The following is an 85,434-nucleotide window of genomic DNA, read 5'->3' as shown; positions in this document are numbered from 1 at the left end:
CTTGCAGGGTCGCTGAGGCCATACCATCTCAGCATTCACCCTGCTCTTTGGTGTGGGAATCGTTCTATGACACCCTCGTACAGACGAGTCAATCCCGATTCGATTTTTCCGGCCATTGCTCCTAACTCCGGTCTGATAGATTCTTATTTCGGGTTTGACTTAAACAAAGGGCAGGGGAGCGAAGATACCTTTTTGAGTGTTCTGTGCAGAATTTAGCAGACGTGCATGGCGGACACTCGCGATACTGAGCAACAGGCGACCGACGCCGACGCAAGAGAGGTCCTCAGCGTTTCACAGCTGAACGACCAAATCGCATCTGTCGTCGAGGAGACGCCTGCCCTCAACGGCGTCCGCTGTATTGGCGAGGTTACGGATCTCCATCAGAACAGTACCGCCCTCTATTTCACCCTGACTGACGGCGACGCCGAGCTTCCCTGTATGCTCTGGGCGAACCGCTATCAGAAGATGGACGCTGACCTCGAGGACGGAACGGAGGTCATCCTCGAAGGCGATATCGACTACTGGACAGAGGGCGGGAAAATCGACCTCAAGCCGTGGGAAGTGATCGTCGTCGGCGACGGCGACCAAGCAGCTGCTGTCGAGCGGCTGCGCAGCGAACTAGAAGAGCGTGGCTGGTTCGACGACGAGCAGAAACAGCGCCCGCCGGCGTTTCCAGAGCGGGTTGGGGTCGTAACCTCCCTCCGTGGCGATGCCCGCTATGACATCCAGAACGCGATCCACGAACAGGACCCTACCGTCGACATCCTGGTGAAGGACGCCACCGTCCAAGGGTCGGAGGCGCCCACGTCCATCGCGAACGGCATCCACCATCTCGACCGCTCCGAAGAGGTCGACTCGATCATCGTCGGCCGTGGCGGCGGGAGTGATTCGAACCTCCAGGCGTTCAACACCGAGCGGGTCGCGGAAGCTATCTTCACCGCGAACACCCCGATCGTCACGGCGATTGGGCATACTGACGACCGGTTAATCGCCGATCAGGTCGCGGATGTCCCGACGATCACGCCGACGGCCGCTGGCGAGTATATCGTGAATTCCCGCGAGGAGTTCTTCGCGGGCGAGGTCAAGCCGCTGGCACAGCAACTCGACGCCGCGTACGAAACCTTCGAGCAGGAGCACGAACACGAGGCGGAACTGGCAGAGGCTGTCGAGGAGGTGACGGCACCAGAGGGTCTTCCGCCGGTCTACTACAAGGCCGCTATTGCCGTGCTTCTGGTGCTGTTGCTGCTCATCACTGTGCTCTGGCTGGGGGTGATCTAAGCGTGGCAACAGATTCCGAAATCCACGACCGACTGAGCCGCGTCGAGGAGATTATTGAGCAACTCGACGCGGACGAGTGCGACCTTGATGAAGGCACAGCACTCCATGAGGAAGGTCAGGAGCTCTTGTCTGAGGTGCGAGAAATCCTTGACGAGGGAAGTGGAGAAGTTGTGGAGCTCGAGTAAGCGAGCTGGTGCTCACCCTTAACCAACAGCCCCCTCACTCTTCCCTGGTTTGTTGGTTAAGTCTTTTTCTGCGACATGAACCAGTAATTCGCTTATAATTTATCCAACAATATTACATCACTTGATAGCCAGAAAGCATTTAGGTATCATCCAGCTATCGCGCCAACATGTACCGGGACCAGCCGGTACATACCCATACCCACATATATGATTACGAGGTCAGTCACCATCGAGGACATCGATGATCTGTACCTGATGTGGAACGACCACATCAACGCCTCCGCCCTCTATCGCCGCGCCCTCCGCGAGGAAATGGAAGTCCGCGGTGTTGATCCCGATGAACTCCGCGACCTCCTCGAACGGGCCCGCGAGCAGGGCTACACGCTCGAAGAGATTGCCGAGGACACAAACCGATTCGACGACCTCCAGTCGCTCGTCGAAGAGCAGCAGAACCAGCCAACGGCTGGAGACGCTACTGATGATTGACCCGCTATGTCACAGGACAAGATCCCCTCCGACTCTGAACGTCGCACCGACACCGAGTCACTACTGACGGGCAGGATTCCCAGACAGGCCGCGCTGACGTTCGTCTTCCTGGGCCTGTTCGCTGTCGAGCCAGTTGCCGCTCAGGACAACGCTGTCTGTAGCGCGGACAACCTCCCGAGTATGATTGAGGGATTCTTCCAGCTGACAACCGCGCTGGGGATCGTCGGCCTCGCGATCGTCTGGCAGGCTGATTCCCTCATCGAGATGTTCACCCTCAATCCCGAGCAGAAGAAGGGCCTCAAGCGCCACAAACGGTCGGCGATGAAGTCCGCGGTCGTCCTCGTCGTCCTCGGCCCGCTGTACACCGTCGCCGGGTCGATAATGGGCCTCCCGCTGGCGCAGTGCGTCGATCTCGTCCCCTGGTAACCACCCCGCAGTCCCCGTTGCGAGCCCTATGAACCATCGAGAGCTCTCCGTGCTCATGGCCGGCTTGCTCGCGACGAGCCTAGTCACGGGTATCGTCGCCGCTGACCCGCCGCGACCGGGGACGGAGGAGAACGGGCTCTCCGAGAACGAATCCGCGACCCTCTGGTCTCGCGACGCAGACAACTATATCGGCCAGGAGGAGTACCGCCAGCGGTACGGCGAGAACCGTTCCGCTGTCCATCAAGTAGCAAACGGGACGGACATTACGTTCAAACGACCGCCGGCGACTGCGGCGACGTGGACGCGGAACGACTTCGAGGACCTCGACGCCGGCGGCCCAGATACGTCCCTGCATCCGCCGCACGCGGATCTCGAGGACGGCGTCTTCATCGAAGATGCTCACGCAACGATCTTCGCGGTCCAGCCCTCTACTCGTGGCCACCTCGAGTCCGGTGAAACCCCACTCTACATCGCGCCGAATGGGACGATGCGCGGGTTCGTTGATTACCGCGTTCGTGTCCCCAACGGAAGTTCCTCCGGCAACACGACTATCTCGTGGTCGCTCACGGAGCACGAGATCGAAGAAGTCCGGTTGAAGAAGGACGGCGAGACCATCGCCGAGCGTGACGGAGCCCATACGCCTGCCCTCGACTACCAAATCGAGGATGACTGGAGTGCGAATCTCACGCTGGAAGCGGAGATAAGCGTCCGACTGAAGAAAACCGTCAGGACCGACCTGGGTGACCGGACGAACGTCGACGTCACCTATCAGACGGACTCACGCAACGTCTCCGATTCGATCGCCGTCGAGATTTACGACCTCTCGGCGTCCCCCTACTACGCTGAGTATCCGAACGGCGACGCCGGCGTAGCCATCTTCCAATCGCGGCCGTGGCAGGGGTACACGCTCACGGACGACGGTGAGACACGGGTCCGTGGAATCTGGCGGTTCTACACGGCTCGGAACACCAACTGGGACACGCTCGTCCGGTCGAATCGCACGGATAGTGCTACCGTCCAGTCGGACGCGATTCCGGTCTCCGTCCACGCGTATCCCTCGCGGATCGGCCCGCGTGCAGAGCCGGTTCGAGATGGGCCGGAACTCATCGATACCTGGGGGACTGACCGCCCGTCACCGGTCGGCACCATCGGTGAGAACATCAACATCGACATCGTCAACCAGTCGTACACGACGACGTACGGCGTCGCCGTTCGAGCCGAGAACGTCGATCGAGAGGCGCTGCACGTTGCGGGCATCGTCCGGGGCGTGAACGCCTCGATTGTGGCACCTGACGCTAGCTCAGAGCGGCAGCTCCGGCGCAGTAATCTGACTGTGGATGTTCTCCAGCAGAACGAAAGTCAGGCCACACTCCGCATCGAACTCCGGGATAACGAGACCGGCGCACCAATCGTGCTCAGCGATCCCGACCGACGATTTCCAATCGGTGGGAACACTCGCAACGGGTACATCACCGTCGCGGAGCAACGTGTCGAGACCAACGCCTCCGGGGTGGCGATCGTGACGATCGATGAGCCGGGGATCTACACGGCTCGGTACCATCCGGGTTCGTGGCTCGGGCACGACCCCGCGTATGTGAGTGCGACGGCAACAGCTCGGTGGCATCCGCTCGGCACCATCGACGGTTGGTTCGCGTTCATTTTCGAGGTTGGCTGGCAGCTCATCCCATTCATTGTGATGTTCTATGCAGGCACGCGGCTCCTCCGTATGCTCGGTCCAGAAGACAGCTTCCAACGGAACTCATAGTTCATGACTAGCAACCACCCACAAATCAGTCGGCGAACCGCCCTCCGAACAGTCGCCAGTGCTGCGCTCGCAGGCGTCGCTGGCTGTCTGAACGACAATGGCGGTTCTGGAACGCCTAGTGACGGAACGACCTCTCCAGACGGCCAAGGCCCGCTCACGCGTATCGCTGTCGAGGGGACTACACTCGTCGTCGAACTCTCCGAAGAGGCCGACGTTGACCAGGTCAACCTCATCCAACCGAACGGCGAGCTATTCGGGAAGCGTGACGTAGCCGCAGGTGCTCAGCAGGTCTCGTTCGAAATCGGTACCGCGTATGCGCCCGGTGAGTACCGCGTACTCGCATTGAAGGGTGAGGAGACAGTAGTCGAGACCACGACTGAACTGCGTCCAGGGATCCAGATACAGGATGTTGGACTCTATCGGAATAATCCAGATAAGCCGTGGGACGAAGTCTATGGTGAATCAGAGACGGACCGGATCAAGAATGGTGAGGCATTCGTCACAGTAGAGAACACAGGGAGCGGTCCGGAAGCGATAACTGAACTGATCTTCTCCGGGGACGTTCCCAATCCGATTGAGAACCCCAGAGGAAGTGGAATGCACGAAACCGACCGGGTAGTAGTCCCCCCTGGAGAGACGGCCGACCTGTTCAGTAATTCGTTTCCGTTCGGCTCAGAGAGCGAGGACGGAATGGGGTGTTCCCCAGACGGTAACAGCGGCCAGTTCACGGTTATCGTCGAGACCCGAGTCAGTGGCAATCGGGTTACGAGCACCTACAATGTCGAGTATTCCGGGTCTAACGAGATGACTGACTGTGAGGTCACGATCACGGAGGCCTGACGATGGTTGATCTCATCGACGTCGTCCTCGAGGGTATCAAGGACGTCGTTGATTGGTTCATCGGGCTGTTCATGGACGGTCTCAGATCGGGGTATGAGACTCTAACTGAGGGGATGTTCGGAACCCCGACCCCAGAGACGAACGGAGCATTTGTCTTCGGTGAACCAACCAACGCACCCTGGCCAGCGATCCACGATGCTCTCATCGGCGGCGAAATCATGCTGGTCGCCCTGTTGCTCCTCGTGATGAGCGTTCAGGGCCGTCACACGGTTCGGATCTTCAATATTGGAAGTACCTATGAAGCCCGAAAAACGAAGAAGACGGCCTGGGTAGGTGCTTTTCTAATCATCACGTGGTACTGGGTTGGAACTCTCGCACTCTACCTCGTCGACGGGTTCACTATTGCACTGATGCCGGATCTTTCCTCCGTAGCCTCGGCAATGCTTCAGTTCTTGGGTGCAGCCATCACAAACCCAGGGCTGGGGCTATTGTTCGCCGTGATTGGTGGAATCTCGATGTGGGCGTTGGAGGCGCTGTTCTACATCCGGATGATTCTGCTGTATGTCTACCTGTACGGAATGCCGATTGCATTTGCACTGGCCTACGGAAACATTCCGGTCGTATCCGATATCGCGATGGGGTTCTGCAAACGGTTTGTCCCGTTGGCTGTCCTCCCGCTCCCGGCAGCGATGGTCCTCAAGGGGTACGACTTGATCTACTCCGGTGGGACTCTCACGCCAGGATCAGCGTTCCTCAAATACCTCGTCGCTGCGTCCCTCCCACTGGTCGCCCTCTACATCACATGGAAGACATTCAAATACGCGACGCCGTTGACGGCCAAAGTCGTCGGCGGGGCGACAAAAGGTGCAGCCCTCATCGGCGGTGTCGCCGCCGGGGCCTACGTCGGTGGCGCCGGCGTCGCGACGACCGCCGCTCGATGGGGGCCGAAAGCCGCCGCCGGCCAGGCCGTCGCACAAAAAGCGGCTGCCCGCGGTGGACACGGAGAAGACGGTAGCGGCACGCCGTCGTACCGCCGTACCGAGAATGACCCCGGTGGAGCGACAGCGGAATCGGAGAGTAACGAACACGGTATGGACTTTGACCGCGGTATCCACTAACAATGTCAACAGACGAAGACGCAGCCGCACGGCGCATCATGGATCAGTTCGGCGAGGAGAGTCGCATCCCGTATCTCAATATCGAGGAAGGCGACGTCGGCATGCTCATCGCCTTCCCCATTATTGGGCTGTTTATCGCGGGCCTCACCGGGATCGAGTCGCTTGCCCTCCCGTTCGTCGCTGGCGGGCTTGGATTTGGCGTCGCCGTCATCTACGTCTCACCAACCCACCTGAATGCCTGGACGTGGACCAAAGACGTCTATCGATACCTCAAACGGCCTCAGGTCACGTTCAGTGCGCCCGCCGACGCCGACACGAGTACCAACGAGTCAGAGCGGAACGAAGGCGGACTCGCGAACTACACGCCGTTCAAGCCGGACGAGCGGACACAGGACCTCACGAACATCAAGCGAGCGTGGCCGGGCGCTGGTGCTATCCAGCGTGAAGACGGCGCGATGGAGGCGTTCATCGAGATCGATCCGGCCAACATGGACTTCGCGATGTCCGACGACTGGGCGCAGCTCCAGGACGCTGGCGAAGAGTTCGCTAACAAAGAGCTGGACTCGAAGCTCAAACTCCACGCCACAACCCGTTCTTTCCCGGTCGAGCAGATCACCGAGACCATCGAGGAGCGCCTCACTGACGAAGACGTCACGGAGAACCCGATCTTCCGGGAACTCCTCGAAGAATATCGGGAGACACGGCCGAAGGAGATGCGTGACCGGGGCATTCAGCAGGTCCGGTACTACATCGGCGTTGAAGTCAGCCCGATAGAAGTGTACGACCGCTTCCGCGACGAGGGCACCCCCGCAGAGAAGCTGACCCAGTTCCCGGTCATCGGGTTCCTGTTCAACCCGTTCGTCACCCGCCGCGAGGACCTCACCGACGTCGAGCGCCGTGCGCAGATGTTCGAGAAGCTCGACAGTCGCGTTAACGACGTTCGCTCCGAGTTCATCCAGCAAGCGTCGGGGTGGTCCGCACGCCGGCTCAGCACGGTCGAGCTGTTCGTCCTGAATATGGACTTCTGGAACGGTCGCGAACACGACTACGATGATGCAGAACGTGTCGTTCGCGACCAATCGATCATCGGCCACTCGCGCCGGGAGGACCCACACGATGCGTAACGTGATCCTCCAGACTGGTGGTGGCGCGCTTGGCACCGTCGCCGGGTGGCTCCAGAATCTGACGCCAGCAGAGAGTGCAGTACTTGCCCTTGCAGTGGGTCTCGGCCTTGGCGTCGGCAGTAAGTACCTCTGGGACCGCTTCACTGCGGATGATGAACCAGACGTGGACTTTACCGATGTCCTCGACGAGGAGACACTCGAAGAAGGCGAGGCCGAACGCCAGCTCCTCGACGACATCTCCGAGTCACACAAGACGGTGACCGCGCCGGCGGCGATTGAGTGGGAAACGCGAGCCGCACAGGTCGGTGAGCAGTGGACGTCGACGCTGTACATCGCTAACTATGCCGACTATCCCAACGACGGGTATCTGAGCGACCTCTTCGAGATGACCGACGTCCAGTTCGATCTGACGGCCCATATCACGCCGAAAAATCAGGAGCGGGCCCGGAACGAACTGCAGGACATCGCTGACGACCTTCAGGTGGACGCTGACCTCGAACAGAGTATCCGGAGTGCCTACCTACAGGAACGCGCCAACGAGGCTGCAGCGACGTACAAGGCCGTCGAGAACGGCGCGAACGTCTTCGACCAAGGGATGTTCATCACCGTGCGGGCCGACGAGAAAGACGACCTCAGAGACGCCGTCCAGACGGTCAAGAGTGCGCTCCGGGACGACCCGGCGAACCTCACGCCGAAGACGGCCATCTGTCGCCAGGATCTCGCCCTCCAGTCCGCCGCGCCCATCGGCGACAACGAGTTCGGCCGGACGTCGATCGCACTCGGCGGCGCCGTCGGCGCGTTGCTGTCCTCGCCGCACAACGCGACGATTCTCGAGGAGGGCGGCGTCGAGTTCGGGATCCACAAGGACAATCAGAGCCCCGTGGTCATCGACCCGTTTGCGCGAGATAACGGGTACGCGATGTTCACCGTCGGCGACACCGGGTCGGGAAAGTCGTTCAGTTCGAAGCAGAACTTCATCCGGTCGATTGAGCAGAGCAAGGACCGCATCGGCATCATCCTCGAACCATTGAACAACTGGGCCGGCGTCTCAGAGGCGCTCGACGCCAAGCGGATCACGGTTGGCGGGACGCTCGGTCTGAATCCGCTGGAAATCCGCGAGACGCCCGAACACGTCCAGCGGGCGATGGGTGAGGACGCGAGCCCGTTCAACGAGAAACTCGACGACGCGATGAGCTTCCTCACGAACTTCTTCGCCCTCCGGGGTATCTCACTGGGAGATCGGCGCACCACGCTCGAACTCGCCCTCAAACGTGCCTACCAGCGCAACGGGATCACCGACGACATCTCGACGCACAGCAATCCGAGTCCGACCATCCGCGAGATGATGGACGTGTTCGAAGATATGGTCGACGACCCCGAGGAGTTCGTCGTCCGGTCCGACGAGGAGGCGGGGAAGATCAAAGAGGACGCAACGTGGCTGCTCGATCAGCTCCGTCCCTTCGAGGACGACGGTCGCCACGCCAACCTCGGCCAGGAATCCGACTTCGACATCCGGGACGAGAAGGTCATCTACCTCGATCTGGCCCAGCAGGAGGGCAGCGTCGACAGCAGCACGGCGCTGACGATGCAGCTACTCATCTCGTTGGTCTACGAGCGGGCGAAAGTCTCGGAGAAGGAGGTCGTGTTCTACATCGACGAGGCACGCTACATCATGCAGGACGCCGCGAGCCTGGCGTTCCTCGAAACGGTGTTCCGGCACCACCGCCACCACGACCTCTCGATCCGCCTGGTCACCCAGACCGTCGACGAGTTCTTCGAGCACGCCGAATCCGAGGCCATCCTGGATCAGTGTGCGGTCAAGCAGTTCCACCGGCTCGACGGGATGGACGAGGAGTGGGCCGACGAGTTCGGGTTGAACTACGCGCAGATGCGGTTCGTCCAGGACGCCGTGCCGGGCAACGAGGACGCCGGCTTCTCCGAGGCCCTCGTGGGCGTCGACGGCGAGTGGCGCGGCATCCAGGTCAAAGCGATGCCCAAGGAGAAGCAGGTCATCGACTTCGACCCGACCTCTCAAGTTCGGTCCTCGCTGCCCGGCGCCGGCGACGACGCCGTCGATACCGAGATGCAGGAGTTCCAGGAAGAGCTCGAACACCGAGCAACGAACGGAACGAACGAAACGAGCGAACTGAACGAGGAATCAGACGCCGTCGAAGCCGAACCAGACGGCGGGTCAACGGAGGGGACCAACGATGGCTGAGTACCTTCGCGTCACGCCGACATCCGAGCGACTTGACCCGGAGAGTATCCCCCGAGTCCTCGACAGCCTCCACAAGCTGACCACGCCCGGCTCGTCGGGCCTCGGGGCGAAGCTGAACCCACTCCACAGTGAGACACCACCCCGGTTCGAGTTCCTCGCGATCTGTGATGGCCCGGACGACCCAGTAGAGTTCTTCTACGGGGCCGATGCGCACCTCGATACGCTCAAGAAGCGCCTGCGTTCCATCTATCCGGCCACGTTCGACATCGAGCGCGTCGACGTCGACGTCGCCGCTCGGCTCATTCAGCCAGTCGAGTTCACACCGCAGGAATTCGTCGACCACTACGAAGCCGGGCGGCTGCAGTACGAGTTTGGTCCGGCAGAACAGTACGACATCGTCGACGAGGAATCAGGGGACTCCGAGGCAGCCGAAGCAGACCCCGTTGTCGACGGCGGTACGGCAGCCACGAGCATCCCCGATCATCACGTGACTGTCGGGGACTCAGCCCTCGAAATAGCGCCGCCCGATGCACTTCCAGACGACGAGGAAGAGCGACGGGCCATCGAGAAGCCGACGATGACACCGGCGGGAACGATTCTGGCTCGCCCGGCACAGGATGCTGTCTCGCCGCTTGGGGTCCGGTGGTGTGGCGCCGCGTCGCGGAAGCAGGACTGGATGACCTCGCTGACGCCGTTCACGGCAGAGGAAACGAACGGCGATCTCTCGTCCGTCGACGAGCCCGGCGCGGCGCTGGCGTCGCTAATCGACCATCTGATGGAGGCGACAGCGCCGACAGCGTTCCAAGTCGTCTTCCAACGGCGTGCCAGCTGGCAGTCCGACGCGGAGGTGCGGAAAGAGGATCTCGTCGACGGCCGCGACACGTTCTTCCAGGAGGTCGTCGGTTCGTTGCTCGAGGTCGAGGAGCAGCGGAGCGACCAGGACGACCGGCAGGTCAGCGAGGTCGTCGAGAAGCGGATCGAGTACATCGATGCGAAGAACGCCAAACGGTCGTTCACGGTCAACATCCGTGCCGTCGGCGTCCCCACCGACGACACCCACGACGACCTCGATGCCCGGATGGACTCGCTCCTCCCCGTGTTCGACCCGCTTGATGGACCGTTCTACGAGGTCGAGGGGCAACGCCTCCGGGACAGCGGCTTCCGTAAGAAAACGAAGGAGAAGAAGGCACGGGCCGCTCTCCAGCGCCTCCTCAACCGCGAGTTGACGACGGGACGAGGGAAGACCCGCCCCGAGCTGGTCCTCAGCGGGACGGAGCTCGCGAACTTCGTCCTCGTCCCCTCTTCCGAACAGTTGACTGTCGAAGGGACGCGGGGGACCAGGGCCGAACAGCAGAGTCGGAATCCGCTCCCGTGGCCGAACCCGGATCTGATCCAGCAGTTCCAGGAGGGGATGGCCATCGGGTACGCGCTCGACGAGAACGGTGAGCCACGGCCGGACCCCATCCGGATCCCGCCGGACCTGTTGCCGACGCATTACGGGCGGTTCGCGTCGACGGGTGGCGGGAAGTCGAAGGCCATCATCAACGACGCCCTCTCGCTTCGCGAGTCGACTGGTGGCCCCGTCGTCCTCGTCGACCCGAAGGGGGACGGAATGTGTGAGAACTACCTGCGCTGCCACTACGAGCGGTTCGGTGGTCTCGACGACGTCTACCACTTCCGCGTCCCGGAGACCATCCCCGCGTTCTCCTTCTTCGACATCCGCCCCGCGCTCGAGGCCGGTCGCAACCGTGAGGACGCGATTCAGGACAAGGTCGACCACTTCCACGACATCCTCCGGATGATTATGGGACGCGAGCAGTACGGGCAGGCGTTCGTCGCGAACGAGATTCTGAGCTACCTAATCAAGGCGCTGTTCGACGAGGAGTACGGGAGCGACGTGTTCGGGCTGGACGACCTCTTCGCCGCCGCCCTTCGGATGCAGCGCGATCAGACGATTCCCCCGGTCTCGGCGGACAACCAGAACATCGAGGAATCGCTGACGCGCCACTTTGCGAAGGACAACCACCAGTTCCAGGTGTCGATGGACGCCGTCGGGAACCGCCTCGACAAGCTCAAAGAGGACGCGCATCTCCGCCGGATCTTCAGCCACGTCCCCAAGCAGAATGACGCCGGCGAGTACGTCGACAACCGGTTCGACTTCCGCGAGTTCCTCGATGAAGACGCCACCATCATCTTCGACCTCGGCGACCTCCGCCCGGAGGCCCAGCGGGCGATCACCCTGCTGCTGTTGAGTAATCTCTGGGACGCCGTGCAGGTGCGCCGACGCGACGGCCAGACCGACTACGAGAAGCTCACGAACCTCATCATCGAGGAGGCGGCGCCGGTCGCGTCGACGAAGCTCGTCTCCGAGCAACTCCTGCCGCAGGGCCGGTCGTTCGGCCTGAGTATGGGACTCGTGATGCAGTTCCCCGAACAGGTTCGGAACCGGAACGAGCGGGCCTACGACGAGGTGCTGAACAACATCAAGACGAAGCTCATCGGCAACATCTCGATCGAGCGCGACCTCACGGAGTCGCTTGCCCACGAGGACCTCAGCCCGACCGAACTCCGCAACCGAATCAACACGCTCCCAAGTGGCGAGTGGATTGCGCAACTCCCGAGCCCGTCGTTCGGGGAGACTGGGCCGCCGCCGTTTTCGCTGAAGCCGCTCCCGATTGCGCCGGGGCATCCAGAAAGCGACCAGCCGCTCACAGAGCCCCAAGAAGACCATTTCGAGTCCGTGTCCCGGCCACGGATGGTCGAGCGGACACAGGCCCAGTACGGGCTGACAGAGCCGACTGAGTCGAGCACTGCCCCAGAGGAGACTGGCTGGGGGAGTTTGGGGGCCGAAACGACGGGCTCAGCTGCCGACGGCGACTCAGGAACGGATCCGACGCAATCCGCGTTCATCAGCGAATCGACGACCGAGGACGCATCGACGTCGACCACCCAGCCCGAGACGGACAGCGATCCAGATGCAGACGAGTCCGAGATGAGTCACCTGTTCGGACAGACTACTGAGACGGACGAGGACCCAACTGGTGACCAAGCACCACAGCCGGAGAACGGGGCAACGCCCGTCCAAGAAAGCAGCGTACCCGTCCCCGATGACGAACTCCGACAACGCGGACTCAGCCGTGACGACGTCCGGTTCCTGAATCGGGTCCTCGACGTGATGAACCGAGAGGACGACGAGTACACGCTACTGGACAGGATGAGCCAGCTCCGAGACGAATACGACGACCTCCATATGGAGCGGCTCACGGAACAGGACCTCCTGGAAGCGGACTCCGCGGCGGGGCGCAAGTACTACACCGTCCTCCCGGACGGTCGAGACCTCCTCGGGAGAGAGTTGAAGGCGGGGCCAGGAGCGGGCGATCTCGGCGAGAAAACGCCACACAAGGTTGGCGTCCGGCTCCTCGAGCTGTGGCTCCACCAGCGGACCGACGTCGGTCGCGTGGAACCGTACTACGAAACCGACGACGGCACGGTATTGGACGTGGCCGGCTTCGACGAGGGCGGCGATCTCGTCTGGGCCGGCGAAGCAGAGCTCGCGAGTAACAACCGGCACGCCCCGGTCGAGGATTACGACAAACTCAGCGCGGTGGACGCCGACGCGATCTGGGCCTTCAACAATCGCGAGACGGCGCTCGACGTATTGGAGAGCCTTGCCGACGCGGATCGAATCGACGAGCGGGTCAGCGGGCGGGCGGCACGGTCGTTCGCGACCATCAGAGACGCCGTCGACGACCTCGATGCTGCGGGCCTGACCACTGTACGGGGCTTCAAAAATCTCGATCAAGAACTCAACCAGTGACATCCTCACTCGCCCTGATGGACGGAGCTTCCTACAAGGGGAAATCTGGTCTCAGAGGTTTCGGAACCGTACTCCGAGAGAGTCATCTGTCGGGGTTCCCGACTCGTCTCTCGGCGTTCCGTGGCCCTGTCACAGGGGCTCCCATTCCGTGGCGTGTCATCGCGCTCCGATTTCCAAGGAACGCTCTCACCCCACGGATCGACGCGGCGAGCGATGTTCGCCGCGGCGTTGATATCGGCTTGGAACGTGGTGATGTGGCACTCGTCGTTCGTGCAACGGAACTCAGCCTGTTCGTCACGACAGCCGACGTGACGGCAGGCATGGCAAATCTGCGAGGTATAGTGCGGCTGGACGTGCTCAACCGGAATCCCTGCCTCGAGTGCCTTGTCCTTGATTCGACCTTGAAGCTGAGCGAAGGCCCACGAGTGCAGCCGTCGGTTCATGTACGCGCCGTAATCCAAGTTCTCACGAATGTACGACAGATCCTCGAGCACGATTACTGGGTCGTCGAACTGGCGGACGTATTCGACGGCCTTACGCGAGGCCTTCTCGACGATATCCGTAAGCGCATTCTGGTGGTAGCCGAGTCGTTCCTCGATTCGCCAGTCAGCGGCATCAAGTTCTTGGAGGCGTTGCAGCGTAGTATACATCTCCTTGCGGAGGTGTCGTGCCCGGCCACCGTCGATCAACAGTGGCTTCGTCGGCGTGTCACGTTGCAGGGCACAGCCCGTGATCAACGCACTTTCGCCGATATCGAATCCGACGAAGGTCGGATCTTCGTCTGGATCGGGATCGTCGACGGTGTATTCGACGGAAACATGGAGGGTCCACGTTCTCCGGTTATGGACCAACCGGAATTCGCCGATAGAGACCTCACCATCGAGCACGTCAAACCAGAGCGATTCCTGTGCCGGATTGATCCGCAACGGGATCCAAAAGGCGTTGCCACGGCCAGCTTGCGGGACCCGCCAGCAGAACTCGTACTCGCGGTTTGGCGAATGATCGAGACGGAAGCCACGGTTGGTGAATCGAACTGGCTGATCGTCAGCCAGTTCGTCAGCATCGAAAGTCTCCCGCAGCTGTGGGACGTACTGTTTGAGCGCGTCTTTGGCGTAGGAGGTGAGGTCGTAGTCGGTGACGATGTCGTTGACCGCCGATTGCGTATCCGCCCCGCTCTCGAAGGCAGTGTGGAGTGCGTCGCGGTACGTCGCTACAGTGTCCTCAAGCCGACGCTGCTTGTGTGCCGTCGGCGGGACTGTCGTTGCCTCAAGCGTCTTCGAGACGGTTCGTTCGGCGGCCATCCGACGGTGAACAGTAGCACCGTAACACACAAAAAGAACACGGTAAACTCACGTATGTATGGGAAAAGAAGTCCGGTTCACAGTAAGCGACGACCAGCACGAGCGCCTCACCGAACTCAAGGACGAACGCGGTTACACCTGGAAGGGGCTGATGCTCGAAGGCGCGAAGTGCTTGGAACGCGAGGACTCGTAGAGGGCCGACAATCAGCCAATTGGGGGAGTCATCTGCACCATGAACGGCGCCATCTCCCACTAGAGGAAAGATGACCTGGCGACAGGCGACCCGCGAGGAGATTTACGCCTACTACGCCGAGGAGTTCCCAGGCTATCTGGATGACCTGCCGGAATTCATCACGGCGACCGGCCCGAAACAGTACGCCATCGCCTTCCACGAGTCCCACCCGGTTCGCAAAGACGAGGTGCCGGACAAGGACTTCATCCGGCGGGATACGTGGCAAACAGATGCGTCGGGCGACCGAACGACGCCCGAATTCGACGACTTCGAGGACGTTGTCGAGTTCATTCGGCATCCAGCCCGCAACGACCCGCTGGGGCGGAGCGAGTTCGCACTCGCTGATCCGGAGGTACTGGAGCAACCGGACCCACAGCCCGACGCCGTCTACTACGCACTGGATCACTGGGAACGACCCTGGGTCCTCCTCGTCGACATCGACGCGAAAGAGATCGCCCGAGACAGAGCGGAGGAGCTGGTGTCGGCGGACGTCGAGGATCAGGACGACGATGCGCTTCTCGATGCTGCGGGTATCCTCGACGCCGCTCCCGAGGGGTATCCGTACGCCTTCGAAGACATCGACCGCGCCATCGAGTACGGGTTCGAGCTGAGGGATATCTTCGAGGACGATTTCGACGCCGAGGAGACGATGGTCGTGTACAGCGGGCAGGGGGTCCACGTCTACCTGCTGGATACCGACCCGGCGCACCGATACGACGAGCAGAGCCGCGAGGTGTTGAACGACCTCCTCCTCGAGACATACGACATCCCGATCGACCCCGTCGTGACGGCCGACCGCCGGCGTGTCGCTCGCCTGCCCTACTCGCTGCACGCCGACGTCTGTAGCATCGTTCAACCAATCGAGAGCCCGGCGTTCGACGTTCGGTCGGCGACACCCGAGGTGATCGACGAATGAACCCGAGTACCCCCACCGACGACGAGGACATGGCGTATCGGGTTGCGGCACTCCCGCTGGAGTACGGTGAGACCCGCATCAACCAGCTGTTTACGCGTGGCTACAACCGATACGTCGTCGACGGCGAGGACCAACCCGAGGACCTCGTGAACGACGTCGAGCGGTTCGGGACGGCGGCGTTCAAAGAGCAGGTTCGTGCCGAGGCCGCCAAGGATCCGTTCGTCGACGAGCCAGGGACGCTTGCCGTGCTCGCGACGTTGAGTGCGATCTGTGTGAAAGAGCACCCGAAGTTCGAGCACGCGTCGCCCCGGAACATCCAGGTGCTCTACGACATCCGAGAGTTGTACGTCAACAATCTCGCCTCCCTCATCCGCGCCCACGGCGATGGGTCACTCCAGCAGGACATCGCCGACGTGCTGTACAGCAAGGAGCCCGGTGAGGATGGCCCGCATCCGGGTCGGGTCTGTACGGGTATCACGGAGATGCCGGAGTTCGGGGAGGGCCTGTACCTCGAAATCCCGATGGCGGCGGCGTCGCGCAAATGTCTCGTTCGAGCGGAGGGCGAGTCATCGACGGGGAGTGACGATGGCGGGGAGATACTGACGCGAGTGAAGGACAACAACCTGTACGTCCCGGTCGGTGATTTCGACAGCAAGTATCGGAACTACGCTGAGCGGGCGTTCAAGAAGCTCCTGCGGGTGCAAGAAGACGGACTCTCCGATGACCAGCTATCGTGGCTGACCACGAACGAGTCGGCGATTACGGAGCGGATCGACCGCTTCCTCGAGACCGGCCATCACGAGCGAATCTGGCGGAACTGGGACCGTGGGGAGCGGACGATCCGAGTCCTCCGGCGGGCCCTGAGTGACGCGCCCAACGACGTGGCGCAAAAGGGCGAGTTCCACACGGCGAAAGAGCTCTACCGAGCGGTCGAAGCGTACGACGCCGAGGATGAGTGGGAATCCTCTGTAACGGACTGGATATCGAGTCCGAGCAGTCTCGCGAAGACGCTGGCCGACCACGAGCCCCACTCGGCCGTCACGATCGACCGCGACGGGCGCGTCAATACGTACCGAATCGGACGAGCCGGAACCGGCGCCGAACAGATTGAAGTGCGAGAGATCGAGGACCTCTTCGAACTTCCCTGTATGGCGAATATGGAGGAGCGGCTACACGAGAAGAAGCCCGTCCGGAAGGACCTCTACAACTTCGCGCGGATGGTGATGTGGCTGCCGCAGTATCAGGACAGCAGCCTCGACGAGATCGTCGCGGACCTCAAGGACGTTTTCTCCCGGTGGCCGTGGTACGACGAGCAGGAGACCGAATACCAGGTTCGCTACGAGTTCTCGAACACGATCGACGGCGACCCGCCGTTGCCGATGAACTGTGATAACGACGATCTACAGCGCTACTGTATCGGCCAGGACCAGTGTCCCTACTCAATCTGGGGCAGCCTCCCGTTCCCGGATGAGATGTACGAGCAAGTGGACGAGCAGTCCGCCGGTCCCGCTGAGCAATTCTAAATCATAGTCTTCCCTCAGATTGTCGAGAATTGTTTGCAGACCAAGGACACTCCCTTCTGAATCCTCGTCGAGCAATTCTCAGCGTCTAACACGTCCAGAATCGAGAGAATCGGGGGTAATCCACAATTCGAAATGTCGAGACGGACAACCTCGAGGGGGTCAGAATAGGTGAAGCAGTGACCCCAAAGAAGTCGGATATCGCCGATATCACCTTTGTTACCCCGCCGTCGAGCAAATTTTGAAACCACAGAGTTATTCCGGAACTCGTCGAGGTACTTTCTACGCCGTCAAATCGGCCCGACGAGGTTCTTCTTCGATTTGATGCCGTTATAGTGTCTTGCATATCGCGGTTTTCGTCCAAAGAAAGAGGCGATATGCAATGTGCGAAGGCCGCCGGCTCTCTCAGGCCGAGGGGCCATCACAGGGGTAGCGGACCTACGGAAGTATCAGATTTAGCGCATAGATTGAACGGGTGCGTTTTGGTGGTGTCTATCGCCCCCGCGAGGGGGTGGCGGGGCGCATCACGTGCCCCCGATAGACGATGGCTTCGGAACAACGCAGCAAGACACGAGCAGCGGATCACGCAGCAACTAGCACTGATGGTGAGGCGCCGTGGGCGGACCTCGAGATGACGGTTCCGACCGACCGGGATCACGCGTCGGTCGTCGCCCTCGTGGAGTGTGCTCTCGTCGAGCTCACGCACGAGACCGTGGGCGCCGTCTTCACCACCCACCAGGTCGGGCGGTCGACGCGGACGCAGTACGTCGCCGCCGACGACGTCGGCGAGCAGTTCCAGAAACGGCACTTCGACGACCGACTGGGCTGGCACGAGACCACCACCCCCCGACGAACCGTTCGCGACGAGCTCATCACTCAGCTCACGCGGTCGCCCCCGACGTCAACGGAGCAGTCAGGTGAGAGAGCAACCAGCGAGTCAGACACCTTCGTCGTGAAGCCAGTTCGAGAGCTCCGAACGCCGTAGCGGTTAGGCTTAACCAACATTCCGAATCGATACCGACACAGTGTTGGTTAACACTAGGACTGGATCCACTCCCTCACCCCCACCCACCGCCCGACTCTTCGAGTGAGTGAATCCTGTCGACAGGTCGGCTCGAACGGCGGTCGCGACGGGTTTTATCGGGCCGCTACTCCTCGAGAGCGAGTATGGTCGTCGTCGAGGAGGTCACCAAACTAAGCGAGCGGCGTACTCAAACCTCGTCTGAGGTGTTTCCGGACGATGCGCTGGCGTCGATTCGGGCGGCCGTCGAAGCTGTCCCGGCCAGTGTCTTCGACGGCTCGACGAAACACACGGAGGTCGGTGGGTTCGATGCCGCCATCGCCGACGGGCTCTCGCAGTACGAGTACGAAGGGGACGCCGCCGGCGGCTACAACCCGAACTGCAAGCTCTGGGCGCATCAGGGGTTTAACTACAGCGTCGATCTCTACGACGCCGACGCCCGCATCGCCATCGAGGTCGAGAAGAGCGAGCGGAAGAACGTCAGCGATGACCTCCTCAAGTTCCAGAGGGGGTACCGCACCCAGAAGGACGGCCGGCCGAAGATCGAGTTCGGCTGTCTGGTGGTGCCAGTAAACTACCTGGGTCGGCATAACCTGTACCAGCACAGTCTGACCAAGCTCGACTTCGTGAAGGGCGTCCTGTTCATCGACGACGTCGCCGTCATCGGCTATCGCGATCCCCGACCGGACTAGACGCTGTCACTCCTGACTGTTTGTCGGCGTCCCCAGAACGCGGAGCGTTCTGGTGTGCGCACGAGAACGCTGTTTCTCGTGCACGCCGGGAGGCGTGCAGCGCGCGACAGGGTGCGCTGCGTGACTCACCATGCCTTGTCCCGATCCGCACGACGACACGAGTCGCGACTACGAACAGTTCGAGAAAGAACTGCTCTCTCAGGACCGTGACGCCGCCCGGGTTGACACGGCGGACGTCGACGACACGACGGCCCAGCGCCTGGTCAGCGAGCTCATCGACACGGACATCGTCACTCCAGTTCCTGAGGATCAAGTTCTGGTTCACGAACCGAGCGGCACCACGTTCGAATCGACGACACAGCTGGCCGTCTTCCACCGTGGCTGGATGGCCGGCCGCGACGCCGACGCGGAGGCCGAGTGATGCAGCAGACCCTCGTCGGCTGTGCGTTCTGCCACGCCCCGCCCGGTACCGAGACTGGCGAGGCCCACACCTGGGGGCAAGACGAGCGGGTCACCCACCCGATCTGCGTGGACTGCGCGATTCAGACGGAGCCGGATCCCGACGAGCGCGATCACGTCGCCTGTGACGGCTGTGGACTCGTCGTTGACACGCTCGCGGCGCTCACCCGGTTCCGGGTCGAATTGGGGCATCTGGAAGGCCCATTGCAACTGTGCGCTCGCTGTAGTCCCGGCGGGCTCGCGCCATACTGGACGCGCGACCTCGGGGCGCACATCGTCACGGACTGACGCACCGAGGAGTCGTCGACATAGGTGACACGGCGGTAGGTCCACTATCTTCAACAGGTGAGGGCTCCTCAGGATGCCTATGGACTGCCCCGCATGCGGCTCTACAGTCACCCTCGAGGTCGGACCGGACCGGCCGCTTTCGACGTCGCTGTCCGACGCAGTCCTTGCAGCAGAAGAGGATGAGCGTATCGAGGTGACCCGAGACTGTTGGGACTGTGGCTGGCACGAAACGCGGCAGCTCCGCATTGAATCGGTCGACACAACCGCAGGCGACCAGACTGCCGTCGAGCGAGCCGCCCTCATCGACGAGATCACCGATGAACTCGCGGAGATCGATCAGGTCGCAACGCTCGAGGAACTCCTTACAGAGACCCGCCGGCAACGAAGAGCCGACCCAGTGACGACTGATACGGACGGCAATGCCACTGAGTGACTGGATATGTCTGATACAGAGCCCCGTTATAACGTTCGTGAGCAAACCGGGGATCCTGACCACGCATCGGTCGACGATGTGATCGACCTCGTGGTCCACCGGGCGCAGAACCCGCGAACGGAGCACGAGGATGCGCATTTCGACGGGACGATGGCGACCGTTATCGATACCTACGGGACCGAACCTGTCCGCACAGTCATCCACCGCGTTCTCGTCGACAACGAACCGTTCCGGACCGCCACGAACGGTCTTGAGATGCGTAATGTCGACGGCGTTCGGATCGGGACCGCAGCCAGCTGGTTCCTCGAGGAGTTGAACGCACAGGACGACGGCTGAGACTGGCCGGACGGTCCGTCAACCCCTCGATGTGCAAGCTTTGTGCAAACGCCGAAACGGTTATCCATCTATGTGCAGAACTTGCACATAGAATGAGCGCAAGCGATGACCCGCGACGAGTCCATTTCCAGTCGCCGGAGTATCTTGTCGACCGGCTAGATGCGATCGCGGAGCTCTTCGACAAGGATCGGACGGATCTGCTTGTCGAGGCGATCCGTGAGTACATCGAAGACACGGCCGACAGCGAGACGTTCCAAGAACTCGTCGCGACGAAGTACTACGACAACCAGCTTGAGTTCGAGACGGTCAAGCAGTTGGTCGGCGCCGAGACTGCTCAGCGCTTCCGACTTCTCAAAGCGGACCTCGAAGATGAACCACTCGATCTCGCTGCCCCCGACGACGTCGACGTCTACGATGGCGACGCGACGGCGGTTGAGCCCGCAGCCGACGATGAGCGATGAGCGGCCGGCGACTGCGAACAGTCGTCGCCGACACCAGCGCGCTGGTCAGTCTTGCGGTGCCCCGTGCCGACGCGACCGTCGGTACCGACACCCCGGACCCGTTCCAGTACCTGCTCACGTCGTGTGACGTGGTCGTGCCGTCGGAAGTCGTTACAGAACTCCGTGACATCACGCAGTATCAAGATATCCACGCCGCGGCTGCGAACAATGTCCTCGTAGCCCGTAGCCACTACACAGTCGAAGATCCATACGACCGCGATGAAACGCCAGACTCTCGGCCGACGTTCGGCCTCGATGACGGCGAAACTGATGGCATCGTCCTTGCGAACGCGCTCGGGGTCGATGGGTTTCTCACCGACGAGTTCGGCGGGACGAACTTCCCACTCATCCACGCTGTGTTGCAGGGCCCGCGGATCGTCCCGACGCCGCGACTCATCGTCGACTACGCTCGGAACGGGCATCTGAGCCACGAGGCGGCTCGAACGCTACTCACGACGATCAGCCCCCATCGGAGCTGGGAGAACAGTCCGTACGTCACACAATTGCTCCGCCGTCTCGAAGAGTAACCGGCCTCCGAGTAACGATGCCGAACACCCAGCGCCGGCGACGACACCCGAAAGCCCTCGGCCGCTCGACGTCCCGCGACCACCGCTGCGCGCCTCGTGCCTGCGGTGCTTGCGGGGTCGGGGGACGACCGAGGCGGCCTCGCCCTTTCTAAGTCCGCCAGGACGGTAGCTGGATCGCCGAGTGTCGCAGCCGGCTGGACAGGTGTGTACGCAACGGCCCGCCCCGCGCGCCGCTGCCGCCCTCCGCGTCGCTCGCGACCGACCATTCCGGGCGTGCGGGCGCTCTCCGCACCGCCCGCGCCCGTTCCGGGCTAAAGTGCATGTGCCCTCGGCGCCAGCGGGTAAGCGCGAGGGGTTGCGCGGCGTGGCTGCTCACCCCCCACGCTTTCTCCGCTGGCCGCTCGCTCCGGGCGGGTCGGCGCGCGGTGCTGGTTGGGGCCACCTCATGCAGGCGCGCTCTCGCTCGCGCCCGGTAGGGCGCTCGCGAAGGCGCGAGCGAGAGCGCGCAGATGGTTCTGTCGGTCGTTGTCGTCGGAAAACCGCGATGTAGTAGCATCGCGGTGTCGGCGCGTGAGCGCCTTCGGAATCTGGTGTGATTCCAATGTCTATTAACAACGCTAGCGGAAAGGTCGTTTCGGTCGATGAACAGGCATTCGAGAACGCGGGCGGTCAGGCGGTCGATGAAGACGGCTTCCCGGTCGTCGACGAGACGCCGGAATTCGAGGCGGCGGTCGAGCAGGAGACGCAGGCGAAGGTGGATGCGAACCACCCGGATGGGATCGCGGACACGAGCGAGGACCGGATTCACGGTGTCACCCTCGAACAGGAGGAGCGCATTCGGGCGCGGGAAGCCGAACTGGAGCGCATCAGTGCCCAGGCCGAGCTGGGCACGCAGGACGGTCGGGAGCAGCGCACGCGAGAGGTCGTCGCACAAGGGAGCACGCAGCGCCGGCGGGAGTTCCAGCAGCGGGCCGCGAGCGTGGACCCGATGGCCGACCCCGAACGGGATGATCCCCGAGCGGAGCTCTCCCAGGACGAACTGGCGACGGTGAACACGGAAGCGGACCGACTCGCGACGCGGGTGGATGGCTGGTCGCGCGCGGCGATCAGTCGACGCCTGGCCGACGCGGTCGTCGACGGCACGGACATGACGAGTGCGGTCGTGCGGGTGTTCGAGGAGTTGCAGACGGCCCCGGGGCAGGTGGTTCCCATCGGGAAGCTCGAGGACATCGATCGCAAGGAGGTGAGTGTCGACGGTCAAATCGAGGTGCTTTGGGATAGTGACTCTCCAGCCATCGCTCAAGTTGGCCTCATCGCAGACGAAAGCGGGCAAACGAAGGTGACGATCTGGGAGAAATCGAATGCCCCCTGGATCGAAGAAGGTGAACGGGTGCGTATCCACGGAGCGGCGAGAAATTGGTACGACGGACGCGTCTCACTGGCCGTCACTGGCTGGTCAACCCTTCATTTCCCGGAGCGCGGCCGCTGGTGGGACGAATAGCCGGACCGAGCAGCCTCTTTTTTGTTGTGTGCCAGACCGACCCAAGCCCCACCACCCCACCCACCGCTCCGTGCTCGCTCCCTACGGTCGCTGCGCGCGCAGCCACAACCTCGAGACTGCGTCTAAGATTCATCCCTGAGGTCGGGGGAAAGGGTGCGCGACCGGGCGTGTTTGTCCGACCCCACGAGGGGTGCGGGCGTGCCCAACGCTCGGAGCTACGTATGAAAATCGAAGGAGACTACACGTGCGACATCTGCGGCGAATCGTTCGAAACGAACGTCGAGATTGCTGGCCACATAGCAGGCCACAAGCGGTCAATCACGCCGGATCACATCATTGAGGAGCTCAGACGTGTCGCCGAACAAAAAGGCCGAACGCCGATGCAACCCGAGGTTGAGAAAGAGACAGAGTTCACAGCTGGTGCCGTCCAATCAACGTTCGGGAGTTGGCGAGAGGGACTGCAGGAAGCTGGTCTTGAACCACTCGATCATTCCTACTCAGAAACGGAGGTAATCGAGGAGTTACAGCGCGTGGCCGAGATGCTCGGTCACTCTCCGTCAGTATCGGAAATGAAGACACACGGGGAAGTATCTCCAGCTGTGGTGAAACGGCGATTCGGATCGTGGAATACCGGTCTCGACGCTGCAGAGCTATCGACGACGAAATCGGCCAAGGTTACACCAAAAGAAGTAATCTCAGCGATTCAGACGCTCGAAGAAGACCTTGGGCGGCCACCGACCGCCTACGAAATGGGTGAACAAGGAGCGTACGCAACGAAAGTCGCCCAGCGGCGATTCGGTAGTTGGAACGCTGCACTTCAGGAGGCAGGTTTTGACCCACATACGCGGCGAAATATCCCCGAAGAGGAGTTACTGACGGAGCTCACTCGGCTCCGCGATGAACTGGGGCATGTTCCCTCAACTGTGGATATGAGAGAACACGGGAAGATCACGATCTACCCGTACATCCGACGGTATGGATCATGGAAGCAGGCTGTGGAGGCGGCCGGGATGGAATATCGCGGCCAGCCGAGCGGTCCAGATCATCCCACTTGGAAGGGTGGTTATGGGGATATCTCATACGGCCCAAACTGGTACAAGCAGCGCAAACGTGCCTTAGAACGGGACGGCTTCGAGTGCCAGATGCCAGGATGTTCCATCGACCGTGAGACCCATCGCGAGCGCTGGGATCGTGACCTGAACGTCCACCACATTACGCCGCTTGGCGCATTCATCGATGCCGACGGGGTTCTGGACTACGAACGGGCAAACCGACTTGAGAATCTGATCACGCTCTGTCAGCGCCACCATATGATCTGGGAGGAGTTCGCCCCGCTTCAGCCCGATATTCGCTAATCGGATCCGGTGGTGTTGCTCGCCCCCGGCGATGGGTGGCGGGGCCACCAGTTATCCCGTCTCACTATGACTGACGATACGACACTCACGGCGCGTGAACGGCTTCGCATTCACCTCCGCGAAGCCCGCCGTAGGACCGATTCGCCAATCGTGGAAGCACAGCTCGACGCCGCGCTGGATGCCTGGACCGACCTCCCGCCGACACCGCTGCGGGAGTGTCCCGTCTGTGGGAAGGTCGGACTACCCGAACGAATTCAGCAGCACGCCTGCAGGGACTAAGAGCATAGATAGTTCGCACACCTCTTAGCGCAACCATCCAAACGAGACGTACATACGGATGAACGATAGAACGGATCAGGTCGTAATATCCCTGATTTCCGTCAGAATCGCCGTGGCCGACTTAGAGGGTGCATGCAGCAATCGACCGACCCTTGGGGACGACTGCCACTGAGCCGTTCGAGTGGCGAGTAGTTGGTGACTTCATAGTGCTCCCGAGAGCGCGAGTAGGCCGAAGGCGACGATCACGAGGCCAGCCAATCGGTTCACCCGGCGCATCACCGATCGAGTGAACCGACCCCGGAGCAGACTCACACCGACGCTCAGCGTGAGCCACCAGAGTGCCGACCCGAGAAAGACGTCACCGACCAGTGCGGCGGCCTCGATGTACGCTCCCGACGTCCCGATTCCAAGCCCGGCGAAGATACCGACGAAGGCGAGAATCGTCACCAGATTGGTGATCGTCAGCAGGAATGTCGAGCCGTAGTCTCTGGTGAGTTCCCCCGTGTCGGTCGCTGCGGTAGCGTCGTTCGTAGGCTCGGTACGGAAGGACTAGACACCGAGGTACAGGAGTAACGCTCCGCCGGCGAGACGAATCACCGTCTGGTACTCTAGTAGGAGTGCCGAGACGAGCGTGATTCCGAACCCCACGGTGGCCCCATACACGGCGTCCGCAGTCGCGGCTCCGAGGCCGCTCACGAATCCAGAGAGTCTCCCTTTAGAGAGCGTTCGCTGGATACACAGCACACCGATCGGGCCGACCGGCGCGGCGATGGAGAACCCGAGGACGATGCCTTGTAGCAGGATATCGATTGTCGCTGTCGTTAATACGCATCACCACACAGCCGCTCAAACACCGCGTGTTGGGAAATACGTTCTGTAGGTGTGCTACTGTTCCAATCGATTGGAGAAGGGACTCGTGTAACTGCTGGATTTGCGCGCTGTATTCAGCAAAGAAGATACCGGCGATAGATGGGACAGAAGCAGGTCCCTACTGATCAGACGGACTCGGTGAGGCCGCCATCAACGCGGATGTTCTGGCCGGTGATGTAACTCGACTCAGAAGAGACCAGATACGCGACTGCGTCCGCTATCTCGGCCGTTCGTGCTGGTCGGTCCATCGGGATTCGCACTCGCGTCTCCTCGTCTATCTCGTAACTGTCGACGAATCCCGGCTGGACGGTATTCATCCGAATCCCACTGGCGGCGTACCGGTCGGCGTAGAGCTTGGTGAAGCTCCCAAGTCCAGCCCGCAGCACCGACGAAACGGGGAACGTCGCGGAGGGCTCGAACGCCGAGAACGTGGAGATGTTCACGAATGCCCCGCCACCCTGCTTCTCCATGATGGGCGTGACGAGTCGCGCCATCCGAACCGTATTGAGCAGTACGAGATCGAGCCCCTCGTGCCACTCTTCGTCCGAGATATCGAGCAGGTCGCCGGACGCCGGGTGGCCCGTGTTGTTCACCACTGCGTCGATACGCCCGTAGCGTTCCTGTGTCGTCTCGACGAGCGCCGCCAAGTCGTCGTAATTCGTCACCGACCCCTCGAATCCGGCCCCGCCGAGTTCCTCTGCGACCTCGACGGCGCTCCCTGACCGTGACATCAGTACCGGAGTGTAGCCATCCTCACTCAGTTTCCGTGCGCATGCCTCGCCGATTCCACTTCCAGCAGCAGTCACCACAGCGACCTTTTGTTCGTCCATACTCCGTGTATCCACGCCGATGGGATGAGCACATAACCTGCTATAGCAGGTGCCAACCCATCTCGTTTTTTATTGGTGACTGCTATACACGACTATGAGTGCGACCGAGTCTGGAGAAACACTACGACTCACTTTAGATGTGTGGCATCCTGGGTGCTGGGTGCTAGACGTGACGACACAGGTTGACGTCGGTTTCCTGGGATACGCAATCTACACTCGTGAGAGTGGCAGAGCGAGCACGCACTACACTGTCTATGGTGACGAACAGGACACTATAGCGGAGGGTCTGTCGGTGGTTCGAAACCATCCAGCAGTGTACTCAGTTTCGGGGATGACCCACGGGTATCGACACGGTCGTGCCCCAACACCTGGCAATGCAACCCGTGACTTGTTGGTCGAGCACGATGGAAAGACACAGATCAGCGACGCGTTCACGTCTCGTGGGTTCGTCTATGGTGCCCCAGTGGATGCCTTCGGAAAGACCGAGCACTGGACGGTCCTCTCGAATGCCACTCGTGAGACGATTCGATCACTGCTCGATGAGATTCGAGACGAACGAGACGCAGAGATTGTCGTGAAGTCGATTACCAGTGCCAGCCGTACGGAGGACTCGAACTCACTCCCCCTCGATGGACTCTCGCATCGGCAGCGGGAAATCTTTCAGCTGGCACGGAAACGGGGGTACTACCAGCACCCAAAGGCCATCACAGCGGGAGAGCTGGCTACAGAGTTGAGTATTACAACCTCTACGTTCCACGAACATCTGCACAAAGCAGAAGCGAGAGTACTCGACCTGTCGTAAGATCTGACCAGCTGAATCTGAGCTTATTTGGGCCGCTCTTTTCCGGTTCAGGCTCTGGACCGACTCGCGCCCTCTATTCAGCACGTCCGGAAAAACGCCATACATCAGAATAATCCAACAGGACCACTCGACATCGTACCGAGGGGTGTTCACGCAGAAAGACGGCACTCTACGCTATAAACCTGAGACAGACCGGGGCACCAAGCGCTGTCGCCCCGCCGATTCGGTCGAGCGTCCCTGCGTCGGAGTCGAACCCGAACGGCACGATGGTGTCGCTGTGCTGGTGACAGACGAATACCCGTTCGCCGTCAGGGTGAATCGCGAAGTTGCGCGGCCACTTCCCATCCGTGGGTCTGATGTCCGTCCGCGAGACGTTCAGTGGCGAGTCTTGCGTCGCGAACGACGCGATGGAGTCGTGTCCCCTGTTCGTGGCGAACACGTGCTCGCCGTCGGGGTGGACGTGAACGTCGGCGGCGATGGTTCCGTTCGGATCGACGTCGTCCGGAAGCGTCGAGTGCGTCTCTTCGACGACGGGACATCGGGGGTCGGTCAGGTCGAGGACCGTGAGGGCCGCGTCGAGTTCGTTCAGGAGATAGCCGACAGGCTCGTTCGGGTGGACCGCGAGGTGACGCGGCCCGGCACCCGGCTCACAGTCGACCGGCGCGTCGCCAAGCAGGCGGAGCCGCTCTGTGCGACGGTCCAGCTCGTAGACGACGACCTGGTCGGTGCCGAGGTCGGGGACGTATACGAGAGAGTCCGTGACGAACCACGCCGAGTGTGGATGCGGGGCCGCCTGGCGGTCGTCGTTCGGCCCGGATCCCTCGTGCTCCTGTCTGTCCAACGGGCCGTCGAGCCCGCCGCCAGTACTCACGGACAGCAGGGTCACCGAGCCACCGGCGTAGTGAGAGACGACGGCGTACTCTCCAGTCGGGTCGAGCGCGACGTGGCACGGCCCGTCGCCCCCGGTTCCCGTGCCGTCGAGCCGGTCGAGGGAGCCATCGTCCTCGTCGACGGCATAACTGACTGCCGATCCGTTCTCCCGTTCGTTCACGGCGACGACGAACCGCTCCGTCGGGTGGATGTCGAGGAACGACGGGTCTTCCTCCCGAGCGGTATCACACAGTGTGATCGACACGCCATCGACGCGGTGTGTCGAGAGCCCATCGCCTCCGTCCCGAGTGTACGAGCCGACGACGGCGAACTCCGGTTCGTTCATCAGGGGTTACAGATCCCGCCAGCTGTGTTCGGGCTCCCAACCGAGCAGCTCCTTCGCCTTCGAGAGGTCGACGATCGCCTCGTGGCCGGCGGGTGGTTCCCGCAGATCGGCCGCAGGGTAGAACGTCTCGACGACCTCGGCGGTCGTCGCGTCGGCCGTAGTGTCGCCTGCGACTGCCCAGAACACCTCGTGGCCGTCGTAGTCCGCCTCGACCGCCTTCCGGGCGATCGACGCCGAATCCGCAATCGCGAGGTAGGAGAACAGCACCTCCCGGCCCGTTGCCGGATGGACGTCGTGAAGTGCGTCGAGTGACCGGTCGGGCTCGACGAAGTACTCGTCCATCTCCTCGTCGGTGGTCACCCACGGGTACCGCAGCGAGGAGATAGTGAGGTCGGTCGTCGGGCGCCGGCCGAACCCGTCCGCGGTGACCTCCATCGCGTGTTTGGCGATGCCGTATGGGTCGCCGGGCGTGCGCGGGTGGGCCTCGTCGAGTGGAACGTACCGAACGTCCGCCCGACGATCTTGATGCTCGCTTCCCATGGCGTTGATGCTGGAAGCCAGACAGACTGACTCTAGCCCGAGCGCGTCGGCCGCCTCGAGGACGTGCGCGGCCGACATGACGTTGCTCTCGTACACCCTGAAATCGGGGTTCCCGTAGGGGTCTGGAATCGTTCCCATGTGGATGACGGCGTCTACGCCTGTCTTCGCGAGCGCACCGTAGGTCTCGCCGGCGTCGAGGAGGTCCGTCGTCACGTACGTGTCCGAGACCTCCTCGCGTCGTTTCCCGCGCGAGACGTTCACCGTCTCGTAGCCGTGCTCTCCGAGGTGTTCGAGGATCGCCGAGCCGATCTTCCCGTTGCCTCCAGTGACCGCTATCGTGTCGAGTGTCATTGGTTGTGTCAATTGTATTGGTGATGGTTGGGGACGCCGCGCTACTCTAGCAGACCCTTGATGTACCCGATCGCGAATAGCCGCCCCATGTCGGTGTACCCAGCCATCGCGTCGTCGCGGTCCTGTTCACCGACCATCCGCGGGACGTGGTCCGGGCGGATCGGCCCATCGAAGCCGACCTCCCGGTACGCCTCGATTGCGGCCTTCATGTCGGTCGGCCCCTCGTCGTGCCACGTTTCGACGAAGTTCCGCTCGTCACCCTCGACGTCACGGAAGTGGACGAAGTGGATCCGGTCGCCGAACTCTCGGATCGCCTCGATCGTGTCGCCGGCCATCGCGGAGAAGTTCCCCTGACAGAAGGTGACGCCGTGGTGTGGACTGTCGTGGAGGTCGAGAATCCGTCGGTAGTCCTCGACGGATTGGACGATCCGCGGGACGCCCCGGACGGGTGAGGTCGGTGGGTCGTCGGGATGTAACGCGAGGTTCACCCCGTACTCCTCGGCGACTGGGACGACCTCGTCGAGAAAGTACCCCAGGTTCTCCCAGAGGTCGTCTTTCGTGATTCCGGCAGCGTCGTGCTCAGGAGCACGCTCCATCCACTCGTGGTCGTAGCCGATGCGCTGGGAGTCGCCGCGTCCCGGCAGCGAGTCGGAGGTGCGGATGACGCCGAGCGGGTTCTCGGTCCACACCCAGCAGTACGTGTCGATTCCGAGTCGGCCCATGTTCTCGATCAGCGTTTTGACAGTCTCGATCTCCTCGTCACGGCCCGCGTTCCCGAGGACAGTCTTCTCCATCGGCGGCCGATCCTCGACGACGTCCAGCGAGAAGCCGTGGTCCTCGAATCGGGTCACCGTCCGCTGGAGCGTATCGTACTCCCACCAGTCGTCAACGCCCCAGAAGCGCACGACAGCAGTGTCGATGCCGAGTTGCTTGGCTATGGTCCACCGCCGATCCGGCTTCGGCGGGAGCATTACTGTCGGGTCCATATCGTATCTGTCACTCATCTGTGTTCGCGGTCGTGAATGTACGGTCGGCAGGCTGTGCGTCGTGCGCGGAGCGCCAGCATTCGTAGAATGCGCTGACAGGGTGGTAGTCGGGCTCGACGCCCGGTGGGTCCGGGGCGACGAGGTCGTCGCCGTGATCCGTCGGAACCCGCTTTTCGTACCACGGGCCAGCAGGGCCGCGGTAGCGGTCGGTACACTCGATGAACCGGCGGTTTAGCGTCCGGAGTCGGTCGGCTGCGTCATCTTCGTGTGCGGCGGCACGCTCGGTGAGCGCCGCGGAGGCGCCGATGGCTTCCGCCAGTGCCCAGCCGTACTGATCCGGCACGATGGGCGCCCCGTCTTCCTCGTGGGTGTACACGAAGCCGGTCTCCGTCCAGCCGTATTCGATGGCAGTTTCGAACAACTCGAGTGCGCGGGCGTACCAACCGCCCTCGGACACATACCCGTCGCCCCCCTCGGTGTCGGCTACGGTCGCGTCATCGTACCGGTCGAGCAGCGCGAGGAACTTCGCCCACTCGACGTGGTGGCCGGGCTGGTACCCCGGCGGCCGGAACTGGTGACGAGGTTCGTCCTCATTGTATCCGAAGTCGTGTTCCCAGTCGTCAGTGTAGTGTTCCCACAGCAGCCCGTCGGTCTTCCCAGCGAGAGCGATCGTGATTTTGTGCGCGATATGCCGGGCACGGTCGAGGTACCTCGGTTCTCCCGTGGCCTCGTAGGCGGCGAGATAGGCCTCGCAGGCGTGCATGTTCGCGTTCTGGCCGCGGTATTCCTCCTGCTCGGTCCAGTCGGGAGCGCAGTCGCTCCGGAGCATCCCGGCGCCGTCGCGGAAGCGATCCTCGATCAGCTCGTGGGTTGCCACGAGATCATCCTCGGCGCCGTCGATATCGGCCGCTGTCGCACGTGCGTACGCGAGGAGGACGAAGGCGTGCCCGTACGCCGATCGGGTCCGGTCGAGCGGCTCGCCATCGCCGTCGACGACCAGGTGATAGCCGTCCCCGTCGTCAGTGCGGTGCGCCTGCCGGAGAAACGCAAGCCCGTGTTCGGCAGCGTCGAGACACCACTCTGGGCCGTCGGCGACCGCGCCGACCGCGAAGTTCGCGATCGACCGACACGTCGCCACGAGGTGTCGCCGGTGGTCGGTGTACGGGTCGCCAGACATCGGGTGCAGCAGCTGGAAGCCGCGCTCTGCGAGTGCGTCCGGATACTGCATCCGGAGCGTCGCGAGTAGCCGGCCACGATTCGCGTTCGAAGGAGTGTCGATCATCTCAAATTCTTATAACTGGCTGGAACTCGTGCTTGCGTTCTGTGACTGTCCACCAGCGAGCATCTCGACATCGTTGTCGAGTTTGCGTTGATGGATCGTCTCACCCGACTTCGTATCGAAGAGATGGACATCCTCGGGCGGGAAGTGTGCGTACAGCCGCTGTCCTTCAGCGATCGGTTGCTGACCGTCGACCTCGACGACGAACGTCTGCTCGTGGGACTGGTCGACTGGCTGGATGTACACGTACGAGATACTCCCCATCGGCTCGACGACGTCGACAACGACTTCGAACCCGTTCGTGTCGATGGAATCGTCGTGCAGTTCGATATCTTCCGGTCTTGCCCCGATGGTGACCTCCGCACGGTCACCGACATTCGAATACATCCGCTCGGAGAGTTCGTACTTGAAGCCGTCACAGATTAGCGTACTGGCGTCCTCGACGTCACCCTCGAAGAAATTCATCGACGGTGAACCGATGAAACCGGCGACAAAACGGTTCCGTGGACGGTAGAAGCACTCCAGCGGTGTCCCGACCTGCTGGAGGTCACCGTAGTTGAGCACGACGAGGCGATCACCCATCGTCATCGCCTCGGTCTGGTCGTGCGTGACGTACAGCGTCGTCGTGTCGAGGTCGTTCTGGAGGCGATTGATCTCGGTTCGCATCGTCGTCCGGAGCTTCGCGTCGAGGTTCGAGAGTGGTTCGTCCATCAGGAACACGTTCGGATCCCGGACGATCGCCCGACCGAGCGCGACACGCTGTTGCTGCCCACCGGAGAGTTCGCCGGGTTTGTTATCGAGCAGGTTCCCGATGCCCATCATCTCGGCGGCTTCCGTGACTTGGTCTTTGATCTCCTGCTTCGAGAGGTCAGTCGACATCTTCAGCCCGAACGACATGTTCTCCTCGACGGTCATGTTCGGGTACAGCGCGTAGTTCTGGAACACCATCGCAAGGTCCCGTGCGCGTGGACCGAGCTGGTTGACGAGCGCATCGCCGATGTGGATGTCTCCCTCGGTCTGCGTTTCGAGCCCCGCGACGATCCGCATGAGCGTCGACTTCCCCGACCCCGATGGGCCGACAAAGATGACGAACTCGCCGTCTTCGATTTCGAGTGAGACGTCGTCGACGGCGACGACCGAGTCGCCGCCCTCACCGAAGCGTTTCGTGATGTCATCTAACGTGATACTTGCCATTATTTCTCCTCCGTGATGCGGCTCGATGCCCCCGCCGCAGAGGGGTATTTTGCGAACAGTGCGTGCCGTCCGTGCGAAGTCGTGTTCGTACTCATTCTTTGATCACCACGCCGAAGCTGAGACCAGCGGCGAGATACTTGTTCACCGCGATCAGGAAGATCACAACGGGGATGATCATCGCCGTCGAGGCGGCTGCGAGCATCCCCCACTCGATAGAGCGAGAGCCGATGAACGAGTAGACGAACAGCGTCACCGGAACCGCATTGAAGTTCGTCAGTACGAGACCGAACAGCAGCTCGATCCAGGCGAAGATGAAGCTGATGATGGCGACCGAGAAAATTCCAGGTTTGGCCGCCGGGAGGACGACCTTGCGGAAGCCTTGGAACCGGGTCGCCCCGTCGACACGTGCTGCCTCTTCGAGCGTCTCGGGAATGCCGTCGAAGAACGCCTTCATCACCCACACCACCAGCGAGAGGTTGATGCTGACGTACATGAACACCATCCCGATGCGCGTGTCGAACAGGTTGAGTTCCCGGAAGATGACGAAGAACGGGATGACGACGGCAATGGGCGGGAGCATACGTGAGGAGAGAATCCACACGAGCACGTCCCGCTCCATCGGGATGTCCCACCGCGAGAGGACATACGCGGCAGGCACGCCAATGAGCAGGACAAGTACCACGGACGCTCCGACCATGATGACGCTGTTGGCGAAGGCTGCGAGGAACGCGCCGTCCTGCGCGAGTTGGATGTAGTTGTACACTGTCGGCAGGAAGATCCAATCCGGCGGGAGGGCGTTCGCCTCCCCTGGCGGTTTCAGCGACATCGAGGCCAGCCAGTACAGCGGGAACAGCACGATGAACGACCACACCAATAGGAGGCCGTGCCGGCCGATCCGAACGAGCGTCTCTTGAGTGCTCTTGTCGAGCCATTGCGAGCCGGTCGCAGAATCGATGTCTTGAGACTGAGTCGCCATCAGTCCCACACCCCCTCGAAGCCGACCTTCGCGATGACAATGTTGGCGATGGCGATGACGAAGACGAGGTAGACGACTGCGATTGCGGTCGCCACCCCAGGTGAGTTGTTGATGAACATCTGCTCGTAAATGTTAATACTCACCAGTTGGGTCGCCGTCCCCGGGCCACCCTGGGTCAGGCCGTACACCACACCGAACGTCCGGAACAGGTCGATCATCCGGATGAGGACAGCGACGAACACCACCGGTTTCATGTACGGGATGATGACGTGAACGTACCGCCGCCACAGCGGCGCGCCGTCGACCCGCGACGCCTCGATGAGGGTTCCGGGTACCGACGAGAGGCCGGCGTAAAAGATGATGAACATGAACGGCGTCCAGTTCCACGTGTCGAGAAGAATCACCGTCAGCAGTGGGATCTCCGAGAGGAACGCTGGAGCTGCGAACGGAGTCACTGTCTCGATCAAGTATGGGATGACCCCGATCTCACTGTTCAGCATGATACGGCCAATCGTTGCGAGCGAGACGGGTGCAACGGCCATCGGAATGATGAACAACACCCGGTAGAACGATTTCGCCCGCGAGGACTCGACGCCCGCGACGAGTGCGGCGAGGAAGAACCCGAGGAAACTCTCGAGGAGCAGCGCACTGGCGACGACGGTAATCGTGATGACGAACGAGTGGATTGCACCCCCACGGGTGAACGCCGTCTCGTAGTTGCTCAGGCCGACGAACTCGGCGTTCAGGATGTTCACTGTGGGCTCTTCGATCAGACTGAGGTACAGATCGTACGCACCCGGGAAGAAGGTGATCATCACCATCACCAGCACCATCGGTGCGATGAACCAGTACGGGAGGTAGTCGTTCCACAGATTCCGCAGTCTGGCGAAGCTGGGCTGGTCTTTGGTTACCGTTTCTGTTTGTGTCTGGGTATTCATTGTTGGTGATTAGCTTGAAACGGTTGCGTTACTCGCTGTAGATGTCTTCTGCAATCCCCGCCGCGGTGGTCATGGCAGCTTCGGCGGATTTCTGTCCGGCGAGAGCTCGCTGCAGTTCCTCTGAGTAGCGCTGGCCCCACTCGGGATACTTACGATCGAATGGATCCGGCGCTGCGGCCTGTAAGGATTCGAGCGTGACCTGTGCGAAGCCCTCACCAACACGCGAGCGGAATTCATCGTTCTCCCAGACGGACTGCCGGACCGAGAACGCGGCCTCATTGTTCAGATGCATCCAGGTGTTGGTCGGCTCCGACGTCGCCCAGAGCATGAACAGGAACCCCTGTTCGGAGTTCTGCGCGTTCTTTGAGGTGGAGACCTGCCAGTTGTACGCGTTCGGCGAGAACTGGCCATCGGACGGGGACGGTACCTTGGCGATGCCGACGTTGTCGGCGACCGACGAGTCGGAGCCGGTCAGTCCGGGCCAGAACAGGTTGGCGTCGGCGACGATGTGGCCCGCACGACCCTCCTGCATCGTCGAGAGTACGTCCGACCAGGACTGTGTAGATGCGCCTTGGGGGCCGAAGTCCCGCAGCAGGCTCGTGTACCACTCCGCCGCGTCGATAACGCCCTGGGAGTTGAGGCCGGAGTCACTCGGGAACTCGCTCCAGAGTTCGGCACCGTTCTGCCGAAGGAAGGTGTTCAGCACGTAGATGTTCATCCCGTAGCCCTTCTGTCCGCGACCGACAGTGCCGACGACGTCCGACTCGTTCTCGTGAATCGCCTGGGCGTTCTCGACGAACCCTTCCAGTGTCTCGGCGACTTCGAGGCCGTGTTTCTCGTAGAGATCCGTGCGGTAGAACTGGGTCTGGACTTCGACAGTAATCGGGAGCCCGGTCCAGTTCTCACTGAAGCCACCACCGTGTGCCTGCCACCGTGACGCCTCGAAGAGGTCCGTCGGCTGGTACCAATCCTCGTCGTACAGACTGCTGTCGTTGAAGTACGGATCGAGGGCCTGAAGCCACCCTTCTTCGCGGTACTGGTTGACCACCTGGTCCATGAAGAAGACGTCGAACTGGCCGGCACCGGTACTCACGTCGGTCTGACGCTTGGTCCGGAACTGGTTCTCCGGAAGAATGTTCCAGACGACATCGATTCCAGTGAGTTCCTCGAACGTCGGAATAGCTGGTTTAATCGCCTCTACCCACGGGTGCTGGACCGCACCGATGTTGATCTGTGATCCCTCGAACTGAGCCCAGTCGATGTCCGCGTCGTACTCACTCAGTGGAATCGGAGGCTCACCTGATGATGAGCTCCCACTGCCATCCGAACCGGAGCCGTCGCCGGAATCAGTCGCTGTCTCTCCGCCTCCGCCACGCGTACAGCCAGCAAGTGCCGTACCGGCCGCAACACCCGTGGCTGTCTTTATTAACGTCCGTCTGTCGATTTCTTTCGTCATTGTTGTGTGTCTCAGTGTTTGTGTAGTTGGTTAGCCAAGCTGTGCTGCGCTACTGCGAGGGGTACACCACTTTCTTCAGGCCTTCACGAGCCTCCATCTGCTCAAACGCCGTCTCGAGCCCATCGAGACCGAACTCATCGGTGACGAGCGCGTCGACGTCGATACGGCCGTTTTGAAGCAGCGTCACGGCTCGTGCGAACGTACTCGGCGTGAGCGAGTAGCTCGAGACGATCTCTCGCTCCTCGAAGAAGAGGTCAAACGGCGAGAATTCGACCGTTGTGTCCTCAGGGGGGACGCCGAAGATGAGTGTCCTGCCACCCGGTCCAGTCAGGCCATGTGCCTGCTGGATGGTCTTCGGAAGGCCGACAGCCTCGATGGCGATGTCGACATCTCCGACGAGGTCTGGAATAGCGGTCGTCGGGTCCTTTTCGGTCGGATCGATGGCGTAATCGGCCCCGAGTTCGAGGCCGACTTCCCGCCGCTCGGCGACCGGTTCAGATAGGACGATGGTCCCTGCACCGCTCGTTCGTAGTGTCTGGACGATCACCTGACCGATGAACCCTCCACCGACCACGACGACCGTCTCCCCACTCGTCAAATCGACCTGGTCGATACCGTTGATGACGCACCCGAGTGGTTCGGCGACCGACGCCGTCCGGTAATCGAGGTCGCCGATGTTTTCAACGTTTCCGACAGGCACAGCCGCGTACTCCGCGAACGCGCCATCGATGATGTTCTTGGCTGCTCCGCCGATAGACGTGAGGTCGTGGCAGAGATTCTCCCGACCGGCCTTGCACGCCCGGCACTCGTTGCAGGGAACCGATGGGTTGATGGCCACCCGGTCTCCTTCCTCGTAGCTGTCGACGTTCTCACCGACAGAGACGACTTCTCCGGCGCTCTCGTGTCCGGGTACCATCGGGTAGTCGACGGTGAGGTTTCCGCTGTACATGTGCAAATCTGTCGTACAGACGCCACAGACGCTGATCGCGACAAGAATATCGTCCGGACCAGGTTCCGGTCGCTCCCTGTCGGAGGTTTCTACCGTGTGGGCGTCGGTCAGTGTAGCTGTCTTCATCGTTTTACGCCGATTCGATGACACCGGAAAGTAGTATATAACGGTTCTGCCCAGGTACAGAAACCTCAGTTAGAAGCCCATTGTGGCCCCATTTCGGCATTTTAGCCTTGTTTTTCAGAGAAAAACACGATTAAAAATCATATACAAAATATAATGATAAATATATGTGTGGTAGTTCATGAGGGTTATATCTGGAACGTATTGATCAGAAAAACCGGTTCGTGTTCTTCTCTACAAAACACTAATAACGGAGGCGCGTACTCTTCATACGATGCGTTGATGACCCGAAATAGCTCGCAAGGGGTTCAAGCGACGGTCAACTCGTTCCGGATTCTGGAGCAGCTGGTGAGGGCTGAGGGGTCGTTGGGCGTGACGGAGATCGCAGACGCTGTTGGCCTCTCGAAAGGTGTGGTCTACACACACCTCAAAACACTCATTGACCTCGGTTACGCCAGAAAACAAGAACAACGATACCTCTCTTCGTTTAGGATCATTAAAATCGCAGAAGACATCCGACACAATATTCCAAGATTCACACAGGTCAGACACAACGTCGAGAATCTCGCACGAGTGACAGGTGAGGTTTCGACGCTGTTTGTAGAGGAAGACGGGGTGGGTGTCTGTGTCTATACAGCAATGGGAAGTGAACCCTGGTTACCTGATTACACCTGTGGAAGTCGTATACCCCTCCACGTCAACGCACCCGGAAAGGCGATTCTTTCGTCGTTTGACCGGAACCGTGTCGACTCGATCATCGAAGAACACGGTCTCAGTCGATTGACGGACGACACACTGACGATTCCAGAAACCCTCAATTCAGAACTCAGTACGATCCGTGAAAGTGGCGTTTCGTTTTGCAGAGGAGAACAGTTTTCGGACGTCGTCGGGGTCGCAACGGCAGTTGGTCTCGGTGAGCGCGCGCCAGCGGCGGCAATCGGTGTCTGCGGCCCGAGCGAACGATTGTCTGGTCGCTACCTCGAAGAGGACATCACTGGCCAAGTAATTAGCACTGCGAAGACGATTCAGATCGACCTCGCGAAGTAGAGATCCCAATCATTCTCCGGAATACGTTCTTTTCAATAAATATGACCGGTGCGGACGATGCGCTCCTCTCCTGTTCGATTGCAGCCTTTGTCGATAGATACCGCCCCAGGTTCTACTCGTGGCTCTCGACGGGGCGCCCCAATACCGGCTGTGTGCTTGGTGGATGACAAGTCGCGGTGAGAATCACCACTCGGCGAGACTGCCATCCTCATGGTGCCAGATCGGGCTATACCAGTTGACCCGTGACCTTGCCTTCTCACGGACGAAATCCTCGTCAACGTCGATACCGAGACCGGGCCCAGTCATCCGTTCGATATACCCGTTCTCGAACTCAAACACGTCGGGGTCACGGAGGTATCTAAGCCACTGACTTGAGTCCGGATCGTGGACATCGAGGTCCTGTTCATGGAGTACGACGTTCTGCGAGCAAAATCCCACCTGGAGACTCGCAGCGAGCGCGACAGGCCCAAGTGGACAGTGCGGAACGACGGCGACATCGAAGGCTTCTGCCATCGAAGCGAGTTTCCGCATCTCGGTAATACCACCGACGTGCGAGACGTCGGGCTGAATAATCGAGACAGCGTCGTTGACGAGCAGTTCTTTGAAATCGTACCGCGAGTACAGGCGTTCGCCCGTCGCGAGTGGAATCGTCGTCTGGCCGCTGAGCGACTTGAACATCTCCGTGTGCTCCGGGAGGAGTGGTTGGTCGACGAATGCGAGATTGTACGGCTCGAGCTGTTTCAGGAGTGCACGCGCCATCGGCTTCGAAATTCGGCCGTGGAAGTCGAGCCCAAGGAGGGCATCGTCGCCGACAATGTCCCGAATCGCTGAAATTTGGTTGGTGACCCAGGCGAGTCTATCGGGTGTCGCAAGCGGGTTCACCTCACCAGGTAAATTCGTCTTGAACGCTCGGTACCCCTGCTCACGGGCTTGTATTGCTTCTTTGGCGAGTTTCTCGGCACTCTCTCCACTCAGATATTTATGTACGAGCATCCGGTCACGGACGTGACCGCCGAGGAGCTGGTGTACTGGGACGTCGTGATACCGTCCATTGATGTCCCAGAGCGCCTGGTCTATCCCCGAGAGAGCGCTCATCAGGACTGGCCCACCACGGAAGTAGGCGCTCTGGTAGAGCTTTCGCCAGTGATACTCCGGACGAAGCGGGTTCTCGGTGAGCAGGTGCTCTTCGATGAGGCTCGAGACGGCAGTCCGGACGGTCTCCAGCCGGCCCTGGACGATTGGCTCGCCCCACCCGACGATTCCCTCGTCCGTCTCCAGTTTGAGGAGTAACCATCGGGGAGGGACGGCGAACAGTTCGTAGTCAACAACCTCCATACGTGTTCTTTGATAACGCACCTACTTGAACCAACAGCACGGCCTGCCCTACTCTGTCTGTTCATTACCAACGTTCGGCGAGTTCCTGTTAGATCACTTGCCCCGGCTTTTGATCAGAGATAGACTGGAACATACGCGCTGTGTATACAGCACGGGCTTCAAAATACCCACCGGAACTGATAGCTTCTCCAACAACCAGTTCACAGACCCACTTATTACAGGGTTATTGAGCATACGGAGGAGTGCTCCCGGAAGCAGACGGTAGTGGGAAGAATATTCAGTCAAGGCGACCCTCTTTTTTGTTGTCTGCCGGACCGACCCTGACCCCGCCGCCCCACCCTCCGCTCCGTGCTCGCTCCTACCGTCGCTGCGCGCGCAGCCACAACCTCAATCACGAATCGACATCGAATTCAGAGAGGTCGACCTCTCGGTAAACCCATTCTTCGAAAGCAGCATCAACCAGCTCTTCGAGGGAGCTGTAATCGGAATTAGTTCGAATCGTTGTGTCCACGGCCTCTGGGAGATCGTCTACATCCGTCATCTCGTCAAGGTTGACCGGAAGCGCGTTCTCAAACGCCGATTGTGACTCGAACTCGGTCTGCTCACGTACGAATTCATCGATGAACAACACTGACGTGCCCACGTGATTTAGAGCAATATCGACGATATCTTGATCGGCCCACTCCTCCAGTCGGTCTCGTTCGTCCTCCTCTAGTTCTTCGGCAGCCGCTGCGAATGCATCTTGGATGTCGCTCACGAGTTGTTCCATTCCCTTCATTTCCGCCACATGAGTCGCAGATGACTGCCACTCAATAAACGCAAACGTGATTTGCGCCAAGGAGACCGCCGTTAACTGGCCTGGACGGGCCAACCCTGCGTTCGACGGGCCAGCCAGTAGGAGGTCGGGCTGTTCAACGTCAGGGATATCGATGATACCGAGCCGGTCAAGGGTCCCCTTCGATCCCCCGTGGACCGATTCGCTGGCTAGCCGGTAATATGGCCGGTAATGGTTCAGATCGCCAGCTTCCTGGAGGTCCCTAATCGACGGCCCGCCACCACCCTCGTATGCGTCTGCTGCCCACCCGGTTCCGTACCCGTTATCGTCGAAATCGGATCCAAACCGCTCTACCAGCTCCACTTTCCCCTCTTCGAGTGACGCCATCGTCTCATCATCGATCTGTTCCTCATCAAGGTCGTCTGCGTGTTCTTGATACGTCTGAGCGAAGTAGTATTCCCAGAGATACCGGTAGTGCAGAAAACGCTCGGCTGTGTCGGAGCCTGCTTGCTTGATGAAGGTAGTGGTAATCGAGAGTTCGTGAAGGGATCGCCATCTGGCAAAGGCTCCATCAGCAAATCCGCCTTTGAGCAGGTGGTGGATCTCCATCGCGACCTGTACTGCCCGTGCGTGAAGTCGAGTCAGAGCGTCAAATACGAAGTCCTGTTCCTGAGCTGCCTGGAGCCGATATTCCGAGTTAATTGCATCACCCGTTTCTTGCGACCAGATAATGAACCGTTCAAGCAGTTCCAAAGGTTCCCCCCAGCGATCTTCGATCCCGCGCTGAAATTCTGCCTTGGTTTCATAGAGCCGTCGCAATCCCTCGTCATCCTCGCGGACCTGCTGGTACATACTATCCCCAACAGCCTCAATGACCTCGCTGGTAGCTTCCGCGATCTCGTCTTCGGTGGGTTCCTCGTCGAGTTCTCCTTCCTGAAGAAGTTCCAGAAGCTGGTCGTGGATTGCCTGAGAGAGTGGGTCAGTATCGTTGGGCATTCTGAATTACTCTTTCTCGTGTTTCAGCAGAGTAGATGATGGAACTTTGGGAGCAATTGGAGTCTATTTACCCCTCGATGGGTGAGGGGCTCGCTGTACTGGCGAGTTCCTCGATCACGGTGAGAACGATGGCAACCAGAGACATCTACGAGAGCGGATTCGACGAAGACGTTCGAACGGAATCGAGTGCGAACCAATGCCCCGAGTGCGACGGCCGGGTCACGACGAACGCGGTCGAAACGGTCTGCGAGGACTGTGGGCTGGTCATCGACGAACAGCGCATCGATCACGGGCCGGAGTGGCGGGCGTACGACAACGAGGAGCGCGAGCGAACGGGTGCTCCACTCACTGCGGCTCGCCATGATCGCGGCCTGTCGACGGAGATCGGTCGCGGTACCGACGCGAAGGGGAACGAGATCTCTGGGCAGAAGCGACGGCGACTGGCGCGGATGCGCCGTGAGCAGATCCGGGGTCGCTGGCGGTCGAAAGCGGAACGGAATCTCGCACACGGATTGGGCGAAGTGAGCCGGTTAGCGAGTGCCCTCGAACTTTCCGAGTCAATTCGCGGTCAGGCGTGCCAGCTCTTCAGGAGCGCGCAAAACGAGGATCTGCTTCGTGGCAGATCTATCGAAGCCATCGGCGCGGCCAGCGTCTACGGAGCCTGCCGGTGCAACGGCCGTTCGCAGCTCCTCGACGACATTATGACGGTGGCGACGGTCGCAGAATCGCGGGTCACGAACGCGTACAAGACACTCAACAAGGAGCTGGGACTCCCAGCCAAACCCGTGAGGCCGACGATGTACATTCCGCGGCTGGCATCCGACCTCGACTGCCCGGAGCGGATCCGACGCCGGGCGCGAGTACTTGCCGAAGCAGCCGAGGAGGCGGGGGTGACGACCGGCGTCCACCCGGCCGGCTTCGCCGCGGCCTGTCTCTACACGGCCGGCCAAGAACAGGGGCGGTGGGTGACGCAGTGTGCTGTCGCCGAGTCCGGGAACGTCACGCCGACGACCGTCCGAGCGCATTACGAGACACTAAAAGAGCAGGTAGCCTGAGAACGCTCCTGCACGAACACAGCTAAAAAGAGATAGTTTTCTTAGGAAACTATTTGTTCCTAGCCCGCGTAGCACCCAGTATGACCGAGACGTGGGACGACGTCAACGAGCAGGTCAAGGCGGACTGGAAAGACGACACGACGCCGTTCGAGCGGGTGTACGAAGTCGTTGAACAGACCCACGACGGGCAGTCGGCAGCCGAGATCGGCGAGCGGGCCCTCGTGAGCGAGCCGACAGCGCGTCGCCACTGCAAATCGCTCGTGAACACGGGCTTCGCCGAGACCGAACAGGACGGCCAAACGACGCTGTACAAGCGCAACAGTGATCGGGTGTTGATGTCCCGGATCCGCGAGCTGCGTGAGGAAGTCACTCGACCGGAGTTGCTGGACAGTATCCAGGAGATGAAGGCCGAGATCCGGCGCTACGAGGACCGGTACGACGTGGTGTCCCCGGAAGAACTCGCCCAGCAACTCGACGGCGACGAGACGGAGGGGTGGGATGACCTCACCGCGTGGCGTACGACGCGACAGAATCTCGCCGTCGCGCAAGCAGCACTCGCGTACGACGAGGCCAGCCACCAGCTCGCTGTATGAGCGACGACGACCGCGCCGGCGAGTTCGGACCGATTTATCTTCCGGCACTCCAGCGGATTCGTGACCTCTGGCTCGACCTCGAACCGCTCGTTGACGCCACAGCGTACGACGATGTCGTCGCTCCCACAGAACTGCAGATCAGTCTCAGCGATGGGCTCGCCGATGCCGAGAGCGCTCGGCTCGATATCCAGTGGAGCGAACTGGGGATGTATTCGTTCCATTACGTCGATAGCGACGATGTCAATTGGCGCTTCGATCGTCACCCGAACACACACTCGCCCGAGAGTCATTTCCATCCCCCGCCTGCGGCCGCAACGACGGACGCCGAACCGTCGTGTATCGACGTGACTGAGGTCTCACTCGTGACACGTGCCGTCCACGCAATGTGGCGGGCAGCGTACGAGGACAACAACATCGACCAGTTGAATAGCGCATCAAACCCGCCGTAAGGCGGCATTATCGCATGGCGCGGTCAGCCAGGTCCATCATCTGCTCGCGAGCAGCTTCGACATCCGAGTAGAGCACCAACGCGTGCTTGATGAGGCGACGGTCCTCCAGATTCTCTTCCCAGCGTGTAATCACGTCACGGCGTTCGTGAAGTTCGTCACTTGCGAGATCGCCATCAGCAAGCGACTGTTCGAGCTCTTCCCACGTCTCGACATCGTAGGTCGCCTGCCACTCCTCGATCTCTTCGGTGATCGCCGCCAATTCGTTGCGCAGCTCCTCGCGCGTGTTCTCCTCGATGAGCGAACGGATTTCCTCGAAGAGCAGGCGCGTGTAGTCCGGCTGATAGCGAGTCGTCTCGCCGGCCTCGACGCGACGCAGTTGGCCCTGGTCAACGAGATCCTGGAGCTCCTCGTTGGTCGTGCTCCAGGCGGCGTCGGCCTGCTCGCTGATCCAGTTAACTGAGCGGGGTTCCCGAAGTGACTCGGCGACCGCCCGAATGCGGTCGCGGGCGCTCATCGACTTATCCCACGACTGAACGCCATCTCGCGGAGATTCGGACATGCGTGGCACCTCTTGCAATAGTGTTCGTGCCTTACACTCATATATGATTGTACCTTCTCGCATAATCAAGAGTTCGTTACGAGCATAGGCGTCCGGACATTGAAATACGAAACCGACAGAAGCGATGAGCCAACCGATGCACAACAGATATTCTGATTTTGAAGAACTGCGGCCGACCGGCGAGGCGTCCCATATTCCGGACACGAGGCTGGATGACGGGTGTGAAGGTAACCCCAGACGGCAACGTGTCGCAACGAGCACTGACGGCTACCCTGCTGCGCCGACGGTAACCGACGGCGAGTGCCGGTCCTGTGGGGCGTCAGTCCCAGACGGGCAGACGAAATGCCGGTTCTGTCTTACCAACCATCTCGGGAGTGACGCGACTAGCACGGGCGAGTCAGCGTCGACGACGGTCCTCGGCATCGTCCACCTGGTCGTCGAGTCGACCACGTTCTACGGCGCCGTCGCGAAGGGCGGCGCGGCAGCGAACCTCCTCTCCGCCAACGAGGCGGAGCCGGCCGTCGACGACTACACGCTCATCTACGACCTCGACGAGGCACCGGCGCGCCAGCTGGCCGAACAATGGCCCTCACTTCCCGACGCGGTACAGGTGTCGTCAGAGGAGGGAGAGCGGCTTCTCAGTGCCGCCCGTGACCGGACTGGGTGGCACGGGCAGGAAGCGGCGGAGCCTCAGGAGCAGGCCCCGACGCGGCTCTACGACCAGCGTGGGGATGGCATCCGCGACGCGTCGCGTCTCGACGCGGTCCTCGACGATGCCGACGACGCGGTGTGGCTGGTTCCAGCGATGGCGCTGACCGAATCCACTGGCGAGGCTGCGGCTGATCGCCAGGTGTCGTCGGTACCGACGACTCAGGAACTCGACTGCCAGAACTGTGGACGGGCGACCGACCATCGGTTCAAGACCCACGAGTCGGTCCCGGATGAGGCGTGGACGGGGCAACCGATCTGGGAGTGTCGGGTGTGTGGCTCGGCTCGCTACGGCCCCAGTCTCGAGTAGCGCCAGTACTGAGCGTCGATTAACCAACACCCTGCGAGTAGCGTCGAGGGTCGTTGGTTAAGGCAGCGAGCTCCTGCAAGCCCGACGCCAGTCTCGATGGGGTGTCTTTCCGCGCCGGCGAGTGGTGAGGCGCTTCCGATGGAGCAAGAGTTCAAACAGGGCTACCGGATGCATCGTATACTCAGCAATCTCAACCGACTCGATGTCGATCGATTGGACGCCGCCGATCGAGAGCGAGTCGAGACCGCGAGAGACCTCCTAGAGGAGGTGAGCCTTCTCACGCGGCCGGGCGACGGAGCCGGGGCGGACGCCCACGCAGACTCCTAACTGGAGTCGCCGACTAAGCCCAGGGAGGCACCTCTCACGTTGGTTTATCGCCCCCGATAGGGGTGCGGGGGGCGACCCCGTGAGGTCCAGACATGGCGACACTGCAAGCTGCGACGACGTCGACCGGCGCGATCGTATCGGATCCACAGGCAGTCCGCGAGCTCTGTGAGAGCTACTGCTTCGGGACGCTCGACTGGAAGGTCACCGACAAGGGCGAACTCACCAATCACAAGCGCACCGAAACCGCCGGACTCAACAACGGAGATCAGAAGCGGATTGAGGCAGCGAGAGCTCTCCTACAAGATGTGAGTCTGCTCTCCCAGCCGGAACACAGCGGGGACGCCGGAACATATATCGAGTCCTGAGCGGCGGTGTAACGATGAATACGAATGTCTGGCTCCTGAGACTGTTTATTGTCCCCTAGAAGGGGTGCGGGGGAGAGAACCACGAGGCCGTAGTCGGCTGCTCCCAATCCGTCCACGGTAGCAGCTCGATACCGGATGCGGTGTGCGGTTCGGTCTCCCCATCGGCAAGTGGATCACCCCGCTCCCCGTCCTTTCGGTAGGCGACTGGGCATAGCCGGGGATCATTCGCGCGAAGTTCGCAGTGGGACTGGTGCCGACATCACGGCGGTGGGCGGCGATTAACGCCGCCTCGAAGCCCTTGCGCGCCTGGGCGTCAGCCGCGAACGACGGTGTAGCAACCGATACCGCAAACGCTGTGTCGTCTGCGTCCCGGATCGCCCACAGACACGGCGCCGCAGTGTGCGGGTCTCGGTACGGCATTTGATCGGCGTGTACGCCGCGAGCAAGCGCGCGCACTCGACCTCGGAGGCTGCGGCCCGTCTACCGACGTAGACGAGCTCGTCGTCGTCGGGATGCCACACACGGTAGACGCCAGAAGAGGTCGGAAGCGCATCAAGCTCGCCAGCACTCGGATCGAGATCGCGCCCCGGTAACCAAAACACACCCAGCCAGTCGTCTGCCTGTGGAGCGCTCATCGACTCGGGATGACAGTCCCGAACAGGTAAACTCATGACTCAATCGTCCACGTGATGACGGCGGCTCGCTTGTGAACGCGATGTTGAAGCCCAACAACACGATTGATCGCAGCGACAGTTGCGTCCAGGTCATACCAGAACTCAATATCTGCGACTACTTTCGCGGCGAGATCGGCGGGAGTGTACCGGTCCGGGAGAGACGACACAGTCGTCGGATCATCGGATGCGCGGTCGTAGTACAGCCCGAGTAGCGCTCCAGTATCATCCGCAGCGAAGTCAGTCACCCGTTGAGCGTCCGTAAGGAGCGTGTTCGTCGCGAAGGGGCTGAAGACGTGGGTGTACATGTGGGGTTCCGGATCGCCGTTGGCGCGCCAGTAGCGGAGCAATTTTGCCTCGACGGGTGTCCCATCCGGTAACACCAGATCACAGCGGCCAGCACCGTCAGGGTACGCGACCTCGCGGTCGAGATCCTCGTACCACGCATCCATCTCCCGGAGCGCCGCGAGCAACCGCCGCAGCTGCTCGGGTTCATCCTCGGATCCGATCCCCGCTCCATACTGGCCGGTTGTGTTGGCGTCAACATCCGGCAGCACAGCCGCGAGATCCTCTGTGAATCGGCTGAGTGTCTCTGTCACAGGCACGTTCTCTAGTGGGAGAAGCCACACGAAAACAGTAGGGGTGAACGAAGGGCAATCACTCCTAGAAACTCGGCATCCCGACCACATCAGCCGGAGAGCGCACCACTACTCGCAGTCAGAATGGTGCCACAACCACATTCTTCCAACGTAAAGAAGGGGCATCTCTCGATCAGTACATCCGGGTCGCCAACGACATCGAACTCAATGTTGGACTATTTTGAAGTCTGTTTGAGGTAAGTGTTTGCGAAAGGATAGCCACGTGGTCGTGCTGCCTGTTTTTCAGGGGGAAGAAATGGCTGAGCCCCACCTTGGGCTCGTGATTGGATGTCCGAGAAACCAGACGACGACCCATTCCACGATTGCGAGTTCGGTCCCGACGCAGTCCTCGGGACCCGCACCTTCCACGATGTCCTGTTCACCGGCGACACGGAGACGCCCGTGAAGTGCTCACGGGCGAGACGCCCGCACATTCGCAGGCGACTGTCGAGGAAGCGAAGGCGTTCGCTGTGAGTATCGACACGGACACACCACAAATCGCGCTCCCGGCCTCTGTCGAGACGCAGGTCGAAACCCAGAGCAAGCCCTACACCTCAGCTGCATTCTTCCACTTCAAGGCGACCGGATTGCTCGAACTACACCGTGCCTACCATGCCGCCTACGACTCCGACGCGTTCAGCGTCGACTTCGAGGCCGACTACGAGTCCGGTGATCTGACCATCACCGTCGAGCGTGTGGCCGACTCCTGAACGCGATCTCCCGAAGCAGGTTTATCGAGCGCCGGCGATGGGTGCCGGCGCACCGATCAGACAGAGCGACTAGAGCCCGGTGAGTCGGCGCTCCGAGGTGAACGAAGATGCATATGGTCATCTACGCCTTAGTCGAAGCACCGACACAGCACGACGCCCTGGTCGAAGGGAAAGCGGTCTTCGACCGTCTCGTTGGGGCGAATCCCCACGGCTGTGCCGTGTTTGACTACTACCGCACCTTCGACGAAGATGACACGACGGTTGCCGGGAAGGCTCGCTGGGGAGACCTACCGACGGCAGCACCCATCAATTCAGAGGAGGGCAGTGAACTGCTTGACCGAGCCTGGAACGCCACAAAGGAAGAGTTCCAGCGGAATCTCGACCGCGTGAAAGAGGCGCTCGACGAGCTCAGCGACGAGGAGATTATGCGTGATGAAGATCTCGCCCGACACGCGTTCCATCAGGTCGGCGCCTACGAGGGACCATCAGTCCCGATGTACGACCAGCACGCGATGGGGATTCGCCATCGCGATCAGCTCGATCGTGTCCTCGAGGAAGACAGCCAGACACTCTGGATTGTCCCCGCAGACGTCCACTTCTAACCGACAATGCCACGGATCACTAACTGGGCACGAGAAAGTCGCACGCCGACACTCGCGTATCGAAACACCGAGACTGGAGCGCGAGCTGTTCTACACCGGGCTCCGGATTCATACCGGCACAAGTAGCGCGGGGCGATCCTCGTCGACGGCTACCCGATCTGGTCGCGAGGCTTCGAGATGAAGGAGGCGACAACGTTCCGGAATGCGCTTCGGGAGCAGCCAGCGCCCGAACTGAACTGTCCGGAGTGTCCAAACGACGACGTCCTCGTCGGTGAGAAGACAGCTGATGGAGCGAAGGTACAGCGCTGGTACGACTGCCCGAACTGTGGGTACGAAGCCCCCTCGCGCATCGTCTACGGCCCTGAACGCTGAGAACGTACACACGCAGGGTGTTTTTCGACCAGGGCGGAGAGAGTGACCCGGTCGAACCGGGTCGGTCCAACAATGAGTCTCGAAGTACTCGACCGACACAGCGAGGCACTGTTTGAGTTCCTCTGGTGCCCCGTCTGCGGGCAGGAAGTGTTCACCCACATTCCCTTCGAGGGAGTGTTCTGCAAGAACTGTAACACGCAGGTCGTCCTCCGAGAGTCCCGAGAAAACCGTGGCTACGAGGAGGCTTTGCTCGCGTGTTTCGACACCGACTCGACGTGGAACCTTCACGTCGACGAGAAGCTCCGACGCGACCTGCCTGACGGCTCAGCACGGGTGAAAATCCTCGGCGCACCGGGGGCCTACAAAGTCGACTGGTGGAGTCCAGCACCTGAGGAGGATTGGGATCCGGTCAAGCGTGGTGAATTCGACGACGTGGAGGAACCAGACGAGGTGTCACATCTCGCGTAGCGGATTGCAATCCCGCTACGACTGTGTGGTGTTGTTTCAGCGCCGGCGATGGGTGCCGGCGCACACGCGCCGGCGAGTACCGATGTCGACACGGAGCCAACTCCGATTCGTCCAACGAGTCGAACAGACCAGTGAGACAGCTGGCAGCGCCGACCGCGTCGCGCAGGTGTACCGGCATTCGGACGGGTATCCCGGGAGCGTCCTCCGGGATCTCGCACAGCTGAAAGAGCTGCTCGATGCGACCCGGGCCGAGCGCGGACCGGGCTACACGGCGGCGACCTTCGTGTTCCTCGACAAGCTCTCGACGGTAGACCTCTATCTGGATGGCGACCCAGAGCGAACGATCGACGCGGCTCAGCCTGCTGACCTGCTTAAGCCGGCCAACATGGAGCACCTCGATCAGCCGCTGTTCCTGCTGGGCCACGGCGTCGAGAATCCGGCCGACGGTATCCACGGTGACGAAGAGTACCTCTACGTCGTCGAACTCCCGACAGAGAACCCGTTCGACGAGCCGACCGAGTGGACCGTCAAGGTGAGTGGCCACTCCGCCTTCCCCCGCTGGGACGGCCCGACCGACGAGGCCTTCGAGCGGGCCAGCTGGCAGTTCCACGGGTCACTTGAAGACGCGGTCACTAAACTGGTCCGTGACAAAGCAGTCAGTAAGTAATATCTGGCCTTGTTGAAATTCTCAAGCGGTGACAGGTTTCAGCGGGCCTGCTGAATACACAGCGCGTCCCGGTCACGTACTCTTTTGATACTAGCTGAGTTGGTGTCCATTATGACAGGGTTCCTAATTCAAGTGAGCGGTCATCCTATCGAAGAAAATGCTGCCCCTGCCTACATTGAAGGCGCGAAGGGGCCACGATTCTGTGATGAACCACTTCGCCGTGGAGAGTACTTCAACGCGAGTCCATTCTGGAAAGAGGAAGGGTTCGGAAGATATGAGGCTTGGAAAACGATCTCGTCTGGTGATGAGGGGCTGCTCTATTGTACAAGCAGTGTTGACGAGCACGGTGCCTGCCTGAGTCATCTACTCACCGTCAATGAAATAAATCGTAGTGACCACGAGGGCGCGAGACTGAAATTTTCAGCTGTTCAAGAACTCGTACCGAAAGTCTCCTACAGTGACGTCCAAGCAGAAATCGAGGCAGGCCGATTGTCGAAGGAAATGAAGTATTGCGGCCAAGAGGGTTTTAATATCACTTTGATTCCTGAGCCAGATGTTGATCGAATTCTTGATCTTGCTAGGTTAGAAGAGCAAGACAACAGATCCTTGGGGTCTCATCCCGACGACTCACTCAGAGAAATAGCGGAAGATCACTTTGGAGACTCATAATGTCGCGCCCAAAGATGCTGTAACGAGGCACACCAGTTGAGAAGACCAACACTCAAACTCTTTCAGGAAATACATACCCTACCTTTAGCAACCAGTACCTATCAGTCTCCGGGGATTTCAGCAGAGCCTAAAATACCAAAAGTCGTGTTTGTATAGTTAAGATTTAGAAAGACGCAGATGATTTTGAAGGCGAGACTCGCCGCCCTTGACGCGCTGAGTGCCGACCGCGAAGTAACACCGGAGGAACTCGCGGTTGAAACCGAGTACTTACGAGAGCATCTGTATGACGTACTCGACGAGTTGCTCGCGGGAACCTGTAACTCCAGCAATCAGCGTCGGGTTCGCTTCGCGGAACATCCCGTCACCGAGCGTATCGAACGCTCCAGTCAGTATTCAGCCACGTAGAGTGGGCATGACTGCTCTCGTAAGCCACCTCAGCGTGTATTGGACCTCGATAGGCTACGACCTATCCCTGATACCCGACTACGTATTATAATTCTGGATGAGTTCCGGTCGCTCTTGGTGACCAACGCATTGCTCTTGGAGAGGACACTGCGAGCAAAGTGGATCATCTCGATTGAGACAGGTTGACGTTCCAATACTCATCAAGCCGTCATCGAATTCTCCTAGCGTATACTCGGAGTCAAGCAGCAAGACATTCGGAATCTGCTGGATCTCAACCTTTCGCCATTGGCTTGTTTTCGTCCTCAGTAACTGCGTGAGAAGCTGGTCGTACGCCGATCGGAACTCTGGATCCTCAACGTGTTTCGTCGCGCCACTTCCTCGGATGTTTGTAACTCGAATGTAGTGGTTATCCCCCCGCCCTGCTTCGGTTTGGATCGCATTCCAGTTGCGATATTCCTCAAGATCAGCCCACGCAAGTAGCCATCCCGTTCTGAAGAGGACTCGCCCAGCGTTGCTGTCGAACGGCACCTCATACGAATACTGACCCCAGCCAGGTCGATCTCGTGCTGATGGGGTACGTAAGTCGAAGGTGTGGACATACCACTTCGCGAAAAGATGCGCTGCTTTGGGCCCAATTGCTTTCCCGAGGCCATATTTTGAGTGACTCTTCAGTTTATCAGTCATTATTTCACATGAATCAAATTCTTCAATAAACTCGCGAAGTGTCTTCCCTTCGTTTGATAGCCGGCTTATATAATAAAAAGGGGTTCCCCAACGGCTCATCAGGTAAAACCCGATATAATCGGTCGTTTGCATGCCAAATCGTGACTGAGAAAAGTACAGTGCATAGTCTTCCGGGGAGGACTCATTTGATTCAGCCCAGTCAGCCGCTCTAGCCTGTTTTACCACGCCGTGTTCTTCTTCGATGAGAGTGCTAACGCGCTGAAGGTGCTCAAAGAAGAGATCGGGCTCTGTCAGAATTGGGATTCCCTCGCTGTATAATCGCTCAACAACGTTGTTAAGAAGCATTCTGACGCCTTTTGGATCCGGCCCCTGATCCAGAACAGCCATTAGGTAGAGATATCGCGTTAGTACTTCTGGGTTTGAGGGAGAGATTTCCGGGACATCCGGGAGAGTCGGGCTTACTGCCTCTGTGTTATCGCGCCCTATTTGGGCAATTTCTGTAGTCAAGCGTTTGGCGCTGTCGCGATCCATATGACTAGTGGATGAGTGCTCGGTTACAAAATATTATTGGAATGATAGAAACTACCTCAAGTTCTCACACGGCAAGTATCGTATCACTCGAGTTCGGCGCAGGGTTTCCAGCGATCTTAATCCGTTTATGCTCAAGATTACACACACCGACTCTCTGTGGTTTTGTCATGCGCCTGAGAGGGCGCGGCGCACTACCAAGGCGGCTAACGAGACAGTTGCGCCGCAAGCAGCGATGATGATTACATCCGCACGCACGCCGGAGCAGATTCCGGTACGGCAGGACGCATTGCTGGTTAAACACAAACGGAGTTGTGATATCGCGAGTGTGTATAGATGGGAAGTGGTTGGACCAACGGTTAGAGCATTGTTATTATCAAAACAGGGCCGGCAACAGCCCGTCTTCAGAAGTCACTTGTACCAATTCTTCGTTGGAGAGAACAATGAGTGAGTCACCCATTACGGCGGATATTACCTATGATCTCTGTGACATGACTGAGTGGGACGACGTGAATGCGGATATCGCGATAACTGATCCGCCCTTTGGCCTTGAGTTTGATGGGAAGGCCAGTAACTACAACCGAGATACGTCACGCGTCGTCGACGGATATGTCGAGTGGGAATCGGATACGTACGGTGGAAAAATTAGTTCTCTACTGGATGTTCTGGCGCGGAATACGCATTCGGAAGGGCAAGGAATCGTGTTTTCGGGAAAGGACAACAGCCATCTCGTTCATCAGGCAGTCATTGACCATCCAGAGTGGACATTGGAAGGAAAACTCTACTGGGCGTACAATTTTGCTCCGTATTGTAAACTTCGCCCGGCACACAACGTCTATGAGTTGTATTGGATAGTCAAGGGGGATGATTGGTATTATTCAAACGAATGTTCGTATGACCACTGCCAGAGCGGTGAAGCCAATCTCTCGACACTCCAGATCAAGCGGAATTACCTCAAAGAAATGCCAAAGTACCCCACTCGGTTACCACCCAAGCTTGTGAAGGTTCTACTCGAACACTTCACCAGAGAAGGAGACACGGTGTTTGATCCCTTAGCGGGCTCTGGTTCCGTCGGGGTCGTCTCCGCACAGCAGAATCGAGAGGCAGTGATGGGTGATTTAAACGAAGAAGCAAAACGGGTGTTTAATGAAACACTTGAGTCGTTGGCTGAGTAGGTAGATGTAACCAGACGGGAGGGCACCTACACTAGAGACTGCGACTTATTCATCGTCGGATTCAATAGGGTTCTACTGGAGGTACTATCAATGAGCGATCTTGATGATATTCGACCCGCATGGCGCTCGCTGAAGCGCAAGTGGGAACACAGTTTCCATCCAATGTGTTCGTACATGGGGATGTTTCCCCCATCGCTTCCGCACTACTTTATCCATAAATTGACTAATGAGGGCGATGTGGTGCTTGACCCATTCGCTGGGCGGGGAACGACACCACTACAAGCCTGTGTAGACGGCCGCATCGGAATTGGGAATGACCTGAATCCGATGGCCTACATTCTTAACAAAGCAAAGGTGACACCGCCCCCAGCGGCTACAGTGAGAGAGCGCATCGAGGAGTTGCGGTTACAATACAATCCCCCGACTATTGATCACGTCCCACAGCGAATTCGGATGCTGTATCATGAGAATACGTTGAGCCAACTGGTTTATTTGAAACAGGAGTTTGGGTTAGACGACGCTGATTTCCCCAAGACAATTTTGAGTTTGTCACCAGCAGACACGTTCATAACAGGATTAATTTTAGGCATTATGCACGGCCAGAGCGGGCAGTATCTCTCTGTTTCGATGCCAAACACATTTTCGATGTCGGAGGGGTACGTAGAGGAGTACATCGAAAAGGAGGGTCTTGAGCCACCGAATCGTAATGTGTTTCAGAAATTGCTCGATCGGCTCCGCACAATATACAAGGATGGCCCGCCAGCACGTCGGGGACACGCGTTCTTTGGGGATGCGAGGGATCTGCCGTCTACGTTAGCCGACGCTGAGGAGACACCTGATCGGGCAGATCTTGTCTTTACCTCACCTCCGTATCTGAAGGTGCTGAAATACGGCCTATATAATTGGATCCGGCTGTGGTTCCTCAACCAAGAGCCTGATACGGTAGACCAACGTCTAGATGACGAACTCGACCTTGAGGCGTATCTGGAGTTCATGACGGATACATTTGAGGTCATGGATGATGTGGTCGATCCCGACACTGGGGTGGCGGCGTTCGTTATTGGAGACGTCGATCAGAATGGGGAGACAATCAACCTGGCTCGTGAAGTGGCTGAGGAGGTTGTCGCCCCAATGACGAATTTTGAGGTTGGACGAATCGTTGAGGATCGCGTACCAGACAACGAGAAAGTATCCCGGATATGGGGAGATACAAAAGGTGAAGCCACCGAGATTGACCGGATATTAATTGCTCATCGTGGTGAAGTTACTGTGCGAGAAAACCCATCTGGACTGAAAACGAAGTCGTTGCCCGGCCAGCAGGAAACACTCGGGTCGTTCAATAATTAGGGCCCGATACTTCCTGTTATTTATTGTATTATAGACACCAGCGACCATCCGGCACCGCCGCTACAATTACGTATCTTAGATCTGAGGTCACCGAATCTAGGGGATTGTACTCCCCAGTAACCGGGGTAGATTACCTGTCCGAAGTTGTTGTTTGTGTACTGTCAAGAGAAAGAGTAATACCCCTATCTTGTGAACTCCTTCTGTGGTTGGCCCAGAACATACCGTAGCAGACGCACTCTCTCGGAACGATATTCGCGAGGAGTTTCCGTTTCTCGACGATACCGACCGGACAATGGTCGTCGGAGGAGACATCGACGCAATTCTTTCAGCTGTATTCCTCCATCACGAACTGGGTTGGGAGGTCTCAGGGTTCTATACCGGGTTTGAAAATATCTACTATACGGACGAAGATGCCATCCAAGATGCCGTGTGGGTTGATCTCGACGTCTCCCGGCAAGACCTGCGAAGCATCGGCCATCATATTGTCCGTACTCAGCTCGACGACGAGCTCACTGGTCTCCAGGGCAGTCTTAATCTCAATGAGATACGCGGCGTCTACAAAGAGAACTTCACACGGAAGTACCCGCTCGGAACAATCCACTTTTTATTGTGGTTCTACGGAGTTAATGAACTGACACCACTCCAGAAAGCCTTCCTTTTGTCGGCTGACTCAACGTGGATCAACGCCCAACACTATACTGACAACGTCACCGACTGGATCGAGAACTGCCTACCTTCCCAGTGGTTGATCGACGCCGTGGAGGATGTTCAGACGCAAGAGTTCGAACACCGGATTGCCGAAGAGGTGTATCCGCGAATCGAGTCTACAGGGTTTTCCCGTGGCAGTAGCAGCGGCCGCAAGACTTCGTCTCACCTCAACCTCGGTGGTTGGCAGTGTTCATTCGAAGACCCGACTACTGAGAAGGTCGCAAACCTAATCGACCTCATTGGGGAGATTATGGATTGGGAGACGTTCAGCGTTCCGAGTGATATGCAGGTCGAACACGGGTCTCGACAGGGAACTACGTACGCAGAGGTTCGATCTCACTATGGTGATATGGACACGTTCCTCCGGGAGACCAACACCTTCTCCTTTGCTATTCCCAGCACGTACCGCAGCGTACGGATCAACCACACCACCGATGTCTCATTTTAATCGAGTTCCATACAAGAGACCGCTCTGAGCGTGAATTAATCGGGGAAATCGGATCTGTTACGAGAATCTCACCAACGTGTTCTGTTGGATCCGATGACGGCACAGAGATCACGAACTCTGAAGAGAAAATTATCTCGTAGTTCGTCGTCGAGGAGTTGGGTCGTTCTACACAATGATCTCGCTCTTCACTCTCTGCCAAGATTCTATCTCTGAATCCTCTCGACAGCGCTCCTGAGTCGAGTACTAAGTAACCCGATCCCAACGTCTTCTGTGGATTCAACAGAGCACACCAACAAAATTTTTCCCATGAGACGGATTGCTGTGATCAAATAATATTGAGCGAAAGCACCGGATGGTGAGCACGCTCCTTGGAGGAACAAATATATTGTTGCTACTCAGCAGCCCAGACCGAGGGCAAAGCCTTGTCACATCATATTCCTGCGGCAATGGTAGAAAGGGTGTTATGAATAAATTCTATCCAGCGGTTGATGATTCAATTATAACAGACATTACTTCCGCAATATGCAGATTCCTCGACACCTCAAGGAGATAATTAACCCGTCGCAACGATTCTGGACGGGGAATGCCTACCTAATCGAGCTTCTGCTGTTCGGCGCCGGAGGCAGATATCGATTCAATAAGCTCCATTTGCATCTCCATCTTCCGTTTTTTGTAGTCGACGTCGACCGTCTGTACCTCCCCGATGTCGCTTGGGTGAAACACGATCACAATATCTTCAAAGTAGAAATCACCCATAACTACGTCAGCATCAAACTCAAGTTTCGACGGTCGGCTATCATCGAAAATTGTCTCTTTTGAGATAACTCCCATTGAGTCTTGCTGGCCCACCACGAAGAAGTCAGCTAATTCTTCAGGATCAATGTGATTCCTCTCACCAAGATTATTAATCAGCCGAAGATTTGGGTCTCGTGGATCTTGACGGACATTAGTAAACAAAGCATCCTGCTCGTACTTGAACTCAATATCCAATCCCCGGTCTGTGTCAACAAAGTCTCGTCCCTTGTCGTCTACCCATTCAAGCCGCCCATCAGTATACACCTCTAGACATCGCTCAATAACGTCAGATTTGTCGAACCGGTCCTTGCGGCCATTTAATTGATCACCAACAGACTGTACTAACGTCGCGTAACGCTGCCTATCAAGCGATTCAGCCAGCTCACGGGCGTACTCTTCTGCGCTTGGAACGTTTGAGGCCATCAAGAAATTGTAAGACGGGGGTTATATTGACACTTATGTATTAAATCACCAACATATACGCCTCAAACACATATATATGAATTGTCGTCGAACCGTGAATAATAGAGAGTCATGGTATCTGATCAAAGCGGTAAGAACCGTATTTTTGACCAGTATAGTATATTAATACTAGAAATAATTTACTACTCCAGGTCAATAACTAGTAAGTCTACCGTAGGTACCATGAATCACAGCGGGTGGTACAGAGATGGGAACAGCGTTGATCGGTTCATCATTTGTGGAGCAAACGGCGTTGGCTCAATTCCAGGCTTTCCCAACAGCAATAATGAACGGTGACCTGATGGCTTGGTTGGTCGGCCTCACTAAGATCAGTTTGACTGAGTATTGTCTCTCAATGATGCCGAAGCTTTATACTCGAAGTTGTGGGACGTAATGGTATGAGCCAGAACAAGGTATACCAGGGTTTAAAAGACATTGGTGGGGAGGGAACAACGACTGAACTAAGAGACCACCTTTCAGAGAAGTTCCCCGATTCAACGTTGGCTGACTACGCGGTGAATCGACTGCGTCAATTAGAAGAAAAAGGAGTGGTGAAAATCGATGATAGTTCAACGCCGTACCGTGTTGTAGTTATCGACGATAATTGGGACGGGATTAAAGAGACACTTGCCGAAAGAGACTTTCCACCAGAGTCGGAAGACGAAGAATGAGCCAGCGGATTGTTTTTGAGGTACTGTCCTCTTTTAATAATCCAGTTACTAAGTACGAGTTGACCGATAAAATAGAGGAGGAATATCCGGAACGGTCCTTGTCTGATTACGCAGGAGGGCGGTTATCCGTATTGGTCGATAAAGGAGCAGTTCTGGAAGAGGGAAAGGGCGGAAAGGCGACCTATCAGGTCAATCCAGAGTATGACGTGGATGATCTTGGTGTGTTATTAACTGATTTCGATCGAGAAACAAGCAGGGAAGAACTGGAATCACACGGCATAGAGGTAACAAATATTGTTGGGAATGGAACATTTTCTCAAACAGTCGACCTCCAGCAACTTGGAGCAGAGGTCCTCAATGTAGAGTATGAACCAGAAACAAGTCCGATGGCAGTGTGGCGGCCATTTGAACAAAATGCGGCGACGGTTCTCGTTCCCTCCTCTGGACGGATTACTATTGTCGGTAGCAAGAACAGAAGTGAAATTCAGCAGGCCATATCGGAGATCTATGACCGGTTACCACCGTATGCGGAAGAGATCACGTCAAAAAAACAATTTATTAGAGAGTTTCAAATAACTAATATTGCGACATCAGCATCCCTAAGTCGAGAATTAGAGCTTTCGGAAGTCGCACTTGGGATTGGATTAGAAGAGACAGAGTATAATCCTGAGCAATTTCCTGGAGTTATTTACCGGCCACTTCCAGGCGTAGTCACGCTGTTATTTCGTTCCGGTAGTGTAGTGATTACTGCGAATTCATATTCCAAGGTATTAGACGGGTGGAAGGCGCTCAAGGAGGCGCTTAAGGAGATTGGGGTTCAGATAAACGAAGAGAATCAAATGGAATAATTTCTGCTGAGATTGTCAAAACAAACAATTCTATAGTATTCATAGACAATTTTGGGGTTTGGATTGGGATTTAGTCACTGGTCTCCAATTCGATGACCGCACGCCACGTGCCGTCGACAACCTCCTCCATAATGACGTTCCTTCCCCGTCGACAATCTTCTCAGCCTGGAAGATATCCTCGTAGCCGAGGCTGCGGAAGACATCCTCCATCAGGTCCTCAAACTCGAATCCCGAGAGATCGTCGAGTACAGCCATCTCCTGAGGGTAAGGGGTAAGCGTCCCCGTAATTCAACTGTAGGAGACAGCCGAGTCTATTCCAAATCCTCACGCAGACTCAGTACCTCACAAAGCATCCTCAGCTAGCTGTTTCTGAAGCCTGAGTTCTGTGGTGGAGCGGTTGTGCTGGGTGGTCTTGACGAGAAGATCGTCGACGAACCGACGGAGAGCTGTCGCTGTCGGCGGCGGCTGCCGCCGACGCGACAGCGTCGCCACTCCTGGCGGAGGCTAGCCCGGTCGGAGATTAGCGAGTAAACCGGTCGTCTGGTGGTCGGTTTGCGGGGACGGCCCGACGCGTCGCGAGGGCCGTCCACGCTGCCCGTTGAATCATGTTGATGAACTCCTTGAACGACCACTTCCAGAGGCGACGCCCTCCACGGCGGGGCGTCGCCACGTACTCCCAGTGTAAATACCGCCAGACGTTCTGTAACAACAAGCTCACCACGACGTACAGCAGCCGTACGACCGGATTTTGTGTCGAGGTCGTCGCAATACTTTGCTCGGAGAGTCGGTAGCTGGCCTCGATACCAAAGCGTTTCGCGTAGTGGTATCGAGCGTCTCGTGGTGAATTGATGAACGGCGCGTCAGCGGCGTAGCCGTGACGCGCCACTCCATGTTCGTCGTACCGTCCGTTTTGGTACGTACAGTCGATGTAGACGGGAAACTCGACGGTCCAGCTGTGACCGTCGAGTTTCGCCGTCATGTCGTGTTGAATCACGCGACTCCAGCCTTCCGAGAGTTCTTGCTTGATCGTCTGTCCCCAGCGGACGATCGGCATGACGTAGGCGTGGTTGTGTGCCTGAAGCAGCGTCAAACACTTGCTGTCGTAGAATTCGCGGTCAAGAAAGACGGCCTTGACCTCGAGGTCAAGGCTGTCGAGGATACCGAGAAACTCTGCGAGGACACTGCTGGCGGTGTCGCCGTCTTCGAGACGGCGCACCGCCAGCGTGTAGCGTTTGTTCTTCACACGCGCGTAGAGTGTGGCGTAGGCGTGGAACGCAGTCGTTCCACGCTTCGCTTGTGAGTGGTACAGGCCGTCTGTCCCATCTTCGTCGCCGTAGTAGGGCCGCAGGTGGAGGTCTGAAACGACCTCCACCTGCTGGGGAAGGACATCGAGGACATCCTTCTGAAGGAGCGCGTTTCCGACTTGTTCGAGCGTCTCAAGATCGAATTTGGTGCGGAGATGGTAGAGAACCGAATTTTCGTGGGGGGCGTCTTCACTTTTCTCACAGAGCGTTGAGACCGAGGTCCCGTCGGCGCACGCGCCGACGAGGACCTCGTAGATGTCTTTAGCATCGATCTCGGCGTTTTCAGCGAGTGTGAGAGCAACTTCCTCGTCAAGGGAGTTGACGAGGAAGTTAAGAAGCTGGTCCTCGTGAATTTCACCGTCTGCTTGCTTGGTATTAGACACACCTTCAGCAAGCAGACGTCTCAACTAACCGGCTTTGTGATGTACTGAGACTAGCTAACGAGCAAAGAACGACTCCACTGGCACCTCATCTGCTACGCTCGCAAGTCCCGAGTCTGCTAAGACAAAGCCCATCTCCGAAGGGCACGCGCCGCGTGCCAAGATCTCCCGCCGACACCACTTGTCAATTGTCCGCTCTTCGGGAAAGTCAGGCTTCCAGAACGGATTCGCATCTACGAGTGCCGTATCCGTACCGCCGTTTTTTACGCCACAATCGGTGGAAGCGCAGACCAAAACACATCGCGCCTTCGGAGGATCCTTCTATGGGAAAGAAGGGGCGTCTCCCGATCAGTCCGTCCACATGATCAACGACATCCTGTTCACCCGAACGCCGCGATCGAGGGTATCGAGCGGGCATACGAGCAGGAATTAGAGGCGGACGATGAGGATGGATCCCAAGCCTCGCTCGCCGGTGAATGGGCGCTGGCGAGCATCGAGCGCGTCAGCGACGACCTACAGGAGAAAGTCGAGCTGTTCGAAGAGCGCGAGGACGTGCTGCGTGAGCGGTTTCAAGAGGCGATGGGTTAAGAGCAGTAGGCCGTAGAGGTTTGTGAAGATGTCACTGGACCTGTACGCGGGAGATGGGTGATATAGAAAACACCTTGAGACGGAATGCCTCGAGTGAAGAAGATTCAGTCCCTGGGGAAAAACCTATTTCAGAACGACAATGGGCGATGGTGTGTAAGCAGCAGAGCATCTAGAACTGATCTCGTGGACTCTCCCCAACTTCTAGCCAGTGAACGCCGATAAGCTCCGTCTCAACCTCCTCGCGCTTGTGCTGGGCGTCGTGCTCCCCCAATTCCGAATACGAGAAAAGCAACGCCTCGTGCCGGTTTCGCCGGTGACGATACAGTCGTGACTTGAGATTCGAACTCTGCCCGATGTACTCCAGCGGCGGTGCCTCGCCCTCGCGCCAGATCCGGTACAGCCCATCGTCCGTCGGAATCGACGTGTCCGCGTCTGCCAGCGGTCGTGGAGACGACCACAAGAGCCCCATCCAGTCCTCCGAGAGCACGTCGTTGCTCTGGCTCCAATCCAGCGGGCCGACACCGTCCTCAGTGTTAGACTCCGTCTGACCTGGTTCGAGCGGCCCGCCGCGTTCCTCGCCGCTGCGGTACGTCGACTGCCGGTAGCCGTCAATAATCCGGCCGAAGTTCGCCGTCGGACTCTCGCCCATTTCACGGCGGTAGACTGCGATTAGCGCGTCCTCGAACGCCTTTCGAGATTGCTTGTCCTCAGCGAGCGTCGGCGTCGTGACCGACACCTCCAGTTTCTCGGCCTCCTCCTGCTGGACAGCCCAGAGACATGGTGCCGCGGTGTGTGGATCGCGATAAGGCATTTCCTCGGCGAACGCCCCGTGGGCGAGCGCACGGACTCGACCACGGAGGCTGCGCCCAGTCTCGCCAATATACTCCAGACCGGGGCGGGCGGGATGGCGAACGCGGTAAAGCCCCTCGTCAGTGGAGAACGTGGATAGGTGGTCGCCGCCGGGATCGAGAGTCCCCCAATTCGACCACTCTACGCCGAGCCAATCTGCGGCGTAGAACCTAGATTCGTTCATTGTACCACGACAACGTCTCGCCCATCCGTAGTCCCTCGGTTGGAATCCCGACGTCGACTGGCTCGTCGTGGAGCAGCGGCAGGAGTTCCTCGTAGTACGCCCTCCCAGCGTGAATGACGAGAGTGTTCCCCTCCGCGAGCAGGTCGCGCTCCCGTAGCTGTCCGACGACAGTTCGGCTCCACTCTCGTCGCTCTTCGCCGCCAGCGTTGTTCAGCGTCTCGTCGTAGGGCTCGATCGGCGAGCCGTCTGGATCAAGAACGTTGTACTTCGCCGAAAGCACGTACCACTCATCGTGGTTCTCCTCGACGTAACTCCGGGCCTTCCGGAACAGCGCGGAGGGCTCGTAGAGTTCCCTCGGCGTCGACGCCGAGTCCTCCTTCGCCTTCGTACAGCTCACCAACCCGATCTCCATATACCACCGGTCCACCGTTACGGGAAAATACGTTCCGCCTTGAGGGTGTCATAGAAGAGTTCTCACACCGTGATCACGGTGCTTCCCGGATTGTCTCCGCGTTCGTAGTTGGTGATTGCGACGACGAGACGAAGGCACAGCGCGAGGAACACCTGCGCTCGTGCGTGGACGCGGCCTCGGGCGTGCGTTCGCCCGAGGCCGCAGTCCTTCACTGATTCGTTGGTTCGTTCGACTCCAGTGCGGCGGTTGTACGTCTCATCCAACGTGGACTGCTTCAGCTGAACGTCCTTGCTGTGTTGTTCGATTCGGTCTTCGACCCGGTACTCGATATCTTTCGGGTCATCAGTGTTTCGCGCGTTGTACGGAGCGACTGGCACGACCCCTGCGGACAGCAGGTGGTCGTGCCAGTCGAGCGTGTCGTAGGCGCTGTCACCGACCATCCAGATCGGCGTGGCGACGGCGAGCGCGTCACGCGTGACGCGCATCGCCGTCTCCTCTGGCGCTTGCTTACTCTCTGTGAACTCCGCTGCAATCGGGATCTTTTGCCCGGTCGAGACAATCGTACAGCCGTAGCCGTAGTAGTACTCGTCACCGGTTGGATCGTAGCACTTTGACGCGTCTTGATCGGCGGGCATCGCTCTCACGTCAGTTGAATCGATGCAGTAGGTCAAGTCGAGCAGGCCGCGCCGGGCGGCCTGCTCGACGAGCCTCTCGAAGACGTCATCAACGACGTGTTCGAGATCGGTGAGAAAGCGATCAACTGCGTCTCTGGACGGTGGTGAATCAAAGCCACAGCCAAGCCAGACAACCGTATTGTGGAGTTCTCGTGCAACAGGACGAATGCCGTGGATGTCCTTGTAGTAGCAGTGCAGAAAGCCACGCATCAACTCTGGCGGTTCGTGCTCTCGTGTTCGCCCCGTCTCCGCCGGGGCGAACACGTCGAACTTTTCGAGAAACTCGAAGGAGAGCTGCTCGAACAGCGCTAGCGTCTCGGTCTCCACGACATTGAAGAACGACTCTACCGAAGGATCATCTTGCAGGGTCGCTGAACTCATTCCACCTCAGCGTTCACCCTGCTCTTTGGTGTGGTAACCGTTCTATGACACCCTCTCCGCCTTGTGAATAGGAAGCCATCAGATGCAGCTAATCGATCTTCTCACACGCCCTCCGCTTCGTCATCGACGAGCATAATGTCCACTCCCCGCCGGCGTAACACAACGTTCTGTTTTTCGGACCCCCGGAGAGGGCGAGGGCTTCTCCGAAAGCCCTCAGCCTGAGGTGAGCTCCTGTGAGCCAACAACAGACAAACAACGTCTCAATCGACGACATTCCGATCGATATCGACAACACGCAATCAAGCGAGGTCAATCTCACCGACATCCCCGACGAAATCGAGTCCATCACCCGTGGACTCGCCGGTGAGCACCCACCGACGAACCCGCTGGTCGTGCTGAAAGCGGCTCGATGGTGGTACATTCACGGCAAGGGCGGAACGGATCCCGCCTTCCAATGGGCCATCGAGTGGGCGCGCCACCTTGCGACCGACACGCCTAGCGACGTCGAGCGGTTCGACGAGTTCCTCGAGTACCTCGTCTCGATTGGCTTCGCTGATGAGAAGGAAGCACTTCGCTGATCAGAGCTCGTAGTAGGCGACATCCTCAGCCCCACAGCTTGGACACTCTTCGGCGTCCTCTGAAAGTGTCTCCCCACAGTTTCGGCACTCCCACAGGGTCGATGACTCCCCTTCGACGGCCCTGCGGAGTGTACTCAAGAGACCCATTCTGGCTTATCTGATGTACTTGCGGTTGTTAACACCATCCCCTGACAGCCACCCCGACTTGAACGAAGTCGCGGAGGCGTGTTTTTCTGCGCCCCTAAGGGGTGCGGCGCGGCCTGAACTGCCGCAGTCGCCGTGAACTCGATTCGGTGAACACAATGGCTACGACCAGTAACTCGTCGGTCTCCTTTGAACAGACCGACACGCGATCCGACGAGATGAACAGCACCATCGAACAGTGGATTGACGAGCTCGTTGACGACGTCGACGAGGCACAGGCCAGCGCGGAGTTCCAAGAATGGCTCGACATCCAGAGTCGCTTCCACGACTACTCGCATCGCAACACGCTGCTCATCAAACTCCAGTATCCCGAGGCCAGAAAAGTTGCCGGCTACAACACCTGGCGCAATGAGTTCGACCGATACGTCCAGGAAGGCGAGTCAGCCATCTGGATCTGGGCGCCGATCATTGCCAAGCAGTGCCCGGAGTGCGAGAATTCACCCAGTTACCACGAGCAAAGCGACTGTGAGTACGACGAGACATCGCCGGACGAGTGGTCGAAAGGGCTTGTCGGATTCAAGCCAACGGCTGTCTTCGATGTGTCTCAGACCGAGGGCGAACCGCTCCCCGAGCTGGAAACCGAGGCCACAGGTGACGCCGACGACCTGGTGCCAGCGCTCCTTGATGCGGCAGCTACTCTCGATGTCGACGTCCGTGTCGTCGACGCTGCTGAGTGGGAACATAGGGACGCGAAAGGCGTCTGCAAACACCGGAATCTCCACGAGTGCCAACCCGTCGTCGAGGCGAAAGCTCGCCCGAACAAGGCCGACCTCGCGGTCACGTTGATTCACGAATACGCGCACGCACTGCTCCATTTCGATGTCGGCGAGGAGAACGAACGATCGAAACGCGAGGTCGAAGCTGAAGCTGTTGCGTACATCGTCGGGCGGTATTTCGGACTGGATACGAGCGGGTCGGCGTTCTATCTTGCCGCGTGGCAGGACGACGATCCCGAGGTGATCCAGGATCGTCTCGGCCGGATTAGTTCAACCGCGCAGAAGATCATCGGGGCGATCGACGAGGGCTGAACACCCCCTTCCCGGCTGTTAACCAACGCCTTGGGGTACTACCCCACTCTGTTGGTTAATTCGTTCGGCGTCCCGACCCCGTGTGTTTCGATCGGTCCCGAGACATACCCATCGACAGTCGATGTTATCGTTCAGAATCGATTCGGCGCTGCTGGTCACGAAGGAACTCAACGACGGCATCGATATCCTGCTCGGGAACCGTTTGCTGTTCGAAGACCCCTTTGAATGCATCTGCGAAATCCTCCGACGTGAGGCGGTTGAGGACAGTCTCGATGCGACCAGCGAGCTTCTCGGACTCTCCGCGATGCAGATGAGTCGCGATCCGGTCGAAATCCGCGCCAGCAGACAGCACCACTAGATCCCGAGAGTCTGCCTTGCGGCCACTGTGGAGTTTCACCGCGAACAGCAACTCCCGTTCCGGAATCCTGGCTGTTACCGGGCGCCCGGTTCGCAGTTCCTCGGTGACAGAGTGCTGGGCCAGATAGCGATACGACCATTCAGCTTCCGTCTGGCGACAGCCCAGCGCGTCCACCATCGCGTCGAACTGAACCGGATTCCCGATATCTTTCGTAAACCGGATAGTCCGGCCCTCGTAGAGCTCGTTTCGCTCGACATCGGCCGTTTTCTCGTAGCCGCGGTCGGTGAGAAGGTCCGTGTAGTCGTCGACCGCTTGGGCCGGAATGACGACGTCGACGTCCGTGGTGAAGCGTTGATTGAACGCCGCGATCGCCCACCCACCGACGAGCACGTACGGCAGGTCAGCGTCGATGACTGCCTCCAGCGTATCCAGTAGTTCGTCTTCGCGTTCACCGAGGCTCATGCATTGAGACGCGGATCCTCGTGGGACGCGTCGATATCGCGGTCGTACTCGTCGGCGATCATCTCCAACGCCGGCTCGTAGTTCACCCGGTACTTCAACATGTGCTCGATTGCCTCATCCAACGGAATGACCGGATTGCCGTCGACCCACTCGCGAGTGATGTCCCCACTCGTCGGGAACAACACGTACGAAACGGTCGCATCGTAGTCGGTTGCATCCGGCCGCTCTTCGATCCGGCTCGGAATCCCGAACTCATCGAAGAACGCCGTCCACCGTTCGACGTCCTGGTCGCCGACCTGGATGAAGATCGGATAATCATCGTGGCCGCGGGCGATCTGATAGCCGCCGTGGGTCCAGACGTAGACGCCGTCGATTTTCGTGTACGCAAAGGGCATCCCGGCGAAGTGTGGAATGACGTAGCCGTCGTCGATCGAAGGGGGAACAGCGCGAGAGATGGCCGCGACGAGGTCGTAGTAGCGATCCCTGACAGCGTACTTCTCGATGTAGATGCCGTCCTCACGCCGGATGAAGCCTGCGTCCTCCAACCGCTCGATCCAGTCGTAGACCCACGAGTAGGAGCCGTCGATCTTCTGGGCGATTCGCCGGATCGAGTCACCCGGCCGGGCCGCGACCATGATCTTCGCCGCGGTCTCGTCGACGTACTCCATCATCGTTAGTTATCGGTATCGCATCTAACGGTATTAGTCTTGTCCCCCGTATTCCCTATGACGTTATCACTATACAGATATACTATTCTTAGCTCCGGTAGTCCGATCCGGCTCAGCATTCGAGCAGAGGTCAATTAACCAACAGAGGATGCGACTGATCGTTATTCGTTGGTTAAGTTTTTCAGCGCCCGCCGAGAGGCGGAGGCGCACTCCTGTCTCCACCGACCCATGACCGACCGATATCTAACGACTGTTCTCGACGAGGCAGAGCGAGTCGCAGAGCACCACGAGCAGGTCGCCCAATCTTCGGACCATCCGGAACACGAGTATCTCCGGTACGCCGTCCTTCGGCTGCTCGAAGACGAGGGTGACGACACATCGGTGGAAGTACCGCAGATTGACGGCGTGACTGTCGGATACGGGGAGGATAAGGCGATGTACGAGAGCTGGGACGACGACGTCGAGTGGTGGGAGATAATTCCGCCGCAGGCGGAATGTACTCGCTTCCGGATATTCTACCCCGACGAGCACGAGGGTGTCCCGCGAGTCATCGTCGACGTGATGGCAGCACTCGGGGCGTGGTGTGTCTGGACTGGGAGCGCTGCCGCCTGTGGCTCCTACGACCATCGCGATCGGCGGGAAGTCCACTATCTGTGGCCGGAGGGTCATCCGATTGAAGACCTGCTGCAGGATCAGCTCCAGACTCCTCCCGGCGCCGTGGCGTCGGACGGTGGACGAACTGGCGATGTTCGCGACCGGATGGTCGTCACGAAGCACTCGAACCAGTGTGCAGACCTCGAACCGCGAACTCGACGGGCCGTCGACGAAACAATGGCAGTCTCGCTGCTCAAAAAGGGTGGCCGGTACGAGGTGCAGTCAGCCTCGGGGAGGTGGTACGAGGTCGACGTAATTAGCGAATCCTGCACCTGTCCGGACTGGCAGCAACGAGAGCCCGAGGGCGGCTGCAAACACATCCGCCGGGTAGACCACGAAATCAAGCAAAGACGGGTTCCTCGCCCGGACGGTCGACTCCCGACTGAATCGAACCAGGCGTAATTAACCAACAGAGCTATGAATTGATGGCTTCTGTTGGTTAACACGAGGCGACAGCCAATGCCCTACGAGCCACCGACGCCACCGGCAGAACTCCCGACAGACATCGTCAATTCCCTCAACGGGTACGCTCCAGATCAGCTCCAGCAGGTCGCACGCTACGCCGAGGAGCTAGCAGAGCACAAAGCTCGCGAGGCCCGCCTCGAGGAGCAATCAGATGACGACGAAGTCGAGGATCGGCCGAATGACCTCCCGGACGACGTCCCGTCGAAAGCCACAATCACGATCAAGGAGATCAACGACAACCGGTACTACTACTGGCAGTGGCGGGAGGGAGAAAAAATCAAGTCAAAATATAAATCGCCAGTCAATCCCGACGAATAAGACGAACTCTGCCGACATCTCGTAGTAGATCGGTCACTCTGTGGATTCGCGGGTTCGAGAACCTGCTGACAAACTGCGTTGATGATGAGTGACTGCCCCGTCCCTAACGGGCTGTAGAAGCATATTTGGTGGACGATCCCCTTGGAGTGTAGGCCGTAGGTAGGTAATGGATTCTCGAGCGAGGTCCTGCCTCGAGAGGTGGGTGACACCCCCACCCCTTTTTCGAGTTGTAACAGAACAAGGGTGGGGTGGGGAGAGAAAGCCGAAGAAGGCTCAAACAACTCGAATAACCGGTTTTTAGAGGTATCACGCCTCCTTACCCCGAAATTCTACATAGGACTATAAGATGGGAACCTTTATGTCCCATGGTAGCAAACAACATCCGCACTAGGTGGTTCTCACGAACGATACGTAAGGAAGCTTACGTATCCGTGAGTAGTAGGATCGACATGGGTTTGTTCGAGGAACACCGTGAGAATCGCTGTTTGAAGCTCTCTACCGCAGTTTCGTGGTGTTTCGATCTCGTCTAACAGCTCATCTGTCCCTCCCGCTGTTGTGCGTTACAACTCGAAAAAGGGGTGGGGGTGTGAGGACTCTCCCGTGGAGTAGTGGTCAAGCTGGTCTTCGAGGATGGTTCGTGACTTCTCTTGGGTGGGTTCTCAACGGGTGGGCTGAACTACTTCCGACCAATACTATTGATATGACACGACCGGGCGTCAAGAATATCTCGAAACCGTGTTAGAGGCTCCCAATCCGTTACAACTCGAAAAAGGGGTGTGTGGCTAGATTCGATTTAATCTTTGACACGACTATACAACTCGAAATAGGGGTGCGTCTCTGTATCGAAACCGGTTCGACACTTAGAATGAGGAGACTGCCGACTCAGTAACTCCACCGGGTGAATCTTCGAGATTACAAATCGAAATAGGTTGCCTTTACCTATTTATAGTAGGCCCACAGAGGATTGGGTATGGGTGATGAATCGCCGGTTACAGATAACCAGACGGAACAGTCTGAATCTATAACGGAGGTTCCCGGAGAGCACGGAGAGAGTAACTCCGAGGAGTCTACCAGCAGTCAAACTACGCTCGACGATTCTGGTAGCGGGATCTCGATTATGGACGAGCTCCAATCTGAATCTGTTGAGACTGTCTTCGAAAACAAGGATTTGGTTCGTCCGGATACGATAATCGACGAAGATCGGATCGTTGGTCGCGATGAGCAGTTGAAGACCGTCATCACAAATCTCAAACCCGCTCTCCAGAACCACGGCATTCCGGAGATGTTGCTGACTGGGCCGTCTGGAACGGGGAAATCCCTGATTATCCATGCTGTCTGTAAGAAAATCGTCGAGCTGAGTGAGGCTCAGGGAATGCGGTTCGGTGTGTTTTCAATAAACTGCGAGGGCCCAGGTACGACCAGTCGTGCAGTCTATCGTCTCATTCAAGAAGCGACGGCAAATATCGATGAAGAACCGGGTGTTCCCGAGAGTGGGGTCTCGACAGATCAGAAACTCGAGCGCCTGTGGGAAATCATGCGCGAACACTATGACGGCGTAATTTTCGTCTTAGACGAGGTCGACATGCTCGACGGCCCATACTCGGAACCAGAATATAATTCACTCCTTTACCAACTCTCGCGGGCTCGAGACCTCGGCCGGTTTGATGGCCCCGTTTCCGTCACTGCGATAACCAACTACGTCGATTTCATGTCTGATCTCAATAGCCGCGCGAATAGCTCATTCAATCCAGACGAGATCTTCTTCGAGGATTACGACGCAACGCAGCTTCGACATATCCTCCGCAATCGTGAAGACGCCTTCAAGCCTGAGGCTCTCGCGGATGACGTCGTCCCACTCGTCGCCGCGTTCGGCTCTCAGACACACGGTGATGCACGGAAGGCTATCGATCTGCTTCGGTGGTCCGGGGAATTAGCCGATAAACAAGGAGACGAGCGTGTCGAAGAATCACACGTCCGGACTGCCCAGGACCGATATGACTCCGATCGGAAATTACGGCATATCGGTGGACTCTCGACGCAAAAGAAGCTCTGTATCTTCGCCGTTGCTGCGACAGACCACTACTCAAATGCCAGTGTGGACTGGATTCCCGCCGGACCCTCCTACAGCCTCTACCAGTTCGTCTGTGACACTCTCGGAGCTGATTCCTATGGCCGAGAAACCTTCGTGAACCATGTTACTGAACAGGCGACCTATGGCATCCTTGAGTTCGACCGTCGTGGTCGAGGACGGGGAAAAGGCATCCACATGCACTTCGACCTCGCTGAAGACCCTGAGTCGATTATGGAACGAATCCTGGAGGACGATCGTTTTGCTAACCTGGAACAAGAAGAAGAGATGATGCGCTCTATCGCGAAATCGAAAATGAACGGGTTTCTGAACTAGAGTCCCGACTGAGGCTTCCGATTTGACCCCCCCTTTCGTTTACAACTCGAAATAGGGGTGTGTCTCGGATATCGATCTTCGATACGGGAGCGGCCGTTCGCGTTACAACTCGAAATAGGGGGTGTGTTTTTGCGATGTACTCACAAGTGGATGCTCATCGCGATCCGCAGCTGCCTTCATTTCGAGTAGGCAACTGTGGACATCGTCCCTGAAGCTGGAATACCGGATAGATGGGCTGTAGAGGGCGTAGGCGGCATATTTACATCTCGAAATAGGGGTGTCTTACAACACGAAATAGGGGTGTCCACCGCACCCCTATCCCATTTACAACTCGAAAAACGGGGGCTGGTCAGGTCCAGACCGTGATACCACGTACCTGAGTTTCATCGAGTTCTCGTCGAATATCGGTTCGATCGGCCGTGTTGAATCGCCATACAGCAGCGAGGTAGGCCGCTAAACCAAAGGAGTTGAAGCGGGAGAGTGCGGTTGTCTATGACGCAAATCTCCCGCTTCATCGGGGAAGTTGTGCCGGTTGCTCAAAGAGTTACTGGCGATGGAGGCGAATCCGCCGCCCCGGACGGTGGCGGTGGATTCGCCGACTACGCACTCGTTTCCCTCCACTGTCTGCGGATTTACCTCGATACATCGTACCGCATGACGATCGACCTGCTCAAAGAGATGCCACAAATAACTGGGGAGATCGGCCTCGACGCGGCCGATCTCCCCGCGTCCTCCACGTTGTGTAAGGCGTTCGACCGGATCAGCATGAGCGTCTGTCGAGTGCTGCTGCGCCAGTCGGCGCAGCTGCACGGTCTCTCTGAACACGCTGCCATCGACGCTACGTTCTACGACCGCTCACCAGCCAGCCGCCACTACTGCCAGCGAATCAGCTACCGCGTTCAGAAGCTGAAAGTCACGAAGCTCGTCGATACAGCGTCTCAGGCTGTCCTTGACGTTCACTGCTCAACGAATCGGGAAGGAAGCGACGCAGACCTCGCTGAGCAGATCGCCCGCCGGAACGCGGGCGATCTGCGGTCTCTCGCGGTCGATAAAGGCTATGACAAGCAATCGCTTCGTGAAGGATTGCGCGACCTCGGGATCAGACCGCTGATCAAGCACCGCATCTTCGCTCCGTACGACCACGCACACAACGCCAGAATCGACGATAACCGCTACAATCAACGCTCTATGACCGAAACCGTGAACTCGGCTGTGAAGCGCTCGCTCGGCTTCGCCGTGCGAGCGCGGTCATGGTTCCGTGAATTCCGCGAAATCGCGCTGATGTGTGTCGTCTATAACATCAAACGCTTCGTCAAACAGTGAATCTCTCCGCCTTACAGCGATTCAACACAGCCCTTTCAAGCCTGCTCTTGACTCTGTGGCATCTCTGTCGCGTATTGTTCAGCTAAATCGACTACGTCGTAGACGTGAATTCCAGTTTTGAACCACAGCACTCGATCGGCGGCGCTCCCGAACTCCTCGCTTGCACAATCCAGCCGCTCTGAGACAGCCAGCACGAAATTGTCGGCCTCCACCTTTCGAATCTTCTCCAGCTTCGCGTCTAGATACTCGGGTGTCCAGAAGCCGACGATCTCGAGAATCGCACGCCTGCCATCGGGATGCTCGATCGCGAAGTCGGGAATCATCACCTCAGCACCCAGATCGAAGACGTCGTCTTCCCGCACCAACTCCCAGTCCGTATTCGCTCGCTCCCATTTATCGGCGAGCGTCCGCTCCACGTCGCTATCGAACCGCTTGCCAACACTGTAGTGCGAATCGAGGCCCTCTGTGTGATCGAGTGCGAACTGTCGCGTCGCGCCGGCCGTTTCGTCGACGAGAATCTTCGCCGTCATCCCCCACCGGTCACAGAGGGGCAGCGCCGGCAGGAAGTTCGCCATCCGGATCCCGTACTTCTGCGACTTCGAGAACAGCGACGCCGGGCCGTCCAGTACGGCCTCATATCCTACGGCCTGGTCCGTGCTCGCGACGCGCTCACCGTCGGCGTCGATCGGATAGATGCGATGCATCAACCCGAACAGCTTCACGTAGCTGAACACCGTCCCGAAGTGGTCCCACACCCGAATCCGCATTTCTGTGGCGTCGTAGAGCACCGCCTGAGCGAGCGCGAGGTTGTAGCGCGTCAACAGCCAGTCCACGGTGAGGTCCGTGTGTTCGTACGCCGCGTCGCTGCTGCCGGTCAGGTTGGTCGTCGACGTCGACGCATCTTCATCACTGGCGTACTGGTCGGCCGTCCGCGTGCCGATTCGGACGAGTCGCTTGTTGTCTTCGAGATCGGCGTACATCCCTCGATAGCACTCCTCGAGCGACACCCCAAGGTCGTCAGCGACCGCGCTGTACACCTCCAGTTTCTGAGTGTCCTCGCCGAGCGTCGGCTGCCGGACGATCGGATAGCGCTCGTTGGCTTTCTCGAACAACCGCCGGCGGATCTCACGCGGTTCGACGGAGGCGACGACCTCGAATTCACACTCGTCTTTGAGGAGTTTTGCGAGTCCCTGAACGATCTTGTAGTCGGTATCTGCGACGGTCAGCTCGTCAATCGCGTCCTCGAGGTCCCCTTTCGGCTCGCCAAGGTGGTTCTCAAACAGCTGGATGAGTTCTCGCGCGGTCTGTCGGTAGCGCTCCTCGTCGGGATCGATGAACAGCGGCGTGATCGTCTCGTCGGTCGTTCGCGAGCGAGCGAGGTCAGCTGTCAGCACTGGCACTCACCCCCTCCCGGCGGCGTTGCGAAACGTAGGTCTCTATCGTATCCTCGGTGATGATTTCGTAGAGACGGGCGGGCTGGCGGTTGTCCGTCGGTCGAAGAATGCGGCCGAGCCGTTGTGCGTACTGGCGTTTTGAGGCGCTCCCCGAGAGGATGATCCCAACGTTTGCCGCCGGGACATCGATCCCCTCGTCGAGGACCTGCGAGGTCACGAGCATCGAGTATTCGCCGGTCTGGAACCGCTCGAGGATCTCGGTGCGTTCGTCGGTCTTGGTCTGGTGGGTGATGCAGGGGACGATGAACTCCCGAGAAATGTCGTAGGCGAAGTCGTTGTTGGCGGTGAAGATAATCGCGCGGTCGTCGTGATGGCGCTTGATGAGATTGTCGAGCGTGTCGAGTTTCTTCTCCGCTGTTCGGGCGATTCGTTCGGCCCGTTGCTTGGCGATGAGCGCCCGCCGGCCCTGTGGATCGTAGGACGTGCGCTTGAGGAACTCCTGGTAGCCGTCCTCTTTCCAGAGGTCGAACTCGTGGCTGTCGACGTAGTCCCGATAGATCTGATACTCTTCGTCGTACTGCTCGCGCTCGTCGGCCGTGAGATCGACCGACATGTGGATCGTTTCGTACTCGCTGAGATATTCACCGGCGAGTTCGTCGACCTCCTCGCGGTAGACGACCGGGCCGAGGAGCTCCTCGAGGAGTTCGTGCTTGCCGTCGGGCCGCTCGTACGTGGCGGTCAGGCCGAGGCGGTACGGCGCGATCATCATCTCGGGGATCTGCCGGTAGGTCGGGGCCGGTAGGTGGTGTTCCTCGTCGACGACGAGCAGGCCGAACCGGTCGCCGTACTCGTTGACGTAGCGGTAGGCGCTGTCGTAGGTGGTGACGGTGATCGCGGTGACGTCGTGGCTGCCGCCGCCGAGGACGCCGACCGGTTCCGTGAGTTGGTCGCCGAAGGCGTTGGTGAGCGTGGCGTGCCACTGGTTCATCAGGTCAATCGTCGGCGTCACGACGAGCGTACTGACGCCAGCGTCGGCGATGGCCTGCAGCCCGAGGAACGTCTTCCCGCTGCCCGTGGGGAGTACGACACTCCCTCGCCGATCGTAGTCGATCCAGGCGTTGAGTGCGGCCTGCTGGTAGTCGCGCGGTTCGATGTGGAGCGCTGGCGTGAGATCGAGATCGGGATAGGCACGGGCGGCGTCTTCGAGAGTGTGAGCGAAGCCCTCTTGTAACGTTGCCTGCTCGTTTCCGTCCGTCCACTTGCCGGCCCATTCGAGCAGGGATCGATATCGATACGCTTGGGTGCGGTACTCGTCGACGCGGTCGTCCCACTCCGCATAGGGCACATCGTCGGGAGCATTACGGAGCAGGAGCGTGCCGTCGTCGAATTCGATTCGCATTCGATGTTGGTACAGAGATCCCCGACCGGATTCAATATGTGGGTTCCTCGAGTTCCATGGAGGCGTAGGTCCGTCCTTCTGCGGATGCGGGTGGTTCTATTGTTCCGGAGTTACGGTTGTCAGCGATCGAGCCAGTACTGCCAGTCTGCGATCGCTTGGTCCGTGTTACTACTGGCTTCGATCGACTCCAGTTGCTCCAGTGGCACGCCAAGTTCTCTGTCCATCCACTCTATCGTCACGAACATCTGGCTGAGAGTCGGATCTGTCGGGGACATCCCAACTACGCGTACTGTTTCGCCTTCCTCTAGGGGTGACTCCTCTCGCTCGGTGACACAGCGTGCTTCGAACGCGAAGTCCATCGTGTCGTCCAGATACGCGTACCATCCCCACGCTCAGTCGATCACATCGGCTTAGAGAGAGTGTCTGCTTGGAGAGAGTGTGCAACCAAACCAAGCAGACAGCGAGATAGAGGAAGAGCACCTGCTTAATTTTGTCGTCAACAGTCTTGGAGACGAACTTCCGATTAACCTCGCTGAGAACGTGAAGGTCACCTCCGGGAAGTTGTACGAGGTCCTCGCCGGCGCCAGCGCCGGCGGGACCTCGATCAATCACGTCTGCGAGACGACCGATGACTCGCCTCACGCCAATACCGTCCGTGGACACCTGACCGACCAGTTCGATCTTGACACCGTTGAGGCAGCTGGGAACACGCTGCTTCAACGGGACGTCCTTGAGACGCTGCCAGATCGACCGGTGGAGGTCGTCGCCGACCTCCACCTCGATCCCTACTACGGTGATGAGGACGAAACAGAGTCGCTGTATTTCTCGCAGGCGAAACGAGGGACCACGACGTTTCACGCCTACGCGACACTCTACGCACGCGTGCAGAACAAACGGTACACGCTGGCGGTCCGCCAGCTGGAAGCTGGCGAGACCACTAGCGATTCCCTCGAAGAGTTCCTCACACTGCTCGACGGCCTTGACTTGCGCGTCAAGGCCGTCTATCTCGATCGCGGCTTCTACAACAGCAGTTGCCTTGAGCTGTTGCAGGCTCGCAACTACGCGTACGTGATGCCGATCGTCAAGTGGGGCGAATCGATTCAAGAAGAACTCAGCAAGGGGTGGAGTCGTGTGATCGAACACGGACTCGCTGGGCGAGTCCGGTTCCCTGTGTTCATCGACTGCGTCTACCAGCAGGGACGGTACGACGAACACGGGGTGGCGCGTCACGGCTACGCCGCTGACGCGCCGTTCATCGAGACACCACGCGATGCACGAATCCACTACAGCAAGCGTTTCGGCATCGAAGCGAGCTACCGATTAGCCAAGCAGAGCCTCGCACTCACGAGTTCGCGAGACGCTGGACTTCGACTCCTGTTGTTTGTTGTGAGTCTGCTGCTCCAGAACGTCTGGCGGTATCTTCACTGGATGTACGTGGCGGCGCCCCAGCGTGGGGGGCGCCGCCTCTGGCCGTGGTCGTTCAGAGAGTTCTGTGAGATGGTGGTTCGCGGTGCTTGGACAGCCCTCGGAGTCCGTAGGGCTGTCCCAGCGAACCAACCACTGGACGGACGGTTCTTCCGATAAGCCGCCCCGTTTGGGGCGTCTCGTGAGTGGAAACACTGTCGCGTCGGCGGCGAATCGCCGCCGACAGCGACGGTCCAATGCCGAAAATCACCAACACTAGCTTTTCGAGACGATCTGGTCACAGTTCGCAGAGATTCGGCGCTTAGAGGTCGAGATTATCCGGCTGCCGATGTGATCGACTGACGCTTGCTCTTCAGGGCTGTAAGTATCGACGATGATCCGCATCTTGATGCGCTCTTCCCGGTCCTCGTCCTTCTCGACCCGCGTCATGCTGACCAATACGCATCCTGACTTCAAGATGTTCGGGGAGGCCGAAACCACCTATCGACCGATGCAGGACGCGCTCAATCCTGGCCGTAGAACAGATCCAAGTCGCTGGACGAAGTTAACCAACGAATGCCCGATGGATCTGTACACTGTTGGTTAAGCTGGAGGATAGGATTGTCTGATGACGAACGTCGACGGCTTACGGCGTAAGTCAGTCGACAGAGACCACCTATTCCTCTTGTGCCTCGGACGAGTCCACGTCAGCCAATCGGCGTTCGAGTTCGTCGATCCGGTCAGAGGCGGCTGATGGCTGTTCGAGGGAACCTTCGGCGTTTAGGGCCTGTTCGTACAATTTTACGGCGTGTTTCAGCTCTTCGGCTGTTAGCCCGTCAACTTCATCCTGCCAGTAGCTATCCGCGAGTTTCTTGTACGCCCAGGGATCTTCGGGATAGTCTCGAATGAGCGTCTCGAACTCATTTCTGCTTTCGTCCAGTCGTCCTAGCTCTGTCAGCGAGTCCGCGATGAAGTGGCGGAAATCAAGGAGTAGCTCGGCAGGTGCATCCGGAAACCGGGTACAGACCTCCCGACAGAATTCGAGGCGTCGCTCGTGATAGGTCGGATCGTCCGCTGCCAGGGTAGCAAGGTCGTTGTTGACCGACCGCAGGAATGCTTCGAGCGAGAGCACATTCGGGAGGTGATCGTCAGCCCCCTCGAGTGTCGTGATGTCGTCCGGCGTGACGGCGATAATGGTCTCCCAGGCAGTCAGCCACCGCTGGCAAGCTTCGGCGTCGCTGCCCTGCTCACGGAGGTCTCGGCCTTCCTGTACCAGGTCGTAGATCCGTTCCCGATAGGGGAGATCGGGTGCCCACCGGCTCCAGAGCACTTCAGCCGCCATCCAGATGAAATCCTGATCGTACCCCGACGCGTCGATATCGTGATCGTCTTCCCACTGGTCAGCAAGTGCTATCGCGGAGTCAACCTCGGCCGCACGGTCACGGAACGACTCCTCAGTCGTATCGATACCGTGCTCGGCAAGCTTGTCCCGAATTTCCTCCGTCGACAGGGCCTGCACGTCATGTAACTCCCACCGATCATCCGACTGGCGGTCGGTCGCCGCGGTCATGCCTACCGCTTCCTCTGTGTCTTGCTGGGCACGGGTGGTATCGTCTTTGTTTTCTTCGAGGTCGTGATCGTCGATATACTGCTCAACCCGCTTGGTGTCGATCCGACCGAGTTCGTCGGACTCGTGGTCTTCGTAGAGATGCTTGCGGATCTCGGATTCGTCCGCGAAGGATCGCTCACAGTACGGACAGTTGGGCATTGACTACGTGTTTGAGGAGTCGGGTGAAAAAGAGCGGGACAACTGACCGCTCGTGGCCATTACTAGGGTCGTTTCTCGTCGATGATCGCGGCTGTCTCGGTCGTAGCGATCGGCTCACGTTCCTTGAGGAAATTCTCAATCTCGTCTCCACTGTACACCTCCTTGACGATGCAGTAGTAGTGTGAGGGAGTCCCGAAATCGTAGACCATGCTGAGTCTGTCGCCGTCCCAGAGTGTCGCACGTTCGGCGACGTCAGCAATCGTTACCTCGCTTGCGGTCGTGTATGAGGGGTCTCTGACCTCGGTAAACTGCTGATCCGGGATGACGTTGAGTGTCGAATCCATATACTCGTCTTCGAGGCCGTACATGCGAAGATGGAGGTCATCGAGCGTCGTGAACCGGCAGACAAGTGCATCGAGTTCTGCCATCGTCGTTTCGGGTCGGACGACAATGTCGTACCACTCTTCGCGGGCCCGGCCCTTCTGCTTCCACCGGAGACGGTAGCCGACTGTCCCGATGCGTTCGTCGACGTCATCGCATTCGTGCTGTTCTCCTCGCTCAGCGTGCTCTACTACCGCTGTCCAGCAATACGAACATACCTGGTCAGGCGCATCACCTTCGAATGCCGTCTTGTCGAAACCTTTCCAGTCGGCGTAGTCTCGAAGTGTGATATACTCGCTTGTGGGTGAGCGCGTGCTTCGATTACACAGCTTCTCGCCCGGTAACTCCCGTCGAGATGAATACGACGGTCCGCTTGCTGGGTCGGCTTCCAGATCGACGATGTGATCGACGGTCCCGACACGGCTCACCTCAATGACGAAGCGGTCTGTGGTGGCTGTCTCAGTCATGGTCTCCAGTGCGAACTGCATTGGTAGTCGCCAGCAGTTCATTGAGGAATGCTGTGATGAGATCATCCGGGTCGCGAGGAAGGCCGTCTGGTGGCTCTTCCCAGAGTTCGACTGTAAATTCCCACGCTTCCGTTGCCTGTCCCTTACTGGCGATAACCATCAGAATCGCGTGCTGATAGATCGCGATCGTCCGCTGGTCGTCGACGTCGAGATATTCGATTGCGGCTGCCTCGAGTGCTGTCGGGAGATTCACCGGCTCATCCACCGTGCAATGCTGGACCGGCTCATTCTCATCCGTCATAGCCGATTTTACTACCCGTTCGTACAAGTATGCGCGTGGCTTCGGCGACAGCTCGTCCGCTTCGCTGTTGATGCGGGTATGCGCACCGACAGTATTGATGAGTTGCTCAGAGAGTGGATCGCTATCGGGATGTACGCCAGTTCGTGGATCCCTGTCGCCAGCTCTGTCCACCCTGCAATCTGGAGGAACTGGGGATTTTAAGCTCTCAGCAGCGAGAGTATAGATATGTCGTTCAGCGGGAACTGGCACACACTCCTCGAAGCGGCCGAGGAGCTTTCTCCGGAGGCCACTCTCATCACACCGCTTTCACACACGCAGTTTCGTATCACCGATATACAGGAACACCGCATCATCATCGAAATTCTGGATTCGGACGATTCTCAGCCGCTCCAGCGCGACCAGTTCGAAACGCTCTATCGCCGAGTCCAGGATGCGAGTGGCGGCTTTGAGCTTGACCGCCTTCCGCCGGATGCCGAACCCTATGCTGCCGTACTAACGCTTCATCCGCAATTCGAGATTGACGAGGACGCTGGGATCCTCGTCGAAACAGACGCCCCGACTGCAACCCAGGTGATTGGTGAGGGGCCTACCGAGACTGACGATAGAACTGAGCCGGATGTCGGCGTCTATGCTGATGCGCTCCTGTTGATCGATGAATTAGAACGCCACGATCTGACCAGCATGGACACCCTGGATACGGAGACACTCATCGACCTTTACACGCTGCTCTCGGACGTGCAACGTGGCGCGAACGACCTTCGGAAAGACATCGCCGATACCCTCCTTGATCGAGTGCATCACGACCAGCCAGTTCATGCCCAGTACGGCTCCGTCCAGCGAACTTCGCGACGCTCGAAGTCACTGAAGGACGAGACAGAGGTCCTCGCTGCGTTGGAGGACGCTGGTATCGATCGGGATCGTGTCCTCGGCGTAGACCCGGACAAGGTTGATGACGCACTTGACGTGACTGACCTCCACGAGCAGGACGTCTATGATATCGACGAGCGGGCATACGTTAGGAAAGCCGACGTCAACGAAGACGTGAAAGAGACGCGATTGCAGGGATTAAAAGACCGACTCGCGGCCACTGACAGCGAGGAAGCAGATGTCCTCCGCAGCGAGATCGAAGACTTGGAAGATCGAATCGACGAACTCACGAGCTTTCGAACTGGTTCCGAGGTACAATGAGATCGCTCTCGGGTGACTCTCGCAGCAGCTCCGGCGAAGAAGTCTTCTCGGGGTGACCACGAGTCCGATCAATCCAGACGGTCGAGCGAGCCATAGAGCTCCTCGTTCTGAATGTGGGTACAGAACTGTGCGCAGAGCCGACAGCAGTCCGCGGCATCGGTGAACGTCCGAACACTGGCGTCCCAGCGCGCGTGGACGGCGCCAAGCATCGCACTTCGAACCGATGGTTCGGTTGCGACCATAACCCGTCGTGCACGCGTAGGTGGCGTTGCATCGGCTGCCGGCCCCTGCATTCCAGCTGTTGATAGAATATCCTCGAGGACGCTCCCGATCTCGATCCCGACACCGAGATTATCGCCGACCTGTGGAGCGATGAAGATCGTTGCATTACTCGCCTGCGCAAAGGCGATACTCTGTGTGGCGGCATCCATCTCGTCGAGCGGAATCCCGACGTCGATTGCGAGAAAGGCATTAAACCCGCGGTCGCGGAGGCAGTCCCGCGTCTCCTGGAGGAGCCGCAAGACCTCGTCTTCGGCGTACTCGCCGCTAGTCTCGTCCCACGTCGCAAATGACGGGGCATCGGTTTCGACATCGGCATCCGCCGGCAGCAGCGCGTCGACGTCGAATGTCCGGTATGGGCCCATCAGATAGACGAGAAACTGTTCCCGCCGGACTGGAGCGAGCGCATCTGAATCACCGGCGGCACGGGCGAGATTGTTGATAATCCGTTGCCGCATTCGACTCGTCGATTCGGAACGGTAGTATATAAATATCGGTGCTTTCAGGAATATTCTAGTCGAGAACGACTAAGTACGTGGCGTCCCAACGTAAGACCTGAGGCACCCTCAAATGTCCGAAACCGATCGCCAGCCAACAGAGGAGGTTCGCCAGCCGGAGCCGCCCCTTCCCGAGGATAGCGGGCTGACACTCGAGGAGTATCTCGCCATGCAACAGGCGATCGGCCACCCGACGCGGTTCCGGATCCTCCGCACGCTCGTCGCCAACGACGAACTGAGTGCTGCCGATCTCAAGGCCACGGTCGATGTCGAATCCCACAATTTTCACTACCACCTCGACGAACTGGTCGATGTTGGGCTTGTCGACAAGCGCCAGCGACGGACCGCCGACAGCCAGGGCTTCTATACATACTATCGGCCGACCGCAATGGGCCGCGGCATCCTTGAGCACGGTGTCGAGGAACTGATGCGCCGTGAACGCGAGTTCAACGACGCTTATTCGTAAGCTGTCGTAGGGTTTCTGTCTCGATCGGTAATCCAGTTACCCTCTCGGATATTGATGCTGGAAAGTCCTCACATCATTCAAGATTCTGTGAATCAGTGATTCACTGATCGGCGTCTTCCTTGGCGAGTTCGCGAATCATCTCCTTCGTTTCCTCCTGGTGCTCGCCGAACGCCACCTCGAAAACACCGCGGTAGAAGTGCTTGTTTTTCTCCAGCGTGATGTCCTCGCGTTTGAGCTGCTTTTTCAGGCGAGTGAACGTGATCTCGATGTCCTCGCTTTGCTCCGGTTCAACGTATATCGTGGCTGAATCCCAATCTTCGCGGATGTTCAGCGGTTCGTCATCTGTTTCTCCTGCCTCACTGGTCGACGAATCAGTATCGGTCGTGGATGTGGCTCTCTGCTGATCTGATCGATCCTCGGTTGCTGCCGCAGTTTCACGATCCTGTTCTTCCGATTCCTCCGACGTCTCTGTGGTCTCCTCGTCTGCGACCGCGTTCTCCTCATCCACCTCGTCTGAGGGATCCTCGAACCGCTCGTCCATTCCCCGGGGCATTCTTACGCCTCCACCTGCGTTTTGTCAAACGCTCGTTCCATCGTCTCCGCAACCTCCAGGAAGAGGTCGCGCTCTACTTGCTGGTCGTTCGCGTCTTCCCATCCGAAAATATCTCGTCCGTTGTCCCACGCACGCTGGATTGCTACTCGCATCGGGAGTTTGAAAATCGGTGCCATCGACGCGAAGGACTCGTCGAAGGAGTTGAGGAACTTTTGCGACTGACCGTCGTCCCGGTACATGTTCGCCAGGAGTCCAACGATTGCGATCTCAATCTGCTGGTTGTCCTCGATGGACTCCAGCTGGTCCCACAGATCGTCAAGTGCATCCCGTGATGTTGCTTGGGTCTGTGCAGCCAGGAAGACGTTCTGAGCCGCGATGAAGGCCGCGTCCGTCAGGACTGAGAGGTCGGGAGGGCAATCGACTACGATAAAATCGTAGTTGTATCCGTCGTCAACCATCTCTTCGAGGGCGAGTTTCAGCGAGAGACGAGCATTCGCATCGTCCATCCAATCTCGAGCAAGGCCCATGTCCTTGTGACTGGGAATCAAGTCGAAGTTCAGATGGTCGTACTCATCGGCTTCGATCACGATTTCTGAAAGACTAGTATCGTGCGTGCGCGGATTGTCGACGAGTACGTCGAGTAGGTTCTCGTCATCGGTGACTAGTGTGTTGGGGAGTTCGTTCTTCGGGCTTGATGGATCGTTGTCGTCGCCCGGACCCAGTCCAAGCCCTTTCGTCATGTCGGCCTGTGGGTCCATATCGATTGCAAGAACATCGTGGTCGCGAGTGGCCAGCGCCGCGGCACTGTTGATCGTCGCCGTTGTCTTTCCTGTCCCGCCTTTCTGGTTGCCGAAGGCGATCGTGGGGATGCCAGTCGATGGTGTGACGCCCCATCCACGAGGTGTCTCGGTCATAGTTCGATCATTGATTCAATGACTCATAAATCCATGTCAGACACTCAGTTGTATCTCTCTCAATGCGATTCTGTCGGATATCAGCGCTTGAGGGCCTAAGAGCTATGATTGCCTCTTCCCCGAGCACTGTCTTTGAATCATTGACTCACAAACTCAATGATTCACAACGTCAAAATTTCATTGATTCATTGATTCAGTGATTTCGTGATGCGGGTCTGGTGTTCCTGAATCCTCGATTCAATGCTTCAGACACTCACTGATTCAGTGATTCAATGATTCTATGAGTCGGTGAATTGACTCTCTCCATGATGGCAAATGACGCTATAGATCATGGACTCTTTGATTCTTAACTTCCAGAAGTCAATACTTCATTGACTCTGTGACTCATTGATTCAGTCACCAACCGAGGACAGACATTTGGAATAGCTCGACAGATGGGTTGATGTTACGTTCTCTCTCCGAAGGCTGCGTTAAGTTGGTCTCGCATGAATTCTCGTCGGACTCGGCGAGCACGCGAGTCAGACAGGTAATTTTGCATCACTACCCGAGGATCGCTACTACCTTGCTCTGCAGCGATTTCGTCAAGACCTTCGAGAACGCCTTCGAGGACTGCTGTATAGGTGTCGTACCAGAATCGACGACAGAGCTGTGGACTCGGTCGTTCACCCTCGATCCGCTCGGGGAGATCTGCTTCCAATGCAAGATTTTGGAACCAATTCCGGATTGTATCTCGGGTCACGTACGGCGTTTCACCCTGAGAGGAGGGGAACAGGTATCCAGTCCACGTATCGTCTTCCGCTAGCTCGTCGATTCGGGAGTCGAGAACGTCCATTCCGTACAGGAGAGACACCTCACCGGGCCCGTTCTTGCGACTCTCGAACGTAATGAAGGGGATGTCGTCTTCGGGAACGTCACGGTGGAACTGCGATACATGGAGTGCGGCGACCTCACTTGCACGAAGTCCCCAGCCAGCTAACGCCACCACGAGCAGCTGTTCTCGCGTTGTCTCCGACGCCTGCATCAGTTTCCGAATCTGATTCGCTGAAAGCGAAGGTGTGGGTGAATCTTCGACTTCCCACTTGAATTCGTCGTAGAGGCCGCTCGCAGGGTTCATCGAGGCAACCCGTCGACCGACTAGATGCTGATACCAGGCGTCGACGACGCGCCGCACACGCTGGAGAGTCTGGGCACTGTATTCGCGTTTAGTTCCCTCGTTCAACCAGTCGAATGCTGCATAGCACGCGTCAACGGCTTCGTAGTCTGGATTCTCTTGATCTCGTTGAATCGGTGTAAGGAGGTCATCTGTCCCGTTTGCCTCTCGATAAGCACGGACGTAGAGATTCAGTCGCGTTCGCAGCGCGTCGACGGACGACGTCGCAAGGCTGTATCGTGATTTCCGCCGGTTGAGGAACTGTTCAAGGGCGTCCAATGTTGCATCATCCGTCGTTGCCCATGTGTAGCCCTCTTCATCACCACCGAGCTCGAGGTCCTCGTTCCAGAACTCCCCGAATGAGCGATCGTGATGGCGGCGGAGAGCCGCGAGGAATGACCGCGCATCGTGATCCCGAAACCACTGGTGGGTCGGCTTCTCGCCTCTCGGATCGATACCCTCTGCTTCAACGCAGGGGGCAATCTCGTCCCAGTACAGGTCCGTGAAGTCCTCGAGCGAGCACGAGGTCCATCGGACGCCATCGAATGATGGCACCCGCTCAGCGTCGGTCTTGCCCTCCTGCTCGGCATCCGACCGACTCATTGTACCGATCTCTGGGGGACTTGACCGTCCGAAATTGGATTGGTGCAGAATTCGGTTAGAAACCTGGTCGCGGCCCAGTATGGCGATTCTAAGAGTGGCATATTCGAGTCGTTCAGCGTTTCAATCGGATTCCTTATCAGTTTGTGGGTTAGGCAGACCAATTCAGTCTGCTAAACCCACGCAAAATTGTGCGATGAAATGAGCAGTGGGAATAAACTATATGCCGCTATACACATATCTCGGGGGGATTGAAATTGAGGTCACAACATGTCATATTCTCCGATAGACATTTGACCACGGCTATTATTGAATTACAAAATATGGTGGATGTCGAGTCTGTTGCCGTATTCAGTTGCGAAATGGGCGAGGAAATCGAAAATCCGGCCCCAGATCTTGTTGGTACGCTTGATGAGGACGATCTAGCTACTGACGCTGGTGCAGAAGCCGAGCGGATTGTCGCAAGCATGCTGCGGGACACACTCGGGCGACGTTACAATAGTGACGACACGAAGAATGCTCGCAACCACATCTTCACGGATGCTGCTCGTAGTGCATCGGTAAATCTTGAGGATGAGGACCGTACGACTGTAGAATTACTCGAAAGAGTTCGAGATGGGAGTGACATCGAAAGTGTTGGAGAGTCTCTTTCCCAGCTCTACCTTAATGAAGCACGCTCTGTATCGGATCTTCTCATTTATACTCAATTTAGCGAGTACGACGAAACCTTCGCTGCGATTCTAAAGACTCCCTGAGGGTGTCATAGAACTCTTCTCACACCGTGATGATCGTACTTCCCGGATTGTCTCCACGTTCGTAGTTGGTGATAGCGACGACGAGGCGAAGGCACAGGGCAACAAACACCTGCGCCCGTGCGTGGACGCGGCCTCGGGCGTGCGTTCGCCCGAGGCCGCAGTCCTTCACT

Annotated in this window: 85 protein-coding genes and 9 pseudogenes; 54 read left to right on the top strand and 40 right to left on the bottom strand. The window is 58.6% G+C overall.

The window, feature by feature from the left end:
- Positions 1-225: 225 nt before the first annotated feature.
- The 10 genes from xseA (at position 226) to SM754_RS19715 (ending at position 13,257) form a co-directional block, all read left to right on the top strand.
- Positions 226-1,278 (top strand): exodeoxyribonuclease VII large subunit, encoded by a 1,053-nt coding sequence (gene xseA, locus SM754_RS19760; protein WP_323677857.1) that lies wholly within the window; start codon positions 226-228, stop codon positions 1,276-1,278.
- 2 nt (positions 1,279-1,280) lie between these two features.
- Positions 1,281-1,463, top strand: a complete 183-nt coding sequence (xseB, locus tag SM754_RS19755; RefSeq protein WP_323677856.1) for an exodeoxyribonuclease VII small subunit — start codon at positions 1,281-1,283, stop codon at positions 1,461-1,463.
- Positions 1,464-1,670: 207 nt separating this feature from the next.
- Complete coding sequence (locus SM754_RS19750; protein WP_008364407.1) at positions 1,671-1,949, top strand: hypothetical protein; 279 nt, start codon at positions 1,671-1,673, stop codon at positions 1,947-1,949.
- A 6-nt stretch (positions 1,950-1,955) separates the two neighbouring features.
- Entirely contained in the window at positions 1,956-2,375 is a 420-nt protein-coding gene (locus SM754_RS19745; protein WP_323677855.1) for a DUF7985 family protein, read from the top strand.
- A gap of 28 nt (positions 2,376-2,403) precedes the next feature.
- Positions 2,404-4,140, top strand: a complete 1,737-nt coding sequence (locus SM754_RS19740; protein WP_501993831.1) for a DUF8186 domain-containing protein — start codon at positions 2,404-2,406, stop codon at positions 4,138-4,140.
- Between the two features lie 3 nt (positions 4,141-4,143).
- The gene (locus SM754_RS19735) at positions 4,144-4,980 is read left to right on the top strand and encodes a hypothetical protein (protein WP_323677853.1); all 837 of its coding nucleotides are present in this window, start codon (positions 4,144-4,146) and stop codon (positions 4,978-4,980) included.
- 2 nt (positions 4,981-4,982) lie between these two features.
- A complete protein-coding gene (locus SM754_RS19730; protein WP_323677852.1) occupies positions 4,983-6,098 on the top strand; it encodes a TrbL/VirB6 family protein in 1,116 nt (371 codons plus the stop codon).
- Between the two features lie 2 nt (positions 6,099-6,100).
- Positions 6,101-7,222: a TraC-like domain-containing protein gene (locus tag SM754_RS19725; RefSeq protein WP_323677851.1), complete on the top strand. Its 1,122-nt coding sequence runs from the start codon at positions 6,101-6,103 to the stop codon at positions 7,220-7,222.
- A complete protein-coding gene (locus SM754_RS19720; RefSeq protein ID WP_323677850.1) occupies positions 7,215-9,440 on the top strand; it encodes a VirB4 family type IV secretion system protein in 2,226 nt (741 codons plus the stop codon). The genes SM754_RS19725 and SM754_RS19720 overlap by 8 nt, the downstream gene beginning before the upstream one ends.
- Positions 9,433-13,257: an ATP-binding protein gene (locus SM754_RS19715; RefSeq protein WP_323677849.1), complete on the top strand. Its 3,825-nt coding sequence runs from the start codon at positions 9,433-9,435 to the stop codon at positions 13,255-13,257. The genes SM754_RS19720 and SM754_RS19715 overlap by 8 nt, the downstream gene beginning before the upstream one ends.
- Before the next feature lie 5 nt (positions 13,258-13,262).
- Here SM754_RS19715 and SM754_RS19710 read toward each other — a convergent pair whose 3' ends face one another.
- Entirely contained in the window at positions 13,263-14,558 is a 1,296-nt protein-coding gene (locus tag SM754_RS19710; RefSeq protein ID WP_323677848.1) for an RNA-guided endonuclease TnpB family protein, read from the bottom strand.
- A gap of 58 nt (positions 14,559-14,616) precedes the next feature.
- Here SM754_RS19710 and SM754_RS19705 point away from each other — a divergent pair, with 58 nt between their 5' ends.
- From SM754_RS19705 to SM754_RS19645, 13 genes are all read left to right on the top strand, one after another.
- Positions 14,617-14,751: a hypothetical protein gene (locus SM754_RS19705; protein ID WP_323677847.1), complete on the top strand. Its 135-nt coding sequence runs from the start codon at positions 14,617-14,619 to the stop codon at positions 14,749-14,751.
- A 70-nt stretch (positions 14,752-14,821) separates the two neighbouring features.
- Positions 14,822-15,706, top strand: a complete 885-nt coding sequence (locus SM754_RS19700) for a bifunctional DNA primase/polymerase (RefSeq protein WP_323677846.1) — start codon at positions 14,822-14,824, stop codon at positions 15,704-15,706.
- Positions 15,703-17,229 carry a primase-associated protein gene (locus SM754_RS19695; RefSeq protein WP_323677845.1) on the top strand — a complete coding sequence of 509 codons (1,527 nt, stop codon included), beginning with the start codon at positions 15,703-15,705 and terminating at the stop codon, positions 17,227-17,229. Before SM754_RS19700 ends, SM754_RS19695 begins: the two co-directional genes overlap by 4 nt.
- 541 nt (positions 17,230-17,770) lie before the next feature.
- Positions 17,771-18,211, top strand: coding sequence for a DUF8030 family protein (locus SM754_RS19690; protein WP_501993830.1), 441 nt, complete (start codon positions 17,771-17,773; stop codon positions 18,209-18,211).
- Between the two features lie 182 nt (positions 18,212-18,393).
- Positions 18,394-18,939 (top strand): hypothetical protein, encoded by a 546-nt coding sequence (locus SM754_RS19685; protein WP_323677843.1) that lies wholly within the window; start codon positions 18,394-18,396, stop codon positions 18,937-18,939.
- Positions 18,940-19,069: 130 nt separating this feature from the next.
- Positions 19,070-19,360, top strand: coding sequence for a DUF8069 family protein (locus SM754_RS19680; RefSeq protein ID WP_323677842.1), 291 nt, complete (start codon positions 19,070-19,072; stop codon positions 19,358-19,360).
- Positions 19,360-19,686 carry a DUF7558 family protein gene (locus tag SM754_RS19675; protein WP_323677841.1) on the top strand — a complete coding sequence of 109 codons (327 nt, stop codon included), beginning with the start codon at positions 19,360-19,362 and terminating at the stop codon, positions 19,684-19,686. The genes SM754_RS19680 and SM754_RS19675 overlap by 1 nt, the downstream gene beginning before the upstream one ends.
- 79 nt (positions 19,687-19,765) lie before the next feature.
- Positions 19,766-20,119 (top strand): DUF8105 family protein, encoded by a 354-nt coding sequence (locus tag SM754_RS19670; RefSeq protein WP_323677840.1) that lies wholly within the window; start codon positions 19,766-19,768, stop codon positions 20,117-20,119.
- A 6-nt stretch (positions 20,120-20,125) separates the two neighbouring features.
- A complete protein-coding gene (locus tag SM754_RS19665) occupies positions 20,126-20,455 on the top strand; it encodes a DUF8158 family protein (RefSeq protein ID WP_323677839.1) in 330 nt (109 codons plus the stop codon).
- A 92-nt stretch (positions 20,456-20,547) separates the two neighbouring features.
- On the top strand, positions 20,548-20,916 hold the full coding sequence (locus tag SM754_RS19660; protein WP_323677838.1) for a hypothetical protein: 369 nt from the start codon (positions 20,548-20,550) through the stop codon (positions 20,914-20,916).
- Entirely contained in the window at positions 20,913-21,482 is a 570-nt protein-coding gene (locus SM754_RS19655; RefSeq protein ID WP_323677837.1) for a hypothetical protein, read from the top strand. Before SM754_RS19660 ends, SM754_RS19655 begins: the two co-directional genes overlap by 4 nt.
- A gap of 601 nt (positions 21,483-22,083) precedes the next feature.
- The gene (locus tag SM754_RS19650; RefSeq protein WP_323677836.1) at positions 22,084-22,983 is read left to right on the top strand and encodes a DNA-binding protein; all 900 of its coding nucleotides are present in this window, start codon (positions 22,084-22,086) and stop codon (positions 22,981-22,983) included.
- Positions 22,984-23,204: 221 nt separating this feature from the next.
- Positions 23,205-24,338: a homing endonuclease associated repeat-containing protein gene (locus tag SM754_RS19645; RefSeq protein ID WP_323677835.1), complete on the top strand. Its 1,134-nt coding sequence runs from the start codon at positions 23,205-23,207 to the stop codon at positions 24,336-24,338.
- Positions 24,339-24,818: 480 nt separating this feature from the next.
- Here the strand turns inward: SM754_RS19645 and SM754_RS19640 are convergent, their stop codons facing one another.
- The 3 genes from SM754_RS19640 to SM754_RS19630 form a co-directional block, all read right to left on the bottom strand.
- Entirely contained in the window at positions 24,819-25,064 is a 246-nt protein-coding gene (locus SM754_RS19640) for a hypothetical protein (RefSeq protein WP_323677834.1), read from the bottom strand.
- Positions 25,065-25,166: 102 nt separating this feature from the next.
- The gene (locus tag SM754_RS19635; RefSeq protein ID WP_323677861.1) at positions 25,167-25,388 is read right to left on the bottom strand and encodes a LysE family transporter; all 222 of its coding nucleotides are present in this window, start codon (positions 25,386-25,388) and stop codon (positions 25,167-25,169) included.
- Between the two features lie 224 nt (positions 25,389-25,612).
- Positions 25,613-26,317, bottom strand: a complete 705-nt coding sequence (locus SM754_RS19630; protein WP_323677833.1) for an SDR family oxidoreductase — start codon at positions 26,315-26,317, stop codon at positions 25,613-25,615.
- A gap of 94 nt (positions 26,318-26,411) precedes the next feature.
- Between SM754_RS19630 and SM754_RS19625 the strand changes: the two genes are divergently transcribed.
- Positions 26,412-27,119 carry a helix-turn-helix domain-containing protein gene (locus SM754_RS19625; RefSeq protein ID WP_501993829.1) on the top strand — a complete coding sequence of 236 codons (708 nt, stop codon included), beginning with the start codon at positions 26,412-26,414 and terminating at the stop codon, positions 27,117-27,119.
- 169 nt (positions 27,120-27,288) lie between these two features.
- On the opposite strand, the gene SM754_RS19620 is transcribed toward SM754_RS19625, so the two are convergent.
- The 9 genes from SM754_RS19620 to SM754_RS19580 all read right to left on the bottom strand — a co-directional run bounded on the left by SM754_RS19620 (position 27,289) and on the right by SM754_RS19580 (position 37,130).
- A complete protein-coding gene (locus tag SM754_RS19620; RefSeq protein WP_323677831.1) occupies positions 27,289-28,335 on the bottom strand; it encodes a lactonase family protein in 1,047 nt (348 codons plus the stop codon).
- A gap of 6 nt (positions 28,336-28,341) precedes the next feature.
- Entirely contained in the window at positions 28,342-29,226 is an 885-nt protein-coding gene (locus SM754_RS19615) for an NAD-dependent epimerase/dehydratase family protein (protein WP_323677830.1), read from the bottom strand.
- Positions 29,227-29,267: 41 nt separating this feature from the next.
- A complete protein-coding gene (locus tag SM754_RS19610; protein WP_501993832.1) occupies positions 29,268-30,212 on the bottom strand; it encodes a mannonate dehydratase in 945 nt (314 codons plus the stop codon).
- Positions 30,213-30,222: 10 nt separating this feature from the next.
- The gene (locus SM754_RS19605; RefSeq protein ID WP_323677828.1) at positions 30,223-31,494 is read right to left on the bottom strand and encodes an AGE family epimerase/isomerase; all 1,272 of its coding nucleotides are present in this window, start codon (positions 31,492-31,494) and stop codon (positions 30,223-30,225) included.
- Positions 31,495-31,503: 9 nt separating this feature from the next.
- Positions 31,504-32,685 carry an ABC transporter ATP-binding protein gene (locus tag SM754_RS19600; protein ID WP_323677827.1) on the bottom strand — a complete coding sequence of 394 codons (1,182 nt, stop codon included), beginning with the start codon at positions 32,683-32,685 and terminating at the stop codon, positions 31,504-31,506.
- A gap of 91 nt (positions 32,686-32,776) precedes the next feature.
- Positions 32,777-33,661 (bottom strand): carbohydrate ABC transporter permease, encoded by an 885-nt coding sequence (locus SM754_RS19595; RefSeq protein WP_323677826.1) that lies wholly within the window; start codon positions 33,659-33,661, stop codon positions 32,777-32,779.
- On the bottom strand, positions 33,661-34,599 hold the full coding sequence (locus SM754_RS19590; RefSeq protein ID WP_323677825.1) for a carbohydrate ABC transporter permease: 939 nt from the start codon (positions 34,597-34,599) through the stop codon (positions 33,661-33,663). The genes SM754_RS19595 and SM754_RS19590 overlap by 1 nt, the downstream gene beginning before the upstream one ends.
- Positions 34,600-34,627: 28 nt before the next feature.
- Positions 34,628-36,055, bottom strand: coding sequence for a substrate-binding domain-containing protein (locus SM754_RS19585; RefSeq protein ID WP_323677824.1), 1,428 nt, complete (start codon positions 36,053-36,055; stop codon positions 34,628-34,630).
- A 49-nt stretch (positions 36,056-36,104) separates the two neighbouring features.
- The gene (locus SM754_RS19580) at positions 36,105-37,130 is read right to left on the bottom strand and encodes an alcohol dehydrogenase catalytic domain-containing protein (protein ID WP_323677823.1); all 1,026 of its coding nucleotides are present in this window, start codon (positions 37,128-37,130) and stop codon (positions 36,105-36,107) included.
- A gap of 279 nt (positions 37,131-37,409) precedes the next feature.
- Here SM754_RS19580 and SM754_RS19575 point away from each other — a divergent pair, with 279 nt between their 5' ends.
- Complete coding sequence (locus SM754_RS19575) at positions 37,410-38,174, top strand: IclR family transcriptional regulator (protein WP_323677860.1); 765 nt, start codon at positions 37,410-37,412, stop codon at positions 38,172-38,174.
- A 183-nt stretch (positions 38,175-38,357) separates the two neighbouring features.
- Here the strand turns inward: SM754_RS19575 and dgoD are convergent, their stop codons facing one another.
- Positions 38,358-39,509: a galactonate dehydratase gene (gene dgoD / locus SM754_RS19570; protein ID WP_323677822.1), complete on the bottom strand. Its 1,152-nt coding sequence runs from the start codon at positions 39,507-39,509 to the stop codon at positions 38,358-38,360.
- 391 nt (positions 39,510-39,900) lie between these two features.
- Entirely contained in the window at positions 39,901-41,280 is a 1,380-nt protein-coding gene (locus tag SM754_RS19565; RefSeq protein ID WP_323677821.1) for a DUF5677 domain-containing protein, read from the bottom strand.
- A 128-nt stretch (positions 41,281-41,408) separates the two neighbouring features.
- Here SM754_RS19565 and SM754_RS19560 point away from each other — a divergent pair, with 128 nt between their 5' ends.
- From SM754_RS19560 to SM754_RS19550, 3 genes are all read left to right on the top strand, one after another.
- The gene (locus tag SM754_RS19560) at positions 41,409-42,335 is read left to right on the top strand and encodes a transcription initiation factor IIB (RefSeq protein ID WP_323677859.1); all 927 of its coding nucleotides are present in this window, start codon (positions 41,409-41,411) and stop codon (positions 42,333-42,335) included.
- An 80-nt stretch (positions 42,336-42,415) separates the two neighbouring features.
- Positions 42,416-42,928 carry a winged helix-turn-helix domain-containing protein gene (locus SM754_RS19555; protein WP_323677820.1) on the top strand — a complete coding sequence of 171 codons (513 nt, stop codon included), beginning with the start codon at positions 42,416-42,418 and terminating at the stop codon, positions 42,926-42,928.
- The gene (locus SM754_RS19550) at positions 42,925-43,377 is read left to right on the top strand and encodes a toxin-antitoxin system TumE family protein (RefSeq protein ID WP_323677819.1); all 453 of its coding nucleotides are present in this window, start codon (positions 42,925-42,927) and stop codon (positions 43,375-43,377) included. The genes SM754_RS19555 and SM754_RS19550 overlap by 4 nt, the downstream gene beginning before the upstream one ends.
- Before the next feature lie 7 nt (positions 43,378-43,384).
- On the opposite strand, the gene SM754_RS19545 is transcribed toward SM754_RS19550, so the two are convergent.
- Positions 43,385-43,936, bottom strand: coding sequence for a DUF7342 family protein (locus SM754_RS19545; protein WP_323677818.1), 552 nt, complete (start codon positions 43,934-43,936; stop codon positions 43,385-43,387).
- A 136-nt stretch (positions 43,937-44,072) separates the two neighbouring features.
- Here SM754_RS19545 and SM754_RS19540 point away from each other — a divergent pair, with 136 nt between their 5' ends.
- The 3 genes and pseudogenes from SM754_RS19540 to SM754_RS20655 all read left to right on the top strand — a co-directional run.
- Entirely contained in the window at positions 44,073-44,954 is an 882-nt protein-coding gene (locus SM754_RS19540) for a biosurfactant protein 1 (protein WP_323677817.1), read from the top strand.
- Positions 44,955-45,092: 138 nt separating this feature from the next.
- Entirely contained in the window at positions 45,093-45,281 is a 189-nt protein-coding gene (locus tag SM754_RS19535) for a DUF8012 family protein (protein ID WP_222923617.1), read from the top strand.
- A 230-nt stretch (positions 45,282-45,511) separates the two neighbouring features.
- A pseudogene (locus SM754_RS20655) lies at positions 45,512-45,646 on the top strand (DUF8012 family protein); the annotation flags it as partial.
- Between the two features lie 667 nt (positions 45,647-46,313).
- Here the strand turns inward: SM754_RS20655 and SM754_RS19525 are convergent.
- Entirely contained in the window at positions 46,314-46,916 is a 603-nt protein-coding gene (locus SM754_RS19525; RefSeq protein ID WP_323677816.1) for a hypothetical protein, read from the bottom strand.
- A gap of 327 nt (positions 46,917-47,243) precedes the next feature.
- On the opposite strand from SM754_RS19525, the pseudogene SM754_RS19520 reads away from it, so the two are divergent.
- The 7 genes and pseudogenes from SM754_RS19520 (at position 47,244) to SM754_RS19490 (ending at position 50,848) form a co-directional block, all read left to right on the top strand.
- Positions 47,244-47,665: pseudogene (locus SM754_RS19520) on the top strand (DUF8025 family protein).
- A gap of 107 nt (positions 47,666-47,772) precedes the next feature.
- Positions 47,773-48,267 (top strand): DUF7995 family protein, encoded by a 495-nt coding sequence (locus tag SM754_RS19515; RefSeq protein ID WP_323677815.1) that lies wholly within the window; start codon positions 47,773-47,775, stop codon positions 48,265-48,267.
- 6 nt (positions 48,268-48,273) lie between these two features.
- Positions 48,274-48,639 (top strand): annotated as a pseudogene (locus tag SM754_RS19510) (DUF7568 family protein).
- A 72-nt stretch (positions 48,640-48,711) separates the two neighbouring features.
- A complete protein-coding gene (locus tag SM754_RS19505) occupies positions 48,712-49,107 on the top strand; it encodes a DUF7567 family protein (RefSeq protein WP_323677814.1) in 396 nt (131 codons plus the stop codon).
- Between the two features lie 82 nt (positions 49,108-49,189).
- Positions 49,190-49,774: a hypothetical protein gene (locus tag SM754_RS19500; RefSeq protein WP_323677813.1), complete on the top strand. Its 585-nt coding sequence runs from the start codon at positions 49,190-49,192 to the stop codon at positions 49,772-49,774.
- Positions 49,775-49,885: 111 nt separating this feature from the next.
- Positions 49,886-50,443 (top strand): hypothetical protein, encoded by a 558-nt coding sequence (locus SM754_RS19495; RefSeq protein ID WP_323677812.1) that lies wholly within the window; start codon positions 49,886-49,888, stop codon positions 50,441-50,443.
- Between the two features lie 177 nt (positions 50,444-50,620).
- Positions 50,621-50,848: a hypothetical protein gene (locus SM754_RS19490; protein ID WP_323677811.1), complete on the top strand. Its 228-nt coding sequence runs from the start codon at positions 50,621-50,623 to the stop codon at positions 50,846-50,848.
- A gap of 78 nt (positions 50,849-50,926) precedes the next feature.
- On the opposite strand, the gene SM754_RS19485 is transcribed toward SM754_RS19490, so the two are convergent.
- Entirely contained in the window at positions 50,927-52,063 is a 1,137-nt protein-coding gene (locus SM754_RS19485) for a hypothetical protein (RefSeq protein ID WP_323677810.1), read from the bottom strand.
- A gap of 440 nt (positions 52,064-52,503) precedes the next feature.
- On the opposite strand from SM754_RS19485, the gene SM754_RS19480 reads away from it, so the two are divergent.
- The 3 genes from SM754_RS19480 (at position 52,504) to SM754_RS19470 (ending at position 55,738) form a co-directional block, all read left to right on the top strand.
- Positions 52,504-53,235 (top strand): DNA methyltransferase, encoded by a 732-nt coding sequence (locus SM754_RS19480; RefSeq protein WP_271959733.1) that lies wholly within the window; start codon positions 52,504-52,506, stop codon positions 53,233-53,235.
- A 90-nt stretch (positions 53,236-53,325) separates the two neighbouring features.
- Positions 53,326-54,582: a DNA methyltransferase gene (locus SM754_RS19475; protein WP_323677809.1), complete on the top strand. Its 1,257-nt coding sequence runs from the start codon at positions 53,326-53,328 to the stop codon at positions 54,580-54,582.
- Between the two features lie 202 nt (positions 54,583-54,784).
- Positions 54,785-55,738, top strand: a complete 954-nt coding sequence (locus SM754_RS19470) for a hypothetical protein (protein ID WP_323677808.1) — start codon at positions 54,785-54,787, stop codon at positions 55,736-55,738.
- A 591-nt stretch (positions 55,739-56,329) separates the two neighbouring features.
- Here SM754_RS19470 and SM754_RS19465 read toward each other — a convergent pair.
- Complete coding sequence (locus tag SM754_RS19465; protein ID WP_271959726.1) at positions 56,330-56,956, bottom strand: hypothetical protein; 627 nt, start codon at positions 56,954-56,956, stop codon at positions 56,330-56,332.
- A 437-nt stretch (positions 56,957-57,393) separates the two neighbouring features.
- Here SM754_RS19465 and SM754_RS19460 point away from each other — a divergent pair, with 437 nt between their 5' ends.
- Together SM754_RS19460 and SM754_RS19455 are read left to right on the top strand one after the other, a co-directional pair.
- On the top strand, positions 57,394-57,666 hold the full coding sequence (locus SM754_RS19460; RefSeq protein WP_323677807.1) for a hypothetical protein: 273 nt from the start codon (positions 57,394-57,396) through the stop codon (positions 57,664-57,666).
- Complete coding sequence (locus tag SM754_RS19455) at positions 57,663-58,514, top strand: hypothetical protein (protein WP_323677806.1); 852 nt, start codon at positions 57,663-57,665, stop codon at positions 58,512-58,514. Before SM754_RS19460 ends, SM754_RS19455 begins: the two co-directional genes overlap by 4 nt.
- Before the next feature lie 91 nt (positions 58,515-58,605).
- Here the strand turns inward: SM754_RS19455 and SM754_RS19450 are convergent.
- Positions 58,606-58,769, bottom strand: a pseudogene (locus tag SM754_RS19450) (restriction endonuclease); the annotation flags it as partial.
- Positions 58,770-59,034: 265 nt separating this feature from the next.
- Positions 59,035-60,201 (bottom strand): ISH3 family transposase, encoded by a 1,167-nt coding sequence (locus tag SM754_RS19445; RefSeq protein WP_323677805.1) that lies wholly within the window; start codon positions 60,199-60,201, stop codon positions 59,035-59,037.
- Positions 60,202-60,517: 316 nt separating this feature from the next.
- Here SM754_RS19445 and SM754_RS20650 point away from each other — a divergent pair.
- Positions 60,518-60,786, top strand: a pseudogene (locus SM754_RS20650) (hypothetical protein); the annotation flags it as partial.
- A 169-nt stretch (positions 60,787-60,955) separates the two neighbouring features.
- On the opposite strand, the gene SM754_RS19440 reads toward SM754_RS20650, so the two are convergent.
- From SM754_RS19440 to SM754_RS19430, 3 genes are all read right to left on the bottom strand, one after another.
- The gene (locus SM754_RS19440; protein ID WP_323677804.1) at positions 60,956-61,819 is read right to left on the bottom strand and encodes a GIY-YIG nuclease family protein; all 864 of its coding nucleotides are present in this window, start codon (positions 61,817-61,819) and stop codon (positions 60,956-60,958) included.
- Complete coding sequence (locus tag SM754_RS19435; protein ID WP_304449952.1) at positions 61,806-62,231, bottom strand: DUF6884 domain-containing protein; 426 nt, start codon at positions 62,229-62,231, stop codon at positions 61,806-61,808. The genes SM754_RS19440 and SM754_RS19435 overlap by 14 nt, the downstream gene beginning before the upstream one ends.
- Before the next feature lie 62 nt (positions 62,232-62,293).
- The gene (locus tag SM754_RS19430; protein ID WP_323677803.1) at positions 62,294-63,286 is read right to left on the bottom strand and encodes a transposase; all 993 of its coding nucleotides are present in this window, start codon (positions 63,284-63,286) and stop codon (positions 62,294-62,296) included.
- Between the two features lie 233 nt (positions 63,287-63,519).
- On the opposite strand from SM754_RS19430, the gene SM754_RS19425 reads away from it, so the two are divergent.
- Positions 63,520-63,864 (top strand): DUF8013 domain-containing protein, encoded by a 345-nt coding sequence (locus SM754_RS19425; RefSeq protein WP_304449951.1) that lies wholly within the window; start codon positions 63,520-63,522, stop codon positions 63,862-63,864.
- Here SM754_RS19425 and SM754_RS19420 read toward each other — a convergent pair whose 3' ends face one another.
- Complete coding sequence (locus SM754_RS19420; protein ID WP_304449950.1) at positions 63,865-64,011, bottom strand: zinc-ribbon domain-containing protein; 147 nt, start codon at positions 64,009-64,011, stop codon at positions 63,865-63,867. It abuts the gene before it with no gap.
- A gap of 155 nt (positions 64,012-64,166) precedes the next feature.
- On the opposite strand from SM754_RS19420, the gene SM754_RS19415 reads away from it, so the two are divergent.
- On the top strand, positions 64,167-65,096 hold the full coding sequence (locus SM754_RS19415) for an ImmA/IrrE family metallo-endopeptidase (RefSeq protein ID WP_304449949.1): 930 nt from the start codon (positions 64,167-64,169) through the stop codon (positions 65,094-65,096).
- 124 nt (positions 65,097-65,220) lie between these two features.
- Here the strand turns inward: SM754_RS19415 and SM754_RS19410 are convergent, their stop codons facing one another.
- Both SM754_RS19410 and SM754_RS19405 read right to left on the bottom strand, forming a co-directional pair.
- Positions 65,221-65,916 (bottom strand): nucleotidyltransferase domain-containing protein, encoded by a 696-nt coding sequence (locus tag SM754_RS19410; protein WP_152156099.1) that lies wholly within the window; start codon positions 65,914-65,916, stop codon positions 65,221-65,223.
- Positions 65,913-66,584 (bottom strand): helix-turn-helix domain-containing protein, encoded by a 672-nt coding sequence (locus SM754_RS19405; RefSeq protein ID WP_323677858.1) that lies wholly within the window; start codon positions 66,582-66,584, stop codon positions 65,913-65,915. Before SM754_RS19405 ends, SM754_RS19410 begins: the two co-directional genes overlap by 4 nt.
- 228 nt (positions 66,585-66,812) lie before the next feature.
- On the opposite strand from SM754_RS19405, the gene SM754_RS19400 reads away from it, so the two are divergent.
- Positions 66,813-67,640: a hypothetical protein gene (locus SM754_RS19400; RefSeq protein WP_323677802.1), complete on the top strand. Its 828-nt coding sequence runs from the start codon at positions 66,813-66,815 to the stop codon at positions 67,638-67,640.
- 57 nt (positions 67,641-67,697) lie between these two features.
- Positions 67,698-68,021, top strand: a complete 324-nt coding sequence (locus tag SM754_RS19395) for a DUF6788 family protein (protein ID WP_230889828.1) — start codon at positions 67,698-67,700, stop codon at positions 68,019-68,021.
- 29 nt (positions 68,022-68,050) lie between these two features.
- On the opposite strand, the pseudogene SM754_RS20645 reads toward SM754_RS19395, so the two are convergent.
- A pseudogene (locus tag SM754_RS20645) lies at positions 68,051-68,192 on the bottom strand (cell division control protein Cdc6); the annotation flags it as partial.
- A gap of 799 nt (positions 68,193-68,991) precedes the next feature.
- Here SM754_RS20645 and SM754_RS19390 point away from each other — a divergent pair.
- Positions 68,992-70,425: a Cdc6/Cdc18 family protein gene (locus SM754_RS19390; RefSeq protein ID WP_222609070.1), complete on the top strand. Its 1,434-nt coding sequence runs from the start codon at positions 68,992-68,994 to the stop codon at positions 70,423-70,425.
- Between the two features lie 492 nt (positions 70,426-70,917).
- A complete protein-coding gene (locus tag SM754_RS19385; protein ID WP_323677801.1) occupies positions 70,918-71,748 on the top strand; it encodes an IS5 family transposase in 831 nt (276 codons plus the stop codon).
- Between the two features lie 35 nt (positions 71,749-71,783).
- On the opposite strand, the gene SM754_RS19380 is transcribed toward SM754_RS19385, so the two are convergent.
- From SM754_RS19380 to SM754_RS19370, 3 genes and pseudogenes are all read right to left on the bottom strand, one after another.
- Positions 71,784-73,142 carry a DUF790 family protein gene (locus tag SM754_RS19380; protein WP_323677800.1) on the bottom strand — a complete coding sequence of 453 codons (1,359 nt, stop codon included), beginning with the start codon at positions 73,140-73,142 and terminating at the stop codon, positions 71,784-71,786.
- Complete coding sequence (locus SM754_RS19375; protein WP_230890418.1) at positions 73,129-74,541, bottom strand: DEAD/DEAH box helicase family protein; 1,413 nt, start codon at positions 74,539-74,541, stop codon at positions 73,129-73,131. Before SM754_RS19375 ends, SM754_RS19380 begins: the two co-directional genes overlap by 14 nt.
- Before the next feature lie 119 nt (positions 74,542-74,660).
- Positions 74,661-74,933 (bottom strand): annotated as a pseudogene (locus SM754_RS19370) (calcium-binding protein); the annotation flags it as partial.
- A gap of 46 nt (positions 74,934-74,979) precedes the next feature.
- Between SM754_RS19370 and SM754_RS19365 the strand changes: the two are divergent.
- Complete coding sequence (locus SM754_RS19365) at positions 74,980-76,125, top strand: ISH3 family transposase (protein ID WP_323677799.1); 1,146 nt, start codon at positions 74,980-74,982, stop codon at positions 76,123-76,125.
- Between the two features lie 183 nt (positions 76,126-76,308).
- On the opposite strand, the pseudogene SM754_RS20640 reads toward SM754_RS19365, so the two are convergent.
- The 4 genes and pseudogenes from SM754_RS20640 to SM754_RS19345 all read right to left on the bottom strand — a co-directional run.
- Positions 76,309-76,395: pseudogene (locus SM754_RS20640) on the bottom strand (calcium-binding protein); the annotation flags it as partial.
- 226 nt (positions 76,396-76,621) lie between these two features.
- Positions 76,622-77,713, bottom strand: coding sequence for a tetratricopeptide repeat protein (locus tag SM754_RS19355; RefSeq protein WP_230890416.1), 1,092 nt, complete (start codon positions 77,711-77,713; stop codon positions 76,622-76,624).
- Between the two features lie 62 nt (positions 77,714-77,775).
- A complete protein-coding gene (locus tag SM754_RS19350) occupies positions 77,776-78,561 on the bottom strand; it encodes a hypothetical protein (RefSeq protein WP_442903406.1) in 786 nt (261 codons plus the stop codon).
- Positions 78,554-78,862 carry a hypothetical protein gene (locus SM754_RS19345; protein ID WP_323677797.1) on the bottom strand — a complete coding sequence of 103 codons (309 nt, stop codon included), beginning with the start codon at positions 78,860-78,862 and terminating at the stop codon, positions 78,554-78,556. The genes SM754_RS19350 and SM754_RS19345 overlap by 8 nt, the downstream gene beginning before the upstream one ends.
- Before the next feature lie 225 nt (positions 78,863-79,087).
- On the opposite strand from SM754_RS19345, the gene SM754_RS19340 reads away from it, so the two are divergent.
- Positions 79,088-80,050 (top strand): DUF7983 family protein, encoded by a 963-nt coding sequence (locus tag SM754_RS19340; RefSeq protein WP_230890413.1) that lies wholly within the window; start codon positions 79,088-79,090, stop codon positions 80,048-80,050.
- A gap of 68 nt (positions 80,051-80,118) precedes the next feature.
- Here the strand turns inward: SM754_RS19340 and SM754_RS19335 are convergent, their stop codons facing one another.
- Positions 80,119-80,787 carry a DUF7509 family protein gene (locus SM754_RS19335; RefSeq protein ID WP_230890412.1) on the bottom strand — a complete coding sequence of 223 codons (669 nt, stop codon included), beginning with the start codon at positions 80,785-80,787 and terminating at the stop codon, positions 80,119-80,121.
- 112 nt (positions 80,788-80,899) lie between these two features.
- Here SM754_RS19335 and SM754_RS19330 point away from each other — a divergent pair, with 112 nt between their 5' ends.
- A complete protein-coding gene (locus tag SM754_RS19330) occupies positions 80,900-81,292 on the top strand; it encodes a winged helix-turn-helix domain-containing protein (protein WP_144262362.1) in 393 nt (130 codons plus the stop codon).
- Positions 81,293-81,392: 100 nt separating this feature from the next.
- Here SM754_RS19330 and SM754_RS19325 read toward each other — a convergent pair whose 3' ends face one another.
- The 3 genes from SM754_RS19325 to SM754_RS19315 all read right to left on the bottom strand — a co-directional run bounded on the left by SM754_RS19325 (position 81,393) and on the right by SM754_RS19315 (position 84,512).
- Complete coding sequence (locus SM754_RS19325) at positions 81,393-81,833, bottom strand: DUF8160 family protein (protein ID WP_230890410.1); 441 nt, start codon at positions 81,831-81,833, stop codon at positions 81,393-81,395.
- A gap of 14 nt (positions 81,834-81,847) precedes the next feature.
- Complete coding sequence (locus SM754_RS19320; protein ID WP_092818020.1) at positions 81,848-82,759, bottom strand: ParA family protein; 912 nt, start codon at positions 82,757-82,759, stop codon at positions 81,848-81,850.
- A 445-nt stretch (positions 82,760-83,204) separates the two neighbouring features.
- Positions 83,205-84,512 carry a tyrosine-type recombinase/integrase gene (locus SM754_RS19315; RefSeq protein WP_230890409.1) on the bottom strand — a complete coding sequence of 436 codons (1,308 nt, stop codon included), beginning with the start codon at positions 84,510-84,512 and terminating at the stop codon, positions 83,205-83,207.
- A gap of 320 nt (positions 84,513-84,832) precedes the next feature.
- Here SM754_RS19315 and SM754_RS19310 point away from each other — a divergent pair, with 320 nt between their 5' ends.
- The gene (locus SM754_RS19310) at positions 84,833-85,264 is read left to right on the top strand and encodes a hypothetical protein (protein WP_323677796.1); all 432 of its coding nucleotides are present in this window, start codon (positions 84,833-84,835) and stop codon (positions 85,262-85,264) included.
- 19 nt (positions 85,265-85,283) lie between these two features.
- On the opposite strand, the pseudogene SM754_RS19305 reads toward SM754_RS19310, so the two are convergent.
- A pseudogene (locus tag SM754_RS19305) lies at positions 85,284-85,434 on the bottom strand (IS5/IS1182 family transposase); the annotation flags it as partial.

Source organism: Halorubellus amylolyticus (genome assembly GCF_034808145.1).
Classification (GTDB): domain Archaea; phylum Halobacteriota; class Halobacteria; order Halobacteriales; family Natrialbaceae; genus Halorubellus.
Note: the sequence above shows the minus strand (reverse complement) of the source record. Positions and strands in the feature narration are given on the sequence as shown.

Excerpts from the sequence above, each read along its gene's own strand:
- xseA (WP_323677857.1), top strand. The coding sequence starts at position 226 with ATGGCGGACACTCGCGATACTGAGCAACAGGCGACCGACGCCGACGCA.
- SM754_RS19750 (WP_008364407.1), top strand. The coding sequence starts at position 1,671 with ATGATTACGAGGTCAGTCACCATCGAGGACATCGATGATCTGTACCTG.
- SM754_RS19745 (WP_323677855.1), top strand. The coding sequence starts at position 1,956 with ATGTCACAGGACAAGATCCCCTCCGACTCTGAACGTCGCACCGACACC.
- SM754_RS19740 (WP_501993831.1), top strand. The coding sequence starts at position 2,404 with ATGAACCATCGAGAGCTCTCCGTGCTCATGGCCGGCTTGCTCGCGACG.
- SM754_RS19735 (WP_323677853.1), top strand. The coding sequence starts at position 4,144 with ATGACTAGCAACCACCCACAAATCAGTCGGCGAACCGCCCTCCGAACA.
- SM754_RS19730 (WP_323677852.1), top strand. The coding sequence starts at position 4,983 with ATGGTTGATCTCATCGACGTCGTCCTCGAGGGTATCAAGGACGTCGTT.
- SM754_RS19725 (WP_323677851.1), top strand. The coding sequence starts at position 6,101 with ATGTCAACAGACGAAGACGCAGCCGCACGGCGCATCATGGATCAGTTC.
- SM754_RS19720 (WP_323677850.1), top strand. The coding sequence starts at position 7,215 with ATGCGTAACGTGATCCTCCAGACTGGTGGTGGCGCGCTTGGCACCGTC.
- SM754_RS19715 (WP_323677849.1), top strand. The coding sequence starts at position 9,433 with ATGGCTGAGTACCTTCGCGTCACGCCGACATCCGAGCGACTTGACCCG.
- SM754_RS19710 (WP_323677848.1), bottom strand. The coding sequence starts at position 14,558 with ATGGCCGCCGAACGAACCGTCTCGAAGACGCTTGAGGCAACGACAGTC.
- SM754_RS19705 (WP_323677847.1), top strand. The coding sequence starts at position 14,617 with ATGGGAAAAGAAGTCCGGTTCACAGTAAGCGACGACCAGCACGAGCGC.
- SM754_RS19700 (WP_323677846.1), top strand. The coding sequence starts at position 14,822 with ATGACCTGGCGACAGGCGACCCGCGAGGAGATTTACGCCTACTACGCC.
- SM754_RS19695 (WP_323677845.1), top strand. The coding sequence starts at position 15,703 with ATGAACCCGAGTACCCCCACCGACGACGAGGACATGGCGTATCGGGTT.
- SM754_RS19690 (WP_501993830.1), top strand. The coding sequence starts at position 17,771 with ATGGCTTCGGAACAACGCAGCAAGACACGAGCAGCGGATCACGCAGCA.
- SM754_RS19685 (WP_323677843.1), top strand. The coding sequence starts at position 18,394 with ATGGTCGTCGTCGAGGAGGTCACCAAACTAAGCGAGCGGCGTACTCAA.
- SM754_RS19680 (WP_323677842.1), top strand. The coding sequence starts at position 19,070 with ATGCCTTGTCCCGATCCGCACGACGACACGAGTCGCGACTACGAACAG.
- SM754_RS19675 (WP_323677841.1), top strand. The coding sequence starts at position 19,360 with ATGCAGCAGACCCTCGTCGGCTGTGCGTTCTGCCACGCCCCGCCCGGT.
- SM754_RS19670 (WP_323677840.1), top strand. The coding sequence starts at position 19,766 with ATGGACTGCCCCGCATGCGGCTCTACAGTCACCCTCGAGGTCGGACCG.
- SM754_RS19665 (WP_323677839.1), top strand. The coding sequence starts at position 20,126 with ATGTCTGATACAGAGCCCCGTTATAACGTTCGTGAGCAAACCGGGGAT.
- SM754_RS19660 (WP_323677838.1), top strand. The coding sequence starts at position 20,548 with ATGAGCGCAAGCGATGACCCGCGACGAGTCCATTTCCAGTCGCCGGAG.
- SM754_RS19655 (WP_323677837.1), top strand. The coding sequence starts at position 20,913 with ATGAGCGGCCGGCGACTGCGAACAGTCGTCGCCGACACCAGCGCGCTG.
- SM754_RS19650 (WP_323677836.1), top strand. The coding sequence starts at position 22,084 with ATGTCTATTAACAACGCTAGCGGAAAGGTCGTTTCGGTCGATGAACAG.
- SM754_RS19645 (WP_323677835.1), top strand. The coding sequence starts at position 23,205 with ATGAAAATCGAAGGAGACTACACGTGCGACATCTGCGGCGAATCGTTC.
- SM754_RS19630 (WP_323677833.1), bottom strand. The coding sequence starts at position 26,317 with ATGGACGAACAAAAGGTCGCTGTGGTGACTGCTGCTGGAAGTGGAATC.
- SM754_RS19625 (WP_501993829.1), top strand. The coding sequence starts at position 26,412 with ATGAGTGCGACCGAGTCTGGAGAAACACTACGACTCACTTTAGATGTG.
- SM754_RS19620 (WP_323677831.1), bottom strand. The coding sequence starts at position 28,335 with ATGAACGAACCGGAGTTCGCCGTCGTCGGCTCGTACACTCGGGACGGA.
- SM754_RS19615 (WP_323677830.1), bottom strand. The coding sequence starts at position 29,226 with ATGACACTCGACACGATAGCGGTCACTGGAGGCAACGGGAAGATCGGC.
- SM754_RS19610 (WP_501993832.1), bottom strand. The coding sequence starts at position 30,212 with ATGGACCCGACAGTAATGCTCCCGCCGAAGCCGGATCGGCGGTGGACC.
- SM754_RS19605 (WP_323677828.1), bottom strand. The coding sequence starts at position 31,494 with ATGATCGACACTCCTTCGAACGCGAATCGTGGCCGGCTACTCGCGACG.
- SM754_RS19600 (WP_323677827.1), bottom strand. The coding sequence starts at position 32,685 with ATGGCAAGTATCACGTTAGATGACATCACGAAACGCTTCGGTGAGGGC.
- SM754_RS19595 (WP_323677826.1), bottom strand. The coding sequence starts at position 33,661 with ATGGCGACTCAGTCTCAAGACATCGATTCTGCGACCGGCTCGCAATGG.
- SM754_RS19590 (WP_323677825.1), bottom strand. The coding sequence starts at position 34,599 with ATGAATACCCAGACACAAACAGAAACGGTAACCAAAGACCAGCCCAGC.
- SM754_RS19585 (WP_323677824.1), bottom strand. The coding sequence starts at position 36,055 with ATGACGAAAGAAATCGACAGACGGACGTTAATAAAGACAGCCACGGGT.
- SM754_RS19580 (WP_323677823.1), bottom strand. The coding sequence starts at position 37,130 with ATGAAGACAGCTACACTGACCGACGCCCACACGGTAGAAACCTCCGAC.
- SM754_RS19575 (WP_323677860.1), top strand. The coding sequence starts at position 37,410 with ATGACCCGAAATAGCTCGCAAGGGGTTCAAGCGACGGTCAACTCGTTC.
- dgoD (WP_323677822.1), bottom strand. The coding sequence starts at position 39,509 with ATGGAGGTTGTTGACTACGAACTGTTCGCCGTCCCTCCCCGATGGTTA.
- SM754_RS19565 (WP_323677821.1), bottom strand. The coding sequence starts at position 41,280 with ATGCCCAACGATACTGACCCACTCTCTCAGGCAATCCACGACCAGCTT.
- SM754_RS19560 (WP_323677859.1), top strand. The coding sequence starts at position 41,409 with ATGGCAACCAGAGACATCTACGAGAGCGGATTCGACGAAGACGTTCGA.
- SM754_RS19555 (WP_323677820.1), top strand. The coding sequence starts at position 42,416 with ATGACCGAGACGTGGGACGACGTCAACGAGCAGGTCAAGGCGGACTGG.
- SM754_RS19550 (WP_323677819.1), top strand. The coding sequence starts at position 42,925 with ATGAGCGACGACGACCGCGCCGGCGAGTTCGGACCGATTTATCTTCCG.
- SM754_RS19545 (WP_323677818.1), bottom strand. The coding sequence starts at position 43,936 with ATGTCCGAATCTCCGCGAGATGGCGTTCAGTCGTGGGATAAGTCGATG.
- SM754_RS19540 (WP_323677817.1), top strand. The coding sequence starts at position 44,073 with ATGCACAACAGATATTCTGATTTTGAAGAACTGCGGCCGACCGGCGAG.
- SM754_RS19535 (WP_222923617.1), top strand. The coding sequence starts at position 45,093 with ATGGAGCAAGAGTTCAAACAGGGCTACCGGATGCATCGTATACTCAGC.
- SM754_RS19515 (WP_323677815.1), top strand. The coding sequence starts at position 47,773 with ATGCATATGGTCATCTACGCCTTAGTCGAAGCACCGACACAGCACGAC.
- SM754_RS19505 (WP_323677814.1), top strand. The coding sequence starts at position 48,712 with ATGAGTCTCGAAGTACTCGACCGACACAGCGAGGCACTGTTTGAGTTC.
- SM754_RS19500 (WP_323677813.1), top strand. The coding sequence starts at position 49,190 with ATGTCGACACGGAGCCAACTCCGATTCGTCCAACGAGTCGAACAGACC.
- SM754_RS19495 (WP_323677812.1), top strand. The coding sequence starts at position 49,886 with ATGACAGGGTTCCTAATTCAAGTGAGCGGTCATCCTATCGAAGAAAAT.
- SM754_RS19490 (WP_323677811.1), top strand. The coding sequence starts at position 50,621 with ATGATTTTGAAGGCGAGACTCGCCGCCCTTGACGCGCTGAGTGCCGAC.
- SM754_RS19485 (WP_323677810.1), bottom strand. The coding sequence starts at position 52,063 with ATGGATCGCGACAGCGCCAAACGCTTGACTACAGAAATTGCCCAAATA.
- SM754_RS19480 (WP_271959733.1), top strand. The coding sequence starts at position 52,504 with ATGAGTGAGTCACCCATTACGGCGGATATTACCTATGATCTCTGTGAC.
- SM754_RS19475 (WP_323677809.1), top strand. The coding sequence starts at position 53,326 with ATGAGCGATCTTGATGATATTCGACCCGCATGGCGCTCGCTGAAGCGC.
- SM754_RS19465 (WP_271959726.1), bottom strand. The coding sequence starts at position 56,956 with ATGGCCTCAAACGTTCCAAGCGCAGAAGAGTACGCCCGTGAGCTGGCT.
- SM754_RS19460 (WP_323677807.1), top strand. The coding sequence starts at position 57,394 with ATGAGCCAGAACAAGGTATACCAGGGTTTAAAAGACATTGGTGGGGAG.
- SM754_RS19455 (WP_323677806.1), top strand. The coding sequence starts at position 57,663 with ATGAGCCAGCGGATTGTTTTTGAGGTACTGTCCTCTTTTAATAATCCA.
- SM754_RS19440 (WP_323677804.1), bottom strand. The coding sequence starts at position 61,819 with ATGAACGAATCTAGGTTCTACGCCGCAGATTGGCTCGGCGTAGAGTGG.
- SM754_RS19435 (WP_304449952.1), bottom strand. The coding sequence starts at position 62,231 with ATGGAGATCGGGTTGGTGAGCTGTACGAAGGCGAAGGAGGACTCGGCG.
- SM754_RS19430 (WP_323677803.1), bottom strand. The coding sequence starts at position 63,286 with ATGAGTTCAGCGACCCTGCAAGATGATCCTTCGGTAGAGTCGTTCTTC.
- SM754_RS19420 (WP_304449950.1), bottom strand. The coding sequence starts at position 64,011 with ATGGGTCTCTTGAGTACACTCCGCAGGGCCGTCGAAGGGGAGTCATCG.
- SM754_RS19415 (WP_304449949.1), top strand. The coding sequence starts at position 64,167 with ATGGCTACGACCAGTAACTCGTCGGTCTCCTTTGAACAGACCGACACG.
- SM754_RS19410 (WP_152156099.1), bottom strand. The coding sequence starts at position 65,916 with ATGAGCCTCGGTGAACGCGAAGACGAACTACTGGATACGCTGGAGGCA.
- SM754_RS19405 (WP_323677858.1), bottom strand. The coding sequence starts at position 66,584 with ATGGAGTACGTCGACGAGACCGCGGCGAAGATCATGGTCGCGGCCCGG.
- SM754_RS19400 (WP_323677802.1), top strand. The coding sequence starts at position 66,813 with ATGACCGACCGATATCTAACGACTGTTCTCGACGAGGCAGAGCGAGTC.
- SM754_RS19395 (WP_230889828.1), top strand. The coding sequence starts at position 67,698 with ATGCCCTACGAGCCACCGACGCCACCGGCAGAACTCCCGACAGACATC.
- SM754_RS19390 (WP_222609070.1), top strand. The coding sequence starts at position 68,992 with ATGGGTGATGAATCGCCGGTTACAGATAACCAGACGGAACAGTCTGAA.
- SM754_RS19385 (WP_323677801.1), top strand. The coding sequence starts at position 70,918 with ATGACGCAAATCTCCCGCTTCATCGGGGAAGTTGTGCCGGTTGCTCAA.
- SM754_RS19375 (WP_230890418.1), bottom strand. The coding sequence starts at position 74,541 with ATGCGAATCGAATTCGACGACGGCACGCTCCTGCTCCGTAATGCTCCC.
- SM754_RS19355 (WP_230890416.1), bottom strand. The coding sequence starts at position 77,713 with ATGCCCAACTGTCCGTACTGTGAGCGATCCTTCGCGGACGAATCCGAG.
- SM754_RS19350 (WP_442903406.1), bottom strand. The coding sequence starts at position 78,561 with ATGACTGAGACAGCCACCACAGACCGCTTCGTCATTGAGGTGAGCCGT.
- SM754_RS19345 (WP_323677797.1), bottom strand. The coding sequence starts at position 78,862 with ATGACGGATGAGAATGAGCCGGTCCAGCATTGCACGGTGGATGAGCCG.
- SM754_RS19340 (WP_230890413.1), top strand. The coding sequence starts at position 79,088 with ATGTCGTTCAGCGGGAACTGGCACACACTCCTCGAAGCGGCCGAGGAG.
- SM754_RS19335 (WP_230890412.1), bottom strand. The coding sequence starts at position 80,787 with ATGCGGCAACGGATTATCAACAATCTCGCCCGTGCCGCCGGTGATTCA.
- SM754_RS19330 (WP_144262362.1), top strand. The coding sequence starts at position 80,900 with ATGTCCGAAACCGATCGCCAGCCAACAGAGGAGGTTCGCCAGCCGGAG.
- SM754_RS19325 (WP_230890410.1), bottom strand. The coding sequence starts at position 81,833 with ATGGACGAGCGGTTCGAGGATCCCTCAGACGAGGTGGATGAGGAGAAC.
- SM754_RS19320 (WP_092818020.1), bottom strand. The coding sequence starts at position 82,759 with ATGACCGAGACACCTCGTGGATGGGGCGTCACACCATCGACTGGCATC.
- SM754_RS19315 (WP_230890409.1), bottom strand. The coding sequence starts at position 84,512 with ATGAGTCGGTCGGATGCCGAGCAGGAGGGCAAGACCGACGCTGAGCGG.
- SM754_RS19310 (WP_323677796.1), top strand. The coding sequence starts at position 84,833 with ATGGTGGATGTCGAGTCTGTTGCCGTATTCAGTTGCGAAATGGGCGAG.